Annotated in this window: 82 protein-coding genes and 1 tRNA gene (2 of these 83 cut by a window edge); 28 read left to right on the forward strand and 55 right to left on the reverse strand. The window is 40.5% G+C overall.

The genetic code is table 11. The features are described 5' to 3' along the window. From B2W36_RS04995 to alaS, 3 genes are all read right to left on the reverse strand, one after another. Positions 1 to 235, reverse strand: the start of a protein-coding gene (locus B2W36_RS04995; protein WP_209579101.1) for a response regulator transcription factor. Its footprint begins 461 nt before the window's first position; the window shows 235 of its 696 coding nt (coding positions 1-235); the start codon lies at positions 233 to 235; its stop codon lies beyond the left edge, outside the window. Between the two features lie 103 nt (positions 236 to 338). Next, positions 339 to 1,436, reverse strand: coding sequence for a TlpA family protein disulfide reductase (locus B2W36_RS05000; protein ID WP_293886609.1), 1,098 nt, complete (start codon positions 1,434 to 1,436; stop codon positions 339 to 341). 59 nt (positions 1,437 to 1,495) lie between these two features. Beyond that, positions 1,496 to 4,111, reverse strand: a complete 2,616-nt coding sequence (alaS, locus tag B2W36_RS05005; RefSeq protein WP_293886610.1) for an alanine--tRNA ligase — start codon at positions 4,109 to 4,111, stop codon at positions 1,496 to 1,498. Positions 4,112 to 4,532: 421 nt separating this feature from the next. Here alaS and B2W36_RS05010 point away from each other — a divergent pair, with 421 nt between their 5' ends. The 5 genes from B2W36_RS05010 to B2W36_RS05030 all read left to right on the forward strand — a co-directional run bounded on the left by B2W36_RS05010 (position 4,533) and on the right by B2W36_RS05030 (position 10,689). After that, on the forward strand, positions 4,533 to 5,381 hold the full coding sequence (locus B2W36_RS05010) for a universal stress protein (RefSeq protein WP_209579098.1): 849 nt from the start codon (positions 4,533 to 4,535) through the stop codon (positions 5,379 to 5,381). Positions 5,382 to 5,393: 12 nt separating this feature from the next. Further along, a complete protein-coding gene (locus B2W36_RS05015; protein ID WP_293886611.1) occupies positions 5,394 to 6,236 on the forward strand; it encodes a universal stress protein in 843 nt (280 codons plus the stop codon). A gap of 90 nt (positions 6,237 to 6,326) precedes the next feature. Then, positions 6,327 to 7,676 (forward strand): OmpA family protein, encoded by a 1,350-nt coding sequence (locus B2W36_RS05020; protein WP_293886612.1) that lies wholly within the window; start codon positions 6,327 to 6,329, stop codon positions 7,674 to 7,676. 147 nt (positions 7,677 to 7,823) lie between these two features. Beyond that, the gene (locus tag B2W36_RS05025) at positions 7,824 to 9,149 is read left to right on the forward strand and encodes an OmpA family protein (RefSeq protein ID WP_293886613.1); all 1,326 of its coding nucleotides are present in this window, start codon (positions 7,824 to 7,826) and stop codon (positions 9,147 to 9,149) included. Positions 9,150 to 9,330: 181 nt separating this feature from the next. Next, positions 9,331 to 10,689 (forward strand): S41 family peptidase, encoded by a 1,359-nt coding sequence (locus tag B2W36_RS05030; protein WP_293886614.1) that lies wholly within the window; start codon positions 9,331 to 9,333, stop codon positions 10,687 to 10,689. Between the two features lie 48 nt (positions 10,690 to 10,737). Here B2W36_RS05030 and B2W36_RS05035 read toward each other — a convergent pair whose 3' ends face one another. From B2W36_RS05035 to B2W36_RS05060, 6 genes are all read right to left on the reverse strand, one after another. After that, a complete protein-coding gene (locus tag B2W36_RS05035) occupies positions 10,738 to 10,917 on the reverse strand; it encodes a hypothetical protein (RefSeq protein WP_293886615.1) in 180 nt (59 codons plus the stop codon). Positions 10,918 to 10,985: 68 nt separating this feature from the next. Then, complete coding sequence (locus B2W36_RS05040; RefSeq protein WP_293886616.1) at positions 10,986 to 11,789, reverse strand: hypothetical protein; 804 nt, start codon at positions 11,787 to 11,789, stop codon at positions 10,986 to 10,988. A gap of 55 nt (positions 11,790 to 11,844) precedes the next feature. Next, positions 11,845 to 13,200 (reverse strand): hypothetical protein, encoded by a 1,356-nt coding sequence (locus B2W36_RS05045; protein ID WP_209579091.1) that lies wholly within the window; start codon positions 13,198 to 13,200, stop codon positions 11,845 to 11,847. Positions 13,201 to 13,415: 215 nt separating this feature from the next. Continuing rightward, positions 13,416 to 16,769, reverse strand: a complete 3,354-nt coding sequence (locus B2W36_RS05050; protein WP_293886617.1) for a TonB-dependent receptor — start codon at positions 16,767 to 16,769, stop codon at positions 13,416 to 13,418. Positions 16,770 to 16,931: 162 nt separating this feature from the next. Next, complete coding sequence (locus B2W36_RS05055; protein WP_293886618.1) at positions 16,932 to 17,894, reverse strand: FecR family protein; 963 nt, start codon at positions 17,892 to 17,894, stop codon at positions 16,932 to 16,934. Positions 17,895 to 18,022: 128 nt separating this feature from the next. Next, complete coding sequence (locus B2W36_RS05060) at positions 18,023 to 18,637, reverse strand: RNA polymerase sigma factor (protein ID WP_209579088.1); 615 nt, start codon at positions 18,635 to 18,637, stop codon at positions 18,023 to 18,025. A gap of 262 nt (positions 18,638 to 18,899) precedes the next feature. Here B2W36_RS05060 and B2W36_RS05065 point away from each other — a divergent pair, with 262 nt between their 5' ends. Both B2W36_RS05065 and B2W36_RS05070 read left to right on the forward strand, forming a co-directional pair. Beyond that, complete coding sequence (locus tag B2W36_RS05065) at positions 18,900 to 20,771, forward strand: DEAD/DEAH box helicase (protein WP_209579087.1); 1,872 nt, start codon at positions 18,900 to 18,902, stop codon at positions 20,769 to 20,771. A 180-nt stretch (positions 20,772 to 20,951) separates the two neighbouring features. Next, complete coding sequence (locus B2W36_RS05070) at positions 20,952 to 22,715, forward strand: AMP-dependent synthetase/ligase (RefSeq protein ID WP_293886619.1); 1,764 nt, start codon at positions 20,952 to 20,954, stop codon at positions 22,713 to 22,715. A gap of 60 nt (positions 22,716 to 22,775) precedes the next feature. On the opposite strand, the gene rlmB is transcribed toward B2W36_RS05070, so the two are convergent. Then, positions 22,776 to 23,564, reverse strand: a complete 789-nt coding sequence (gene rlmB, locus B2W36_RS05075) for a 23S rRNA (guanosine(2251)-2'-O)-methyltransferase RlmB (protein WP_293886620.1) — start codon at positions 23,562 to 23,564, stop codon at positions 22,776 to 22,778. 77 nt (positions 23,565 to 23,641) lie between these two features. After that, the gene (locus B2W36_RS05080) at positions 23,642 to 25,492 is read right to left on the reverse strand and encodes a DNA polymerase III subunit gamma/tau (protein WP_293882445.1); all 1,851 of its coding nucleotides are present in this window, start codon (positions 25,490 to 25,492) and stop codon (positions 23,642 to 23,644) included. Positions 25,493 to 25,593: 101 nt separating this feature from the next. Here B2W36_RS05080 and B2W36_RS05085 point away from each other — a divergent pair, with 101 nt between their 5' ends. After that, positions 25,594 to 26,289: a hypothetical protein gene (locus tag B2W36_RS05085; RefSeq protein WP_293886621.1), complete on the forward strand. Its 696-nt coding sequence runs from the start codon at positions 25,594 to 25,596 to the stop codon at positions 26,287 to 26,289. A 380-nt stretch (positions 26,290 to 26,669) separates the two neighbouring features. Continuing rightward, positions 26,670 to 27,869, forward strand: coding sequence for a hypothetical protein (locus B2W36_RS05090; RefSeq protein WP_293886622.1), 1,200 nt, complete (start codon positions 26,670 to 26,672; stop codon positions 27,867 to 27,869). 107 nt (positions 27,870 to 27,976) lie between these two features. On the opposite strand, the gene B2W36_RS05095 is transcribed toward B2W36_RS05090, so the two are convergent. From B2W36_RS05095 to B2W36_RS05105, 3 genes are all read right to left on the reverse strand, one after another. Then, positions 27,977 to 28,414, reverse strand: coding sequence for a hypothetical protein (locus B2W36_RS05095; protein ID WP_293886623.1), 438 nt, complete (start codon positions 28,412 to 28,414; stop codon positions 27,977 to 27,979). 115 nt (positions 28,415 to 28,529) lie between these two features. After that, positions 28,530 to 29,918, reverse strand: coding sequence for a hypothetical protein (locus tag B2W36_RS05100; protein WP_293886624.1), 1,389 nt, complete (start codon positions 29,916 to 29,918; stop codon positions 28,530 to 28,532). An 85-nt stretch (positions 29,919 to 30,003) separates the two neighbouring features. Then, positions 30,004 to 32,796 (reverse strand): TonB-dependent receptor, encoded by a 2,793-nt coding sequence (locus B2W36_RS05105; protein WP_293886625.1) that lies wholly within the window; start codon positions 32,794 to 32,796, stop codon positions 30,004 to 30,006. 438 nt (positions 32,797 to 33,234) lie between these two features. On the opposite strand from B2W36_RS05105, the gene B2W36_RS05110 reads away from it, so the two are divergent. From B2W36_RS05110 to B2W36_RS05120, 3 genes are all read left to right on the forward strand, one after another. Next, positions 33,235 to 33,876 carry an ABC transporter ATP-binding protein gene (locus B2W36_RS05110; RefSeq protein WP_293886626.1) on the forward strand — a complete coding sequence of 214 codons (642 nt, stop codon included), beginning with the start codon at positions 33,235 to 33,237 and terminating at the stop codon, positions 33,874 to 33,876. A 46-nt stretch (positions 33,877 to 33,922) separates the two neighbouring features. Further along, entirely contained in the window at positions 33,923 to 35,323 is a 1,401-nt protein-coding gene (locus B2W36_RS05115; RefSeq protein WP_293886627.1) for an ABC transporter permease, read from the forward strand. A gap of 176 nt (positions 35,324 to 35,499) precedes the next feature. Beyond that, the gene (locus tag B2W36_RS05120; protein ID WP_293882459.1) at positions 35,500 to 35,976 is read left to right on the forward strand and encodes a hypothetical protein; all 477 of its coding nucleotides are present in this window, start codon (positions 35,500 to 35,502) and stop codon (positions 35,974 to 35,976) included. Between the two features lie 85 nt (positions 35,977 to 36,061). Here B2W36_RS05120 and B2W36_RS05125 read toward each other — a convergent pair whose 3' ends face one another. The 9 genes from B2W36_RS05125 to B2W36_RS05165 all read right to left on the reverse strand — a co-directional run bounded on the left by B2W36_RS05125 (position 36,062) and on the right by B2W36_RS05165 (position 45,088). After that, complete coding sequence (locus tag B2W36_RS05125; protein ID WP_293886628.1) at positions 36,062 to 36,778, reverse strand: 16S rRNA (uracil(1498)-N(3))-methyltransferase; 717 nt, start codon at positions 36,776 to 36,778, stop codon at positions 36,062 to 36,064. A 17-nt stretch (positions 36,779 to 36,795) separates the two neighbouring features. Beyond that, positions 36,796 to 38,109: a hemolysin family protein gene (locus B2W36_RS05130; RefSeq protein ID WP_209579074.1), complete on the reverse strand. Its 1,314-nt coding sequence runs from the start codon at positions 38,107 to 38,109 to the stop codon at positions 36,796 to 36,798. Positions 38,110 to 38,117: 8 nt separating this feature from the next. Then, positions 38,118 to 38,660, reverse strand: a complete 543-nt coding sequence (locus tag B2W36_RS05135) for an inorganic diphosphatase (protein WP_209579073.1) — start codon at positions 38,658 to 38,660, stop codon at positions 38,118 to 38,120. Positions 38,661 to 38,667: 7 nt separating this feature from the next. After that, positions 38,668 to 39,318, reverse strand: coding sequence for a DedA family protein (locus B2W36_RS05140; protein ID WP_209579072.1), 651 nt, complete (start codon positions 39,316 to 39,318; stop codon positions 38,668 to 38,670). Positions 39,319 to 39,460: 142 nt separating this feature from the next. Then, positions 39,461 to 39,877, reverse strand: coding sequence for an HIT family protein (locus tag B2W36_RS05145; protein WP_209579071.1), 417 nt, complete (start codon positions 39,875 to 39,877; stop codon positions 39,461 to 39,463). Between the two features lie 240 nt (positions 39,878 to 40,117). Then, the gene (gene greA, locus B2W36_RS05150; RefSeq protein WP_209579070.1) at positions 40,118 to 40,591 is read right to left on the reverse strand and encodes a transcription elongation factor GreA; all 474 of its coding nucleotides are present in this window, start codon (positions 40,589 to 40,591) and stop codon (positions 40,118 to 40,120) included. Between the two features lie 143 nt (positions 40,592 to 40,734). Next, positions 40,735 to 41,433: a response regulator transcription factor gene (locus B2W36_RS05155; protein ID WP_293886629.1), complete on the reverse strand. Its 699-nt coding sequence runs from the start codon at positions 41,431 to 41,433 to the stop codon at positions 40,735 to 40,737. Positions 41,434 to 41,536: 103 nt separating this feature from the next. Further along, entirely contained in the window at positions 41,537 to 43,195 is a 1,659-nt protein-coding gene (locus B2W36_RS05160) for a sensor histidine kinase (RefSeq protein WP_293886630.1), read from the reverse strand. 12 nt (positions 43,196 to 43,207) lie between these two features. After that, entirely contained in the window at positions 43,208 to 45,088 is a 1,881-nt protein-coding gene (locus B2W36_RS05165) for an alpha/beta hydrolase family protein (protein WP_293886631.1), read from the reverse strand. A gap of 177 nt (positions 45,089 to 45,265) precedes the next feature. Here B2W36_RS05165 and B2W36_RS05170 point away from each other — a divergent pair, with 177 nt between their 5' ends. Beyond that, positions 45,266 to 45,556: a DUF4286 family protein gene (locus B2W36_RS05170; RefSeq protein WP_209579067.1), complete on the forward strand. Its 291-nt coding sequence runs from the start codon at positions 45,266 to 45,268 to the stop codon at positions 45,554 to 45,556. Between the two features lie 20 nt (positions 45,557 to 45,576). Here B2W36_RS05170 and B2W36_RS05175 read toward each other — a convergent pair whose 3' ends face one another. From B2W36_RS05175 to B2W36_RS05200, 6 genes are all read right to left on the reverse strand, one after another. Continuing rightward, a complete protein-coding gene (locus B2W36_RS05175; RefSeq protein ID WP_293882472.1) occupies positions 45,577 to 46,005 on the reverse strand; it encodes a DUF983 domain-containing protein in 429 nt (142 codons plus the stop codon). Positions 46,006 to 46,036: 31 nt separating this feature from the next. Then, positions 46,037 to 46,300, reverse strand: coding sequence for a hypothetical protein (locus B2W36_RS05180; protein ID WP_293882474.1), 264 nt, complete (start codon positions 46,298 to 46,300; stop codon positions 46,037 to 46,039). 27 nt (positions 46,301 to 46,327) lie between these two features. Next, a complete protein-coding gene (locus tag B2W36_RS05185; RefSeq protein ID WP_293886632.1) occupies positions 46,328 to 47,029 on the reverse strand; it encodes an RluA family pseudouridine synthase in 702 nt (233 codons plus the stop codon). 87 nt (positions 47,030 to 47,116) lie between these two features. Then, complete coding sequence (locus B2W36_RS05190) at positions 47,117 to 48,121, reverse strand: MlaD family protein (protein WP_209579064.1); 1,005 nt, start codon at positions 48,119 to 48,121, stop codon at positions 47,117 to 47,119. Between the two features lie 5 nt (positions 48,122 to 48,126). After that, positions 48,127 to 48,900, reverse strand: a complete 774-nt coding sequence (locus tag B2W36_RS05195; protein ID WP_293886633.1) for an ABC transporter ATP-binding protein — start codon at positions 48,898 to 48,900, stop codon at positions 48,127 to 48,129. Positions 48,901 to 48,906: 6 nt separating this feature from the next. Continuing rightward, the gene (locus B2W36_RS05200; RefSeq protein ID WP_209579062.1) at positions 48,907 to 49,665 is read right to left on the reverse strand and encodes an MlaE family ABC transporter permease; all 759 of its coding nucleotides are present in this window, start codon (positions 49,663 to 49,665) and stop codon (positions 48,907 to 48,909) included. A 254-nt stretch (positions 49,666 to 49,919) separates the two neighbouring features. Here B2W36_RS05200 and B2W36_RS05205 point away from each other — a divergent pair, with 254 nt between their 5' ends. The 3 genes from B2W36_RS05205 to B2W36_RS05215 all read left to right on the forward strand — a co-directional run bounded on the left by B2W36_RS05205 (position 49,920) and on the right by B2W36_RS05215 (position 53,431). After that, positions 49,920 to 51,395 (forward strand): DUF6600 domain-containing protein, encoded by a 1,476-nt coding sequence (locus B2W36_RS05205; protein WP_293886634.1) that lies wholly within the window; start codon positions 49,920 to 49,922, stop codon positions 51,393 to 51,395. Positions 51,396 to 51,555: 160 nt separating this feature from the next. Next, entirely contained in the window at positions 51,556 to 52,737 is a 1,182-nt protein-coding gene (gene pncB / locus B2W36_RS05210) for a nicotinate phosphoribosyltransferase (protein WP_209579060.1), read from the forward strand. Further along, positions 52,730 to 53,431 (forward strand): class I SAM-dependent methyltransferase, encoded by a 702-nt coding sequence (locus tag B2W36_RS05215; protein ID WP_293886635.1) that lies wholly within the window; start codon positions 52,730 to 52,732, stop codon positions 53,429 to 53,431. The genes pncB and B2W36_RS05215 overlap by 8 nt, the downstream gene beginning before the upstream one ends. Positions 53,432 to 53,458: 27 nt before the next feature. On the opposite strand, the gene B2W36_RS05220 is transcribed toward B2W36_RS05215, so the two are convergent. The 4 genes from B2W36_RS05220 to B2W36_RS05235 all read right to left on the reverse strand — a co-directional run bounded on the left by B2W36_RS05220 (position 53,459) and on the right by B2W36_RS05235 (position 56,564). Beyond that, positions 53,459 to 54,391 (reverse strand): DUF4097 family beta strand repeat-containing protein, encoded by a 933-nt coding sequence (locus tag B2W36_RS05220; RefSeq protein WP_293882487.1) that lies wholly within the window; start codon positions 54,389 to 54,391, stop codon positions 53,459 to 53,461. A 96-nt stretch (positions 54,392 to 54,487) separates the two neighbouring features. Next, the gene (locus B2W36_RS05225; protein ID WP_293882489.1) at positions 54,488 to 55,309 is read right to left on the reverse strand and encodes a hypothetical protein; all 822 of its coding nucleotides are present in this window, start codon (positions 55,307 to 55,309) and stop codon (positions 54,488 to 54,490) included. Next, positions 55,299 to 55,856, reverse strand: coding sequence for an RNA polymerase sigma factor (locus tag B2W36_RS05230; protein ID WP_293882491.1), 558 nt, complete (start codon positions 55,854 to 55,856; stop codon positions 55,299 to 55,301). Before B2W36_RS05230 ends, B2W36_RS05225 begins: the two co-directional genes overlap by 11 nt. Before the next feature lie 225 nt (positions 55,857 to 56,081). Next, positions 56,082 to 56,564 (reverse strand): hypothetical protein, encoded by a 483-nt coding sequence (locus B2W36_RS05235; protein WP_293886636.1) that lies wholly within the window; start codon positions 56,562 to 56,564, stop codon positions 56,082 to 56,084. A 520-nt stretch (positions 56,565 to 57,084) separates the two neighbouring features. Here B2W36_RS05235 and B2W36_RS05240 point away from each other — a divergent pair. From B2W36_RS05240 to B2W36_RS05255, 4 genes are all read left to right on the forward strand, one after another. After that, positions 57,085 to 57,609, forward strand: a complete 525-nt coding sequence (locus B2W36_RS05240) for an NADPH-dependent FMN reductase (RefSeq protein WP_293882495.1) — start codon at positions 57,085 to 57,087, stop codon at positions 57,607 to 57,609. Positions 57,610 to 57,645: 36 nt separating this feature from the next. Next, the gene (locus tag B2W36_RS05245) at positions 57,646 to 57,867 is read left to right on the forward strand and encodes a VF530 family DNA-binding protein (RefSeq protein ID WP_209579053.1); all 222 of its coding nucleotides are present in this window, start codon (positions 57,646 to 57,648) and stop codon (positions 57,865 to 57,867) included. Positions 57,868 to 57,922: 55 nt separating this feature from the next. After that, positions 57,923 to 58,372 (forward strand): KTSC domain-containing protein, encoded by a 450-nt coding sequence (locus tag B2W36_RS05250; protein WP_293882497.1) that lies wholly within the window; start codon positions 57,923 to 57,925, stop codon positions 58,370 to 58,372. 450 nt (positions 58,373 to 58,822) lie between these two features. After that, positions 58,823 to 58,896 (forward strand) — tRNA-Pro (locus B2W36_RS05255). A 197-nt stretch (positions 58,897 to 59,093) separates the two neighbouring features. Here B2W36_RS05255 and B2W36_RS05260 read toward each other — a convergent pair. Both B2W36_RS05260 and B2W36_RS05265 read right to left on the reverse strand, forming a co-directional pair. Continuing rightward, entirely contained in the window at positions 59,094 to 60,665 is a 1,572-nt protein-coding gene (locus tag B2W36_RS05260; RefSeq protein ID WP_293886638.1) for a RagB/SusD family nutrient uptake outer membrane protein, read from the reverse strand. 80 nt (positions 60,666 to 60,745) lie between these two features. Then, entirely contained in the window at positions 60,746 to 63,730 is a 2,985-nt protein-coding gene (locus B2W36_RS05265; protein ID WP_293886639.1) for a SusC/RagA family TonB-linked outer membrane protein, read from the reverse strand. A gap of 366 nt (positions 63,731 to 64,096) precedes the next feature. Here B2W36_RS05265 and B2W36_RS05270 point away from each other — a divergent pair, with 366 nt between their 5' ends. Next, positions 64,097 to 68,053: a hybrid sensor histidine kinase/response regulator transcription factor gene (locus B2W36_RS05270; RefSeq protein WP_293886640.1), complete on the forward strand. Its 3,957-nt coding sequence runs from the start codon at positions 64,097 to 64,099 to the stop codon at positions 68,051 to 68,053. Positions 68,054 to 68,190: 137 nt separating this feature from the next. On the opposite strand, the gene B2W36_RS05275 is transcribed toward B2W36_RS05270, so the two are convergent. The 19 genes from B2W36_RS05275 to B2W36_RS05365 form a co-directional block, all read right to left on the reverse strand. After that, positions 68,191 to 69,516 (reverse strand): MFS transporter, encoded by a 1,326-nt coding sequence (locus B2W36_RS05275; RefSeq protein ID WP_293886641.1) that lies wholly within the window; start codon positions 69,514 to 69,516, stop codon positions 68,191 to 68,193. Between the two features lie 99 nt (positions 69,517 to 69,615). Further along, entirely contained in the window at positions 69,616 to 71,925 is a 2,310-nt protein-coding gene (locus B2W36_RS05280; protein ID WP_293886642.1) for a family 65 glycosyl hydrolase domain-containing protein, read from the reverse strand. A 105-nt stretch (positions 71,926 to 72,030) separates the two neighbouring features. Further along, positions 72,031 to 72,678, reverse strand: a complete 648-nt coding sequence (gene pgmB, locus B2W36_RS05285; RefSeq protein ID WP_293886643.1) for a beta-phosphoglucomutase — start codon at positions 72,676 to 72,678, stop codon at positions 72,031 to 72,033. A gap of 32 nt (positions 72,679 to 72,710) precedes the next feature. Next, positions 72,711 to 74,576: a glycoside hydrolase family 13 protein gene (locus B2W36_RS05290; RefSeq protein WP_293886645.1), complete on the reverse strand. Its 1,866-nt coding sequence runs from the start codon at positions 74,574 to 74,576 to the stop codon at positions 72,711 to 72,713. Positions 74,577 to 74,582: 6 nt separating this feature from the next. Then, positions 74,583 to 75,602 carry a SusE domain-containing protein gene (locus tag B2W36_RS05295; RefSeq protein ID WP_293886647.1) on the reverse strand — a complete coding sequence of 340 codons (1,020 nt, stop codon included), beginning with the start codon at positions 75,600 to 75,602 and terminating at the stop codon, positions 74,583 to 74,585. A 120-nt stretch (positions 75,603 to 75,722) separates the two neighbouring features. After that, positions 75,723 to 77,318, reverse strand: a complete 1,596-nt coding sequence (locus tag B2W36_RS05300) for a RagB/SusD family nutrient uptake outer membrane protein (protein WP_293886649.1) — start codon at positions 77,316 to 77,318, stop codon at positions 75,723 to 75,725. Between the two features lie 11 nt (positions 77,319 to 77,329). Then, complete coding sequence (locus B2W36_RS05305) at positions 77,330 to 80,299, reverse strand: SusC/RagA family TonB-linked outer membrane protein (protein ID WP_293886650.1); 2,970 nt, start codon at positions 80,297 to 80,299, stop codon at positions 77,330 to 77,332. Between the two features lie 11 nt (positions 80,300 to 80,310). Continuing rightward, on the reverse strand, positions 80,311 to 82,896 hold the full coding sequence (locus B2W36_RS05310) for an alpha-amylase family glycosyl hydrolase (RefSeq protein ID WP_293886652.1): 2,586 nt from the start codon (positions 82,894 to 82,896) through the stop codon (positions 80,311 to 80,313). A 196-nt stretch (positions 82,897 to 83,092) separates the two neighbouring features. Further along, positions 83,093 to 84,103: a LacI family DNA-binding transcriptional regulator gene (locus B2W36_RS05315; RefSeq protein WP_293886654.1), complete on the reverse strand. Its 1,011-nt coding sequence runs from the start codon at positions 84,101 to 84,103 to the stop codon at positions 83,093 to 83,095. Positions 84,104 to 84,628: 525 nt separating this feature from the next. Continuing rightward, positions 84,629 to 85,912: a Gfo/Idh/MocA family protein gene (locus B2W36_RS05320; RefSeq protein WP_293886656.1), complete on the reverse strand. Its 1,284-nt coding sequence runs from the start codon at positions 85,910 to 85,912 to the stop codon at positions 84,629 to 84,631. Positions 85,913 to 86,020: 108 nt separating this feature from the next. Continuing rightward, positions 86,021 to 87,862 (reverse strand): alpha-L-fucosidase, encoded by a 1,842-nt coding sequence (locus B2W36_RS05325; RefSeq protein ID WP_293886658.1) that lies wholly within the window; start codon positions 87,860 to 87,862, stop codon positions 86,021 to 86,023. Between the two features lie 53 nt (positions 87,863 to 87,915). Continuing rightward, positions 87,916 to 88,881 (reverse strand): SGNH/GDSL hydrolase family protein, encoded by a 966-nt coding sequence (locus tag B2W36_RS05330; RefSeq protein ID WP_293886660.1) that lies wholly within the window; start codon positions 88,879 to 88,881, stop codon positions 87,916 to 87,918. 308 nt (positions 88,882 to 89,189) lie between these two features. After that, positions 89,190 to 90,698, reverse strand: a complete 1,509-nt coding sequence (locus tag B2W36_RS05335; RefSeq protein ID WP_293886661.1) for a glycoside hydrolase family 32 protein — start codon at positions 90,696 to 90,698, stop codon at positions 89,190 to 89,192. Between the two features lie 66 nt (positions 90,699 to 90,764). Then, the gene (locus B2W36_RS05340) at positions 90,765 to 92,369 is read right to left on the reverse strand and encodes a glycoside hydrolase family 32 protein (protein ID WP_293886663.1); all 1,605 of its coding nucleotides are present in this window, start codon (positions 92,367 to 92,369) and stop codon (positions 90,765 to 90,767) included. 75 nt (positions 92,370 to 92,444) lie between these two features. Further along, positions 92,445 to 93,557: a hypothetical protein gene (locus B2W36_RS05345; RefSeq protein ID WP_293886665.1), complete on the reverse strand. Its 1,113-nt coding sequence runs from the start codon at positions 93,555 to 93,557 to the stop codon at positions 92,445 to 92,447. A 43-nt stretch (positions 93,558 to 93,600) separates the two neighbouring features. Continuing rightward, positions 93,601 to 95,283: a RagB/SusD family nutrient uptake outer membrane protein gene (locus tag B2W36_RS05350; protein ID WP_293886667.1), complete on the reverse strand. Its 1,683-nt coding sequence runs from the start codon at positions 95,281 to 95,283 to the stop codon at positions 93,601 to 93,603. A gap of 44 nt (positions 95,284 to 95,327) precedes the next feature. Next, complete coding sequence (locus B2W36_RS05355; RefSeq protein ID WP_293886668.1) at positions 95,328 to 98,453, reverse strand: SusC/RagA family TonB-linked outer membrane protein; 3,126 nt, start codon at positions 98,451 to 98,453, stop codon at positions 95,328 to 95,330. A gap of 86 nt (positions 98,454 to 98,539) precedes the next feature. Next, the gene (locus B2W36_RS05360) at positions 98,540 to 99,490 is read right to left on the reverse strand and encodes a carbohydrate kinase family protein (protein WP_293886670.1); all 951 of its coding nucleotides are present in this window, start codon (positions 99,488 to 99,490) and stop codon (positions 98,540 to 98,542) included. A gap of 151 nt (positions 99,491 to 99,641) precedes the next feature. Continuing rightward, complete coding sequence (locus B2W36_RS05365; RefSeq protein WP_293886672.1) at positions 99,642 to 100,964, reverse strand: sugar porter family MFS transporter; 1,323 nt, start codon at positions 100,962 to 100,964, stop codon at positions 99,642 to 99,644. 292 nt (positions 100,965 to 101,256) lie between these two features. On the opposite strand from B2W36_RS05365, the gene B2W36_RS05370 reads away from it, so the two are divergent. Further along, a complete protein-coding gene (locus B2W36_RS05370) occupies positions 101,257 to 104,010 on the forward strand; it encodes a hybrid sensor histidine kinase/response regulator transcription factor (RefSeq protein WP_293886673.1) in 2,754 nt (917 codons plus the stop codon). 204 nt (positions 104,011 to 104,214) lie between these two features. Here B2W36_RS05370 and B2W36_RS05375 read toward each other — a convergent pair whose 3' ends face one another. Then, positions 104,215 to 106,476: a GH92 family glycosyl hydrolase gene (locus tag B2W36_RS05375; protein ID WP_293886674.1), complete on the reverse strand. Its 2,262-nt coding sequence runs from the start codon at positions 106,474 to 106,476 to the stop codon at positions 104,215 to 104,217. Positions 106,477 to 107,101: 625 nt separating this feature from the next. Between B2W36_RS05375 and B2W36_RS05380 the strand changes: the two genes are divergently transcribed. From B2W36_RS05380 to B2W36_RS05405, 6 genes are all read left to right on the forward strand, one after another. Beyond that, on the forward strand, positions 107,102 to 107,692 hold the full coding sequence (locus tag B2W36_RS05380) for an RNA polymerase sigma factor (protein ID WP_293886675.1): 591 nt from the start codon (positions 107,102 to 107,104) through the stop codon (positions 107,690 to 107,692). An 83-nt stretch (positions 107,693 to 107,775) separates the two neighbouring features. Further along, a complete protein-coding gene (locus B2W36_RS05385) occupies positions 107,776 to 108,792 on the forward strand; it encodes a FecR family protein (protein WP_293886676.1) in 1,017 nt (338 codons plus the stop codon). A 23-nt stretch (positions 108,793 to 108,815) separates the two neighbouring features. Further along, positions 108,816 to 112,166, forward strand: a complete 3,351-nt coding sequence (locus B2W36_RS05390; RefSeq protein ID WP_293886678.1) for a SusC/RagA family TonB-linked outer membrane protein — start codon at positions 108,816 to 108,818, stop codon at positions 112,164 to 112,166. 11 nt (positions 112,167 to 112,177) lie between these two features. Continuing rightward, positions 112,178 to 113,563 (forward strand): RagB/SusD family nutrient uptake outer membrane protein, encoded by a 1,386-nt coding sequence (locus B2W36_RS05395; RefSeq protein WP_293886679.1) that lies wholly within the window; start codon positions 112,178 to 112,180, stop codon positions 113,561 to 113,563. 23 nt (positions 113,564 to 113,586) lie between these two features. Next, entirely contained in the window at positions 113,587 to 115,059 is a 1,473-nt protein-coding gene (locus tag B2W36_RS05400; protein ID WP_293886680.1) for a redoxin domain-containing protein, read from the forward strand. A 155-nt stretch (positions 115,060 to 115,214) separates the two neighbouring features. Continuing rightward, on the forward strand, positions 115,215 to 115,343 hold the 5' end (the start) of the coding sequence (locus B2W36_RS05405) for an MBL fold metallo-hydrolase (protein ID WP_293886682.1). Its footprint extends 999 nt past the window's final position; only the first 129 of its 1,128 coding nucleotides appear in the window; its start codon is at positions 115,215 to 115,217; the stop codon falls past the right edge of the window.

Genomic DNA, 115,343 nt, shown 5'->3' on the forward strand with positions numbered 1-115,343 from the left:
TTTTAAATTCAGGCATTGCCCGCATAATGCGACAAGCTTCAATTCCATCCATCTTGGGCATCATCACATCCAAAATGATCAGGTCAGGATTTACCTGTTTGGCAACGTTGATCGCCTCTTCCCCATTTTGCGCTGTAGAGACCTGATAACCTTCACGATTTAAGTTGAATGCAATTAAATCCAAGATATCCTTTTCGTCATCAACAATTAAAATCTTTTGTTTCGAAGAACTCATTTGTCTTATTTTTTTTGCTAAATTATAAACAAAATGATAACAATCAGTTAACCCTATGTTACCAAATTATTAAGTAATATGCTATTTAACAATAACACAAGGATTACTTAATTGTTTTCTTCAAAAACGTCCCCAGCTCCTCTCCGCGTAGATTTTTCGCTATAATAAAACCGTTCGGATCTAAGATGTAGGAAGTAGGCAAGGCTTTAACCCGGTAATCGATAACAACAGGCGAGCTCCAAGCTTTCAAATCAGATACATGTGTCCAAGTCAACTTATCATCTTCGATAGCCCGCATCCATGAACCAGGATTGTCGTCAAATGAAACAGATAATATTTCAAATCCTTTACCATGAAAGGCATTATACAACCGAACAAGATTAGGGTTCTCTTGACGACAAGGCATACACCACGAAGCCCAAAAGTCGATCAATGTATATTTACCTTTAAAACTAGACAACTTCACTTCTTTATTGGATGGTGTAAAGGATATCAGTTCAGGAGCAGGCTGCCCAATCGCCATTTTTTTTAGCTTTTGGGTTTCCTCTTTAAATTGGGTCACGTACCTATTCTCCGTAAATTCATCCTTTATTTTATCGGCATAAGCAATAATTTCACTTTCCGCCACTTCGGGATCTAAGGTGGAGATGGCATAAAATCCAGCCAAATCATTGTGTTTATTCGAAAAATCGACCGCTTTCTTCGTATATGTACGTAGTACTTCTGCAAATTTGGCTTTATATTCTGCACGAATCTTTTCAATCTCGTCTGCTGTCGAGTTCGAAGTTAGCTTAGAAAATACCGTTTGCAAGGAATCCTGCACATAATCGCGATAGTTCCGTTCTTTGGCAAAGGGCTGTATCGTTTTTGACAATTCAGAACCTTCCACCTGGTAATCATTGACATCCTTATGAAGGTCTGTATTAAAAGTAATGGTCTCCCCAGGAGAGGCGATCAAATCATACCGATTTTTACCTACCCGCAAAGATAATAATCTGGATTGGCTAGCAGGCCTTACAAACTGAAATTTGTTATTGTCGCCAAAAAACATAGAATCGAGTTTTGTATCCCCTTCATATAACGAAATAACTTTGACATTGCCAGGATTTTCGACATTTCCTGCAATGGTAAACTGCTCCTTATTTTGGCAACTCATCATCAAACCAACAATTCCTACCGCAAAAAAAACTGCCTTTTTCATCCGTTTATTTTTAGTTGTTAATACCTATCCTTAATAGCCTTATTTAACTGCTCTTAAATTTATTTCAAGAAGTCTATTGCGCGCGCAATTGCGACCTTTAATCCCGCAGGATTTTTACCTCCAGCTGTCGCGAAGAAAGGCTGACCACCGCCCCCTCCTTGGATATCCTTAGCTAATTCTCGAACAATTGTACTTGCATTTAATCCTTTTTCTTTAGCCAGTTCGTCGGATAAAACAACAGTCAAGCTTGGCTTACCATCAAATTCAGCACCTATTACTAAAAACAAGTTAGTGACAGCACCTTTTAAAGCATACGCCAATGTTTTCACAGCTTCAGCATTTGGAAGATCAACAATGGTAGACAAGAAATTAATCGGTCCAACCTGTTGGATCTCTGCTTCTAAATCAGCCTTCAAGGCTAACGATTTTTCTGTGATACTTTTCTCGACTTCTTTCTTCAAGGCACCATTCTCATCGATGATTTTACCTAACGCAGACACAAAATCCTTTGGATTATTCATGAGCTCTTTCAGGTGATGAACCAATTCAAAATGTTCACGGATAACCGATGCTGAGCGCGTTCCCGTAATTGCTTCGATACGACGGACACCAGCTGCGACAGCAGATTCGGAAACAATTTTGAAAAACCCGATCTGACCCGTTGCTTTGACATGTGTACCCCCACAGAGTTCTTTGGAATATTGATCTTCAAAAGTAATCACACGCACAAAATCACCATATTTTTCCCCAAATAAGGCTGTAACACCCGAATTAAGGGCCTGTTGGTACGGAACATTCCGTTCTTCCTTCAAGGGTATATTTTCGCGAATCTTAGCATTGACAATATCCTCTACCTGCTTAATCTCCTCGTCGGTCATTTTCGCAAAATGAGAGATATCAAAACGTAAAGTATCGGCGTTAACCAATGATCCCTTTTGGTTCACGTGATTTCCCAATACCTGTTTCAAAGCTGCATGTAATAAATGGGTTGCCGAGTGATTGTTTTCGGTATCGGTTCTTTTGGTTTTATCAACCTGCGCTATAAATGTACCTTTCAATTCAAGCGGCAATTTGTTTGTAAAGTGAACAAATAGCCCATTTTCCTTTTTAGTATCTGTGATATAGATCTTCTCACCTGTTGATTCCGAAATCAATTCCCCAGAATCGCCCACTTGGCCCCCACCCTCAGCGTAAAAGGGGCTAACTGAAAGCACCAATTGGAATTGCTCTTTATTTTTTGCTACAACTTTACGGTATTTAACAACCTCAGTAACGGCAGTTAATGTATCATAGCCTACGAATTCAAACCCTTCATCTTCATTTACTTCAATCCAATCACCGGTGTCAATAGCTGTGGCAGCGCGAGAACGATCTTTCTGAATTTGAAGTGCTTGGCTGAAACCTTCCATATCGACAGTTAAGCCTTTTTCACGCGCTAACAATTCCGTTAAGTCGATCGGGAATCCGTAAGTATCATAGAGTTCGAAAGCAAAATCCCCCTTAATGACAACGTTATTCTCCACATAATTTTCAAATCGCTGTACACCGGTGGATAAGGTTCTAAGGAACGAAACCTCCTCTTCTAAGATCACTTTCTGTACAAAATCCTGTTGTTGAATCAATTCATCAAATACGCCTGCGAACTGAGACGCCAATACAGGTACAATTTCGTTAATAAAAGGGGTTTTAAAGCCTAAAAATGTATAAGCATAACGTACCGCGCGGCGTAAAATACGGCGAATCACGTAGCCTGCTTTATTGTTGGATGGCAGTTGGCCATCAGCAATTGCAAAACTTACTGCACGGATATGATCAGAAACTACGCGCATGGCGATGTCGGCCTTTTCATCTATCCCATATTTTATACCTGATTTTTCAGCGATAAAATCGATAGTAGGTGTAAATACGTCGGTATCATAATTGGAAGTCTTACCCTGTATGCATCGCACCAAACGCTCAAAGCCCATTCCAGTATCAACATGTTTAGCTGGTAGCGACTGAAGCGAGCCATCTTTCAATCGATTAAATTGCATGAATACGAGATTCCAGATCTCAATGACTTGAGGGTGGTCTGCATTCACCAAACTCTGTCCGGAAGTTTGTTCACGCTCTTCTGTGCTGCGCATATCAAAATGGATTTCGGAACAAGGCCCACAAGGTCCTGTCTCCCCCATTTCCCAAAAATTATCTTTCTTGTTTCCAAGGAGAATTCTATCTTCGCTAATCCATTCTTTCCAGAAATTGAAAGCTTCCATATCACGCTCCAAGCCTTCTTTGGCATCTCCTTCAAAAATAGTTACATACAGACGGTCTTTGTCTAACTTATATACAACTGTCAATAGTTCCCAAGCCCAAGCAATCGCTTCTTTCTTAAAGTAATCACCGAAACTCCAGTTTCCTAACATCTCGAACAACGTGTGGTGATAGGTGTCAATGCCGACTTCTTCCAAATCATTGTGCTTTCCAGAAACACGTAAACAGCGTTGAGTATCGGCAACGCGAGGAAATTTAATGGGTGCTTCACCCAGAAATAAATCTTTGAATTGATTCATTCCCGCATTGGTAAACATTAAAGTTGGGTCATTTTTTACAACTACTGGTGCTGATGGTACTATTTGATGCCCCTTACTTTTAAAAAAGTCCAAAAAGGCCTGACGAATTTCTCTACTTGTCATTTAATTATCTAAAAATATGTGCAAACTTACTCAAAATTGATAGGTTATGCAATGTGGAATTCCATATATTGACCTTGAAACGACCGTTTTCTCTAAACAACGAAAAGTGCGACTTTGACTTTTCAAACAAAAAATTCAGATGCTAACATTCAGCCAGTTAAGACATACCAATTTTATTGGTGACAGCAATCACAAATTGATATTAAATATAACATTCTAAAAGTGTTATTCGTTATTCATATTTGTGCAAAACTTCTCAGCTTTCACATGTAAAACGATAAAAACTATTTGACCTGAGGTCATCCACAATTACATTTGTTTTATTACATTTGATAGTAAAATAGGGAATTGGGTATGCTTTCCAGCACATTCCCTAGTGCAAAATAAATAAGATTAGATTTTGTAGATTAAATTCCTTCTAATGAAAAAAAACATTCTACTACCGGTAGATTTTTCGGCTCATGCTATCAATGCTGTTAATTATGCGGTGAACCTATCCCTGGAAAAGGGTTATGCGCTCCACCTTTATCACAATTACACCTCTGCTTCTGCGGTGTTCGAGGAAGAAAACAGCCCTAATGACGCAAACTCTCCAATTTTTAAAGCGGATATCCTTATCAAAGATCTAGCAGAATCAATAAAGCTACAACATCCTACACTTCAAATATCGACACAATGTGAGCGAGGTATGATTACAGAAACGCTACCTGAACTTGCTACTCCGGATCAGTTTGATTTTCTAGTTATGGGCACTAAGGGCATCACCAATGAGGACAGTAAGCTTATTGGCAGCACCACGTATGTCATTAGCAAAAAAGCCAAAATACCTGTATTAGCCATTCCAAACGAAGCATATTATACACCTATAGATACTGTCGGCTTACTGTCCAATTTTAAAGAAGAAGAGATCCATACAGTCAAAGACTTTGTCAATATTATCGGTAAAGATTTTGAGTTAAAACTTATGCATGTACACTACGATCACTCATCAGAAAATAGAATCGAGGATAAGCTTGAAGTATGGAAATATAAGATCAAAAAACATATCGGCGTAACCAATATTGCAATAGAAGTTGATTCGATCCAAGGTGATATTGAGGATCTAGATACAGTTCCAGAAGTCATTAACGAGATGATCCATAACGAAAAGATAAAAATTCTATTAGTGACAAGATCGAGAAAATCATTCTTTGAACGCGTCTTTTCGCGTTCGGTCGCAAAAGCATTATTTAGCCATCCGTTAATCCCGATATTTTTCACAAAAGCATAATACCTTATAGCCATGTCTAAACTATTAATACCTGTCGATTATTCCGAAAATGCACGAGTAGCCGCATTTTATGCAGCGCAAGTGGCTGCGATGTCAAATAATGAGATCACACTCTTTCATTCGTTCACATCCCACAGCAATAAATTTGCAAATGCGAAGCATTTAGTAGACCCTACGGAGGTGGAAGCTCATCAGAAAATGGAGAAGCTTGTAGCCGAACTTCTACAAGAATATCCTTCACTTAAAATTTCTACCTTATTTGACAACGGTATTTTGGCCGAAACACTGGAAAAACAAGAGATAAAAGAGACATACCAAACGATCATTATGGGTACAAAAGGAGTCACAGGACTCGAATCTGTTTTGATCGGAAGTAATACTTATGATGTTATTAAAGAGTCCAAAATACCTGTTTTAGCTGTTCCAAAAAATGCGATAAAGCTCAAAAAGGATACCATTGGTTTGTTAACAAATTTCAAACCTGGCGAACTTGAAGTGCTCAAACAAGCTATTCCGTTATATGGCAAAGACTTCCATCTTCAACTGATTCACATTAATAAAAATGAACTGGAAATCAAAGTATTAGGAAAAAAACTAGAAAACTGGATCGAAGAGATTATTAGTGAAACTGGCATTGAAGACATTTCATACATTGTCAAATCGCCTAGTTATTTTGCGGGTTCTCGAGAGAATGTGGCTAACGGTATTCATACCATTATCAGGGACGAAGACATTGATGTTATTTTGATTACAAAAAGCAGGAAAACTTTTTTTCAAAACATTTTTACTGAAAATATTGTTAAGCATCTGGCTTTTGAAATTGAAGTGCCAAACTTCTTTGGGCGTGTAGAGTAACCAAATAATTTTTGGCAAATTTATTGCAAGAGTGTTCAGTGAGTTAATTTAACAACAGTATTATAGTAGATAATTTTACAAACACGCATTATGAAAATTAGCCTTAAAAAATCAGGATTACTTGTTGCGGCAGGAATTTTATCCACCGCATCCTTTGCGCAAAGCACAAAAGACGCATCAATTGAAGGCACAACACCATTAGGCTCGGCAACACAATATAGAACGTGGTCGATCGGTGTGGGAGCAGGTGTAACGAGCTTGCAAAATATCGCCAAGTTTAACAACGGTGGTTACGATAAATTGGATTGGAATTTGGGTTATAGTGCTTACATCAAGAAGCAAATCTCCCCTTCCTTTGGATTGAAAGCTACTTATTTTGGTGGAAAAACATCAGGCTACGTTAATAGCGATAAACAGACAGGATTTGAAACTAAAACACCTTGGTCTGTAGCGTTGTCGGGCGAGTTTTTAGCAGCAAATACCAACTGGAGATTTTTCAACAGCTTCATTAAACCGTACGCATCCATTGGTGTTGGTGTAATGAACGCCGAGACCGCTGCAATCGCTAACGGGAACAGAGGAGAATATGGTGACTCGTATTCTAAGATTTATGTACCGGCAGATTTTGGTTTTAAATTCGCCGTAGCAAAAGGTATCAACTTTGAACTTGGTTACCAATTGAATTGGGCGAACCAACGTTTTGACAACAGAATGGGTACCGATAACCCAGTGGGTCAACAATACAAAAATGACTTATTCACTTATGCTCATGCAGGCCTAGAATTTGCATTGGGTAGTGGTAGCAAACCTGCTTTAAACAATTCTAACCCTGTCGCAACCCTTGTCAATGACTACACGGTCAAGTACGATGACTTAAAGGCTCAAAATGATGCATTGAATGCTAAAAATCAAGCGTTACAAGGACAGTTGGATGGTCTCAACAATGATCTAAAAGACGACGACGGCGATGGCGTTGCTAATAAATACGACAAATGTCCAGGCACACCTTCTGGTGTCCAAGTGGATGGATCGGGTTGTCCAATTGTTGTTAAAAACGAAACCAAGGTCGTAGAGAAAGTTGTGGTTACAGAAGCAGATAAGAAAGTTGTTGCTGATGCGATCAAAAACTTGGAGTTTGATTTAGGTAAAGCAACTATTCGCTCTAGCTCTTATGCGACATTGAATAGAGTTGCCGCTTTATTAATCGAAAAGAATTTCAGCTTAAAGCTTGCTGGTCACACAGATAATACAGGCTCACGCGAATTAAATATGCGTTTGTCTAAAGAACGTGCAGAAGCTGTAAAGGCGTATTTAGTATCGCAAGGGGCAAATGCTTCACGTATAGAGGCCACCGGATATGGTCCTGACCAACCAATTGCAACCAATAAAAATGCAGCTGGCCGTCAACAAAACCGCCGTGTTGAGTTCACACTTTATTAATAACTAATAAATCAGATAAATAAAAAGGTGTTTTTAAGTTAAAAGCACCTTTTTATTTATCTGATTGTCATATTTCAACTACAAACCTTTAGCAAATTTAATTTTCCAATTATTATTTTTGTAGCGGTTTATACAAACAGAGATTATATGAAACTAAAATTACAATTCGTACTCGCACTTGCATCTGCGGGCTTATTTGCGAATACTGCAAATGCTCAAAATGCAAAAGCATCATCCATTGAAGGAACAACACCATTTGGACCAGCTACACAATATAGAACATGGTCTATCGGTATTGGTGCCGGGGTGACAAATCAAACGAACATTGCTGGCTTTAACCGTGCAAATTATGAGGATTTAGCGTGGAATTTGGGCTATAGTGCCTACATTAAAAAGCAAATTTCTCCTTCTTTTGGCATCAAGGCGAGCTACTTTGGGGGTAAGACTGGTGGAGCGTTTAAAGATGGAACACAATCTTTTGAAGCTAAAACACCATGGTCTGCGGCCTTGTCGGGCGAATTCCAAGCGGCCAACACCAACTGGAGATTTTTCAACAGTTTCATCAAGCCTTATGCATCGATCGGTATGGGTGTGATGAATAGCAAAACTACCTTAACAACCGGATCAACTTCTCAGGAAGCGGATGGCATTTCTAAAATTTACGTACCATTGGATATGGGATTTAAATTTGCTGTCGCTAAAGGTATTAACTTCGAGCTAGGTTATCAATTAAACTGGGTTAACCAAAACTTTGATGGCATTCAAGCCGGTCAATATAAAAATGACTTGTTTACTTACATCCATGGTGGTTTAGAATTTGCATTGGGTAGTGGTAGCAAACCTGCTTTAAACAATTCAAATCCTGTCGCGACATTAGTCAACGATTACACCATGAAGTATGATGACCTTAAAGCACAAAATGATGCTTTAAATGCTAAGAACCAAGCGCTACAAAATCAATTAGATGGTTTGAACAGTGATTTGAAGGATGATGATGGTGACGGTGTTGCCAACAAATATGACAAATGCCCGGGTACTCCTTCAGGTGTACAAGTAGATGGTTCTGGATGTCCAATTGTGGTGAAAAACGAAACTAGAGTTGTAGAAAAGGTTGTTGTGACAGAAGCTGACCGAAAAGTAGTTGCTGATGCCATTAAGAACTTGGAATTCGATTTGGGAAAATCGACAATACGTCCTACTTCATACGCTACATTGAATAAAGTTGCAGAACTGTTGATCGAGAAAAACTTCAGTCTAAAACTAGCTGGACACACCGATAATACAGGTTCCCGTGAATTGAACATGCGTCTATCAAAAGAACGAGCTGAATCGGTGAAAGCATATCTTGTATCACAAGGCGCTAATGCATCTCGCATTGAAGCTACAGGCTACGGTCCTGACCAACCTATCGTATCCAATAAAACTGCTGATGGTCGTCAACAAAACCGCCGCGTAGAGTTTACACTTTATTAATCGGTATTCTTCGATATATAGCCCAAAGGCATCCCTCTCCAGGGATGCCTTTTTTTATGGCATTAACGGACTAAATCTGAAATCTCCGTCGTGTTCATAACAAATAAACATCTGAACAACAAAAAGATAACACCAACAATACATACATTATATGTATTTTTATGAAGCTAAGTCTTAAAAAATGCGTAAACCAACCGTTTTTGTTTTAACCCTTTTTTCACTACTTGTTTCCGCCTGTGAAAAGGATCCATCGCTGAACGATCCGGGGTCAAATGCAACGATCAATCAATGGACGTTAAAGCAGATGCAACAATACTATTATTGGAACGATAAAATCGGGAAAACAAATGATCATCAGCAAGCTCCCGATCTATTTTTTAAAAATCTCCTATTTCAAGAAGACCATTACTCCCGCATATTACAGACACTTAACAGCGACACCTATGGCAATACCTTGACAAACACCTTTGGATTCGATATGGTACAAGTCCGAACCACTGATCAAACCATCCAACTGGTTACTCAAGTTGTTCCGTTTAGCGAAGGATATTTAATGGGGCTCCAGCGAGGCGACAGGATAAGCCATATCAACAATGAGCGCATAAACCAAGGCAATATGCGATTACTGCTAGACAAATCCTTACCGTTACCAACGATGCAATTAAAGCGTAACGATGGTAAACTATTCAATCTGCCCTCTTCCTATATTTCGCAACCGGTCCTCTATGCAGCTAAACTTATCTCCACCTCCCCCACTGTAGGTTATATCTTTTTAAGCCAATTTGACTTTAGTGGCGCTTATTCACTATTGGAAGTTGTCCAACATTTCAAGTCACAACAGGTCCAGCAGCTGGTTGTCGATTTACGTTACAACCCAGGCGGACAAGTTGCTTTTGCTGCATTTTGTGCACTTTTATTAGCAGATATCAAAGAAAATGACATTTTTGCCAGATACCAAGGTAACAGAAACATCAAAAATAGAGAAGACAGCTTCGCAGCAGCACTGCAAGGTCAGCCTGATGGCTATTCATTTTCAGCGAAAGACATTTTAAAACAAGGTTTACATTTAAAAAGAATTTATATGCTTACAGGGCCAAACACGGCATCTGCGTCTGAAATGTTAATGAATGGATTAGCTCCGTATGTGGAGGTTGTTCAGGTTGGCAATAAAACCTATGGAAAAGATATGGCATCGACCACACTAACTACACCCCAGGAAATTCATGGCGCTGAACGTGCCTGGCATTTGATCCCAATGATTTATAAAATATATAATAAAGCAGGACAAGGAAATTACAGTAATGGAATTTCTCCGCAGAAAGTAACGGATGAGTTTGCCTTTTTACCTTTGGTGCCGATAGGTGATTCCAGAGATCCATTGATTCGGGAAGCACTACGAACAATCAGCAATAAGACTACAGGAGCCAAGGGTTTTGCCAATGCAACAGAAAAAATGAATATTTTAACTCCAAAATATATGGGCAGTAGTTATCAGACAATACCCATTGACGTGAGTGCACAGGACAAGACCGGACAATAGTTTTATCAGTGTGCGCAGGAATTCAATGAGGTAATGACCATACGTAGATCAGCTCCAGTCTGCCCATTTTTGGCTAACTTGCGAAAAGGACGAGAGTTCATTAAGATTGGTAAATTCCCGACGCAATTTGTAAAGGACTTCCGAATCTACAACCTGCTTCAGATCTCCCTGGATTTCCAAGGAGATCGCCAATAGTTTTCGATGTTTTAAATCGCTGATGCCTCTCATGATGAATTTATGCTAATTGATTTACCTATAACCTCATTATTGACGTCGCTGTATTTTCTTCAAATCTCCTATTTTCTTAACCAGATATTCTCCAAGCTATAGCCTATACCGCCAATTTCAGAAACTGCATCAACATCTAAGTAAGCATCGGATTCTTTTTGAGGAAGATATACAATACCTACATCTACCGAAAAATTAAAGAACAAATAGACATTTTGCCCATCCACAAGGATTGGCTTTAAATCGCTATCCAAAACCTGGGCCTTTGCTACAAAAAGGGGATCAATTGGTATCTTGATAAATTCTTCGGTGATTTTATCCGATATCAACCCAGTAGTCAGGATCGGAGTTTCGTCATATTTGACCAAATCCATTCCCCAACTTTCATCATAAACAGGTTTACCTTGATAAACCGCCAATCGAATCGGCTCGCCTTTTGGTGAAATCGTCCTGTTATAATTCAATATCTTTACCTGTATCACACCCGGAATCGGCTTTACATCATCACCTAAAGGGTTCGGTCCAACAACCAAGGAAGGATCAATGGGACTCTTGCTATGAACACCAAAGGTATTTAATCCTGATTTGAGGGGCAGCCGTTGCTCTAGGACCACCTGATCCTTGTTATTAAATGCAACGACCAATGAAGAATCGGCATCTTTATTTCGTATAAAAATAAAATTAGCATCGCTTGGATTAGCAACTTTTCCATCTACCGTTACTCTTTTTACATCCACAGACGCAGAGCTATAGGATCTAAAAGCAATGCGTGCGATTTCATCCTGCATTTGAACCACCTCGCCTTTTTGACAGGAGGATAACATACACCCGATCCAAAGGGCGCCAAAATATAGAAATATATTTTTTATCATATAGAAGCAACTTAAAAAAGTGAGCCATAAAAATGGCTCACTCAACAAATAAATATTAATAATTTTTTGGATTAAATTGAGTCCAAGTAGCTGTCCAAGGAGCAGTTGTCGGATGGAAAGCACCTTTATAAGTCGTCGTGCCGTCACCATATGCTGGCGAAGTCGACAGCGGCCTTAAGGAAGCCGGGTTAAATAAAGTTGTTGTAGGATAAAAGATATTTCCAGCGCCCGCCAGTTTCAAATACGTTGTTGCATCGGTTGAAACATTTGTTTGGTTTCCTGTAGGAGTACCGCCACTAAAAGCTGCAGTATAAGCGTGTACAACGTTACCCGTAAACGTACCTGTTGCACCACCCTCGAATGCAGCACCTGTTGAATAACCGGCGATAATTGAGTTTTGGATATCGTATTCTGACGCTCTTCTCCAACGGTTACCAAATTTCAGTTTTGTATTCGCCACAGTCGCATCCTTTATACCTAAGAAAGTAAAGTTTTTCAATACTGGGCGAGTTTTAGGAGTAGCAGAATATGGTGCTGTTCCCTCGTTATCAGACTCCAGACCATTTGAATCCGAGCTACCACTAGAGGTGCTATTCGTCGAATTAGGATCTTTTAATGACAACGCATATTGAATTGTTCCTGTGTAGCCATGATCAAAATCAAAATCGTCATCGTCATTTGATAATGCAACTAAGTATTTCGCATTAACAGTACCCCCAAAAAACTCGAACGCATCATCTTTACCCCAAGACACCTGAATATTTTCCAAGGTAGTCCCAGTACCGACACCGCCCAATGTTAGTCCGTTAATCTCGTTATCAGCAGTTAAGTTATAACCAGCAAATTCAATGCGTACATATTTCAATGAGCCTGAATTATCTGCAGCATTGGTACCACCATAAGTAACGTCTACCCCCACAGGTTGAGGAATCCCTTCGATTCTCCTAGTGGCGGCTTGATTGGTCGTTGCGCTACCCAACAATACGACCCCTCCGAAATCACCAGGGTTACGAGATCCTGCCGCATTTGGAGAAGTAAATACGATTGGTGCGGAAGCAGTACCGTTAGCGATTAATTTCGCTGTTTTAGGCACAACCAAAACACCTTTGATATTTTGTGTTATTCCGGTGATTTGGTCATCGTAAGCTTTAGTTAAACCAGAAGTAATGTAAGTCCCCGCTTGAATCGTCAATGTCGCACCCGGTCTTACGAAAGCAACTCCATCAATTTTCCATACGGTATCCGCAGATAGCGTAGTCTTCGTAATAATACCGGCAGCATCTGTTGGGATTGTTGCCTGAGGTTTGTTTGGCAAACCAGCATTCAAATCTGAATTAGGTCCTACATTGTCTTTGTTACAAGAAGCCAATGCGATTGCGCATACGCTTGCTACTGTTAAGATTTTTTTCATTTTGTGTTAAATAATCACTAGTTTTGCCATCACAAGATCATTTTTTAGACTATGCTTCCCTATGGGATAGCATTTCATAAGGTTGCATAGTTGTTTTCAATCACCCGTTTTCTGTATTTTTCTGTCTTATTTCCCTGTTGTGCGGCGTGGACAAACGCGGAACTTATGTACATTATTGAAGAGTGATATGAAACTGCCTCGCGCAGGTATTTTATTTAAAAATTATAAGTAACTGAAAGATTAAATCTTCTTCCATCCTTTTTACGGTAGGTTATTATATCCCCATCCGCTTTATTATATTTATTATCTCCCTTTACTTTTGTGGTGACATAGTCACCTGTCTGAGGATCATTGGCAGTCGTAAACCCTTCAGTGTTTTCATAATAGCGTGTCCAATCATCAAGCAGATTAGCCAAATTAAGTTTGACTTCCATTTTTTTATTTAAAAAACGTGCATAAAATTGTGCATCCAACTGCTTTGGAGCCAATTCATATTCAACTGCTGAGAGGTTAAAATTTCCGATATTTGTCCGATACCCCCTATGGTTATAACTTGTCGTAATTCCGAAATAATCGCCCCAATAACCAAACCCGAGATTTAACAGCCATGGCGATTGTCCCATCAAAGGTCTATCTTGCCCCGGATAACGCGACTGGCGACGTTTAGGTCCATCGGGGGTGGCGCCATCAATAGTTTCCCAATGGGATAACACATTGACTTTTGATTTCAGAAGCGTGCCATTAGCTGATATAAATAGATCTTTTAGCCATTCTTTATCGCCTATAAAGGCAAAGTTTTTTCGAATTTCTAATTCTATTCCTAAATTCCTTGCAGATTCCATATTTGCAAAAGTATAATTCCGCTTATCGTCTCCTCGATGTACTAGCTCTATCGGTTTGTCTAAATACTTATAATAGCCCGTGAGGGATATTATTTCACCGGAAGACGGATACCATTCAAAACGCATATCCAGATTATCAATCACAGTACTCTGCACTTGTTCTCCCGACACATAACCATCTAATTCAAAATCATACATCGCAAACATACCTACCTCTCTAAAATCCGGACGAATTACCGTACGCGCATAACTTCCTCGAATATTGAATGTATTGGTTAAACTGAATGTGGCATTAATAGATGGTAAAAACCGCCAGTTATTTTCTTTTACACCAAGTTCATAGGCTTCAGCACCATTTGTATCTCCCTTTTGATACTTTCTTTTATATAGTTCCTCCTGTCTACTATTAAGATCAAAATATTCAGCCCTTACGCCATACACCAACCGCAATTTTTGCCATAGCCTTTGATCAGCCATTAAAAAAAGTGCATGGGAACTCATTTCTCCATTATAATATCTTCCGCCAAGACCTTCGGCATAATAATATGCCTGTCCATCTCCATTTCCGATATTTTCATTTGAAAATAATCTATCATAACTCGACTCAATTGGAGGGGCAGGTATGCTAACCTTGCCAACCAAGGTCGATCGTGTCATAGGTAAAAATTTAAACAAATCCAACGCTCTTTTTTTGGTCCAAGCCTGGTAACCTAATTTTACAAGAGTTGATACTCCTGCGCCCCGTTGAAATTTCCGAGAAAATGCAGCGCTCCAATTATAATCGGTTTCATCTATACTAGTCCACATTCGCCAATCAGTTACCGCCCCTTTATTAGAAAATCCAGCAGTTGTCAATAAATTAGGTGTTTGAAAATAAGGTTGATCGTCTATCGTGGTGGTTATCCTATAGGAGAGCTTTCGTTCATCTAATATTTGCTGTTTAATCTTATTGATGGTAAACATTCCCTCCGCTTTTACATGCCAGGGCAGCTGATATTCTCCGATCAACTGATGCTGCTGCAACGACATCGCCTCAGGTAATTGATACGTCAGCCTATTTGCTTTTGGATCAGGGTCAGTGTATACTTTTCGAATACTTTCATTGTAATTATTGGCGTATGTACGTGCATATATATTTCGTAAAGAAACTTTAAATCCATCCGCTTGATACCCCATATTTGCAACCAATCCAGCGTTACTGTTAAAGCGATAAGAGGTGCTGGCACCATTGTCTCCGATACCAGTACTATCTATATAGTGCACTCCAATTAATGCAGACCCCCTCGTATTATTGAAAGCAACAATATTCTGCTCGTTTCTAAAGTTTACCGAAGCTGCAAAGCCGAATCGATTTCCGTTATTTAACTGATACAAGCGACCAAGCGACAAACGCATATTCTGATTAGGGTAAGCTTTATATTTATATTGCTTCATGGCATCACTGTTAAAGCGTTTGGACTGTGCGATAGCGTCCAAATCGTTGTACTTCACAGCATCGCCAAATTCAGTTGGATTTAAAGGGGTATTATTTAATTCCTCGTCTGTCAAAATATAACCTGGGGGCGCATCTAATAGTAAAGACCTACTATTCCATTGCCAGGTTCTTATTCCATCGGGCATTTTTGAAGATTTGTCAAAGAAACCGAAATATTCACTTGTATGTCGCTCTCCAAGTCGGTAAAAATCTTTCCCCAAAGTTTGACTATTACTTCCTGATCCAATTTGTATTGTTGTAAAATTCTCTTCAGGAATATCAATCGTATTCACCGAAACCTGTCCGCCGGAAAATTCAGCGGATACATCCGGGGTTGCCGTTTTATTGACCACCACCGAGCTCACCATCTCTGTCGGTATAATATCAAAAGAAAAATCACGTCTATTCTGCGAAGTACTCGGAATCACCACACCGTCCAACATGGCCTGATTGTAGCGATCGGACATCCCCCGCACAATGACGTTCCGGTTATTGACGGTGGTCAATCCGGTAACACGTTTTAAAACCTGCCCCATATCATTGTCCGGTGTTCGGGCAATCTGTTCGGCGGATATTCCGTCCGTCACCGACACTGCATTTTTTTGCGCCGCGTACAATCCGGCTACGGAAGCTTTTTTAAACGAGACACTGACAATAGCCGTTTCTAGCGCATTTACCTGCGTCTTCATGGCAATGTTTAACCCCGTCCGTTGTCCGCCCTGTATTTTAACCCCCTCAACACGTTGAGTCTGGTAAGACAGGTAGCTGACTTCCAACATGTAGGTTCCTGGTGCAGCATTTAAAAGATAGCTCCCATCGATCCCGCTCTGGGTTGATTTATTGGCCCCGATCAGTTTGATGCTGGCATTGGCCAAAGGCTGACCGCGATCATCAATAACTTTACCTGAAATATACCCATTCTGCTGTACTGGTTTTTCGATCAATGTAATATAGACACCGTTGTCATGAGCCATCAGGTCAGTCTCCCTGAGCAGATAACGCATGACATCGCGGACACTATTACTTTTAAAGATTTTGGCATTTACCTTTTTCTTTGCCAGATTGTATTTCGCTGCATCGAAAGCGATATGTATATTTTGGGATTCCAAACGTTCGAAAGCCGCCGGAATATTGGATTCACTAAAAGAAACTGTAATCTTTTTATTGAGTAACTGGCCGTATGCACCCGAAGCTAAAAGCATTTCGGCAGACACGATCGAAAGAAGTAAACCTACCAACGATGTCCTTATCATAAACTTAATATCGTTTTGCGTAACGTATTGCTTAAATTTCATAATTTTGTATGCGTATATAATATCTCTATAAGTTGTTGTATATGTTATTTATACCATCGCTAAATGGTGTATCATGTAGAGTTGACGATGGCCGTCGTCAGCTCTTTTTTTATCCCCAAACTAGTAAATATGCACTATCCTGCCCTCCTTCCTGGATTTGTTGTGATGAATTGCTTTGATACTTTCTAGGGTTGCCGTCCAGGACAGCTGCTTTGATATCGGCATGCTATACCGTTGTTGGGCAATGCGCTGGTCGTAGGTTTTAATATCCACATCATAGATATTTTTGACCGCCAGTGCCAATTCTGCAAAACTGCTTTGCTTAAGATAAACTCTCCCCTCCATCCAGCTATTACGTGTCGTCAGATCAAAAGTCTCCTGATTACTATTGTGGTTATTTTTGGTATAACGGATCTGTTCGCCACGGGTCAGCACACCCAGCGGATTATTATTGGCAATTACCTGCACTTTACCTGTAAATACAGACACCGATATATCATCCAGTTCCGCATAGTTTTTCACGGTAAAAGAGGTCCCCAGCACCTTGGTCTGTATTTGTCGGGCATTCACAATAAAAGCTTTTGTGGAATCTTTCTTGACCTCAAAATAAGCCTCTCCAGCTAGAAGTTCGACAACGCGATCCTTCCTGTCGTAGGAGACCGTATCCAATTTAATTTTGGAATACGCATTCATCACAACAATAGATCCATCAACTAAAAGCACCCGTTTACGCTGTGACGCACCGGTTTCAAAAATTCTGTACCCCGGCTTTAAACTCAATTCGTTTTGGGAGAAATTCAGATCTTGCTGCTTTTTCCAAAATAAAACACCAAAACACAATAGCAGGCTAGCGGCAACTGCTCCGCTCCAATAGCTTAGCTTCCGAATGACTGATTTCTTAGGCTTAGTCTGTATAATACATTGCTCTATTCGATTCCACAACCGAACCTCATCAACCTCTCCTTCAGGGATTTCCTGTCGATCGAGCGTATCATACCAGTGATCAATCAAGGACCTTTCGGCCTTGTCGGCTTTATTCTGCTGGTATTTATAGATTAAGGATTCAAAAATTCTTCTTTTCACTTTTTTTACTTGCTGTTTATATACAAGTCTTCAAAAATGTCAGAACGTACTTCAATAAATGGTTAATGTTTTATAAAAGAATTGTTAAGTCGATTTTTAGTCCACAATCACTTACAAACAACTGCTATTTACCTGGAAATTTCGTCCAAAACAAAAATTAGCAAGAGAGTAAAACTACCATTTTGAACGTTTTGATAATCAACTATCGCTTTTCTAAGTCTTTTGGATGCTTCGGTAAGGTTATTTTTCACAGTTTGCTCCGAAAGTCCCACGCGTAAAGCGATCTCACGAATTGATAGATGCTCCCACTTTAGCAAAAGTACCTGCCGCATATTATGCGGCATAATTTCCAATTCATCTTCCAGCATCTTTTCTAGTAGGAGGTAAGTTTCAAGTTCTTCGGGATGATGCTGTACATAATCAAAAATATGTTTGCTCCAATGATCCAGTAGGCTATCTTTTGCTTTATTGGAATTGAAAAAATCTATAATTTTATATTTGAGCATTCCCTTGAGATAAGCAGGAAGATTCATCTGGATATCGATCGTATGACGCTTTTCCCAAAATTGAACAAAAAGTTCTTGAAGAATATCTTCCACATCCTGGGAATCGCGAATACGCCGGGCAGCGTGCTGGTAAAGATCTTTCCAACAATATTGATATAACGCAGCGTACGCAGTAGTATCATCCCGTTCTTTAATAGCCCTTAGCCACTGCTGATATATAATTGGTATTTGATCCATACTAACATCAAAAATAAGGTTGGGATATTAAGTTTTTATTAATAAATGAATAAAGAACGCACAAAAAAAAGCAAAATAGTTTACCATGAAAACAATACTTTTCAACCCTTAATTATCTCTATCCCGTTGGTCAAATTTTACACTTTGATTTGAGATTTTTCAATCTCATTAAAAATCAATTATTTAAATTATTTGTTTATTCCGATTTTATTCTTATCTTTGCAACGCCTTAGGCAATAGTGCCTATTGTATATAATATTTCATGAACCCATTTTTAGAACTGGGAATCCGTGAGGAAGTTGTTAATGCCATCTCAGAATTAGGTTTCGAAAAACCTTCTGAAATTCAGGAAAAAGCCATTCCTGTTTTATTGACTGGTAACGACGATTTTGTCGGATTAGCCCAAACTGGCACAGGAAAGACCGCGGCATTTGGTCTTCCATTATTAGAGCAATTAGACTTTTCTCAAAAACACCCACAGGCATTAATCCTTTGCCCTACTCGGGAATTATGTTTACAAATCTCAAAAGATTTAGAAAAATTTGCTAAATACGTTAACAACGTACATGTTGTTGCTGTATATGGAGGTGCAAATATCTCAGACCAGCTACGTCAAATTAGACGTGGAGTGCAAATTGTAGTAGCGACCCCAGGTCGTATGTTGGATATCATTGGCAGAAATGCGATTGATTTCTCAAATGTAAAGTATGTTGTATTAGATGAAGCGGACGAGATGCTCAATATGGGCTTCAAAGAAGACATCAACAACATTTTGTCAGAAACCCCTGACGAGAAAAAAACTTGGTTATTTTCGGCAACGATGCCTTCTGAAGTGCGTCGTATTGCAAAGAATTATATGACCGATCCTGTTGAGCTTACTGTAGGTACAAAAAATACGGGTAATGCCAACATTGAACACCATTACTATTTGATCAAAGCAAAAGATAAATATGCGGCGTTCAAACGTATTGTAGATTCAAATCCTGATATCTTTGGTATCGTATTTTGTCGTACAAAAATCGAGACGCAAGACATTGCTGAAGCGTTGATTAAAGATGGTTACAATGCAGACTCGCTGCATGGTGACTTATCTCAACAACAACGTGACAAGGTAATGAAACGTTACCGTGACCGTAGCTTACAACTCTTGATTGCAACAGATGTAGCTGCCCGTGGTATTGATGTTAGTGACGTAACGCACGTAATCAACTTCTCGTTACCGGATGAAACAGAAAACTACACACACCGCTCTGGCCGTACCGCCCGTGCAGGTAAAACTGGTATTTCTCTTTCGTTAGTTAATGTGAAAGAATTGAGTAAAATCCGTCATCTTGAAAAGATCATTGGTAAGCCTTTTGAGAAAAAGCAAGTCCCTCAAGGTGCTGAAGTTTGCGAAAAACAATTATTTTCGATCGTTAAAAAGATTGAAAATGTTGAAGTGAACGATGAACAAATTAGCCCATTCTTGCCAGCAATTATGGAAAATTTGGAATCTCTTTCCAAAGAAGATATCATCAAAAGATTTGCTTCTCTTGAGTTCAACCGTTTCTTGGATTATTACAAAAACGCACCAGATTTAAATATCGAAGCGCGTGACGGTTCTCGTGAAGACCGCGGTGATAGACGTGATGGTCGTTCTCGTGAAGGTTCAAAAGGTTACACGCGTTTATTTATGAACTTAGGCTCAGTAGATGAATTCTCTCGTGGAGACATGTTGGGCTTTATCTGTAACAATGCGAACATTTCAGGAAAATCTATTGGTAAAATTGATTTAAAGGGTGTATTTACATTCTTTGAAGTTCAAGATGCTGAAGTTGAGAAAGTATTCCAAGGATTCCAGAACGTAGATTACAACGGTCGTCAAGTACGTATCGAAGTATCTGGTGAAGGAAAAAGTGAAGGCCGTAGCGACCGTGGCGGAAGAAGCCGTGGTGGTGAACGTGGCGGAAGACGTGAAGGTGGATATCGTGGCGGTGATCGCGGTGGAAGACGTGAAGGTGGATATGGTGGCGGCGAGCGCAGCGGAAGACGTGAAGGCGGATTCAGCGGCGAGAGACGTGAGCGTAGCAGTAACAATGGCGGTGGCTTCCGTGATTTCTCTGGAAAACGTAAAGAATCAAAAAGTAAATACTAAGTAAACAGTATTTAAAATAGAGTTTAAAGACTCTGGTATAAAAGCACATAGCTTGATATACCAGAGTCTTTTTCTGTATACCACCATCTCCTCTTACATACGCATTAATCCATGAATTGAATACGGCGGTCTCTATAAAAAAACGTAAATTAGCTGTATTATAAGAACTGGATTTTCACTATGCCAACAGCAACGAGATTATTTGATTTAGCATATCTTCAATATGATATTGCACCAGACTTTCCTATGTTTTCATTTAAAAAAGATAACAAATGGGTAAAACTGAGCAATACTGAATTTATTGAGCAAGTTAACCAGACATCGAAAGGTCTGATCGCACTAGGGGTGCAACCTGGAGAAAAGGTGGCCTTGATTAGTGAAAACCGTGTCGAATGGAATATACTTGACTTTGCTATCCAACAAATTGGCGCTGTTGTTGTCGCGATTTACCCCAATATTTCGACGTTGGATTATACCTATATTTTCAATCATGCCGAAATTAAAACCTGCATTGTCAGTTCAAAAGAACTCTATACAAAGATATTAACGATAAAAGATGATTGTCCTCAATTAAATGCGATCTACAGCTTCGAAAAAGAAGATGATCTCAACCATTGGAAGGATTTCGTTGCAAGTGGGGAGATTATTACAGATGAAACGCTAAACCAGCTACGTGATCATATAAAACCCGATGCTTTGGCGTCCATCATTTATACCTCTGGAACAACAGGAAACCCAAAAGGCGTTATGTTGTCTCATAAAAATTTATTGGCAGATACTTATAGTAGCGAATATTCCTTTCCTGTTCAACGTGGCGACCGGGCACTCTCCTTTCTTCCCGTTTGCCATGCCTATGAGCGCGTGTTCCAATATGTGTATATGTACAAAGGCTTGACAATCTTCTTTGCTCAATCCATGGATACAATAGGTGAAGACTTTAAATCTGTAAAGCCACATATTTTCTCTGCTGTTCCTCGGGTTTTGGAGAAAGTTTATGAAAAGATTATGGCAACGGGAGAACAGCTAACCGGGATTAAGCGGAAACTATTCTTCTGGTCTATAAACCTCGGCGAAAAATACAAACTCGAGGGACGCTCATGGTGGTATGATCTTCAGTTGAAAATTGCCCGTAAATTAGTTTTTTCAAAATGGCGCAAGGCCTTCGGTGATGATATCAAGGGAATTGCTTCTGGAAGCGCTGCACTACAGCAAAGGTTAATCCGTCTATACATGGCTGCGGGAATTCCGATCTATGAAGGCTATGGTCTTACTGAAGCCGGACCATGTATCGCCGTAAACTGTTATAGAAGAGGTATGAAAATTGGAACAGTTGGCTTGCCATTAATTCATATCGAAATTAAGCTTGCGCCCGATGGTGAAATATTGACGAAAGGAGAAAATAATATGATCGGTTATTATAAAAATCCGGAGGCTACAGCAGAAGCAATTAAAGATGGTTGGTTGTACACAGGAGACATTGGCGAATGGGTAGATGGCAAATTCCTTAAAATTATCGATCGAAAGAAAGAGATGTTCAAGACCTCTGGAGGAAAATATATTGTTCCTCAGCAGATTGAATCGAAGCTGGTAGAATCTCCATTTATCGAACAGGCCATGGTACTTGGAGAAGGGCGTAAGTTTCCTGCAGCTTTGATTTTTTCCAACTATACAAATCTCTTAGAATGGTCGAAAACAGCATTTCCCTCCCTGGCAGATCTTTCTAGACGAGATTTTCTAAACAGCCCTGAACTGAAGCAGAAAATCGAGTCGGAACTAAACCGTATCAATAAAAATTTTGGAAACTGGGAACAAATCAAAAAATTTGCCATCATCCCTAATGAAATGACGATTGAGACCGGTGAATTGACCCCTACTTTAAAGATGAAAAGAAAAGTTATCCTACAAAAATACGAACGAGAGATCGAGCAAATTTATCAAATCTAGCTTACAAAAAAATCCTTTGTTAAAATACAAAGGATTTTTTATTATCAATAAAGTATGGTGTTACTTTTTAGCAATCCGTTGGCGAATTGCTTCGTAGATCACAACTGCCGCAGAAACTGATACATTTAATGAACTGATTTCACCATACATTGGAATCTTTGCAAGGTTGTCCGCAATACGGATTAGGTCATTGGATACACCGATATCCTCCGCCCCCATAATCACACAGGTTGGCGACGTATAATCGACATCGTATATACTCGTCGTCGTTTTCTCTGTACTAGCGACTAACTGTACACCAGAATCAATCAAAAATTTACCTACTTTTGAAAGGCTATCGTGGCGGCAAACAGGGATTTTATAAAGTGCTCCCGCAGATGTTTTTATCGCGTCAGGATTAACTTCAGCAGAGCCTTTTTTGGGAACAATGATCGCATGAACACCCGAACATTCAGCTGTCCGCGCGATAGCGCCTAAATTACGCACGTCTGTTACTCCATCCAACATCAAAAGTAAAGGTGTTTCACCCTTTTCATAAATCTGTGGTAGAAGATCTTCAATATCGTAATAGGTGATTGGCGAAATGACAGCGATTACACCTTGATGGTTTTTGCGTGTTATCCGGTTTAACTTCTCGATCGGCACCTGTTGAAAAGCGATATTATGCTCTTTTAGCAAGGCTTTCAATTCTAGAATCAAACTACCACTCAAACCACGCTGTATAAACAATGACTCGATCTCTTTACCGCTATCGATTGCTTCCATAACAGCACGAATACCAAATACCATCTGATTCACCTCACGTCTTTCGCCGTGGTCGCGATCACGTCTCTGAAAATTTCCTTGCATAATAAAAACTAAATATTCTGCTCTTCATAGAAGAGATTGCAAATGTACAAAAATAAACAACAATTAAAGTCTCCGAATTAGCTTAGCCCCAAGTTGAACTCCTTCCGCAACGTATCCAATAGTGGGTTTTTATTGACCATGGCTTGATACTTCTCCTGTGAGGTATAGGGTTTGCGCGAAATAGTGTGCTCCATCATCACCCCCTTTAGATCCAACGAAAAATTCTGGAGCTTCACACGCAGATAATTCAGTACATCGACCTTTGCACTTTGCAATACATCCATCTGAACTCCATTTTCAACATCAATTTCAATCAATACACCATTTAATCGGGGCTGCATGGCCGTCATCATGGTGTATAGGTTAATCTTGTTTTCTGCTTTAAGCTGTTCAGCATAACTGTTCCAAACCGCAATAAATTGACCGAATGAAACCTCACGTTGTTCGCTTCCACGTATCAATTCTGGTTCGTCCCCTTCTTTGGCAACCGCATTGTTATCGTATATGGTATTCAAGTCGGGCAAAGAAGGAATAATTGCCGAAGCGGAAGCCCCCCACCCACCTTTTTTCACTTTTGGAGGAACATTCGAAACAGGATCCTTTTTCGGTTCGGCCTTTGCGTCCGAAGCCTGATAATTTACAGGGGTAGCTTGTGGAGGTGGCGGCGCAACCTGTTTTTCAATAACAGGAACATTGCTTGATGAAATTATCGGAGGTGTAACGACAGCCGAAGCCCCTTGTTTTGGCTGTGCTGCTATTGGCTCAGGAAGTTTTTTTTTTACTTCCTCGCTGGCCGAAGACATCTGGACGGATCCAAGCTGGCTCAATTTGATCGCATGTGCTATATGGCAGGTCTTGAGAAGTGAAAGTTCGACCTGCAAACGTTGATTTTTACTCGTCTTATAGTTAATTTCACATTGATTGGAAATATTCAATGCTGATAACAAAAATCCCGGAGAAGCCTTTTGAGCTTGCTGCAGATATTTTTGACGAATACTATCACTAACTTCTAGCAATTTTAAAGTTGACGGTTCTTTGGCAACGAGCAAGTTTCTGAAATGCGATGACAGACCTGCAACGAAATGACTGCCATCAAATCCGTGGTTCAAAATTTCATTGAAAAGCAGTAAGGATTGTGCTGCGTCTTCAGTTAAAATAGCATCTGTTAACTTGAAATAATAGTCGTAATCTAAAATATTTAGATTATCAATGACAGCTTGGTAGGTGACATTTTTATTGGAGAAGCTGACGATCTGATCAAACATCGACAGCGCATCTCGAAGCCCACCGTCTGCCTTTTGTGCAATGATATGCAATCCATCCTGATCATAAGCGATACTTTCCCGATCTGCGATACTAGCCAAATGGTTAGCCATATCTTCCACTTTGATGCGGTTAAAATCGAAAATCTGACAACGCGAAAGTATCGTCGGTAAAATCTTATGTTTCTCTGTCGTTGCCAGAATAAAGATTGCATAAGAAGGCGGTTCCTCGAGGGTCTTCAAAAATGCATTGAAAGCCGCCTGAGACAACATATGGACCTCGTCTATGATATAGATTTTATATTTTCCTGCCTGTGGAGGTATCCGTACTTGCTCAATAAGATTACGGATATCATCGACCGAGTTATTCGATGCTGCATCCAGTTCATGAATACTAAATGAATTACCGTTTTGGAAAGATTTACAGCTGTCGCATTCGCCACATGGCTCAGTACCCTCTAAGATATTTTCACAATTTATTGTTTTAGCTAAAATGCGTGCACAGGTAGTTTTACCCACACCACGAGGACCACAAAACAAAAATGCCTGCGCCAACTGGTTGTTGTGTATCGCATTCTTTAAGGTACCCGTAATGTGTTGCTGACCTACAACCGAATCAAAGGTAATCGGGCGGTATTTACGTGCAGAAACAATAAAATTATCCATTGCACGAAGATACGAATTTTAATACTATTTTTCCACGTCACATTGATTTGCAACTGTAGCGGATAGCTGAAAGCTTTCGTTAAGCTTAAAAAAACCAATTTATGAAGCACTTGAAACACCTATTCTACGCTTTTTTATGTAGTACACTTCTCTTTGTAGGCTGTAAAAAAGAAGACAGCTACGACGAACTCACAAGTCTGGCAGCAGCTAAAATCCAACAAGCGGTTAAGCTAACCGAAAATATTTCCTGCAGTGATTTAAAGGAATGCCGAGTTGACACGCTTTATTACACCTATGTACCCGTACACCCGAGCTTTGAACAAGCCTATAATACATTAATTACCGAAGCTGCAGCACTCAAAGAAAGGGCACAGAAAGTATATAAAGGACCTATTGTTTACGACACCAGTGTTTCGCCCAACTATCTTCCTCCTCATTTTGGAATACGTTGCATCGCCGGCAAACTGAAAGTCGCCTCAGCTAGAGATTTGGAACTATCAGAGATCAACCAACGACTGGCAGATCTGCTCCCCAAGCTACAGACCTTTTTTGATGACATTCCCTGCAACGACCCCAGTAAATGGCACATTGCCCCCTTTCGTAAAGACTGCGAGTTTATTTCCATATTGTATACAGACAAAGAGAACTTTGCTGAGTTTGGGAATATGGCAGAACAATATAACCATTTGGACAATGCCAAAAGAACGCTGGATAAAAGCTTAAATTGCAGTACGACAAATGACAAACCAGCTAAGGGTGTAATTTGTGAAAATAATAAACCTAAAGTCACCTACTAATCGCGTAATTTATCGAAAAGCTGAGTCTTTAAACTATAGCTTCTTCGCAATTCCTTCGCCCTTTGTTCGCCCTTTGTTCGCCGTGCGTCCACTCTCGCTCCACTGATCCCCCACTCTTTCCCCACTGTTTATGTGGGCCCGAGGTGGAGAATCAGTGGGCAGGCAGTGGGGGAACTCCGAAGATGGTACGAATCAGTCCCGAAAAGCTAGCGAACAAAGTCTCCCTAACATGCACTGGCAAACGATTATGTCTTACACTGGAATAAGTTTACATATACTATCAATTTGCGGTAGGCTAAAAATATTTTCTACAATTTTTTCGAAAAGCAATTACAATTTGTTAAATTTATATTACACTAATGTTATCAAATTGTTAAGAATTGAGATCAAGAAAAATATATCTGGTGTTATTCACCATCATCGTATGGTTGACCTGCGCTTCAGAACAGCTGTGGGCGCAACATCATGATTTCGATTTTTATGACGGAAAGGTATCCATTGATGTTCCGACTTCCTTTAACATTCCATTCAAAGACAGCTTGACGATAGCGCATGTACAAAAATTCTATCAAACAGCGGATCAGACAGATTATATACAACTTATAAATAGTTTGCTTGAATACAAAGATGAACATCATTTGAATGATTGGGTGTATTATCAGTTGATTCGCCGTACCGCACAACAGATTGCTCCGAAAGCTGAAAATTATACACGCTACACGTTGTACAAATGGTTTTTAATGTGTAAATCTGGTTATGACGCCCGCTTGGCTGTTGGTAATAATCAAATCATATTTTTCATTCAGAACAAAGAAGATATTTCTGATATTCCATTTTTTGAAATTGACGGCAAGAAATATACCTGTTTAAATTTCCATGACTACGGAAAATTGTTTCAACGAGCTGACACCTACATTCCAGTCAACATAAAGATTCCGGAAGCTATCGAAGATTTCAGTTATAAAATCACAAAATTGCCTGATTTTGTACCTGCAAACTATAAGGAAAAGCAGATCGCGTTCAATTATGGCCATAAAGCCTACCATTTTAACATCAAGTTGAATGACGATATCAGTGACCTTTTTAAAAACTATCCTGGTGTGGATTTTGAAACTTATTTCAATATTCCGCTAAGCAAAGAAACCTATCAATCGCTTATTCCGGCGCTTAAGGACAATTTAAGTGGAAAGAGCCAACAGGAAGGAGTGGATTATTTAATGCGGTTTACCCGGTATGCCTTTTTGTATGAAAATGATGAAGAGAATTTTGGAGCTGAAAAACGTCTTTCGGCTGAACAAACCCTATTAAATAAATACAGTGACTGTGATGATCGGGTAGCCCTATTTTTTTATCTGGTAAAGGAAATTTACAATCTACCCATGATTACCCTGTTATATCCCACACATGTGACGATGGCCGTTCAATTTGAACATCCTATTGGTGACGCTATTTTGTACAATGGAAAATATTATTCGGTCTGTGAGCCTACACCACAAGCGCAAACACTAGATATAGGTCAACTATCTGAGGAGCTTAAAAATCAGTCTTATCAGATTGTCTATCATTATGAGCCCAGATAATATTACTTTTTAAATCGCAGTTCGATATTGGCTTTATAGTATATGATTTAGCTAAAATCAATATTTTGCTGAACAATAAATGATTCTCGACAGCGCTTTTGCGCTTTCTAAAGCTTACTTATAAAATCAAGCACATCAGCATATTTACCATCCGTACGGTTTACGGCTATTGTTACGGTGTTTTCCACGCTTCCAGATCTTACTGTGATTACATAATCCATCCCGTCTACACAACGTGCACACTCTTGGATTTTAGCATCCAATAAGTTGTAAGTTTCGACATATGACGACAGCTTTCTAAAAGTTTCTTCACTGGTTCTATAGCTTTTATCTCTTGCCGTTTGAGGACTTCCATTAGTCTCTGCAGGATACTTTACCGCTGTATTAATTTGATCTACACTGATATTTACAAACTCACCCCAGCCAGAAATTCCTTTTATTTCGACTTTCAGCCCTGTCGTTTCTGAATCAGTTGTATTATCAGATTTCTTACAGCCCAAAAGGAGTAAAATACCCATTAAAACCAAGTAGATCGCATTTTTCATATTTTAAGATTTATTTTATTTCTCTTTACAACGAATTATCTCATACATATGCTACAAAAAAATCCTGCTCAAGGCAGGATTTTTCTATCTATTTCACTATACAATAACTTTTTTTTTAGAAAGAAGCTCCAGTAGCAGCTACTGATGCTGATTTCAGGATGAAGTTTGGCGCTGTTAAACTATATGGGTTAACCAAAAGATTTTTAGCAGCCGCATCATCCAAGAATGTATTGTTATTTGTTGTCAAATACGTTTTTAATAAATCAACGGTAGCAAATGAAGGTATTGAACCATCGGCTATCATAGCCCTTTCTGCCGTAAATGATTGGTAGATATTATTTTTGATCAAAGATGTTTTATCTGTCAATGCGTCACCAGTTTCTTTATCACGTATATCAATTCCATAACGCATGTTGATAAAGATTGAGTTAGCAAGGATCATCTTACTTCCTCTTCTCCACAAATTCGCGTACTCATGCTTTGCATCAACCTCTGTATTTCCTGGACCTATCAAAGTCATATTTGAGATTACGGGACGCGTTCTTGGAGAAGAATCAAAAACTTTCTCTGAATTATCGGATTCAATTCCATTTGATTGCCCCGCTTGATCCGCTAATTTCGGATCTCTAAGACCTACTAAGAATTGAAGTTTTCCTGAGTAACCATTATCGAAATCAAAGATATCATCGATATTTGCTGTAGAAACAAGGTGCTTAGCATTTACTGTACCGCCAAACCACTCAAAAGAATCATCACCAGAATAGGCCACTTGAACATATTCAACGGTTGTCTTAGAACCAACTGAACCAAACGTAACTCCGTTAATTTCATTATTGGTCGTATAAGCGATACCAGGAAATTCTACACGTACATATTTAAGAACACCTGAGTTATCGTCCGCAGCAGTCCCACCGTGGTTTCCGTATGGAGCTGTCAAGCCACCTTCGATCAGCCCCGTGCCGCCAGGGATATTGTTAGGAGCTTTACCTAAGATAATTATCCCACCCCAATCGCCGGGAGCTCTAGTACCAGCCGGTTGATTTGAAGTAAATACAATTGGCTTTGCTGCAGTTCCTTCAGCATTTATTTTACCACCCATAGTGACAACCAGCGTTGCTTTGGTATTTTTATCGCCTCTAATAACTGTTCCTGCAGGAATTGTTAATGTAACACCACTTTTAATATATACAAAACCTTTCAACAAATATGTTTTTGAAGCGTCTAAAGTTCTGTCCGTAGCTATTTCACCTGAAAGCTCTTCTGTAGCAGTAGAATATGCCGTTTTGTTTGGCTCATAATTAACCCATCCAGATGTCCAGTCAGTAGTACCGAACGCTCCTTTGTAGGCTACCTTCTCAAAGAATGAATCTGCAAGTGATTCATTTGAATCACCAGGTTTAACAGGAGGATCTATTACTGCAGGATCACTCTTGCTACAGCTTGCAAATGCAGTCAATCCTGCTGCTAAAACAGCTAAAAGATTTAAGTTTAAATTCGTTTTCATTTTCATGTTTTATTTATACAAAAAGAATAATTTAATTTAACGATACAATTAATACTATGTTAAGGATTTATGAATTAACAATATACTACCAAAATTTATAAGAAAGAGTAAGAGAAACAGTTGATCCATATTGCTCCGCTCTATTGATATTATCTGTGTTTTTATTGAATGCTGCGTTCGGATCTGATCCTTTTGGCTTTTGATAGAAATAGGCTTTATTGTTTAAAATATCACTGTAGTTTAATTTTACTTCGGCCCTAGAGTTCGCAAATTTTTGCGCCAGCTGCAAATCAAGAATATTCCTAGAATATTCGTAAATATCTGGATCTTCCGCATTACCAATTGCCCATATTCTTGGTCCTACTCTATTATATAATAGTGTAATCGCTGTAGTATTTGGATTTTTGGTCGTATATGACAGTCCAGCATTGATTAAATAGGGCGATTGTCCTTGTAATTTTCGTTTACCGGTCGAGTTTACAGTAGTTGGAACGATAACTTTCGAATATATATATGACCCGTTAGCGTTGATAACAAAATTATCCAATCGCTCATCAATAAATTTCAGATTCTTACGTATCTCAGCTTCCACACCAAATACATCTGCAGATTTTGAATTGGTATAATTGAATGAACGGCCCGAATTACCTAACTGTAATGCTTGCTCGATCGGGTTTTCAAAATACTTATAAAATGCCCCTATCGATAGTACTTCTCCAGCAGTCGGATAATATGCATACCCCAAATCAAAATTTGACGTCTTCGATTGTTTCAGATTAGGATTTCCTCTAACATTCATATTCTTATTAAAGTCATAAAATGGAAAGGGAGCCATCTCTCTAAACTCTTGTCTACCTACTGTCTGTGACGCCGCAAAACGAAAACTCTGTTTGCTATCCAAATTATAGATCAAATTCAGTGATGGTAATAAAGAGATTGTCGTTGTATCAACACCTACTGGATTACCATTGTCTTCACTATTCAACTTTAGATTGTATGATTCAAGACGAGCGCCTGCTATTACCCTTAATTTCTCCATTACAATTCCATCATACATCAAATAACCAGCATTCAAAAATGCTTTCGCATCATAATGATCACCGCCATTAGTTATTTCATTCAGTATAAATCCATTTGGACGAATATTAGCTTGATCAAAAATTTTATCTTGTGGAAGTTTTAGTAAGCTCGCGTCGAAGTTTCCATTTCGAATAAATCCAATCACCCTGGCATTAAAATTTCTGTCACGTAACTGGTTGAAATAGCCTGCTTTCAATTTGTCATTTTCCGAGAACAAACGTATTGGCAAGGTCAAATTTAAAGCTCCTCCGTAAGAATTCTCAGTCATTGTAGAGTTGAAATTACCAGCCCTGTCCGCTGTGGAGGAACTTGTAGCTGAAATCGATGCAATACCATCTTTAGAATATTCCATACGCTTGTAACCAGGTTCATCTCTATCTGTACGTCCGTAATTCAATGACCAATCTAATTTCAATTTACTCTTCTCTAAAAGAACATGCTCACCAGACAACTGATTGGTTAAAATAGAACGTTGCAACAAATAATCCCCTGTACGATAAAATTCACTACCAGAATCATCTTTCCCTTCTCGGAATGTAAATTGATTCTCTAAGATCCTGTTGTATAAATTTTTAAATGAAATCTTATTTGATTTCCAAGAATATGAGAAATTTGCAAGAGCACCTAAATTTGTATTGTAACTATATTGATCATCATGGAATACTTCCGGCAATGATTGCCCAACATACGCTTTTTGATCGGCTTCTCTTTTTCGTTGGTCATAGCGATAAGTCAAGGAAAGAATAGTTCCGAATTTAGAATCATCTTTGAAATTTTTAGTAGAACCGTAGTTTAACTGAAAATTCGGAGTGAGTGTTGATTTCTTCGTATCATATCCCCAATTGTTTTTAAATAATTTAGAATACTCAAAAATTTCATTTGAATTATTTTGTAAAGCTTGAAAATCTTTTGTTGAAGGGAAACTCTTAGGAATTTCACGATCACTGCTCGCAAAACCAAAAACTTCGCCTCCAGCTCTTTTTGCTGAAGTGAAATTTTTAAATGTAGATTGCGTATTATAAGATGTTCCAATTGATGCATCAAGGAAATTTTTCTCCGGAAAATCTTTCGTATTCACCTGAACCACCCCCCCAGAGAAATCAGCAGGAATATCTGGTGTTGCAGTTTTGTTGATAATGATCGATTCAATTAAATTCGAAGGAATAATATCAAATGAAAATGCACGTTTATCTACTTCGGTATTAGGTAAAATCGCATTGTTCAACATAGCTGAATTATAACGATCGCTCAACCCTCTTACAATAACATATTTATTATCTTGAATACTAGCACCACTTACGCGCTTAATCGCTTCAGAAGTATTTCTATCTGGGCTTCTCTTAATTTGTTCAGTCGAAATACCACTGGAAATTCTAGCACTATTCTTTTGTTGGGAGTACAAAGCATTGATCGACTCTCTTTTAAAAGTTCCTGTTACGACAACCTGATCCAATACTGTTCCCCCAGTATTATCAAGTACTACATCTAGTGTCGTAACATCTTTATCTTTTATATCTACATCTGTAATTTGCTTAGTAGCAAATCCTACATAGCTAAATTCTAATGTATACTTACCCGCAGGTACTGCGGGAATATTATAATTACCAGTCACATCCGAACTTCCCACTCTCGCCGTCCCGAGCACCTTAACTGTCACCCCTGTAATTGTTTCACCTGTTTTGACATTTGTTACTTTACCCGCCACCTTTCCACTGCCCTGTGCATAAACTGTTGTTGACGCAGCTACTGCTAGCGTTACGACAGCAGCGATTCTTTTAAGTTGTAATTGTGGTTCCAATTTATTTGTTTTTTGTTTCTGCAAATCTATTAGCAGAATATTAGGTTAACATTAACAACAAATTACCATTACATCAATCCGCTGTTAATTTAATGTTACCTATCGTTGTTATTTTTCGATTTTCAGTAAAAAAGAGCTTTTATAGCGAATTAGCGTCATATTTGAGCCTGTTATATGGAAATGATATTAATGAAGTGTAAGTAAATTATTAAGCACTACATTTATTAACACAATTGGTTCTTTTTATCCTTGACATCGTTGTACAGCCCCTAGCGAGTTCACCTAAAGATCGATGATACAATAGGATAACCAATAGATCAGTAGCCTTTCCATCGAAAATACTAAGCCCGCTAATACGAATTGCTTTTTATATGCAATATNNATTGCATATAAAAAGCAATTTATCTAAGTTTGAATATATTTCAATATCTGATTCCCATGAACACTCCAATCGTATCGACTACACAGTTATCATTCCAGTATCCAAATTCAGCACCAATTGAATTTCCAGATATTTACATCGAAAAAGGTCAACATACACTATTGTTAGGCGATTCAGGTTCTGGAAAAACAACACTATTAAATATATTAGGTGGTTTGTCACGACCAGAAACAGGTCAGGTCAACATATATAGTCAAAATTTATCGTTGTTATCCAACAGCAAACTGGATCAGTTCAGGTCTCAATATATTGGTTTCATATTTCAAGAGGCCCACCTCCTAAAAAATTTAACGTTAGTTGAAAATATCAAATTGGCGCAGTCTTTAGCCGGAAAAAAAGTGGATATAAGCGCTATTGAACTCATCCTAAAACAGCTGCAATTAGATCAAAAAAGTAATGCCTACCCAAACGAATTGAGTCGTGGACAGCTGCAACGTGCCGCTATAGCGCGGAGCATTATCAATAAGCCAGCCCTATTGATTGCGGATGAACCGACAGCTGCATTGGATGACAACAATACCCATAGGGTATTAGAACTCCTATTATCGATAGCTGAAACTGCTGGATCGACCCTACTGATAACTACGCACGACAAGAGAATAAAAGATCAATTCTCCAAAATGTACCTTTTAAAATAATTTTTTACTTTATTTACGCGTCACCCTTTAGATATTAAAATTTGCTATGAACACGATACAATTGGTTTGGAAAAATTTAAGTAGACAGTTTGGCTCGGTCTTTCTAAGCATCTTGCTAACGGCATTTGGAATTTCAATCCTTGCCGTGCTTTCAATTACTGGAGAATCTTTTGAAAAGCAGCTTGACAATAACAGCAAAAATATTGATTTAGTCGTTGGCGCTAAAGGAAGTCCGCTGCAATTGATCTTATCGAGTGTTTATCACATCGACAATCCAACAGGTAACATTCCATTGGACGAACTGGACCCATTACGCCAAAATCCGCTTGTGCAGCTAGCAGTTCCCTTATCGCTAGGTGATAACTTCAAAGGGCATCGCATCGTTGGAACCGATTCCTCTTTCCTGTCCATCTATGAGACTTCTATTCGTGAAGGCCGCATTTGGCAAAATAATTTTGAAGTAGTCATTGGTGACCAGGTTGCAAAAAAACAGCAACTGAAAATCGGTGATCAAATACATAGTTCACACGGCTTGAGCAAAGATGGCCATCATCATGATGAACATCCTTTTACTATTGTCGGCATTTTAAAGCACAATAACAATGTTACTGATAACCTGATATTAACCAACTTAGAAAGTGTCTGGGATGTCCATGGAATCGCACACGCACATGATCACGAAGAAACTGCACTACAAAAAGAACTCCGTGAACGCGAAGAAGACAGGGAGGAAACCGTCAAAGCCCATCTCCACCATCATGGTGAAGATTTAGAAGAAAACTCTAACGCAGCTTTAGGAACCAGCGGAAAAGATCATCACGACCACGATCACGATGAGCAAGACCAACACGAAGAGGAAGGTATATTTGTAAAATCTATTGGCGCGGATATGGTGAAGCAAAATGGACTGGAAATAACTGCTATTTTGATTAAATATCAATCTCCCGCAGCTATCGGTATATTACCTAAAATGATCGACCAACAAACGGATATGCAAGCTGCTTCTCCAGCGATGGAAAGTACTCGCTTGTTTTCACTGTTAGGAGTAGGAATGGATTCTCTAGCTATCCTAGCGTATGTGATCATGCTCATTGCGGGCCTGAGTGTATTTATTAATCTCTACAATGCGTTGAAACAACGTAAATATGATCTAGCCATTATGCGTACACTCGGAGCCTCTAAAGGAAAGTTATTCAACATTGTTTTATTAGAAGGCCTGACAATAACAATCATTGGTGGATTGGTGGGACTTTTATTGGCACATTTGGCCTTATACTATATCAGCAACCAAACGAGCCAGAGTGCCGACTTTATCGAAGCTTTTAGGCTACATCCAAAAGAATTGGTATTTTTGTCTGTCGCTTGTCTAATTGGTGTGCTCGCAGCATTAATTCCTGCTGTGAAAGCGTATCGGACAAGTATAGCCGGTACTTTGTCAAACAAATAGAATAATGGCAATTGAACTAAAATGAAAAATAGGGGTACAGAGCTGGTAACTCCTGGAATTGCAATAAAAAAATAGCAATACGATATATGTAATATTAACCGCGATGAAGCTATCAGATGTATTCATCAAACAGCACAAATCGGATAGCTTCATCCCAACAAGAAAAAATTAAACAGATGAAAAAACTTATCACTGCATTCTTCTTCATATTCTTCGGCATCATACAGTTACAGGCACAGATTGGCAGCAATCCGGATATTCCCGACCATACGCCCATGATGAACAAAACGTGGGAAGCGATTGATAAAATGGCCTACAAAGTCACGTACAACGGTGCAAAGAAAGTGTATACTCCTTTCTATCCGAAGGAACTTAAAGCACTTGAAAATAAAATAGTAGAACTGCCCGGTTACATGGTTCCGCTTCATAGTGGCCGTAATCATAAAAACTTTATGATGTCGGTATTGCCAGTTATGCAATGTCAATTCTGTGGCTCTAATGGTATCCCTCCTATGGTCGAAGTAACCCTAAAGGGTAGTGCAATTAAGTTCTCAGAAGATCCGATTAAATTAAAAGGAAAGATGATCTTTACCAAGGATCCGCTGAAAGGAAATGCTGAAATTCAGATTGTAGATGCTGAACCGATAAAGTAAACTAACGCTTACTACTACACAATTAAAAAATGGACTTTACAAAGCTATCAAAGTCCATTTAATGGATCAGGATCCCCTATTATTTTTACTGTCTATTCAGTAAGGAAACTTCCATACAGGCCGCTAAAGCAGCGGTTTCGGTCCTCAAACGCGACTCTCCTAGCGAGATTGGATGAAAACCCATCTGTATCGCCAGCTTTATTTCCTCGTCCGAAAAATCACCTTCTGGACCGATAAGGATAATATAATGTTTGGCTGGCTCAAAAATTTGGTTTAAATACTTCTTTTCCGCATCCACACAATGTGCAATTGCTTTTTGTACGCCTTCAGTTGGAATATTTTTCAAAAACTGTTTAAACGAAACAGCAGCATTAAGTTTGGGTAGATAAGCTTTCAACGATTGTTTCATCGCTGCAACAACCAACTTGTTTAAGCGATCTAATTTAACCTCTTTTCGCTCAGAATGCTCGCAAATAAGGGGCGTGATTTCCTGAATCCCTACCTCCGTTGCCTTCTCTAAAAACCATTCGATACGATCGATATTCTTTGTTGGCCCCACCGCAATATGTAAATGGTAGCGAGGATGTTGAAAGTCCTCCTCCACATTTAAAATAGCAAGAACTGTGCGTTTAGGATGTGGGTCAATAATTTGAGCTTCGTACAAACCTCCGCGACCATCTATAAGATGTAAACGATCTCCGGAATCCATACGAAGCACACGAATAGCGTGCTTACTTTCTTCCTCACTAAGGATAAAATTTTCTGATGAAGGATTTAAATCCGGTGTAAAAAATAACTGCATGTGCTACTCGCTACTATTTATTCTTCGGTATCATCTTCAGCAGACTCGACCAATTCCAATTTGACAAATTCGATATTCTGCTGCGCTTTTCGAATGATGGTGAATATGTAACCATACTCTTCTTTCCGCTCGCCGACTTCCGGTATCTTATCGAAGATTTCACTCACAAGACCAGACATCGTATCGTAATCCTGACTCTCAGGTAACTCTATTGGAAGAAACTCATTCACATCATGAATACTGGCTCCAGCATCCACCATATACTCTGTTTCGGAAATACGCTCCACAACCGGAGTTTCTTCATCGTATTCATCCTGGATTTCACCCACCAACTCCTCTACGATATCTTCCAATGTAACCATACCTGCCGTTCCACCAAATTCATCCAATACGATCGCCAACTGAATCCGCTTCAGCTGAAATTCAGCCATCAAATCATTGATCTTCTTCGTTTCAGGAATAAAATAGGGTTTGCGCATAATATTTTTCATGACAACCTCTTTTCCTTTCGCTAAAAGCGGTAGAATATCTTTTGTATGAACAATACCCACGATTTGGTCAATATTATCATCATAGATTGGAAGACGGGAGTACCCTTCTTCCGTCATCGTTTCAATCAATTCAGAAGCATCAGCGGTCACTTCCACCGCCACAATTCTAGTACGCGGTACCATAATATTCTTAACGATACGTTCGTTAAAATCGAATACGTTTTTAATCAATTCGTGCTCGGAAATATCCAAAGCACCCGATTCTTTACCTTTATCTAAAAGATACTGTAATTCTTCCGACGAGTGGGCAGATTCTCCTTTGGTAACTTCAAATCCCAAAATCTTTAACAGGAAATTAGCAAAACCGTTTAAAACCCAAATAATTGGTCGAAAGATAAAGTAGAAAAATTGCAGCGGAACCGCAATTTTCATCGTTGTTGCAACAGGTTTTTGAATCGCTATCGATTTAGGAGCAAGCTCTCCAAATACAATGTGTAACACAGTAATAATCGAAAAAGCCAACACATGTCCTGCATTGGTAGCAATCGACCCAGTCAATTCAACACCGAAAAAACCCAGTGCACCCTGCACAATTTGGGTCATTACAGCCTCGCCAACCCAGCCTAAAGCTAATGACGAGAGTGTAATACCCAATTGTGTAGCAGCCAAATAACCATCCAAATGTTCCGTTATACTCTTGGCTATGGTAGCAACTTTGCTACCTGTTTTTGCCTGAACTTCAATTTGGGAGACTCGGACCTTGACAATAGCAAACTCTGCGGCGACAAAAAAGCCGTTTGCAAGTACTAAAAACAATGTCCAAAATAAATCGAGCGCCATGCTGGGGGTTATTTGTTAACAAATTCTGTTTTGTACAATTCGATAGCCTCAATCAAGATTCTTTGCGCTTCATCACGTCCCTTCACACCCTCAACAACGACATGCTTCTTTTCAAGCGCTTTATAACTCTCAAAGAATTGTACAATTTCTTTCATTGTATGCGGAGGCAACTGATCAATATCTTTAATGTAATTAAAAATAGGATCATTTTTAGCTACCGCAATAATTTTATCATCTTGCTCTCCACCATCTACCATATTCATTACGCCAATAACCTGTGCCTCAACTAATGTCAATGGTAAAATATCCACTGAACAAATGACCAAAATATCCAGCGGATCTTTGTCATCGCAATAAGTTTGTGGGATAAAACCATAATTGGCAGGATAAACGACAGAAGAACTCATCACTCTGTCCAAAAGCAACAAACCAGTTTCTTTGTCTAATTCATACTTTCCTTTGGATCCGTTTGTAATCTCAATGATAGCATTTACGGCATTTGGCACATTCTCACCTGGAGAAACCATGTGCCAAGGATTTTGTTTACTCATTTTTTATTTACTGTATATTTTGTTTGTTTCTTTTATCCTTAATACGTTTTTTCAATAACGTTATGGCAATTGGCAAAAATGCAATGACAATCATACCAACTATCACATATTCTACATAATGAATAATACCAGGGAATTCGATACCTAGGAAATAACCTGAAAGCGTCAAAACTACCACCCAGATGGCAGCCCCTGAAACATTATATAGCACAAATTTTTTAAAATCTAATTTTACGACACCGGCAAAGATAGGCGCAAAAGTACGAACTATTGGAACAAATCTTCCTATAATTAAAGCGGTTCCGCCATATTTGTGGTAAAATTCTTCAGCCATGACCACATATTTGCGCTTAAAGATGAAGCTATCTTTTCGCTTAAATAACATCGGTCCCGCTCGATAGCCAAACCAATATCCTGTAAAATTACCTAATACCCCAGCAGTAAACAAGCCCAAACAAAGCGTGAATATATTCACGTCAATTTTATTCAGCGCGCAGAATAATCCAGCAAGAAATAATAAATAATCACCAGGTAGAAAAAATCCAAAAAATAGACCAGTCTCAGCAAATACAATGAGGATAACTAAATAAAACCCTCCTGAACTCAATAGTTCCTCTGGGTTCAATAATTGTTGAAATGACAACAAAAGTTCATGCATAACCTTTAGTAAAAATCAATGTTGCGTTCATTATTTAGAACAAATCCCACGCTTATTTCTGCACAATTTTGAAACAACAAAGTACAAATATAGCATTCTTCTAAAAAACCAACGTAAATCAAGTGTAATATAATCTTTCTAATTATTGATTTTGAGCAGTTATACTCACGATAGACTCGCGGATAGTGGTCGCAATCTGATGGAGTTCGTCCTCAGTTAAGCTCAATTTAGGTCCAGCAAAGTTTAAATCACTAATTTTATTAATAGGGACCAAATGTATGTGTGCATGAGCTACCTCTAAACCCACGACAGCTACACCAACTTTTACACATGGAATTACTTTTTTAATACCTTGAGCAACAATCTTAGCAAAGACCCAAAGCGCCATGTATTCGTCATCTTCGATATCAAAAATGTAATCTGTCTCTTTCTTAGGTATCACTAATACATGCCCTTTAGCTAATGGGCTGATATCCAAAAAAGCTAGAAAATCATTACTCTCAGCAACTTTGTAAGCTGGGATCTCTCCGGAAACGATTTTTGAAAAAATTGTCGACATATTATTCTAATCTTGGAATAAATCTTTTTAAAAAATAATCAGCAAACAACAGACTTAATCTACTAAGCCCTTGGTATGTCGGCGATTAAAGAAATCTAACTACCGCTTTTTCACACCCTGTAATTCCACTGTTCAACAAATATAAACAAAAAAGGTCGCGATTACTACATCACGACCTTCTTAATATAAAGTTAATTTGTAGATGTGCGGTTATGGCATACCGCACATAACCGACATATATTACCTTGAAATATCTACGATTTCGAATTCAATTTTACCCGCTGGTACTTCTATAACAGCTGTATCACCTTTAGATTTACCCAACAAACCTTGGGCAATAGGAGATTTAACAGAAATCTTACCTGACTTCAGATCTGCCTCTGACTCTGCGACCAGTTGATAAGTCATTTCAGCACCATTCTTTTTGTTCTTTATCTTAACAATCGATAAGGCTAAAACTTTAGATGTATCCAATTTGGACTCATCAATTAAACGTGCCGTAGCCAATGTGTTCTCCAAATTGGCAATTTTAGCCTCATGAAGCCCCTGAGCTTCTTTAGCCGCATCATACTCTGCATTTTCAGACAAATCCCCCTTGTCTCTTGCCTCTGCAATAGCATTGGCAATTTTTGATCTTCCTTCCGTCTTCAGATAAGCCAATTCCTCTTTAAGCTTACGCAATCCTTCTTCCGTAAAATAAGTTACTTCTGCCATAATTTTATTTTTTTTCTTATTTTATACTTTTTAAAAAAGAAACAAGACCATATTTCCCTCTTCGGGAAACATGGTCTTGTTTCGAATCTATACGAAGATAATAATTGTTTTTAACAAAACAAACTCTTACCCGCTAATTATAATCAAATCTCCTCCTCGTCAACAAATTTATAGCCGAGTCCACGCACAGTCTGTAAATAATGTGGCTTGTCCGGATTTGTCTCGATCTTTTTCCGTAAACGAACCACATGCATATCTAAAGTACGCGTGTTGACATTTGAGCTATACCCCCACACAACTTCCATTAATTCTTCACGTGTAATCTCCCGCCCTAAATTCTGCAGGAAATGAAGTAAGATGCGGTTTTCCAAAATGGTCAACTCAATTTTCCTTCCGTCACGTATCAAGGAATGAATATTCGGATGATGTTCCGTCTGACCAAACTTGTACACTTCGGGACTGTTTTTCGGTAAGAAAAATTTCACCTTGTTATCGATCATCGCAATAAGCACATCCATATTGAAAGGCTTACTAATGTAATCAGTCACGCCAAAACTGTAAGCTTCAATTTTGTCCACATCTTGAGATTTAGCTGTCATCATGATGATAATATTCTCAAACCCCGCTTTGCGCACATCTTCACAGATCTCGTTGCCTTCTTTCCCTGGAAGCATCCAGTCCAGCAAAACAACATCGGGCCTTTTTTCCAAAATCAAACTTTCAGCTTCATTCCCATTTCCGCTTTGAATGACCTGATAGCCTTCGGATTCCAATCGATGTTTTACCAAGAACCGTAAGTTCTCATCATCTTCAATAACAGCAACAGTGATGTCTTTATTCATAAGTAAATAATTTGTCTTTTAAATGTCTTATGGAATATCCAGTTTATAACGATAAGTTTTCAATGCTTTCTAAACATGGATATTTCATATTTAAATTTATTTTTTAAACCGGAAATACCAAGGTAAAGGTGGTTCCCTGTCCCAATTGGCTTTTTACTGTAATATCACCGCCTATAAATTCAGTAATCTCTTTACAGAAAGCCAATCCCAAACCAATACTTCCTTGCTGATTATATTGACTTTTTATTCTATAAAACTTTTTGAAGATGTTGTTAAACTCCGCCTTCTCTATTCCTATTCCTTCATCCTTAAAAGTGATAACAAAATTCTTCTTATTTTGTTGTATCGCAATATCCAATATTTTATGCCCCGCTTTCGAATATTTATAGGCATTATCAATCATATTTTGAAACACACTACTTAATAACACCGGATCAGCAAGCATTGATGTCCTTACATCAATTTTTGTGCTAATCTTGAAATCTGGATATTTTATTCTTGACGAAGCTACTAGATTTTCCGTAAACATCTTCAAGTCAACCTCTTCTTTATTTAATTTTATCGTTTTATTTTCGATCTGGCTAAAAGATAATAGCTTATTCATCAAGTTATTTAAACGATCTGCCTCCTGATCCAGTATATTTCCATACATTTTACGTTCTTCATCAGAGAGCACCTGCGCACTCTTAATGTTATTTCCAGCAATCTTAATCACACTCACTGGTGTCTTAAACTCGTGGGTAAGATTATTGATGAAATCGTACTGCAATTTAAAAAGTCTTCCGTTAATTTCTAAATTTCTATAAATTAAATATAGTATAGCAATTAAAATGATGTAAATCAACGATATGCCACCCAAAACAGGCCAAAAACTACGATTTATTTCTTTGGAAAGAAAGTTCTTGCTCGATCTAAAAAGGAGCTTATAGTCGGCCAGTGCTCCAGGTAAAGGCATCTCTGTTGAAATCTCGTCATTTTCAGGTGTGATAGGTGCACCTACCAAAGGAACAATCTCCACTTTCTCATAAAGATTAGAATAGCTATTTTTCACCTCCAGGAACATTGGATCGATCTGAAAATTAAACATATCCTGTTCGTAGCCAACGGTATGATCCAAATTACCTTCCATAATTGACTTATAGACAATTAAATCGTTGACCCTCGGAATATTGAGATAGGTAATCTGACCAGGTCTTATGGTATAAAAAACCTTTAAGATATCTTTATCAGAAAGTTTGGCATTCGGTTGCAATTTATCAATATACGTTGCCAACTTTACGCCGATATTATTGATCTCTTCAGAATGTAACCCCATTTGACCGCGATCTCGTATGGTATTTTTATGCAGCCCAGATCTGGAAACAGTAAAAAAAGTAATCGTTTTCGGTTGAATTCTGAGGTTATTAACGATAAAGCCATAATTTAAATTATGATCATTATTGAATTGTAAATCAAAAAAACCAATCTCTCTGACAAACGGATAAGAACTTAATATGCTGTAAGCATATTTACCCGCCTGAACAGAGTCCAAAAAACCTTGATAAAAAGAAACTTCAGGAATTCTATTTTGAAAAAAATCATTGAAAGGAACCAAAGTCTGATCAAATATCTCCGATTTTCTATTCGTAAATTCATTTTTGATATGCGATTCTGTATAGCTACGGGAAAGAAATAAGGCAAATATATACAAGCCACTGATTACGATGAAAAACATCAACAGTAATCCGTAATTCTTTCGATAGCTATATTTCTCTGCTTTCATAATCGCCAGCCTTTAGTCCACAAGATATTTCGCCAAAAATCGCTCCAACTCATTATAATAACCAAAGACATTCTCATCGCGCTTAAAAGTTCTATCTTCATCCTCTTTCAGGATGTATTGCACTGGAATGTTATTATTCTTTAATTTCTGTACAAATTGATTTGCATCTGTCACCGAACTAAACCTGTCCTTTCCTCCTTGTACCAATAGTACCGGTATCTTTACTTTGTCTGAATGAAAGACGGGTGATATATTTTTGAATAATTCACCCTCCCGGATAGGATTTCCAACGATTTGATACATTTTCTGTACATAAGATTTAAAATAGGGCGGTATATCTCTGAAGTACGTAAATAGATTGGTATAACCCGAATAAGACACGGCGCATTTATATAAATCAGAATTAAAGCAAGCGGCATGCAACGCCGAATAACCTCCAAAACCTTTCCCTACGATAGCAACACGTTCGCGATCAGCAATACCCTCCTTAATTAACCATTTCACCCCATCGGTAATATCATCCTGAATCTTTCCCCCCCATTCTTTAAATCCAGCAGTCCAAAACTTCTTACCGAAACCTGTGGATCCCCTATAGTTCATTTGAAAAACCAAATAGCCTCTATTCGCTAAAAACTGTGCCTCATTATCGAAGCCCCAGACTTCACGTCCGTTAGGCCCATCATGAGGAAGGACAACCATAGGCAGGTTTTTGCGATTGGAATGTATAGGATAAGTTAAATAACCCGAAATCTGAATACCGTCCCTCGCAGTATAAGTGATATATTCATTTGGAGAGAGCTCCTTATCTTTTAAATCAGAATTATTATCCGCTAACTTTGTCAACTTTTGTGTCGAAAAATCATAAAAGTAAATCCCTCCAGGGTTGACATCGGTGTAGGTTTTAATGATAATCTTATTGCCTGAACTGTCAGTACTCAATACCTGATATTCAAAGCCATCAATCTGCTTCGCTAATTGATCGTACTTTTGTTTGGTAGTCTCATCGAAGAAATGTCTGTGCTGTCTCGAAGTGGTATAATTTACAAACAACAGCTTATTCTGTTCAGTAAAATATCCCCCAGAGCTCACGTCAACATCCTTGTGGCTAAAAAGTTCACCTAATTCTTTGTGATTTGCCAAATCATAGCTTATCAAAGCCAGTTTATCGCGGTCGACATTCGATAACGCATAGATGATAGCATTCGAATTATCCTTATAACCCAATGGTGTAAAACTACTTTCAACATCACAGCGTATAATCTCCTTAAATGGTTCGTTATCGGAGCTTCGGTACAGTAGCGACTGTTGAACAGAATCGTTGGCTACAGCCATTCGTACCTGACCATCATTAGATACCACCCAAGAACTCATATTTCCTGGATTTTGCAAAATCAACTCCCGGGGTCTTCCGTCTAAATAAATCCGATAAAGATCAAAAAATGAAGAATCTCGATCATTCATCGCCCCTATAAAACTATTGCCCCCGGTAGTCATGGCATGAATCCATCGAAACCGACCACGAATCGGCTTGATCAATGGCCAAATCTTCTCTGTATTGATATCGACCGCATATAAACGTAAACTATCCTGTGCGGATTGCTCTGTCAAAAACGAAATTTTAGAGTTATCGTTCCATGCAAAAGATTTTACATTAATATCATTTTGATAAGTAAGCTGCTTAGAGCTATCCTGATGAATCAAATCTATCAAGTAAATATTTTTGCAATGATTGTCGAGACCGATATAGGCTATAAAGCGACCATTTGGAGAAATCTTAAAGTTTGATTTTTCAGGCTTAGAAAAAAATTGATTTATTGGAATAGGCTCAACATTATGGTGTTGACACCCCAACATGATCATGGTAGAAAAAAGTAAACCTATCCAAAATTTCATCCTCATAATCCCAAATGCATCCTTATCATATATTCCAAATATTGCAATTAAATACGAATTTTCATTCAATGCAACCTTATTTTTACAAGATATACCAATTAAATGTAATTTTCAAACTTCTCGCGCTTCCTGCTCTAAGAATCTTTTTTATCGTAGAAAAATAGCGTATTTTTGTCTATGTTTTTATACAATGTCTCTGTTATAGCAGAAGAAACAATCCATCAGGAGGTTGTTTCATGGATTCAGGATAATATCGTGCAATCCCAAAAATTTGAAGTGCATTTTCTGGAAATGCTTCAGTCTCCACACGAAGGTATGACCTACTGTATACAGGTTGTACTCCCAACAGAAGAACACATAGTAAACTTCCAGCAAGTGCATCTCATCCCATTGCAACACCTTATTTCGGAAGTATATAAAGACAAGGTTTTCCTTTTCGATAGTACGATGAAATACCTAAAAAAATAAAAGAGCTCTTGCGAGCTCTTTTATTTTTTTTCTTCGTTAACACCATGACCACCTTCACCGAGGTTCGCTTCATTCCTTTCACGTATCTCCAACTCCAATTCATATCTCGGGTCATAACTAATTTTTGGCGTTAAAAAATGAAGCAAAATTAAGCGCGCATACCTAAAATTAAAAGGTGCAAAGATCAAAATGGTTACCGCAAGGCCAATCAGATAAAACCAGGGAGATTCGCTTCCTGTCAGAATTGCAATAGCAACCGATACAGTAACAATCTCAGCGACTGACAAAGCATAGCTCACATACATTGCAGCATAAAAATAACCAGGCTCGACCTCGTATTTAACACCACAATAGGGGCATATATCATTCATGTGCTGCTTGCGCAAGCTGTATACCTTTCCTACAAATACATCACCAATATGACACTTAGGACATTTGGAATGTATCATTGCATGGAATTTAGATGTAGGCATTAAAAATCTATTTTATTTCGTTTAAAAACTTTTTTGTTACAGGATTCTTCTTGCGGTATTTTTTATACCATAAATAGCCAAGTCCTGCAGCTGCCAGATAAGGTATGACCAGCAGAAACAAAATACCATCATTCAGCCCCTTTCCTTGCATATTTCCTTCCTTCGTTCCATTCTCAGCGTTCAACGTACACATGGCACATTGTCCATAAGAAACAGATGTAGCTGAGCAGCTTAAGGTAAATATCAGGAGTAAATATTTAAACCATTTCATAGTACAAAGATACTGAAATTTTAACCACTACCCCGCCAAAGATTCAAATTTATCCCAAAAGCCATCTTTAGGCAATGAAGCAACCAATTCCATCTTATCTTTCTTGATTGGATGCGTAAACGCTAATGAACGAGAATGTAAGCAAATACTCCCCAAAGAACTGCCTCTTGGATATCCATACTTATTATCGCCAACAATAGGACAGCCCATAGCAGCGAGTTGGGCACGAATCTGATGGGTACGACCGGTCAGCGGCTCTACGCGCAATAAATAAAAACCATTTAATTCACCTACCAACGTATAATCTAACTCCGCATAACTTCCTCCCTTCACCTCGCGTGGAAACGCCTTGGTTACCCGTGTTTGTCTATTTCTGATCAGCCAATTAATAAGTTTCCCTTCGGTTTTTCGTGGTCGCTGTCTGACTATTGCCAAATAAGTTTTTTTCACGTCTCTATCCTGAAAAAACTTGTTCATCCGCTCAAGAGCCTTGCTCGTTTTGGCGAAAAGTATCATACCGCTTACCGGTCTATCTAAACGATGAATAACACCGACAAAAGCTTCATTTGGTTTATCATATTTCTTCTTTAAATACGCTTTCACCATATCTTCCATCGATATATCTCCCGTTTCATCAATTTGCACAATATCCCCCGCCTTCTTATTTATCGCTATGAGGTGATTGTCTTCGTAAATAACGTCCTTCTCTGCAATTTCAGTGTGATTCATATTTTCAATTCTAAACGGGCTCCCCCAATATGATTAAAAAAAGGCTCTACGCAAGCGTAAAGCCTTTTCATAGTTCTATCATTCAACTTACTTTGCTGTATCTGATTTAAGCAGTTCAGCCTTTTTCGCATCTTCTTTCATTTTCTTTTTGAAGAAACCGCGCAGTAGGAAATTATGCTGCAGCGCTTCCATATTTTCATCCAGCTTTGATGTACTCGAATTCAAGTTATTAATTGCTGATTTAATTTGATTTGCCGATTCAGGATCATTCAACAAAACGCCCACTGCATTATCTTTATCATTTAATCGGCCCGAAGCGTTGTTCAAATTATTTATCAATGCATTTGCTGTCTGAGAGACCCCTTGTAATTGTGCAGCAGATTGACGTAAACTAGAGAAAATAGCGGTATCAGTCGTCAAATCATGAATCAGTCCCTTATTACTATTTAAAGAATTTGTCAGGGTAACTAGATTTGCAGAAGCCTTATTTGCATTATTCATAGCAGCACTGATGGACAATAGTGTAGCACGTAAAGTATTCACCATGGAGGTATCCGTCAACATGGCACCAACCATTCCTTTGCCATCGGCCAATCCTCGTGATATCTCCACGAAGTCAGTGGTAATCTTAGCCAGGTTTTCATTGTTAACCTGCAATGTTTCCATCATTGCTTCCATATCTGCGGTTTTTGCTGAACGCAAAAAATCACCTGTTTCAACAGTAGGGGCATTCTGCGACCCTCCAGAGATAACAACAATCTTATTGCCGATCAATCCATCCGAGCCTAACTTTGTCACAGCGTCTTTCCGAATATACTCAGCAGATTTTTCCTCAATCGTTAATACCACCTCAACATCCTGCACGCTCTTAAAGTGGATATTCTTAATAATACCTACTTTGACTCCAGAAAACCATACATTACTTCCTACTTTCAACCCAGCGACGTCAGGAAACGAAGTCGTAATCTCGATATTTTTAGTAAATTTCTTTTGTTGGCTACCCAAAATGAAAATACCCGCCAATAAAATCAATACGCCTAAAAAAACAAAAACACCAACAATGATTGCTCTTTTATTTTCTGCCTTACTCATGTATATTATAGAATAAAATTATAATTATAAAACGCTCTTACGCGAGCGTCCTCTGTATCAAAAATCTCTTCAAAAGACCCCTGTCTCTCAAACTTACCGTCTAACAACATCACGATACGGTCTCCCACCTCTTTTGCACAAGCCAAATCGTGCGTGATAATAATTGATGCTGTTTTATATCTTTCCTGAACTTCGTTGATCAATCCGTTAATGTCCAGACAAGTAATCGGATCTAATCCTGCCGTTGGCTCATCATACATCATGATTTCTGGCCTCAGAATCAACGTGCGCGCAATACCAATTCGCTTACGTTGTCCACCAGAAAGTTCCGATGGCATCTGATTGATGGCCTGAGAAAGTCCAACGCCATCTAACACCTCCTCTACTGCATGATCGATTTCAGATCGCGTCAAATTACGCTTATTACGAACCAACGGAAACTCTAGATTTTCACGTACGGTCATACTATCATAAAGCGCACTATTCTGAAAAGAAAACCCTATTTTTAGCCGTAATTCACGCAGTTCACGATCATTTAATTCTGTCACAGAATCTCCGAGTACATTAATCGTACCTTCATCCGGCCTCAATAATCCTGCGATTAATTTGATTAACACAGATTTACCTGTACCCGAACGTCCTAATACAACAAGGTTCTCTTCTTTATATAAATCCAAATTAACGCCCCGAAGCACATGGTTATCACCAAAAGACTTGCTAACATTCCTTATTTCAATGACCGGCTTCGAATGGTCAATGTTTGATTGAATCTTTTCCATAGCTCACTATCCAAAGAACGATAAAATCTGAACAATAATTATTTCCTCAATAAAAACAAGGAACATTGACGCCACAACGGCCGCATTGGCAGCTTTACCAACACCCTCTGTCCCCTTGGAAGAAAAATAACCACAATAACAACTTACAGCGCCTATCGTAAAACCAAATATAACAGCACGCAACACCATAGCTCCTAAATCTTTAAATGCTATCGTTTCAAAAACCTGTGTAAAAAAACTCAAAAAGCTCAAGTCATCTTTACTCATCATACTGAGATAGCCACCTAAAAGACCGATGCCGGCAACATAAAAACAGAGCACAGGAATTCCGATCGTTGTAGCCAATATTCTACTTACAATAAGATATTTATAAGGATTGGTTCCAGAAACTTCCATGGCATCTATTTGCTCTGTAACATTCATCGAACTTAATTCCGCACCAATTTGAGACCCCACTTTGCCCGAAGCTATTAAAGCCGTAACTAATGGTGCCAATGCACGAACAATAGCGATCGAAATTAACGAAGGCAACATCGAAGTTGCCCCAAATTCCTCCAAAGAAGGACGTGATTGTTTTGTAAAAACAAAGCCCACGATAAATCCCGTTAAACTGATCAAAGGCAAAGATTTGTAGCCTATTTCATAGCACTGGCGGACAATTTCTTTGAATTCATATGGTGGAGTTACCAATTCGCGCCAAAACCGTAGCAAAAAACGGTGAATATTTGCGAATTCTAGAAAAAAAGTCTGAAGTTTTTTAGCCATTTAAATGATGTCTATTTCAAATTAATGTGTCTTAAAACACGTCTTATGCTGAACAAACACGTAGCAATTCGAGCGGTAAAGGTAAATAAAAATATGTATCTAAATTGTCGTTTATGTAAAAAGATCATCAATTTGACTTTCACGTAAAAATAATCAGATTTCCAATGTACCGATTAAACCATTTTATTCGTTATGCTGTCATAATAACAAAGACTACGGCATAGAGTTTTGTCACACTTTAAAATATTACAGAAATGAAAAATTTAGGCAACATAAAATATTGGGTACTGGGGTTTATTGGTATCGCTTCTTTCTCAAGCTGTGCCACATCGATGGCCCAACGCGGTGGATATAACAATTATGACCATTATAACAACGCTGGCGTCTCATTCCAGCTGTTTTATGATCAACTATCGCCTTATGGACAATGGGTTAATGACCCGAATTATGGTTACGTTTGGATTCCGGACGTTGGCCCTAACTTTCAACCCTATGCTACAAATGGTTATTGGACGATGACTGACTATGGAAATACCTGGGTATCCAACTATGACTGGGGCTGGGCACCATTTCACTACGGTCGCTGGAATTACAATGATCGCTATGGATGGGGCTGGGTTCCTGACTATGAATGGGGACCGGCATGGGTAAATTGGCGTCAAAGTAGCGACTATTACGGCTGGGCCCCCATGGGACCAGGTATGAATATCAATGTATCCGTCAATATTCCAATGAACTTCTGGACATTTGTGGGAGTCAATCATTTCATGAGCAGGGATATGGATCGTTATTATGTGAATCGTAGAAATTACAATAACATTTATAACAGAACCACAGTTATCAACAATACAACGATCATTAACAACAACTATTATGTTGGCGGCCCGCGAAGAGCAGACATCGAGCGCTCAACAGGAAGAAACATCACAGTAAATAGGATAGCAAATGCGGATAGACCTGGATCGGTTCGTAGTAGCAGCAATCGCAGCAATGAAATCAGTATGTACCGTCCGGCTGTAGATCGTAATACGCGGTCGTCTGCACGTCCAACGAAGGTAGTGGATGCCTCTACCCGAACACGGAATAACAATAGCGAGATATCAGATCGTACCAATCGCGTTATCAGCAACCGCGATAACATCGATTCAAGATCAGGAAGTCGTGAGTTATATATTGACAACAGTGGAAATGCTTCTGTAAGGTCCCGTAATGATGCCAACAGTACAGGCTCGAGCCGCAGTTCAATCAATAACACTAGAAGCGGAGACAACGGGGCGACAAATAGAAATACGAATGGTACACAACCTAATTCGAGTAACTATGATTTTAGGACGCGATCAGGTCGGCAATCGGATGCTCCAAACAACAATAACCCTACATCTACCAGTAGAGGGAGGCAGAACGGTTCCGATCAGACTGTACCGCCACGCGTAGTTCAACCTACAACAGCACCGCAACGGAACGGAAATTATGATGGTAGCAGCACACGTTCGACACAGCCCATGTCTCAGCCGGTACAAAGTCGAAATTCCGATAGCCGGACGCGTTCGAACCAACCGGTGTCTCAACCAGTGGCCCAACCGTCTCAAAATCGGAGTTATGAAAACACCAGAAGCAGATCCAATACAGATAATTCATCGTCTGTATCGCGATCAAGAAATTCTGGAAGCTCAGCTGAGCGTAGCTCCGGACGTTCTTCACAGGGTTCTGAAAGATCTAGAACAAGATAAGGATGACCGAATAACATGATAATTCATAAAAGGCGGATGAAATAAAAAATTTCACCCGCCTTTTACATATGTGTCTTTTGATATTTATCATGAACAATCCACACAATTTCACGTTAATTAGTAAATTTACCGCTTCAAACAAAAAAACAAATCGATAAGGATGGCTTCATTTACCTCTATATTAGATAATGATTTCTATAAATTCACGATGCAGCATGCTGTAGTCAAGTTGTTTCCAAAGGCCAAGGCTCGTTATCATTTTATCAATCGGGGACACCACAAGTTTCCTGAGGGTTTTGATGTCCTCTTGAAGCAGGCTGTTAACGAAATGGCTAATTTGAAACTAACAAAAGCCGAAAAGACTTTTTTTGCCAGAACTTGTCCCTATATCGACCCAACCTATTTTGACTTTCTCCAAGGTTACCGATATGATCCTGAAGAAGTCAAAATATTTCAGGATGGCCCCGATCTAGAAGTCGTTATCGAAGGGTACTGGTATCGCACTATCCTCTGGGAAGTTCCGTTGATGTCTCTTATCTGTGAACTTTTTTATGAATCCCAGGGCTTACAACGTTCCTCCGATGCGGACGTAATCGCCACAGCGAAAGATAAAATCGAGAAATATAAAAAACTCAATATTACTATTGCTGATTTTGGCACCCGAAGACGCCATTCTCATGAAGTGCATGATTTGGTCGTTCGTACTCTCAAGCAATATGGCGAAAAAACATTTATTGGCACCAGCAATGTCTATTTAGCAATGAAATATGAAACGAAGCCCATCGGCACCCATGCCCATGAATGGTTTATGTTTCACGCCGCTAAATATGGCTACAAAATGGCCAACCTCCTGGGACTGGAACATTGGTCTGATGTGTATCGGGGCGACCTCGGAATAGCACTATCGGACACCTATACAACAGAAGTCTTCTTTCAGCAATTCGATAAAAAGTTAACCAAATTATTTGATGGAGTCCGACATGATAGTGGAGATCCTCTTGAATTTACAGATAAAGTTATTGCACACTATAACAAAAATGGAATCAATCCGCTTTCAAAGACCATTATATTTTCTGATGGCCTAGACTATGAAAAAGTCGAAAGAATTGCGGGCTACTGTGAGGGTAAAATCTTACATTCCTTTGGCGTTGGCACCAATTTTACGAATGATGTAGGTCTTAAACCAATGAATATTGTCATCAAGATGACAGATGCTTTGCCAGAAGATGATCAATGGAGTCCCGTCATCAAATTATCTGACGAACCGATGAAACATACAGGAGATGAAGACTCCATTTATATTGCAAAGAAAGTATTAATGATTGATGATGACCATGCATAGAGACGTATACGGTGAAGCCCTTGATGATTACTTTGTACATCAAGAAGAAAAATTCCCCCTCATACTCCATACCAGCTATGGCGATAAAGACGAAATGCCGGTAGAGATTTTCTTTCGGGAACCTGATGATTTCCCTGAGCTAGAATTTATTGGTCTATCGCTATGCGATGGACGTGTATTGGATGTGGGCGCTGGAGTAGGCAGCCATAGTCTATATTTACAAGAAAAAGGCTTTGAAGTGGATGCATTGGAAGAATCCCAAACCGCTTGCCATATCATGCAGCAACGCGGGGTACAACATATTATCTGCGAAGACTTTTATAAATTTAAAGGGCAGCGATACGATACGCTTTTGCTGCTGATGAACGGGATTGGTATTGCTGGAGATGTGGAGGGCTTTCGAAAACTACTAGCGCATAGTAAAGAACTATTGACGGAAAATGGGCAGCTGATTTTTGATTCGTCCGATATCAGTTATTTGTATAAAGATTACAACGTCAAGAAGCCGGCCCACTATTTCGGGGAAATCCAATATCAGTATGAATACAAAGGCTCCCGAGGCGATCTCTTCAAATGGCTGTATTTAGATCAGGATTTATTGATTAAAATTTCGCACGAAATGGGTTGGGTAGTCCAAATTTTATATGAAGATGAGAATGATCAGTACCTCGTACGTATGGAACTAAAAAAGTAGCCTGTTATCGATAACAGGCTACTTTTACTATTTCTGCGTCCTGATATAGATATCTCCCAGGGATGTTTTCAAAATCACGTCCTGTCCACCGCCGTTCATTTTGCCCTTCACTGCATTACCCATAGGGATTGACTGGGGCTCCTCAGCGCTTTTTTCAAATTGGAATTCATCTGCGGCATAGATATTTCCCATTGCTGATTTCACATCCACATTTGCCCCAAAATTCTTGGGAAAAGCAACATCTACAGCGCCCATTGCAGCGACAAGAGAAATAGGTCCTTTGACCGGTTGAACAAACTTGGCTGTTACATCTCCCTGTGCAACCTTCACATTGATTGGTCCCGTTACGTTCAACAAATTCACATTTCCCATCGTATTGGAAACTTCCACCTCAGCGCGCATATCTTTCAATTCGATCACTCCAGCATTGAACATCGCACCACGCCCCCCTTTTATCGTCAATGGTAGATCCATAGGTATCTTGATTCGGATAGAATCCTCTAGGGGCATCCCGACCATGCTTATTTCGGTCACTCCACCTTCTGTTTTGATATTCATTCCGAGTCCCGAATTATCCGATAATCCAGAACCATTAACGACACGTAGGCCTTTTGCACGATCATTTCCCTCATTATCCTCAACCTTAGCGGTAATCAGCACATCCTTCCCCTTATACCCTTCGATATAAACATTATCCAACTTTAACAGGAGTTTACTTCCTAAATTAGGCACTTTAATTTCCTTCCAGCTTTTGGGTCCATTAGAACCGCCGAATCCTGAAGAATTGAATGTAAAATTAGTACTATTACTTACGGCAACGCCTGAAACCGCTCTAGCCTTTTTAGGAGGATTAGGAGGCTTTGGCGCAGCAACTCCTTCCACACTTTCATTTACCTGGGCCTGTAATGCACTTGCAAAAATAAGTGCTATCCCAATCATCATTATCCTTAACTTTTTCATCTCAATTTATTTTTTCTTCCTTATTATTAACCAAGCCATCTGCTCTACCTTCTCGTAAGCGAGCCTACACAAGTGGACGTTCTTGAATCTATTCATCTATTGATTTAATAATACCGCATACGCCTGTTCTTTCACAAATTTCAAGGTGAAGGGATCCTCCACAATTTCAGTTAACTTTTCTTTTGTTGTCGCTTTCATCTTTGGATCATCTTGCTGAACCATCATTTGCATAAGCTCCATTTGCAACGTGGGATCATTTTGCACCACAAAGAAGTCCTGAACTTTCTGCTGACGTTCTTCTTGGCTCAGTCCACTTAATATCGTTTCGATTGCAGCTATACGCACATTACTATTTTGATCCGATACAGCAGTCCTTTCCAATGCTCCTCTACTATTCCGATCTAACCTACCTTCATCTTTCAACGCTAAGACAGCACTTAGACGTGCGCTTGCGGAACTCGAATCCTGAAGCATCTCAACGTAATCAATTTTCTCTTGCATTTTACCTAAACCAGAGGTCGTTATGTTTGCTGTTGCCAACTGCTTTCTTTTGGTTTGCCTACCCGCTATTGCCATAGACGAAGTCAATTTAGTTGAATTATCGTTATCAGCGCGTCCTACTGTTTCGTTAACGGCTTTTTTATCGCCTTCATTTTCACGAACAACATGAGGACGTACAGCAGCCACAGGTTTTTCAGTCATTAAGTCGCCCGGTCTGTTAAAAGCGATAAATGCTGCTGTTCCTACCAACAAGACCGCTGCAGCAATACTAGCCCACTTCCAAAGAGGCTTAATCTTTCTTTGCTGAACAGGTGGAACTACTTGCGGTCTTATTTTATTCCATAAGTCAGCCGAAGGTTCTCTCTGATCAAATGATTCCCGATTAGCGTTCACAAAATCTTTTAAATTATCCCGCATAATTATACCTTTCCTTCAATTGTTCGTAAATTTTCTTTTTTGCGCGATGGTATTGGCTACGGACGGCAACTGCTGTCATTCCCAATGCTTCCGCGACTTCGTCATGGCTCATATTTTCAAACAGATAAAGGTTAATGACCATCTTGGGCACCCCCGTCAGCTGGTCGATCGCCTGCTCCAAATCCGTTAAACGACATTCACGCCATTCCTTTTCCAGTAATTCATCTTCGCCATCATCCTGAATTTCCAAATCGTCCACCGACGTAAAATACTGCTTATTTTTCCTCAACAGTGAAATGGCCTTATTCACGCCCATCCTTCTCAACCAAGCTTCCACACTGAGAACCAAATGCCACTTTTCCGATCTTGAAAAAAAGTCAACAAAAGTCTCCTGCAAAATATCTTCACTCTCTTCCTGATTGGCCAAAATCCGATAAATAGAATTAAAGATCTTTTTTGCATAGCGATGATAAAGCTGCGCATACCCAGACTCATTACCCGTTTGGCACATCGCTAATAAATCTTTATCGCTAAGCTGATTTTGCACGTTGTAAAATTAATTCTGTTAATTCTTATGTTTCTACTATGTAGTCGACACCCTCCCGAAAATGTTGCAATATAATTTCACTTTTTTTACAAATAATTTTAAAAGTACCTAAAATGCCGTTTAGACGATCCTGTACTGCAAAAAAAAACAGAACAATGATCTTAAGTATCTGCATGATTAAAATAGCTTGATACCGATGCTATAACTCCTTTATACCAATATTGACTATCTGACTTTAAGATAGGTTTCTACAATAGTATGGTGAACTCCTAATTCTGGCAGATTTTCCACGCCTGTTTGAATCAATGTATCCCCCTTTATCTTGAGTTGAAAATCAAATGTATTCCTTTCCCAATCACGTATGGAACAATATTGCAAACTTTCTTGATATTTAACACCATCAAAGGAATAGGTCCCGCCGCCCGCTACAAACAAAGGTTCTTTCCCTTTGCCTTTTTCCTTATCATGATTAAAAAAAGAAAAGTGGTCATCATTAAACATTTTAAACATCTCTGTTTTGCTGCTGTCTGTAAAAGCTGTCACAGTATCCTTTCCTTTAATTGTCTTGCTGTCAATTAACTTATACGTACCGGCCAAAGATTTTGATTTTAACGCATGCATTTCTTTCTTGTCCCCGTTTCCTTTACATGAAAAAAACAAACAGGAAGTCGATACCACAAATAGCAAATGATTTTTTAGGTTCATCATATTTATAAAAGGTTTATAGCAGCCAAACTACAAAAGTTCAGGCTCAATCAAAAACAAACTACGCTAATTATTTAGCTGACCAAACTAAACACACCACCAATAGTCAAGCTTCAGTTTAGTTCCATCTGGATACTCCATCAACAAGGCATGCTATATCCATTCCCCCATTTGCAATAAGCAATTTTTAATCCTATTTTAGCGATGGTTAAAATTAATATAAAGCAATGCATAACGCATGTTGATGCTTTTAATTAATCATTTTTTCAATGAAGGATGGTGTTGGTCCACCATCCTTTTTTTATTTTCTGATCCAATCACCGTCTTCCATAATTTCAACTGAAATCCGCTATCCTTACTGAGGAAAGTTGGATCAAAAACAAACCAATCTAAAAATTACAGCGAATCGGAGAATAAAGTAAATCGTTTGAATCGAATATTGTAATTTAGTTTCTTCATTCAGCATATAAGAAAAATACAAACACAGCGGATATAGACAACCGTTGATTAGATTTAGACTCACATGAAAACTATTTTTGCAATTGTAGGTAGCGCCAGTACCCATTCATCCAATCATCATATTATAAAGCACCTACAAAAAGAGATTAATGGCGATATCCATTTCACGCTATTTGATCGTCTGAAAGAACTGCCGCATTTTGATCCAGATGAGAGCCAGTCCCATCCACCTATTGAAATTATTGCATTACGCCAAATTATTCAAGAAGCAGACATTGTTTTGATCAGCAGTCCCGAATATATTTTCAGTGTGCCCAGTGGATTAAAAAATCTACTTGAGTGGTGCGCAGCAACCACAGTTTTCAACGATAAGCCCATAGGTATCATCACCGCCGCTGCACAAGGTGAACATGCACACGTCGAACTGCAACACATCATGCGCGGATTAGGAGCCCAAATTGATGAAAAAAGAAACCTACTCATCGAAGGAGTAAGGGGCAAACTGGACAGTGCGGGAGAAATCTGGGATGAACAACTCCGTACAGCGTTAAAGGAACTGGCTGCACAACTAATTGATAGTAAAAATTAGCACGATCCATCAATTGAAGATTATTATCTTTACGACATGCAAGAACAAATTAATAATCCACTACACGGTAAAAGACTTGACACCATTATAGAATATTTAGTAGAGTACTATGGTTGGGAAGAATTAGGTCAACGCATAGCTATCAGATGTTTCAATGAGAATCCAAGTGTCAAATCTTCGTTAACTTTCTTAAGAAAAACACCTTGGGCTAGAGAGAAGGTCGAGCAGCTCTACGTAAAAACGTTATTGAAAAAATAAGTTTTTTTCCTATTTTATAGCGAATAATCTGATTATTAAGCATAACTTTGCCGCCATGAAAAAAATTGCCGACTACCGGAAGTTACTTAACGTAGATAAATCTGTGGATCTCAAAACCCTGAAATCTACTTACCGGACGATCATGAAAGAATGTCATCCAGATAAATTTGTCAATGATGAAGAAGGTCGTTTGGCTGCAGAGGAAAAAAGTGTTGCGATGATCGAAGCATACCACTTTCTGGTAAGCATCTGTTCTGAAACATTAGAGCAACAATTGCCCATCTACACAGAAACAATTACCAATTCAGGTATTCAAGATATTGACTGGAAAGGACAAATATTGACTGTCACTTTTCAAGACGGCAGCCAATATGAGTATTTCGGTGTTCAGCGAAACGATTATATTAAATTTGTCAATGCAGATTCTTTAGGTCGATTTGCCCGTAGACACATCTTCCATTCTTACCCTTACCGTAATGTATTAAAGACTGCAACAGTATCTTAGAAACTGTTTTCATCCAGCTATACAAAGATAAACGCCCGCTATCCGATGGATATTGGGCGTTTATATAAAATGTTAAATGTTTAAAAGCTATCTATAGAACAACACTGTTAACAAATAGTTTTATCATTTTAATATAAAGTCCGCAGACGCTCTACCGTAAAATGTATTAGGCATTTACGCTCACTTGCAGCTTTCCATACTCTCCTATTTCCCAAAAGGACCTATTAAATCTTACAGCAAAGATAAAGCTCTTACAGCAAAGATAAAGCCTGCATTTAGACTTTGAGTCAATACCTCGATCTCAAAAAAGATTACAAATAGTGCTCTTGCAAGTTCAATGGCTTTTTTTCTTCTTTTAGATTTTATTTTTGTTCGATAATTATTACTTTAGCGCTACCAAAATTATTCTAGCCAACGGCCCTGAAAAAAGGCCTTCCACTTGGATTAATTCGGGATGTAGCGTAGCCCGGTATCGCGCCAGCATGGGGTGCTGGAGGTCGTCGGTTCAAATCCGGCCATCCCGACTTTTTATCCTTTACTTTTTAACTGACATCGCGTTTGCGCTCTAACGGAATATCGCTTTGAAAATTGAATAGCAGAGATACCTTTCAATCATAAAAAAGGTATTTAGCCGATTGGAGTTTTCCGCACCAGCTAAATACCTTCTTCTATTAAACAATTAGGATGAAGCCACCTTGTTTGTTACGAACAGTCCTTCAGCTTAATAGCCTGGATTCTGCTTCAAGTTTGGATTCACCGCAAGCTGCTGACTTGGAATCGGATAAACCAAAGTTTTCGGATCAGCATCTGCAGCCTTTTCCTGCCAGGCCAGTAAGAACTTACCGAAACGAATCAAATCTTGTCTTCTCCACCCTTCCCAATATAACTCGCGAGCACGTTCGTCCAACAAATTGTCAAGCGTCATGGCTGTAAGATTATCTACACCACGATTGAGTCGAATTCCATTAACCAGCGCAAGAGCTTCGGCAGCAGTCCCTGTCCCTCCTCGGAGTATTGCCTCTGCTTGCATTAACAAGACATCAGCATAACGAAATACCACCCAATCGTTATTTCGTTGCCCAGTAACACCATAGTCAAAAGCATACTTCATTGGACGAATACCGGCTGTCTCCAACGTTGCACCTGAGGTACGGATTGTTACTTCGCGTGTAAAAACTAAAGGTGCGTTCGCTGGATTTCTAGCCATCAATGGCTTGTTTGTACTCCAATTATATTGTTGCCCAGCAAAAAAACCAACATTTTGACGTTTAAATTCCTTCTTTTTATTGGACGTCGTATCCGCTGCATATTCATAATAAATTCCCCTTCGTTCATCCGATGCAGAAAATTTATCGTAATAGTCTGATAAGGTACACCAACCGTTCCATCCCCCCGGATTCATATTATAATGCGCAATTGTATTCCATGTACGGTCCACATTTCCACCCCGATCTCCATTTTTATTGTACAAAGTAAAAATATTCTCTGTGGACTTTTCGTCGTTGTCAGGTGCAAAATTGTCAAAATATTTGCCTTTTGGTGAAATTGAATAAGCACCCGTAGCGACAATTTCCTTAGCAAGCGATACTACTTTATTCATATCCTCCGCCGCAAAAGCTGGCGATTGTCTATTTAAAAACGTCCCTTTGTTAAGATAAATTTTCATCAACAAGGCTTTTGCAGCATTTTTGTTTGCTACATAAGCCGCTTTCGGCCCGTTTGCAGGCAAACTCGCTATAATTTCGTTGAGATCCTTAACCATATAGTCAATAGCCGCCTGTGGCTGTAACACCTCTGGTGCGATTCTAAAATCTTCAAAAGAGGCTCCTTCCCGGATGGGCACTACGCCATAGAGATCCAACATATCAAACATGACCAACGCACGAATAAACTTCGCTTCTGCCCCTTGCTGCGCACTCGGATTATACCGCAACACATTGCCCGCATTATAGATGGCTGTCCCTAAACTGACGAAAGTGTTGTTCATATAACCATTGTCTGCATTCCAGGTATGTAAATGGATCGCACGATGCATACCATTATCATCCCAGTCACCACCACGCGTTGGAGCCATGGCGGCATCTGATGAGATTTCCTGCATCACCCAGCGCTGTTCCTGCTGATAAGGTGTATTCAATGAATTATAAGCAGTGATCAATAAGCTTCCAGGATCCACATTGGATGTTCCCTCTTCTAATTCTCCTTTAAATTCCTCCTTTAATTTAGTACAAGAAAATGTACTTGTTACAATGGAGCCAATTATTCCGATATATAATAAAGTTCTTAATTTCATCTTTTTTATCCGTCTAAATTTATTATCTGTTCATCCATTTCGATTTTAAGACATTCATACAAATGACCTACAGTATATGCTTAAAGCGAAAAATTAACCCCCAATAGAACATTTCTTGCCGGTGGATACGGCAAATATTCAATACCTAACGATGGGATACCATTTGTTGCACCATCGGTATTCACTTCTGGATCAAATCCAGTATACTTTGTGATTATAAAAAGATTCTGTCCAGTTAGGGATACATTTAAGTTCTTAAGCGTTCTGCCTACATTACCAACACGGTAACTTAAAGTTAGATTAGCCATTTTTAAGTAATCTCCTTTTTCAAGAAATCGCGTAGAAGGTGCTGCAGAATTGGATGTAGATTCTTTAACTCCAGTGTTAAAAAATGCGGATCCAATATTACGTGATGACAAATTACTCAGTCCCAAGGTTGTTGCCGCTGTGTTGTTAAATAGATAATGTCCAAAAGCACCGTTCATATTGGCCGCCAAAGAAAACTGTTTGTAATTTACATTTGTTGATAGTCCCAGTAAAGTGGTAGGATTTGGACTATGCATATAAAATTTATTAATAGCAGGATCGTTGGCAGTACTGATACTTCCATCCTGTCCGCGATACATACTCATACCGGTTTGTGGGTCTATCCCTTGATAATCCGCCAAGTACCAAACATTAAGAGGCTGTCCATTCACCATACGTTGCCCCAATACACCTGAGAACCCTTGCCCCCGTAGCGCTCCTGTTTCGTAATATCCCACCAACCCACTCACACTATTTTTAAGAAAAGTAGCATTTCCAGTCAAATCCCAAGTCCAATTGTCGTTTTTGATAATAGTACCTGTCAATGCTACTTCCACTCCTTTATTGACAATTTCGCCGTCCAAATTCACCCATATACGTCCTGCTGGAGCCGGTTGTGCGAGTGTTTGCTCAAATAGCGCATCTGTAGTTTTTTTATTAAAATAGTCGATTGATCCGTAGAGACGATTGCCCAAAATTCCAAAGTCGATACCTGCATTTAGCGTTGTGGAAGTTTCCCATTTCAAGTCAGCGTTTCCATAATTAGCCTGGCTTACACTTTGGTTCCCGAATACCAATCTATTTAACGAGGCACCCGAAGGGAATTCTTGATTACCTGTTCTTCCCCATCCTAAACGGACTTTCAATTGGTTAAATAAACCGGAAGACTTTAAAAACTCCTCCTCATTAATGTTCCAAGCTACCGCCAGGGAAGGAAACATAGCATACTTGTTGTTTGATCCGAATTTAGTAGAACCATCTCTACGCACCGTTGCTGTCAATAAATAGCGATCCAAGTAATTGAATCCCCCTCTTAAGAACATCGACTGCAATTGGTTGGTCGGACTTCTGTACGACGATATTTCACGTGTGGAAACAGGTGTATATTGTAGGTAGTCAAAATAATCTAATCCCATATAACGAAAACCGCCGCCAAAGGATATGTTATTATTATAGTTATAATCCAAATACTCATAACCTGCTACCGCATTGACACTCCAATCTGAATTGATTTGTTTATTGTAGGAGAGCATATGCGTCATTTGTAAGTTGGTTTCTCCATTATTTGAAATAAAGGCCTGCTCATTGTTTACAGCTGAAGGATCAATAAGTCCTGCGCGGTACATCCCTTGGCGATTTCCAGTTTGTCGCATCGCACTATAAATAAAGCGATATTCCAAATCGTCTGTAATTTTATAGTATGGCGCCAAGTTGATCACCATGGTATTCGTTGTCGCCAAATCTTTAAAGGCTTCAATACTCGTTAAGGGGTTTCGTGTTGTTGAACTAACAAATGTTAAATTGCCTTGATCGTCTCTTAAGGGACGTGTTGGATTCCACTGTAAGGCCTGAGAGATCACATTTCCTTCCGAACCCACCATCGCATTGATCGGCGAATACCGATTGTCCATCTGCGTCAAAAAGACTGCAAAATCCAATCCCAATCGTTTGTTTTCCAGAAAACGGAAATTACCGTTAAAGTTAGCTGTATATTTCTTCAGTTGTGATCCACGAATAATACCGTTTTGATTTAAATATCCACCCGAAAGACGATATTTTCCATATTCGGTTCCACCTGCTACATCAGCATAGTAATTTTGCGTGATCGCTTTTCGTGTGATCGCCTTAAAGGCATCCTCATTGCCACCAAAATCAGCATTTGCAACTTCAGATGGCGTATAATAATTTAGCGCTTCTCTAAATCGACCAGCATCCAATACGTCGGGATATTCCCGCATAGTTGAAACACCTGCAGACGCTCCTACAGAAACCTCAGGTTGCCCTACTTTCCCCCTTTTCGTTGAAATAATGACAACCCCGTTTGCACCCCGAGAACCGTAGATGGCGGTCGCCGAAGCATCTTTAAGAATATCCATGCTCGCGATATCACCTGGATTCAAATAGGTCAACGGATTTCCCCTATCGGAAGAAAAACCTCCTCTCCCCTCGGGCAGCGGCGAATTGCCGGACATAGGTACACCGTCCAGTACAAACAACGGATTGTTACTTGCCCGGATCGATGAGTTCCCACGGATACGTACTGTCGTTGACCCGCCAGGTTGCCCCGTATTATTAATTACCATCACACCGGGCGTCTTTCCTTGTATCAGTTGATCAGGACTTGTCATGATTCCTTTATTAAAATTTTTAGCGCCAATAGTGACCATAGATCCCGTTAGATCCTTTTTCCTCGCGGTACCATAACCGATCACCACAACTTCTTCTAGGCCCTGACCAGCACTAGGTTCCAAAGCTACAGTAACTTCATTTCCTACAATAGGCACTTCTTTTAAACTATATCCGATAAAAGAGACTTCCAGTGATTTAGCATCTTCGGGAACAGTCAATGTAAAGACACCTTCTGTGTCTGTTGTTGTAGCGGCAGTCCCTCCTTTTACCTTGATTGTAGCTCCTGCCAATGGACCCTGTGTTTCATCCACAACCTTCCCCTTTAAGACTTTCGTCTGGGCAAATGCAATAAAAGATACAAGCAGAAATGTAAGTGTCATTGCGCATTGTGCAAGTAGTTTATTTTTCATACGCTTTTTGATTAGTGGTTTAATTGATTTATGTCGTGCATGTATGATGCACAGCTCATATTAAGTGATTTAATGCTATTGATAGATGTTAAAACTCATCCAAAATGAACGTTTACTTGGCCAACTGTTGCATCAACGAGTCTGTGAGGCAAAATCATAGAAATATTGGTTCGCATAGGGGCACAGGCTCTACCTGTCATAATTCTTGGGCACAACATACGTTTATATTTGGTTATTATCTTGATATAAAAATGCACAAATCTCAGTAGCTCGTCCAATCACAGCGTCTCAATTTTATATCAAAGCGTATCAGTAAAATGCTTTTTTATCTTTTAATTGACTATTTTTAGTTGAACGTAATCAATTTTGAAAAGAATAACCACCATATTAATTTTATATACCTTCCTAGCGTGTATCCACGGGCGGGCACAATCCATCTATTTTAAAAATTATCAAACAAACGATGGACTCTCGAATAGTTCCGTCAAGTGTATTACACAGGATAGTCAGGGCTTTCTATGGCTCGGTACAAGAAATGGCCTCAATCGTTTCGATGGCAATCAATTTAAGATATTTAGACACAATGCTTCAGATTCGACAAGCATCGGAAGCTCTTCTATCTTAAGTATGCTCACCGACAGCAAAGGCGTCCTGTGGGTGGGAACGACTCGCGGTACTTACTGTTACGATCCCGCAAAAGAAAATTTCAAACCATTCAAGGGTATACCAATCGGTGAAGTAAATGCCCTACACGAATATGCAGGATTTATCTGGTTGCTTTCCAATGGCAAACTTTACCGTTATAGTTCCGCAACAAAAGAAATTACGACATGTGATCATAACAAAACTGCGCTGGTAGCTATCACCAGCAGTAAGAAAGGGGGGCTGTGGATCGCAGACAACAACAGTACAATACAACGATATCAGGTTAGCACCCATAAATTTGTCAATGTCGATCTCAAAAAGATCGATCGACGAGCGCTAGCAAATACCAAAACCGTCTATGCAATCAACGATTCGCTACTGATGATTGGGACGATCAATTCGGCCTATCTCTTTGACTTCAAAAATGGAACATTAAAAAATTTATTTTCAAACCATTACCCTAACAAAGTTATCCAGGCAAACTGCATTATTCAACAGACAGCATCAGTATATTGGATCGGAACAGAAACTGGAATATATACATTTGACATCCACACAGGACAGATCCAACACATTAAAAAAGATCTGCTCAACCCATTTGCCATATCGGACAATGCGATCTTAAATTTCTATCGCGATCGGGAAGGCAATATTTGGTTTGGAACATATTTTGGTGGTTTTAACCAATACAGCAACCAATTTGATAATTTCAAAAAGTATTTATCCGGATTTGGAAAATCTGCCCTGTCAGGCAATATCGTGCACGATATCACCAAAGATCACGATGGAAATTTCTGGATAGGAACAGAAGATGGCGGTCTAAATAAGATAGATGCGCAAACAAACCAGATTCAGCACTTTGTTGCGAATGGCACACAGGGAAGTATTGCGCATAATAACGTTCACGGTTTGGCAACTGTCGGCAACGACCTTTGGGTAGGTTCCACAACTCATGGTATTGACATTCTGGACGTAAGAACAGGAAAATTAAAAAAGCATTATGACCGCATTGGTGATGGACCATTACAAAGCAGCTTTGCCGTTTGCCTCTATAAATCCAGAGACAATCACCTATTTGTAGGAACCGATCGCGCCTTATATGTCTACAATAAAACTCGTGACCGTTTTGACCTCCTCCCTATTACTGCATGGATACAAGGTATTTATGAAGACGAAGAGGGTATATTCTGGATCAATACGTATGGAAGCGGCGTCTACAGCTATAACCACAGTTCGGGAAAAATTCAGCAGTTACTGTCTGAACAAGGCAACAAAAATTCACTCGTCAATAATTATGTCAATGGCCTATTTGAAGACAGCAAAAAAAACTTATGGTTTTGTACAGAAAGCGGCCTTTCAAAATACCGCCGGGATGGTCGATTTACCAATTATCTGACCGAATCGGGATTACCTTCCAATCAAGTATTTAAGGTGCTGGAAGATGACAACAAAAGCATTTGGATATCTACCGGCGGTGGTCTAGTCAGATTAGATGAAGGAGTGCCTCGTAGGATCATTTACACATCCAGAGATGGACTTCCCGCCGATCAATTTAATTATAATTCAGCTTTCAAGGATAATGACGGGACTTTATATTTCGGAACTATAAAAGGAATGGTAAGTTTCAACCCTACAAAATCCATTAAGAACAACTTTGTCCCCCCAATATTTATTAGTGGCATTCAAATCAACAATGCAAACATAGCTGTTCGTGAAAATGGGATACTAAAAGAATCCATCACCATAGCAAAAGAAATCCAACTGACCTACGACAGATCCAATATTAGCTTTAATATTACAGCGTTAAGTTTTGCTTCACCAAAAAGCAACGCCTATCGGTATATCATGGAAGGTTACGACAAAGAGTGGACCGATATTACAGGGAATCAAAAAATCTATTACAATAAACTTCCGCCAGGGACGTATATCTTTAAGTTCAGAGGTGCAAACAATAATAGGGTTTGGAATCCCGCCGAAAAAAAACTGCGCATCATTGTTTCGCCCCCCTGGTGGCTGTCTCGCTGGGCATACGTGCTCTATTTTCTGACATTCGGTACAATTACACTGCTGGTATTACGCTATTACCTACTGCTTTTAAAGGCCAATAATGCGCAAAAGATGGATAGCTTCGAACGGAAAAAAGAGCAGGAAATATACACACTCAAGCTAGAGTTTTTTACGAACCTCGCTCATGAGATTCGTACCCCGCTCACCTTAATCAAAATGCCCCTGGAGAAAATAATAAATAATCAAAAATTCACCGATCAGGAGACGGCTCAAGACCTTGCCCTGATCGAAAAAAATACAACGCGATTAATTCGCCTCACCAACCAGTTACTGGATTTTAGAAAAGCAGAAACCAACAATATGAGCCTTATCTTTACAAAAACCGACATCAATACCCTTCTAGCCGAGGTATTTCACGATTTCAATTACCTAGCCAAAGACAAACATTTACGCTATGATCTCAGCCTTCCACGTATCAGTCTCACAGCCTATGTAGATGAAGAGGCCCTTCGAAAAGTCTTTACAAACCTCATCCACAATGCAATAAAATACGCGGAGCAAGAAGTCTATGTCAAACTGCTTCCATTCAATAGCGATGACATTATGTTCAATATTGAATTTAAAAATGATGGTCTCCTTATACCCTTTGAGAAAAAAGAAAAAATTTTTGAACCCTTTTATCGACTAAACGAATCCGACAAAGATACCGGAACAGGAATTGGCCTGCCCCTTTCCCGTTCTTTGGTCGAACTGCATCAAGGAACATTATCTCTTGTTCATATGGAAGAAAACCGCAATATATTTTTGCTCTCCGTCCCTATCTTTCAGGAACAATCCCTGGATATCCAATCATTTCAGGAAGATTTTGACGAGCATGTATTCATTGGTAAAGCAGATGAGCAACAAGAGGAAAAACCGGTAATCCTGCTCGTTGAAGATAATAAAGAAATAATGGCTTACCTCAATAAGGAATTAAAATCAAGTTACACAATTTTACGAGCTGGTAATGGAGCTGAAGCGCTCGAAATTTTAGACAAAGAGAATGTGCAACTCGTACTGACTGATATTATGATGCCGATCATGGATGGACTTGCACTATGCAAACGCATTAAAACAGACATCCTCTACAGCCACATTCCCGTGATTTTTCTGACTGCAAAAAATGCGCTCGATTCAAAGATTCAAGGGTTAAAAAATGGTGCTGATGCTTACATCGAAAAACCCTTCTCGCTCGAATTCCTCATGGTACAAATACGTAATATCCTCAAGAACCGCAAAATTATCCAGAATTATATGACCAATTCTTCTGGATCCAACTTAATGGATATCAATGTATCGGCACCCGACAAAGACTTTATCAGCCAGCTCAATACTGTAATTTATGAAAATATTTCAGTGATAGATCTCAATGTGGATGGACTTGCCAAACTGATGCATATGAGCCGCCCAACCCTTTACCGTAAAATTAAAGGGCTATCCGATCTCACCCCCAATGAATTGATCAATATTTCTCGATTGAAAAAGGCCGCAGAACTGCTTACCCAGAAAGAGTACAACATTAGCCAAATAGCAATTATGGTAGGTTATACCGTACAATCCAATTTCTCAAGAGACTTCAATAAGCATTATGGCATGTCGCCGAGCAGTTATATTGTTGAAAACGCTAAGTAATGAACGTCCTTTTAGTACCACCATCACGATTTACCGATGGAGTAAAAACTGCCATCCGTAACAATTTGAATGGAAAGGCTCGAAGGAAGGACAAAAAATCGTAGACGCAAAAAGCCCTATACGTCTACGATAACACCTTACTGTTTACTCTTAGGAACAAAGAATGCTGCCAGCAACATAAATACTCCGGCTAACAACAGGCCATAGATGGATTGGCTATGAAATAAATATTTGATGATCATTCCACCAAAAAAACCACACACAATCTGAGGCAGCGTAATGAAGAAATTGAACAGTCCCATATAAACTCCCATTTTACCAGCGGGCAAATGATCGCTTAAAATGGCATAGGGCATTGCTAAAATACTACCCCAAGCTATACCAATGCCGATCATCGGAACAATCAATAAATTAGCATCTCTGATCAGGAATAACGAAATGAGCGAAAGTCCGCCAACGGAAAGGCCCAGGGCGTGGGTTTTACTACGACCTAAACGTTTAGCGATCCGCGGAATAAACAAGGCATAAAGGGCCGACACGCCATTGTAAATACCGAAGAGTACCCCCACCCAATTGGCGGCCTCCATATAAAGATCCTGCCGACTTCCTTCTCGAAGATAAAAGACCGAATCTGCAATCGCTGGAGTTGTATATACCCACATCATAAAAAGTGCAAACCAGGAGAAAAACTGCACCCAGCCCAACTTGCGCATAATCAGGGGCATTTTGCCGATATCACTCGCAATAGATCGCAAACCAAATTTAGGCGCAGATGCCTGGTCTATTGAAATAGCATCTGAAAAAGACTGAAGTTCTGTTGGCGAATACTCTTTAGTTTTGAATACAGACCATAATACTGACAAAAGCAGTACAAAGCCACCTAAATAAAATGAGTAGATAACATTGCTTGGTACCTGCCCCACTTCCGAAGTTCCTGCCACATCAAAATACTTCGTCAATATAAACGGAAGCAACGATCCTAAAACAGCTCCGACACCGATTAAAAAAGTCTGTACCGAAAATCCTACACTCCGTTGACTACTTGGTAAATTATCGCCGATCAGGGCCCTAAATGGCTCCATCGTGACGTTAATAGAAGCATCCATAAACATCAATAACCCCGCTCCTATCCAAAGTGGTGCCAGCATCGTGGTAAATAATGCCGCATTAGGCATTAAAAATAACGTCAGGGTAGTTAACAGGGCACCCACCAAAATATACGGGCGACGACGTCCCAACCTATTCCAGGTTCGATCGCTATAATGGCCAACGATGGGCTGAACAATCATACCCGTTATTGGCGCCGCGAGCCAGAATAAAGACAAGTGCTCCACATCGGCACCAAAGGTTTGAAGAATACGCGAAGCATTGCCGTTCTGAAGCGCAAACCCCATTTGTATCCCCAAAAATCCAAAACTCATATTGATGACCTGGCTTATGTTTAATTCAGGTTTTTTTCCCATAATAGGCTATCAAAATTTAACACAAAATACAATTTAATTATCATTTAATCGCGATTCAGCAGCATAAGAATCCTTTTCTAAGCTGCTGAAAATATTGATTTACCGATCGTTCGACACCCGAATGCTACATTTTCCAGCTAACACGAAAGCCCCAGTTACGGTCTGGATATGCGCTGCAGTATCACTGATATTATCGATCGAATAACCAACCCGATCTACAGCAATCAACAATGTCGCGCCGCGAAACAATATCCGGAATTTATAGCCTTCCCATTCGTTGGGCAACATTGGGTTCAGATACAATTTTCCGTCCTTGATTCGCATACCCGCAAAACCTTCCACAATCGTCATCCAAGTACCGGCCATCGAGGTAATGTGCAGACCATCTTCGGTATCGTTGTTGTAATCATCCAGGTCCAGACGTGAAGTCCGTAGGTAAAACTCATATGCTTTTTCCGCTTTATTGAGTTTAGCCGCCAATATCGCATGTACACAGGGAGAAAGTGAGCTCTCATGCACGGTCAATGGCTCATAAAATTCAAAATGCCGACCGATAGTGTCCACATCGAATTGATCTTCAAGAAAATACAAACCCTGCAATACATCGGCCTGTTTGATATAACAGGAACGTAGAATCCTATCCCAGCTCCAGTGCTGGTTGATCGGACGTTGCAACGGATCAAGTTGTACCACAGGAATCAGCTCTTTGTCCAGAAAGCCATCTTGCTGCAAATACACGTTTCGTTTCGCATCAAAAGGGTAGTACATCTTGGCAATAATATGCCGCCATTTTTGCTGCTCTTCCAGTCTAATTTCCAACTTCGCTTCCATTGCGCTCACCACGTCGGATTGCTGCTGGGCCAATTTTTCTAAACATTCTAGTGTATATTCCAGACACCAAGTAGCCATACGATTGGTATACCAGTTGTTATTTACATTATTCTCGTACTCATTTGGTCCAGTCACCCCCAACATCACATATTGCTCACGTTCAGCACTCCAATTGATGCGCTGTGCCCAAAATCGGCTAATTGCAACCAAAACCTCCAGTCCGTGCGACCAAATATATGCCTCATCACCCGTATAACGCACATAATTGTAGATTGCAAACGCAATGGCTGCATTGCGGTGGATTTCTTCAAAGGTGATCTCCCATTCGTTATGACACTCCTCCCCATTGATCGTAACCATGGGGTAGAGGGCTGCCCCATGCCCAAAGCCCAGTTTTGCGGCATTTTCAATAGCCTTATCCAATTGCTGATGACGATAAATCAACAAATTACGTGCGATCGTTGGCGATTGCGTCGCAAGGTAAAATGGGATGCAGTATGCTTCGGTATCCCAATAAGTAACACCGCCATACTTCTCTCCCGTAAATCCTTTTGGCCCAATATTAAGTCGCTCGTCTGCACCCGTATAAGTTTGATTCAACTGGAAAATATTATACCTTATGGCTTGCTGTGCAGCAACATCACCACTGATTTCAATATCACTTTCTGACCATATCACGTGCCATGCGGCCGCTTGCTTTTCCTTCAACTCATCAAAATCAAATTGTTTTAGTGTCTGCAAATGATCCTGAACAACTTCCTGCAATTGAGCAACCGAATGATTTTGTGAAGTAACAATGGCGACACGCTTCTCTATCCTACAAATGTGTGATTTGGGGAGATTAAGAGTGTAGACTTCTGCCATACAGCCTGGGCGCGTTACCGTTTCGTCTGCTGATCGTACCACTGACCCGGTGCTTACAGTGGTCTCGAGCATCGCATAAACTTCAAAACCAGTTTTCTTGGTTCGGGCAGCTACAAAAACACCAAGCCCAGACTTTCCCTGGTCAATGCTTTCCCAGAATTTTTCATCGTAGTTGCTATCCCGGTTAATCACCTGTGCATTTAAACGCGACACAACCTCGAGCGTAACATCGCCCGAAAGTGCCGCTATGCTGTATTGCAAAGATGCCGTTTCAGAAGCAAACAAGTGATACATCCGGCTTGACTGGATTTTAATCTGAGCACCATCTGCCATTTCAACAACAAAGCTACGGTATAGAACACCCTGCTGCATATCGAGGCGGCGTTCAAAAGATTTGACATTTACTTTGGCTAAATCAAGCACTTGTCCGTTAATTCGGATATCCAGGCCAATCCAGTCCACAGAATTAATGACCTTGGCGAAGTATTCTGGATACCCATTTTTCCACCAGCCCACACGCGTTTTGTCGGGATAATAAATTCCCGCCAAATAAGATCCCTGTAATGATTTTCCACTGAATTCTTCTTCAAAATTAGCCCTTTGCCCCATCCGACCGTTGCCAATAGCAAAGATACTTTCCGAAAATTCATTATGCTCCGGATGAAACGTATCCTCAATAATCTGCCAAGGGTTATGTTTGATATATGTCTTCATTGATTTCTTGTTTTCAACACCTCCTGAACTCCAGTGTAAAAAATCCTTGCATTATTTTTAACGCGATTCATTTACCGTTGTCAAAAGGTAATTTGCTGGTTTAATCTAAAATTTCTCTACTAATCTCCCTAAGTCAGCTACGACCAAATCTGCTCCTTTGAGGTTATCGGCTTCTCCGATACCGATAACCTGCATGCCAGCTGCCCTAGCGGCATCGATCCCAGCCTGGGCGTCTTCCAACACCAAACATGCTGATGCCGCTATCCCCAATGCGTCGGCGCCTTTTAAAAAAACTTCGGGATTAGGTTTGGAAAGCTGAACAGCATTCCCATCAATCAAGGCATCGAAATAACCGACAATTCCGGTTTTTTCAAGAATGCCCAACGCATTTTTACTTGCCGAACCAAGAGCAATTTTAATTCCTCTTTCCCGCAGTTTTTGCAATAGTTCCAAACTTCCCGAAAGTAAATGTACTGGACTAAGCTGATCGATCAATTCCAGATACCAATCATTTTTCTGCTGCAGCAATGCTTCTTTTTCGCTTTTAGACTTCTCCAGTCCAGCCCATTTCAAAATCAGCTCCAGAGATTCAACGCGACTCACACCTTTCAGCTGTTCGTTGTCAACCGTGCTGAACGAATAGCCCAAGCCTTCCGCTAATCGATGCCACGCTTCAAAATGGTAGACTGCTGTATCCACCAACACACCGTCCAAATCGAATATTACGGCCTTTACATTATTATAATTAATCATTGAAAAATGAATTCTATAGAATTTTATTTATGTTAAAACTTAAGCTCAAAAACCCTAGTCTCATAAGCTCCCAATTGTAGGATATTGCCTACCGGAATGGTTTCTTCTTTTCGGATAATGTCCAAATACGACTTTACGTTATTGTTTCTCTCCCTAAAGCGGTCCAATTTGAGTGTCTTGGTGGTATCATTGCAATTCATGACTACCATAACCGTCTGTTGTTCGTTGTAGCGGAAATACACATACACGCCATCTTCGGGCACATACTGCATCGTTTTACCAGTCTGTAATACAGTATGCTTTTTACGATAATTGGCTAGCGTTTGAACAAAAGTCCACATATCCTGCTCTGCCTTAGTCCGGCCTTCGGGGCTAAACTTATTCCTTTTGTCGCCCACAAAACCACCTTGAAAGTCTTCCCTTAGCAAACCATCGGGATTGGAGAAATTTTTCATCAGAATCTCCGCTCCATAGTATAACTGTGGAATACCTCTAGTCGTCATCAGCCAGGCCAGTGCCGATTTGTACTTCTGCACATTTTCCCCAACGACGGAGAAAAAGCGATCTTTATCGTGATTGTCCAGGAAAAGTACATTACGCTCAGGTTGCGGATACTGATAGTCGGAAGCCAAAGTTGCATACAATTTATTCACACCTGTAGTCCATTCGGTCTTTTGGTTAAGGGCCTCCCCTATAGCATAGTTAAGTTGAAAATCTGTTACTCCCATCAACTTGGAATCCACATCTTGGCCAACCCGCTTCCCGCCTAGGAAATAAGCTTGATTAGCAACACCATGGACCCACGTTTCACCAAAAAAGGTGAATTTTGGATACTCCTGCAGGATGCGGTCTGTCCATTGACTCATAAAATCAAGATCATTATACGGATAGGTGTCGATGCGGAATCCATCTATTGCCGCGGTCTCTATCCACCAGATATGACTTTGCGTCAAATAATTTTGAACATAAGGATTCTGCTCATTCATATCGGGCATTGTGGGAACAAACCATCCTTTGACCATTTTCTTTTTGTCGTCTGCAGATGCATAGGGATCAAAAACAGTTTGGTCTTTGTAGGAAGTCTGCGTGTAGGTCGGCCATTCATTGAGCCAGTCAGCCATCGGTTTATCCTTCACTGTCCAATGATAACTCCCTATATGATTAGGTACCACATCAAAGATCAATTTCATCTGACGTTTATGCAGTTCGTCGGCCAATTGTACATAAGTATCGTTGCTACCAAAACGCGGATCGATATGATAGGTTTCGGTATTGGCATACCCATGATAAGAAGCCTGTGGCATATCATTGGTCAACACGGGTGTCAACCACAACGATGTCACGCCAAGATCGTGTAGGTAATCCAGTTTACCGATAATACCTTCGAGATCACCACCATGACGCAGATACATCGAATCGCGGTTTAAGCTCATATCCAACATGCCCTTCACCTGATCATTTGCTCTATTTCCATTGGCAAAACGATCGGGCATGATCAGGTAGATCAAATCGGAACTGTTCACGCCTTGCGCTTTTACTTTTTGATCTCTTTGCTTCAACTCATAACGATGGGTCAGTTTCTTCTTTCCTTGACGAAAGGTAAACGTTGACCATCCTGGTTTGGCCGAGGCAGCTACCTTGACATCCAAAAACAGGTAGTTGGGATTTTCTACACGATTGACCTTAACAAGCTCTATACCTTTATCCTCTACCTCTACCTCTACCTCGCTTTTACCTATTTGGGGCCCATAGACAACGAGCTGCAAGTTTGGATTTTCCATGCCTACCCACCAGTTTAAGGGTTCTACGCGTTGTATGGACTGCCCCATTAGAGGGATACATCCTACAAGTGTTAGCGCCAAGAATACTAGGGCAATCTTTCTCTTTACTTTTAACATGAGCTACTATTTTTTTGTCAACGTATAGGTATTTGCATTTAAATTCAACACAATATCGTAGGTACCCGCGCTGGCAACAGCGATATTTGCGCCACCAGCGGCTAGTGTTCCATTTGCACCACCAAAATTGGTTCCCCAGTCGTGGTTTTTACGAAATTTAATCTCGCCTGCAGTCAAGCTTACTGTGAGTTTCCAAACCTGATTGGCGTTATCGTATTTCATATCCGTATCGGCATCCCATCCCTTCGGTGAGGCACTACCAATAATACCCCAGCTATGGTCTTTGTAAGAAATGGTGTTGGCTGTTGTATTTACTTCCAATTCAAGATTACCGGCACGTGGAGCTTTTAAATTACCTCCACCATTAAAAGCGAGCTTACCATCTGCAGTCTGTCCATAGGAATTCGCCCAGTTACGTTCAGTCGTGATCTTAAATTCTGAATTTTCTTCCGGAAAACTAATTATTCCAGTATAAATCCCATTACTTGTCGGTGATACAATTGATTCAGCAGTGGTCGGATCCCATCCCTGATAAGATCCCGGAACATACAAATAGCTAGTCGAAGCAAAAGGGATCGCCTTCAAGCCAGCTAAAGCCGAATACACTACTGTAATTTTCGAATTAATACTCGACTTGAGACGTACATCAAATTCCGATACTGTTCCTGTTGGAACGCCAAGAGCGAGTAAATAGCTATTCAGTTCATAACCTGTAAAACCTAGCGCGGTACGACCACTAGGAATGACCACTTCCTTCACAGTTTTAAAATTGTCCCCTTTAAGTCCAAACTGAAGTACATTCGTTACCGCTGCCTGAAATCCAAAATCAGCGGGCACTACTGCAAGGTGCAGCACCGTATCGCCTGCATTATCTTTTGATAAGGCGATGTCATTTTTATCGAGGCTTAAACTGGCTGGCTGTATGCCCTCACCGCTCGCCAATATGGCGCGGGTCTCGTCTTTTTTACAACTCTGGAATGCCACCATAAGTAGCAGCAGAATTCCAATATAGTGTCTAATTTTCATCTGTTTGATTTATATTTTCAATAGCTGATGAAAGCAAGGTTCAATCGTCAGCCGCTTATGCGCAGACCAATCTGTATTGCCCAGTTTCATCAGTCAACAATTGTCTATTACAGGAATTGATTAATTATATCCTGGGTTTTGTACCAGGTTCGCGTTCGCAATAATATCCGAAGCGGGAAGTGGGAACAGTGTTCTATACCCAGCAACTGCCTGGCCTGCGAGCACACCACCCTTAAAAGGCCAGAGATAATTATCACCTGTAAATTTGCCATAACGGATCAAATCCGAACGTCTAAATCCTTCCCAGTATAATTCTTTCACACGTTCATTTAAAATACCATCTAACGAAAGGTTAGCCAAGTTGCCACTGTTGTTGTCATAGGCACGCACACGCAATTTGTTTACATAGTCGAGTGCTTTCGCCACAGTACCACCAGCACCGCCCCGTAAAGTTGCCTCTGCATAGATCAGGTTCATTTCTCCCAAACGGATCAACGGAAAGTCAACAGATGCCACGAAACCTTCGGCCGCTGGAGGAGCAGTTTTACCATCCTTGTTCACATTACGGAATTTGGTAACTGCCAATCCCTGTTTATAAACAGCGATATCTTCAATTTTAACACTTGTATTTAAATGAAACATGGCACGTTTATCTGTTTCGCCAGAATAATCACCAAAAATAGTCGCAATATTATCACGAGTGCGATTTCCGGCCCAACCTCCACCCGGTACACCGAAAGATGTCGGATTCATTGTCGCATCTATCGCCGCATTGATTAGATATGTTGTCCCGCCTTTGCTCTGCGTCTTGGTCCCATCGTAAGGCAGGTAAAAAATAAATTCCGGATTGTTCACGTCATTGTCTGCATAAAACAGCTCCCGGTAATTGCTGCCCAAACTATAGTTCGAATTCAAAACTTTTTCCGAATACGTAATCGCTTCAGTATATTTCTTATTACCTGCTCCCAAATACACTTCAGCATTGAGGTATAAGCGAGCCAACAATCCCCAGGCTGCCGCCTGATCCACACGACCATAGACATTCTGTTTCGGAGCTTTTAGCTGACCTGCTACTTCCAATAGCTCTTTCTCCACATACGCAAAAAGCTCAGGCCTTTTAATCTGCGGTGGAGAAACTTTACCAACAGGGGTTTCCTCGGTTACAAATGGGGGATTGCCAAATAAATCAAGGAGTACCCAATAGTTATAAGCCCGCAAAAATCTCGCTTCAGCGCGATAATAAGCAATCTCCTCTTTATCAGTGTCCGAGATACCTCTTTCAGCCAATTTAGCATCTGTACTCTCTCTTAAGAATTCGTTAACGAGTGTGGCACTATAAACACAACGCGTATAAAGGCCCCGCAGCATAGGATTGCTGTCATCAAAATTCAGATAATCTAACCCACTGATGCCTGGGTCATTCAGCCATGCACAAGCAGCCTCATCCGTTGTCAGTTCTTGTGCATTCCAAAAAAGACGCAAAAAATCAGACGTGCCGGCATCCAATCCACCCAGATCGGAGTTATTAGGTCCCGAAGTACTGGTGAGGGTCAATGATCCATATAATCTTGCAAAAGAGGAAGTGTACCCCTGAAAATCCTTATAAGCAACATCTGCGGTAACATCGTTGGTCGGTTTTAAGTCCAAATCCTTGTGGCAGCTGCTCAATGCGACAGCAAGCAAGCAAACGCCTATATATTTATTTAATTTTTTCATTGTCATATTGTTTAAAAACTTACATTAACACCCACCACGTACGTTCTTGGTCTGGGATAGAAACGGTCATCTATACCATTGGATATTTCCGGATCAACCCCTTTATACTTGGTGATCGTAAATACATTCTGTACCGTTGCAGAAATAGACATCGAAGCATTACTATTTCGGATAAATTTTCCAAGATTGTAACTCAGATTGACGTTATCCATTTTCAAAAACGAAGCATTCTTGATATAGTAATCACTTTGCAGCTGTTTAAGCAAGAAATTGGTGTTCAAAAAGTCCACCGGTGCATTGTTGATAACCAATACTGCCTGATCACTGACGTTCGCACCACTACCTAGGTTGGATGAAACATTATCGTACACATAGTTATCTAGGTTAGCACGCAAAACGGTTGTTGCAGACCATTTTTTGTAACTATATGCTGCAGTAAAACCTAAAAGATATTTTGGTAAAGGTGATTTATACAGATAACGATCGTTATCGCTGATCACCCCGTCCCCATTACGGTCAACATAGACGCCTTCAACAGGATGCCCTTGTTCATCATATACTTGCTGGAACACATTAAAACTATTTGGCATGAAGTTCACTTTATGTGCCTGAATATTGCCACCTGTCCCCCCACGGATACCACCAGTCTCGACGATAAAATTCGGATCATCGCTCTGTGTCAGGTTTGTCACCTTGCTTCTGTTGTAAGTCAAATTGAAACCAAGATCCAACGATGAACTTTCAGTTTTCACGGGGACATAATGCAAGTTAAACTCCAAACCCTGATTTTCCATATTGCCAACGTTGGTCAACAGGAAATTGCTAAAGTTTGATCCTACAGGAACTGGAATGGTACTGAGCAGGTCTTTGGTCTTCTTGGAGTAATAGTCTATGCTACCATAGAATAAATTGTTGGCAAAACCAAAATCGACTCCGGCATTATAGGTCGTTGTACTTTCCCAACGGATATCTTGATCATAGGCAACAGGAGAATTCAAATAAAAATATTCATCACCAAAGCGATACATCGATTCATTGCCACTAATGGTATAATTAGGTAGATAAGAATAATTGGCGATACCATCTTGCTGTCCCGTTTTTCCATAACTTAAACGAATTTTCAATTCTGAAACTGAAGCGACTTCTTTCAAAAATCCTTCGTTCTTTGCCCGCCAGGTAAATCCAACAGATGGGAAATAACCCCAACGGTTGTCAGGACTAAAACGTGATGAACCATCGGTGCGCAATGTTCCGGACACAACATAGCGATTGTCGTAAGTATAGATCAAACGACCATAATACGAGATCAACAGATTTTCAGGTCTATCAAACGGCCGTGTTGGCTCATTTAGGATCTTATCACCTTCTGCATTTGTACGGTTAAAATTATAAACCTTACTGCTATTTTTATAGTAGCCATACCCCAATGTTGCGTCAATATTGCTTCTTATTGCCGGCAGTTCTTTGTCGTATTTGAGGTAAAACTCAAGGGTTTTATTGTTGATATCGGTTTTATATTGGGTTCGCTCACCACCCTCGTTAAAATTACGTGCAGCGATCGCTGGCGTGAATGTGTTGCCTTTTGAACGTGCCAGATCGTATCCGACGTTTAAGTTGGCATGCAGCTCTGGCAGGAAGTGAAAACTATAATCCACTTTCGCATTTCCAATACTTCTAAACACATCACCATTATCTTTGCGTAGGTCCAATAAGGCCAAAGGATTTCGCGGTGCATTGGGATTAGGTTTTCCACCCTGAATCCACTCGTAGTACCCTCCAAAACTATTTTTATCATCTACATAGACCGGCTGTGTAGGATCAAACTGAATGGCTGTACCGATTGCATCCTGAGTCGCGAATTTAGATTTTGACCACGTACCACGTACATTCACATCCAATGAAAGATGATTGTCCAGAAATTTTGGTGTTAAGGCCAATGCAGCAGTAGTTCGCTTCAAGTTATCATTTTTTAGTACCCCATCCTGATTCATATATCCCGCAGAAATACGGTAGGGCATATTTCCTGCCTTCGAAGCAATGTTAACGTTATTGTCTGTGGTAAATGCATTGCCATAGATCACATCCTGCCAATCGGTATTGGCTGTTCCTAACAGTTTTTTCATGGCATCACTGCCATTTGTATTGACATAGTCACGGATTTGATCAGCGTTGAGTAGCTTTACTTTATTGGCTACGGTAGCCAGTGAATTCTGTGTCGAGAAGTTGATCTGCGTGCCCGAGCGACTGCCCTTTTTTGTTGTAATCAAAATAACACCATTCGACGCTCGCGAGCCATAGATGGCTGTGGCATTGGCATCTTTCAATATTGTAAAAGTCTCAATATCATTTGGATTAATCAAACTTAACGGGTTTGCTACCCCAGAGACCGAACCACCAGCCAATGGAATTCCATCAACAACAATAAGTGGATCGTTGCTGGCATTCAACGAAGCCCCTGTACGAATACGGATTGTGCTTCCTGCACCCGGTTGCCCACCACTGGTGGTGATCTGAACCCCCGGCACTTTACCCATAATCAGTTGCTCGGGCGAAGTGATTTGTCCCTTTTGAAAATCCTTGGCACTTACTGTACTGATGGATCCCGTCAGTTCGCTCTTCTTTTGTGTACCATAACCAATCACAACAACTTCCTCCAAAGCACTTGTATTGGACTTCAGGTATAAGCTTAAAGGATTTCGTCCCTCCTTTACCTGAATCAACGTATCCAAAGTCGCATAGCCGACCATACTCACCTTGAGACGCAATTTCCCCGTTTGAAGTCTATCCAAGCTAAAATCCCCATTCGCTGTGGTAGACAGCGATCTTTGAATATCTTCGAAGCGCACTGTGGCACCAACCAAGGCACTCCCTTTTTGGTCCATTATTCGCCCTTGAAGCGTAGCCTGTTGGGCTATTGCCGAAGCACTTACCCCAAGAAGCAGGTTCAAGGTCCAAAATGGACGTAATAGCTGTTTGTTCATAAAATAACTGTTTATTTATTTAGTTTTGTTTTGCTTATCAATTGGTATTGGCCTGGCAAGAGTGTCCATGTTGACTGACCGGACCAGTCGAATTCTTTTCCCGTAAAATTATCGACCCAATGCTTTTGTAGTGCCTGTGGCAATGCAAATGCAGTACTTTCTACCCCAAAATTGCCTAGTACGCCTACTTGTTGTCCTTCCTTTTCCAGTACAAAATATTTAACCGCATCCTTCATCGCCGATGTGACGACTGTCCCGTTTTGGAAAATGCTGTTTTTGGTTTTGAAACGAGTGAGTTGCGCATAGGTCTCAAAGAGCTTTTTGCGATCGTCTTGTTGGAGATAGCTCCACAACAAAGGCTTTTCACCTGTGCGACCATTTTCATCGATAGAAACATCATAACCGTATTCACCAAACTGCCAGATCATCTTAGGTCCTGGTGAAGCCAATAGAAACACAGCTGCCTGTTCCATACGTTTTAGTGCAGTACCTAGATTCTTGATGTTATAGCTGCCCGATGAGTTTCCATAATTTAAGCACTTAAACAGGAGTCTCTGCTCGTCGTGACTTTCCATATAAGACACAAAAGAAGGCTGTGCCATGCCGTGACCGGAAGCAAATAATCTTCCGAGATCAGAACCATTGTTGGCGGTCCATCCCATCGCCGCTTCGTTAAAGGCATGATTCATATTATTCCACAGCAACATGCCCGATTGCGCCAGTTCCATTTCTTCCTGATCGCCACCGAGATGTTCCAGAATAATATAACACGACGGATCAATGTTGCGAATATGCTGCTGGTATTGCTTCAAAATGGCTACACGCGATGCATCATACGCATTCCAGGCAGCTAAATCACTTTCTGACGTACCCGAATTTTTCTGCGTAAAACCTTTGGATAAGTCGAATCGGAAACCATCGATTTTATATTCCTGCATCCAATAAGTCAACACATCCTTCACAAAATTCTGTGTATAAACACTTTCGTGGTTAAAGTCGAAGCCTACATTAAACGGATGCTTAGCAACCGTATTGAACCATGGGCTGCTTCCAGCTACATTACCCTGCTCAAAATAAAGCTGTACAAGTGGCGACTGACCAAAAGCATGATTAAAAACAACGTCTAAAATAACGGCAATACCGCTTTCGTGACAAGCGTCGACATAGGCCTTGAAGTTATTTTTCAAGCCATAATATTTATCCAACGCACGATGAAAAGAAGGATTATAGCCCCAGGTGGAATTTCCTTCCGATTCTTGAACAGGCATCAATTCAACAGCATTCACCCCTAAGCGCTTTAAATAAGACAAGGAATCCTTGAGTGTGGTATACTGATGCTGTTTGACAAAATCGCGGACTAACAATTCATAAATGACCAAGTCACCTTCGACAGGCTTCTTAAATGCTGCTGTATTCCACGAATACGACTTGGCCGGAAGATCCAATACCCCCACAATTCCTTGTGCACCTACAGGATAAGCAGGTACAGCACCCGCCATCAATCCAAGTGACGCATCGTTTTGTGGGTCAAGGATCAATTCGGCATAGGGGTCGGCAATATAAAGTTGACCATCCACCAAGAATTGATACGTCAGTTGTTTGGAGAAATCGACATTTGATACCGTGGTCCACCAGGTTTTACCATCCGGTGTCTGACTCATCGCATACGCGGGCAAAGCTTTATAACCGTTAAAATCGCCCAATACATAGACACTTCTTTTAGAAGGGGCTGTCAATGCAAAACTAACTTGTCCTTTTTGCTTACTGATCGTCGTTCCGTTAGGACTAACTCCTGCTGGAAGTACTGCAATAGCTGGCTTAGCCTCTACAAATAATGCAATTTTGGTCATCGTCACCTGACCATCAGTTTCAAGGCGTGCTTCAAGTTGGTGCAATCCATCGCTTTCTAAGCGGAGGGATCTTTCCAGCGACTGAACGGCATCTGCCGCGGCGATTTGCACGCCATTGTCCCAGATACTAATTTTTCCCGATTGCGTTGCTTGAACTTTCAGCTTCACGCTTTCACCAGCGGTATATAATTGATCCGTTGCAATGGGATCTGTGGGTTGCAATGCGGGCGACACAAAACGAATAGCCTCTGCATTGGTCGCCACAAGAGGCAGAAATAAATCCGAATTATTTTTGTTTCTTTGGACCACCGATCCATCACCATTGCGGACTAAAATTGCTATCTGACCAAATTCTCCTCCATTATTCAGGTGAAAGAATTTAGCGGGTGTAAATGTGAAGGTATATAAACCAGCAGCAACAAATTTAAGTTTATAGGTGTTTTCATTGTTCGACCAGTCTGTTGCCACATGTTGCCAGCCGCCCCCATTGACAGAAATCAATCCAGCGTGTAAGTAGAGATCGGCTGTGCTACCTTTTAGCGCAGCATTTCCTTTCGAAAGATCAAATTGCAACGTGATTTCCTGATCCCAAAAGATAAATGGGGCGGAAAGATGTACCAAACCAGATTCCTGCTGTTCAATAACAGGCGGTTGCTCGACATCCACGATATCTTTTTTATTTGCACATGATGATAAGAGGATAATCAGCCAGAAATATCCTATTAAACGAGAGATATGCTTCCCCATCGATAATTAGCTTTACTTGGAATCTGATACTGGGAACGTTCCCGATATCAAGGCAAAAAGAAATCGCTTGTTGCGATTTACTGGATTTCCCTATCCAATAGTTATATACAAATTGATTATTTAAATACTTCCGGGAATGTTCCCGAAAGTATTCAAAGCTAAATAATGGGATAACAAAAAACAAATATTTCTTTTCTTATTTCAGACTAGATTTTTGAAAAATAAGCTGGGAATCAAGATAAACCGAATTAGCAAACTTATTATTTTCGGGATTATCCATCTTTTCCAATAGGTATTTTGTTACTAATTCGCCCATTTCATAGGCTGGCTGCTTCACTACGCTCAGTGCAGGATCAATCAGGTCGGCTATATCCAGACAAGAAAAACAAATGATTTTGAGATCTTCAGGAATACGGATTCCGCGCTGCTTGGCGACGCGTATACTCGAAATGGCAAGGCGCTCTACAGCGGCAAAGATGGCATCGGGTTTTTCCTGTCTGATCAACCTGGCAATAGCTTTCATATTTTGATCGGCATCGTTAACCGTATCCAGAATAAGTTCCGTTCTAATCGGAATTCCAGCTTCCTGTAACGCTTTTTCGTAGCCATCTTTACGCACCTTACCTATGGAGACATTCGGATTGATCGCGAGATAAGCAATCCTTTTACAATCGTTATCGATCAAGTGTTTAGTTGCCAAGTAAGCAGAATCAAGGTCATTACCTGTGATGTATCCGCCCTTCCAGTCGTCATATGCACGGTCAAAAAACATAACCGGTATTCCCCTTTCAGCCAAAAGCTGCAAATGCGAATGATCTTTACCTTCACCTGAAGCTGAAATAATAACACCATCCACACGTCCATTGGCCAATGAGCGGACAATTGAGGCCTCGTTTTGGACCTGATGATCCGTGACGTAAATTAACGTATGATAACCCTTAGAGCGTGCCACAGCCTCGATTCCTTTGATTGCCTGCGAGAAAAATTTATTACCAAATTCGGGAATAATAATTGCGATGGTCAGACTTTTATTTGCTTTCAGACTGCTTGCATAGACATTGGGCGAAAAACCAATTTCTTCGGCCATGGCCAATATCCGGGCTTTGGTCGCCGGATTAATATCCACATTGTCCCGAAATGCGCGGGAAACGGTCGATTTTGACAAGCCGAGTTTTTTGGCAAGATCTACTATTGTTAATTGCGACATATCAAGATTCCCTTTGCTGTTCGAATGTAATAATTGTTGGGTACAAATAAAGCAATTATCTCTCCAGAATAGCAAATTTTCTTTTTGTCCTCTTTGTTTTAAATCAGCGGGCCATGTTTTTTTATCTCCCGATAAGAAAAGCGATCTAGTGATCAAATCGTGTGAATAATCTCTTCAATATACTCGCTTTCGACAGTTAACCGTCAGCAGAACAACTTGTTTTGCATGGCCTTTTTTTGCCTATATCCCTAATGCTGTTTTCGGGTCGTCTTCGTATTGTTCGTATCACCTTCGGATGTGGACAATCTTGCTACGGTTATTGATCGAAAGTTGACCAGATAATTCCTGGTCAGAGTCTGGTCAATAGCTAGTCAATAGCTGTGCCATATCTGTATTGCATCCGAATAAGGTACGAAGCAGGTACGAATCTTTCCCCACTATTTGATCAAAAAATTGTGAGCGGATGCTTAACAGGCTTAGCGTATTTTGCTAAGCCTGTTTACAAACAATCGCCTATTTTCTTTACTAAAACTTTTTAAAATCCCATTCTCCTCTGTAAGGTCGGCTACGCAGGAGATTGGCATATTCGTTATCAAATTGTTCTTTTTGCGGGTTCCATTTTAAATCCTTTTGCAGTTCATATGCAATATTGATGGCATTGCACACTGAGCTCGTCCGGTGACCTATTTCAACATCACAGATAGGCTTACTTCTTTTTTTAATCGCATCAACCCAGTCCTGATAGTGATTATCACTATAATACAAACGACGATCAGAAGAAGTCAGTTTAAGATTTGCTAAATTATCCGGGTTCGAGCGTATAAACTCCCGGCTTACCTCAATCTTCCCTTTTTCACCGATAAACTGGATCGCATTATGTACCCCCCATTGTTTATGATTTACGATAACACCATTTGCATAGCTAAAAGAGAGCCCACTGTTACTATTCGGTGTTTTAGGAGGATTGAACGCCACGGGTCCAGAATCATCCATGCCCAATGCCCATTGGACAATATCAAACATATGTGCTCCCCAATCGGTGATATAGCCGCCGCCAAAATCGCGGTAACCACGCCACCAAGCCCATTTATCGTCCTCTAAAGGTGGACTTAATATCGGATTATAGCCGCGATAAGGTGAAGGTCCTACCCACATATCCCAATCGAGATAATCGGGGGCTGGCATGGAGGGAAGGTCACATTGTTTGACCGGTTCGCCCACAGAAACATTGATTTCCTTGATTTTGCCGATATAGCCATTGAGAACCAGTTCTGCTGCCTGTCTAAAATTATAGGAAGAACGCTGCATGCTGCCCGTCTGAAATACACGTTTATATTTTCGGGTTGCATCGACCATGGCACGGCCTTCGGCAATGGTCAATGCAAGGGGTTTCTCACAATAAATATCTTTGCCAGCTTTAGCCGCATCAACTGCAATCTGCGCATGCCAATGATCGGGCGTTGCAATGACAACAGCATCAATATCTTTCCGATCCAATAGTTCCCGATAATGATGATAGGCCTTGATCTCGGTCTGTGCTTTTGACAATTCCGTCTGTTTTTTCGTTGTCGCTGCAATAAATGCAGCTAATTTTTTTCGGTCTACATCGCAGGCAGCCAGACTTGCGATTTCCTTGCAGCGATTGAGGCCATTCATCAAGGTATAGGATTGTTTTCCGACACCAATAAACCCAAGATTGATACGATCACTTGGCGCAAGAAATCCATTGCCTCCCAACACAACGCGCGGGACAATTGTAAAAGCCAAAGAGGATACAATTCCCTTGGCTATAAATTCTCTTCTTTTCATTCTTTATGGATAGTTTATTCTTCTGCACGTCCCTATAGTACTTCTTCAGTCCTTGACGGCAAAATGGTTTATGTATGGATGATTTGTTCAGGTTTTCTTAAAGATAGTTTATTCTTGTATAGGAACCAAAGTAATCGAAGCAATCTCTGGCAAAGTATCGCCTTCGATGGCTGTAGCCTGCAAAATCACCTTCGTACTGGGCTCACCAATTACTTGCTGGGATACCTCAATGGTTCCCATGGCCACTTCCTTAAATTTAGCTTCTTTTTCAGTGACAAACGTCCATGGGAGCTGCTGTCCGAGCATCGAAAGCACAATTTTACCGTGCTGCTTGCTATTCGCCAGATAATTGACGAGCACACGATACTTCCCTGGTTTTTGAATTTTGATATCCCAAAATACTTTATCCGCAAGGTCTTTCCATTGACCAATGGCGTTCGGGCGGTTTGGATCATGGGTATGTGCACCAATAATTTTTAATCCCTTTCCTTCCTGTAATTTTGCATTATTTGCGTTCATCACGATACGTCCATCTGCCTGTGTCTGGGTCAGGCTTTCCTCAACAATTGGTTTTCCCTGGATTTCGACAACAATAACCTTCGGTCCTTTCTTACTATCGAAGATATCGACAGGAATTGCTGGTTTTCCGTTTTCTAAAGTAGATTTTAACTTCATGTTAGGTGAAGCTAGGGCGTAGACAGCCGTCACTTTATTTTTGATGGGCAGATTTATTTTTCCATCGGCCGGGCGATCAAAAACATGCAGATACAGCTTCCCATTTTTTTGGGTACAATACCCCCAATCCAAGGCTTGGAAAGGGCTCGCGGTGGTCCCGTAAATAGCTTCGCTATTGATCTTCATCCACTCCCCGATTTGCTCCATAATTTGCACTGCAGGTTGAGGAAGGGCTCCGTCACCATCGGGTCCGACATTTAACAAAAAATTCCCTCCTTTACTCACCGTTTCCACAAATAATTGCATGATCTTGGGAAAGCTTTTCCAATTTTTATCGTGCGCACTGTAACCATAACTTTCATTCATGGTATGGCTTACCTCCCAGTACATGCCGGGCAAGCCGGTTGGCGGTATATATTTCTCTGGAGTACCAATATCGCCATTCCTATTTTCAAGTCCATTCCAGAATCGGTTATTGATAATAATATTGGGCTGCCATTTGATCAGATCTGTCAAAATATGTTTCGTCCCCCAGGCTTCGCCCTCGTGCTCTTTATTACTAAAGTCGGGCCACAGCATATCTAAGCGTCCGTACTGCTGAGCAAGCTCTTTAATCTGGCCATAGAGATAGGCTTTATAGCGTTCATGATCTGGCTGATGCTTATCCACATTCGGGTTCAGCTGAAAGGCCTCATAAGAATCGGGATGTTGCCAATCCAGGAGCGAATAATAAGCTCCTACTTTCATCCCTTCCTGACGGAAAGCATCCATAATTTCGCGGTAAAGATCTCTTCCTTTCGGCGATAAATTTGCCGTACCCGTAACATCATTTTTCAAGGCATAAGGTTGTTGGCTATTGAACAGGCTAAAGCCTTCGTGATGTCGCGAGGTCAGCACCATATACTTCATACCCGTTTTTTTTGCAAGGCGTGCCCAGGATTTTGGGTCAAAGGAACCTAAAGTAAATTTTGGTTTCAGTACTTCGGCATACTGCTTACTGGGAATTTTCCCCCAGGTTTGTATCCATTCGGCATAATGTTGTGGATATTGTTTCCCTTCAAAAGAACCACCTGCTACACTGTACAATCCCCAATGGATAAACAGTCCAAAACGGGCCTCTTTAAACCATTCCATACGTTTATCTTGCGTCTCCTGCCAACCGGCAACACCTTCATAAGGTGCCGATTTGGTCTGTGAAATAGCAACATCGGTCATGCACAGCAACATTCCCACTGTTGCTGCACACTTCCACTTAAAAAAATTGATTTTCATCATGATATAGATTTATACATAAAAGTTCATTTATTCGGATTACAAGCTATCGTCGATCAGAAACCCAACGCTTGAATTTCATCTTGAATAGCATCATATGCTTTGCTTGCATCTTCTATTGGAATTCCCTTGGATAGTCCAGGTCGTTTATGACCTGTATAGGTTAGCCATGCGTCTTTCATCATCGTCTGCCTTTTCAAAACAAGCGTATATAACTGGCGAAGTTTTGGTTGATTGTGCAAATTGTCATCCCATGTGCTTTCAATCGGGAAATCAGGCATCAGGTGCTGTACTATTTCCTTAGCCATTAGCCAATGCCCCAGCTCTCCGGGGTGCACCCCATCTGCGGCCAGTTTAAACTGAGCGTCTTTCTCGATCCCAGCTTCCAAGTAGCGACGCATGGGAAAATGCAGGTCGATGATTTCCCAGGAATGCATTTTGGCATAGCCGATAAGCCATTCGGCATAACGATCCAATACTTTATTGTAGCCATTGAGCCGAAGCTGCGGATCATCATGCACCGGTGGAGTCATCCATATAATACGTTTGACGCCCTCTTCAACCAAGCGTTTATGCAAACGGATAATTCCATTTTTGTAGGCTTCAAAACGAGCAGAATCAAACGGAAGGTAAATACCGTCATTCATGCCATAACAGACGAGGACAACCTCGGGTTTGATTTTATCGAGTACATTGTCCAAACGATCAAATAGACAAGGCCGCGGAAACTTTCCTTCGGCATGATTCGGCTCACTAAGCCCAGATACGGTCTCACTTGGTAGCCCCGAATTAATAAATTGGGGTTTCTTTTTCGGGTGACTGCTCAGGAATAGACTTTCTATCATAGCGACATATTGCCCCGCGTAAGTAATACTATTGCCTAAAAAAAGTACTTTCTGTCCATCACTCAAACTAAAGTCCTTAACATGACTTTGCCCCTTTACTTGCCTAGACAAAAGGCCTAAGCACAATAGCAATACAAAAAAACGAAGTTCGTTTCTACGAAATGATAAATTTAACATTGTGTAATATTGGATCAGTTGGACAAGTACCAAACCTTACATATCTCATTGGTTTAGGTTGATACCAATATGCGCAAAAGACTTATTAGATAACTATTGAGCGCTGTCCACAATTGATTATTTGGTCATTAAATTAATCAATAAGCACATGAATTCAAATTAAATTACTGAAAGACAGAAGATTGTTACATTTACATCTTCTATTAGTTAGTTAAGAACTCTTGTTGATAACAAAAGGGCTGTCCAAAGGGCAAAAAAAAGCCTGTCCAACCAAGTCGGACAGGCTTATATTCTTAAGCAATTAAGTCTTATTGCATATTGAATTTGGAGATACTCAGTTCTTTAAACTCCAGCTTTTTATCTCCCAGGACACGCAGCTTGGTTATTGGCCTGTTCGGAAAAAATAAACTGGTCATTACCGTTAGCCCCTCGTCTGCAAAAAGCTCCACAGAGCTCACATCAACATACAAGCTGAAAGAGAGCGTTCCGTTGTTCAGCAGGCGTTGTGCTGAAGCTATCTTTGGGAATTCCTCATTAAACGACACTTCACCGGACTTAGAGCGATCGATGTAATATGCATTTTGGTCTTCACGATAACCAATAAACAATTCGTCACCAGATTCATTTGACAGGATCACTTTAAAAGACTGCTGCTTCAAATCTTTGAGGTCCAAACGGTACGCTTGTGGGAGATGTTGCCCGAACGAAACTTCCTTCGTTCCGCCGCCATGGTATTTTTTAAGCAGTCGGAATGCAGTTTCAATTTCTTTGGGCGCCGTACTTGCAACATAGAACGACTGTCCAATTTTATCCAACGATAAAACACGGGGTATGGTTGAGGAAGAACGCCATTTTGTAGTGGGTACCAAATTGGCATATTGCCAGTTGCTCATCCAGCCAATCATCAGGTGCCTATCCCCTAGATTACTCCAAGTTACGCCGGCATAATTATCGGGTCCCCAATCCAACCACTTTATTTTAGTATCCGCTGTTCGGAACTGATGCCCATCGAAGTCACCCACAAAATATTGTGTTACAGAACCACCGTTGGGTCCACCTGGATTGATGCTGACCAACAAAACCCATTTTATAGTTCCTTTATAGTCCATGGGGATAAGATCAGGGCATTCCCAGACACCGCCATGAGCCCCCAACTCTTTGCCAAACTCACTTTCTTTCTGCCATGTTTTCAAATCTTTGGAAGAATAGAAAGTAATACAATCTTTTGTAGCTAAGGTCATAATCCAACGTTGGCTATGCGCATGCCACATCACCTTTGGATCTCTAAAATCCCATATACCAGGATTCGGCAAAACTGGATTTCCTTTATACTTTGTCCAAGTAAGGCCCTGGTCCAAACTATAAGCCAAACTTTGATTTTGATGCAATCCTGTTTTTCGATCCTCTTCCTGATGATTGTGATGGGTAAAAATGGCAACCATAGCACCTTTTCCAAAACCTGCCGTGTTGTCTTTATCGATCACTGCGCTACCAGAGAAAATAGTTCCTAAACTGTCGGGGTACAATGCGATCTTCTGCTCGTCCCAATGGATTAAATCTTTACTGATCGCATGGCCCCAATGCATAGGCCCCCAAACGGGCTTTTCGGGATTATGCTGAAAAAAAAGATGATAATTACCGTTCAAATAGACCAGTCCATTGGGATCGTTCATCCAGCCCTGCTGTGGGGTAAAATGGTAAAGTGGGCGATACTTCTCTTCGGGATCCCCTTGTTTATGCTGTCCCGTCTGTGCCAGACTTGTACCAAAAACACCTAGCAGGAGCATTAAAACACTGTATTTCTTTAATCTCATCATTGTTCTTTTGTTTAGATTTCTAATTAGGTTATTGTTTGCTCCACTAAGCAAATATCCTATAAATTGTCAGGAAGATTTTTCGATTTTCAACTCATTCACTTTTACTGTTCCTTGATCCGCGAAAATAGTCCAAGGGTTTTGATCCATTTTATAGATCCGGTTGGTAAAAGCAACACGATCATTCACATATACGATACCAATCGATTTTTCAATAATAATTTTCACGTTAAAAATCCGGTTGGTCGGTACTGTAAGTGGCGTAAAATTGAGCTCTGTTTTACTTCCTCCGCCATCGCGTGCCTCCTTGTTCATAAACAGTGCGGGCATATTCCAACGATTGGATGAAGTCAGATCAAAAGCAATGCTATACACTTCGGTCGGATCATCACATGCGCCAAATGAAAAACCAAATTGACTGGATTGGGAAGCATCAATGGTCATTGTCATTTTAACGGATGAAGTGTTCCGGTTAAATTGTGCATAACTTCTTCCGCCCGATTGCGCTGTCAAACTATAGGTTTTATTCGATTCGGAAACTTGACCAACATTGCTCAGTTTTTCAAAGGCAACTTCCTTATTGAATTTACTGTTTAGGGCTTCCGGAATTTTAGGATATAAACGTCCTGAAGCTCCCTGAACCAACTGGTGTGAAATTAAATTTCCAGCCCAGGGCAGTTCGTTGTTATTATTTACTGTTTGCCCGGTCGAACACCAGCCGGAAAGATAACGTGTCGTACCGTCGCTAGCCGTCTTGCCCGAATAGAGATAAAGTCCATCAAAGGTTTCATGATGACCTTCGGCATCCCGACAGATCGTCCAGGGGCCATCCGGAGAATCCGCAACACGATAAAATGTCTTGCGGTGTTCATCCCGGTTGATCCGCGAAAACAAGAGATACCATTTATTGCCCATTTTAAATAAATCCGGGCATTCCAATAGTTCTGCATCTGTTTCGATTCCATATTTCTCTACTGTCCCTGTGGTCGCAACGAGCGGTTCAATCATAGACCAACTGCTTAAATCGGTTGACTGATAACGTGCAAGGATTCCTTTTCCATCTTTTCGCGTCGTGACTAGCATCACGTAGGCATTTCGGCCTTCATCCCAATAAACCTGTGGATCCCGAAAATTATTTCGATCATAGCCCGCCGCAGCCTGCAGTGCCATAGCTGGTTGCTTAGTCCAATTCATTAAATCAGTGGACGTGGCCAACATGATCTTTTCTGCTGGAGTAAAAACACTGTTATGCCCCGTATAGAAACAGTAATACACTGTTCCTTTTTTGATAAAACTTCCTGTTCCGATCCATTCATCCTGACTCCCCACAGCGCCCGACGACAATACTTCGGTATAGCCCTCAAATGTTCCAAAGTCACTTGTTCGCGTGCTATAAATCGGGTGTCTGTTGGCATTCTCATAGAGATAAAACAAGTAGAACTTTTTATCGCTGGCATTGTAATAAGGCATGGGATCGCCCACAAACCCCTGCTGAGGCCTATAGAATCGTTGATATGGGCCAGCCTCCTGCCCCGAAATACAAGCCGTAGAACTGTCCACAGGTTGTATTGTTATGGGCTTATCTACCACTGTCGAACGCTCGTCGCTATTCTTGCAGCTTGTTAACAAGCTGAGCAAGAATACTGTCGGAAGCAAATACATTTTTGGTCTCATGATTTAAATCTTTCTATTAATCCCTGATTAGCTATCATTTTTGTTTTTATAATAACTTGTTTTGTTTGTACTCGATTACTCTTTGGGTAATGCCTTCAATTCGTCCCAATACATCCGTTGGGTAGGAAATGCCACGGGCTGCCCATTAGGATGCTCATGTGGCATTACCAGTATATTGTTAATAATAGCCTTTCTTCCAGCAGGAATCTGAAAAACCAATTCTTGCCACTCACCGACATGATCTTTCGAATAATTGGCACGCAACCAATCTTTATTCTGTTCGCCATCCGATTGAATTTCCAATTGCACATCACCAGCAACATCTTTCAATACCATCATCGAGAAACGCCCGTATTCCGCCGGATTGATCGTCACTTTATTTGCATTCCAGAGTGCTCCACCGTGCCAGCCTTCACCAGTTTTATTGTCCCGCACAAAAGACGCACAGAAAGGTGTTGCATTAATTCCAGTGGTTTTCGGATTGGGATAAGGTGAATCCACCGTACTCACCCCTAACCCGTCGAAATGAGGAACGCTGGTTTCGCCATTATAAATCATAAGGATTTGTTTGGGTTCTGTACCCAATAGGGCAGTTACCGTGTATTGGAAAGTCTGCCCCATATACGCAAGGCTGTATTTTATGGGGGAACTTAAATCTACGGGCCCACTCTGATTGGGCGTTATGCTTGCTCCGGCTGTAAATTCTATCGCAGGTGATAGATTCTTTAGGTCTGTCCCCAGGGGTAGGTAAATTTTAATACTTTTATTTTTCTGATCAATGATCCCTGCTTTTTCTCCGATGCGGAATGCCGTTATTTCTGCTTTGATTTCTTTGACGGTTACCTGGTAGCTATTGAAAAGATTACCATTAAACACGCGGTAAGTAATCGGTGTTGTGCCAGAAAATGAAAAATTTTGGGCGATGCCTGAAGCTGGAGAAACCTTTGCATTGCTGGGCAATTCAATTGTCGGAGCTACCGCAGAAAGATCTGTACCTTCAGGAACCATAACAAGAATGGTACCTTTTGCCTGATCTACTTTCCCAATGGTATTGCCGACCTTGAAAGAAAGTACATCTACATCTGCACTCAAATTGAGTGTGCTATCGGCATCACGCTTGCAGGCAGCGAGAAGCCCGATAAACAGGATGGTAATCCCTACTTTTATATAATTGTTTAATGTGTTCATTGGAATAATTGGTTATGCTAATCGTTCAACAATAAATGCCTATTTAATAGCCTGGATTTTGTTTATACAGATACTTACTTAATCTGATCTGTGCTTCGGGAATCGGCAGATATTCATTCCTATCTGCTGTAAAATGTGCCGAGGAATAATAAGATCGACGTGACTTTTCTACATCATAATAAGCATTCATGGCCTGGTCTGCAATTCCCCAACGTACCAGATCAAAGAACCTTCCATTTTCCATTGCAAGCTCCAAACGTCTTTCCCAACGTAACGCCTTCCGGGCATTATCTTCGGTCCACACAATATTATCACCATTTTTGTAGGTTTCGATCAGCGTTTTATCATTTGCATAGCCCGTAAGTGAGGTGCTATTTTTTGCCCTCGTACGCACTTGATTGATCAATGGCAGTGCTTCAGCCGATCGATGCAGCTCGATAAGCGCCTCTGCCCGCATTAACAGCACATCGGCAAAGCGCAATACAATTCGATTCTTTGTATTCGCATAGAAGGGTACCATCGGAACGAAACAATCACAGTCGGGATCAACATTTTCTTTTAACGAGGCATAAACAGCATACTCCGCCGGATTACGATTCCAGCTTTCTTCGTATGTTCTTTTGCTACTATACTTGTACGGTAAGCCCGGGATTGCAACTGTATGGAATAACCTCGGGTCATACTTCTCGGAGGTATTAAAGCTATTCAACGCATTATAATTATCCAGTGGTAGACCTTTACCCGTTGTGCGAAACGCATTGACAAGGCTTTGACTCGGTTTATTGAAATCACAACAGCCCACCCCCATAGGAACAGAGAGCACATCAGAAAAGTTAACACGCCCAAATTTTGTCCCGTCATCTTTTGAAAACTGAACTGAAAACAGGGCTTCCGTCCCATTTTCATATTTGCCCGGCAAGAAGTTAAAAGCAAAGTCGGTTTCCAGCGTATGGTTCGATGAAAGCACAATATCGGTATTTTGTATAACCTTTTTCAAATCTCCCGCATCGATACCTGTCACCAAATTACGTTCGGCATTGTCCTGACGGTATCCCTTATACAGATAAGCTTTAGCGAGATAAGCCGCAGCGGCGATACGATTGGCCCGACCGACCTCCGTTTGCACAGGAGGAAGATGATCTACCGCATACTGAAAATCCTCCACAATCTTTTGCCATAGCGCATCGTTAGTCAAGGCCCTATTCGATACGGTTTCATAGCTGTCTACTGGTACATTTTCATCGATATAAGGCACATATTTGAAAAGGATCTTGAGCATAAAGTAAAAATGCCCCCGCAGAAAACGTGCTTCACCCAGTTTTTCTTCCTTCCCGTCGAAATTGTCCATTTCCTGTATGGTCTTGATTGTTGTATTGGCACGCGAAATCGCAACGTACAATTGAAACCATAACTTATCCAACTCCGCGAAATTGGTTGTAATGTTATTGGAGACCTCAAGAAAATGAAAGGTCTGGATATCCTGTGGTCCCGATCCACCTTTATAAGCATCGTCCGACCGAACCGTACCATAGGGCCATAAGCTAAAAGGGACATCATAATGATCATTGCCCAAAGCGGCATAAGTCGCTGTCAATAATCGTTCTGGCTCCTTAACCTGATCGGAGCTCAGCACACCATTGGGTGTTTGATCCAAAAATTTGGTACATCCTGGAAGTAGTCCAGCAAGAACCATAAGTATCGCTATTTTAGTGGTTATTTTTTTCATCCGTATAAATTATTTATAAGTGTATAGCCTTATTTTTCCCCTTTTTAAAATCCAATATTTACCCCGGCTGTCCAGGTCGTTGGAATTGGATACCCCCAACCTACATTTTCAGGATCTACACCTGTAAAATTCTTTGACTTAACGGTAAATAGGTTCTGACCGGTCACATAGATCCTTAGCCGGCTCATACGCAGGCGAGAGGCTGTTGCTGTTGGCAAGGTATAGCCCAGAGATAGATTCCGGAGTTTCATATAAGATCCATTCTCGATAAAGTAATTTGACAGGCGGCCCTCGTCATTGTTGTTTGTCGTCTGTAAGGCGGGAATCGTTGATGTTGGATTTTGTGGTGTCCAAGCATTGAGCAGACGTACGCCTTTATTGGAATTGACGTCGTCCACACTCCAGAAGTCCGTTTGTTTTTTCAGCCAGTTTTCGACATCTATCCCCTGTACCCCCTGAAAGTACGCCGATAGGTCAAAACCTTTATATTTTAGCACAATGTTCAAACTATAGGAAAAATCAGGATGAGGACTACCGATCCAAGTACGGTCCATGTCCGTAATCTGATTGTCCGCATCATATACATTCACATAACGTAAGCGTCCAATCCCCTTACCGGTCTGATTGACGTGCGCATCCACCTCGTCCTGATTCTGAAAAATACCGTCGGTGACATAGCCATAAAACGATCCCAGCGGACGGCCGATAATATTATCCCCCTGACGACCGCCATAGGAGTTTTCTACTGCTTCGGGCAAATGTGTCACCTTATTTTTATACGTCGAGAAGACAGCCATCACATCATAATCCAGTCCAAAGGCTGTTTTATTACGATATCCGGCCGATACGTCCAAACCTTTATTTTCCATGGATGCACCATTTGCCCAGCGGTAACCGCCCTCTCCGACCACACCGATGTAGGCTGGATTGATCAACATATCTTTTGTTGCTTTGACATACCAGTCAATCGAACCATAGAGACTTTGTTTAAACAGTGAAAAGTCCAAGCCAATATTCGTCTGCGTTGTGGTTTCCCATTTTAGATCATTATTTTCCGTTTGGATTTTGCGGTATCCCGATGGTAATTTTCCAGTTCCTGTACCCGAGAGATCGTATGCTGTACCATCCACGATGTTCCATGTGGGATCAGCAACACCATATTCGGGGACGAAAAGGGCATAGGTAGCCAGATTACCTATCCCTTGGTTACCTGTCTGCCCCCATCCAACCCGTAGCTTGAGGTCAGAAATATAATTTTTTGTACTTGCCATAAAGCGTTCAGAAGATATTCGCCAGCCTGCCGTTACCGCTGGGAAAGTGGCAAAACGGTTATTTTTACCGAAGCGGGAAGAGCCATCGTGCCGTACGGTGAAAGAAGCCAGATAACGCTCGTCATAGGAATAATTGGCTTTTCCAAAATAGGAGAGCAACGAGAAGCCTGTAGAGCCACCTCCTACTGCTGCTGTACCGGTACTCACACCTGGCCACATGTACTCTGGTGTCTCTATGGCAAATGCACCATCACCAGCAGTATACGCGTTAAAATTAATATCGTTCTGACGGTTCATTTCGATACCAGCTAGCACATCTAGAGTATGTTTGTCGATCGTCTTCCGATAAGTCGCTGTATTGGACCAAGTCCACTTCATCCCATGAGACTGCTCCATATTAACGCCACTTCGGCTGCTGTTCATAAATCCCGAGCGATAAGATACTTCCAAGTTACGTTTGTAAAAATTACTGTAATCCAGGCCATAACTGGTTCGAACATGCAGATCTTTTATTAGCTGTAAATCGGCATAGGCATTTCCAAACAAGCGCCAATAATTGTATTTATTATTTCGATTGTCGTAAAGTACACGCATTGGATTATGGCGGTCGTTCATTCCTAGTGCTGGTCCCCCCCAACCTATTCCATCTACTGTATGGACAGGAATAATGGGTAATGCTTTCAACGAAAGGTCAAGCACATCGCCAGGTACCTGCACTTCACCTGTATTGTTTACCGTAAAATTCTCACCAACAACCAGTTTTCCATCAAACAATTTGTAGTCAGCATTCATCCGGGCGGATATTCTCTGGAAATCAGTGTAACGGAGTGTCCCGCTGTTCTGCAAATAACCTAAAGAGAAAAAGGAGCTGGATTTTTCTGTTCCGGAGCTCAATGTCGCATTGTATGACTGTTGCAGTCCTGGTTTCGAAACTTCCTTAAACCAATCGGTATCGGAAGCATACATCGTATGTTCACGATCAATATACTTGGAAACAAAAACAGTAGTGAGCTGCGGCACGCCATTGGCGTCGTTATTCCATTCAAACTGATAACCAATATTATTTCCATTGGGGTTTCCACCGTTATTGATGGTTGCCTGCCATAGTGCACGACCATATTGTTGTGCGTCCAGCACTTTCATCCGGTTATTGAAATGTGTACTTGTGGCAAAGGCATCCACCGTAAGTTTTGGTGCACCTAGCTTTCCTTTTTTGGTGGTGATAACAATAACCCCATTCGCTGCGCGTGAGCCATAGATACTCGCCGAAGAAGCGTCCTTTAAAACCTGAATACTTTCGATATCATTCGCATTAAGTTCATGCATTCCTCCCTGTGTGGGGGTTCCATCAATGACATACAAGGGATCTTGACTACTGTTGATGGAACTGATTCCGCGCATACGCACTGTTGCCGCTCCACTTGGACTACCATCCGAAGTTACTGTCATACCAGCTACCCTTCCTTGCAGCGCTTTCATCGGGTTATTTTCCGGAGCCTTCATCATCTCAGCAACATTAACAACGCTCACTGCACCCGTCAAATCCTTCTTCCGTTCCGTTTGATATCCCGTAACAACTACTTCATCGAGTCCTTTTTCGGTGCTCGCAAGCTGAATATCGAGGAACTTTCTTCCGGCTACAGAAATTGTCTGAGTAGCATAGCCGACATAACTTATTTCCAATGTGCCCTGATTGCCCGAAGTCTGGAGGACGAATTCTCCCTTTTCATTTGTCTTGGTGGCTATTGTGGTTCCCTTCACCACTAAAGATGCCCCCACTATAGGTGCTGCTGTCCCACTATCCGTAATCCTTCCCCGGATTTCAGTCTGCTGCGCAAATGCGACAACAGAAAAAAGTGCCAAAGACGGGAGCAGCATCGCTTTCTGTCTTGTAAACATAATTGGTTATGAGTAAATGGTTAATTATTTAGATTGATTATTTTACTATGATAGCGTGTATACTGCTTCTTAAAGAAGCAGTATACTTACTGTTGCTTCTGACATCCATTGAAGATCGGATGCAACCATTGAAATCGATTGATGACCTCATCGTTATATTCAGGACAAGCCCCCCGGCTCTGTGTCACAAACCCACTCAGGGTCGCTGCAAATTCCAATACTTCCTCCAGCTGGACACCTTCCTGCATCTGAAACCTCTTTGTTAAGAAAGCTGCCAAAAACGAATCACCACTTCCGATGGTATCTTCTACCTGAACTTTCAAGGCTGGAAAATGATAACTGATATTATCTTTTTTATAATGATACACCGCTCCATCTGCACCATAGGTTACAATTGCCTCCTGAATTGCAAAACGCGCCATGATCAAGTCTACACGCTGTTGATCGGTATAGGCTTCCGTAGCGCCATTCCATTCGGAAATAATATGCAGCTCCTCGGCATTCATTTTCACAAAATCAGCATATGCCAACAGTGTATGTATTTTTTCCGGACCAAAATAAGGTGTACGCAGGTTGACATCCATCACCCGAAAGCGGGCCTTTTCAAGCAATAACAGTAAGCTTTGAAAGCTTACTTCATCCCGACAGGCCAGACTGCCATATACCAAAAAGTCCACCGTGGCAACAGCATCCAGAACAACATTGTCCACCGCTATTCTATCCCAAGCAACCGGATAAACGATATCGTAATGCACGTCACGTTTGGCATCGATCGAAACCTCTACGGTTGAGGTCGGCAACAACTCATCGTACTGGAAGAAATCGGTCGGGATACCCAGATCCTCACATACCTTCCGTAGTTCATAACCATTTTCATCACGCCCTATACGTGTTAGCATACGCGTAGTAACACCCAGTTTATTGAGGTGATAAGCCACATTCAAAGGTGCACCGCCTAATTTTTTACCTGTAGGAAGATTATCCCAAAGAACCTCGCCAAAACAAATCCCCTGTATTGATTTATCTCCATTTTTCATATTTTCTCCTTTCTATACAAAGCTTTGGCTGAGTGCCAAAACCACGTAACAAATTGATTATTTTAGTTCCCTTTACGTTCAATGTTGACAATAGACACACACGACTCGTTATCACATTGTCACTCGCCCATCAGCCTAATCCAGCTAAAGACTAATGTAGATTGATGGTATGTCCGAGATCTTCCAATGATTTCCCTTTTGTCTCCGGCATAAACTTGAGCACATAAACAAGTTGCAGCACCATAAATAGGGCGAAGATCAAGAAGGTACCGCCGCCGCCGAGCATTTCTGTCAAGGCAGGAAAACAAAACGTGATAATTGCCGCCATGACCCAATGGGTCAGGCTGCCAAATGTCTGTCCTTTGGCACGTACATCGTTCGGAAAAATTTCCGAAATAAACACCCAGATCACCGCACCTTGCGAGAATGCGAAAAAGGCAATAAAACTCATCAGATAGATGGTGATCGCAAACCCCGTGGTCTGGTTGGTATAAAAAGCATGGGAAACAAGTGCCAATGAAATAATCAGGCCGATCGAGCCTACCAACATTAACTTTCTTCTGCCAACCTTATCGATAAAATTAATCGCCAGCAACGTAAAAATAAAATTGACAACCCCTATACCCACTGTCGAAAGCAATGAACTTTGTGATCCCAAGCCTGCCATTTCAAATACACGGGGCGCATAATATATAATGGCGTTGATACCTGAAACTTGATTGAACAGCGCAAAACAAAAAGCCAATAAAATAGGTTTGGCATTTTCGCGAACGAAGAGCTTGCCTTCTCCTCTGGAATTGTTTTTAGACTCCTGAATTTTTGAAATCTCAAGCTCGTAACCATCCGAATTAATTTTTTTCATAATCCGTGTTGCTTCAGCTAAATTCCCCCGGTGGAGGAGCAACCATCTTGGACTTTCCGGGACGAGGAAAATCAGACAGAAAAATAACAACGACGGAAAACACTGCACCCCCAGCATCCAGCGCCAGGATTCTTCGCCAACCTGACCAATAAAATAGTTGGACAGATAGGCAATCAAAATGCCCAATACAACATTAAACTGAAAAAGCCCAACCAACTTACCCCGGGATGCTGCCGGGGAGATTTCCGATATATAAATGGGTGCAGTTACTGAAGAAACACCAACACCTATACCGCCCAGAAAACGGAATAGAATAAATATTGTCCAGTCATTTGCCAGCGCGCTGCCAATCGCTGAAATAAAGTAAAGAGCAGCAACAGCAAATAGGGTGTTTTTGCGGCCCAATTTATCAGAAGGCAATGCACCTAATGCTGCGCCGACAACCGTTCCGATCAATGCAATGGCCATGGTCAATCCATGCTGAAACTCACTTAAATGCCAGTGTTCCTGCACGGCCTTTTCTGCTCCTGAAATAACCGCCGTATCAAATCCAAATAAAAATCCGCCTAAAGCCACTACAAAGGACCAAGCTAGTACCGTGTTTTTGTTCATGTGATGATCTATAATTGATTAATCCAAATTTAACCCTGGTTTCATCTTAACTTAAATTTGAGCCTCGCAAAAACATTTATTTATGTAACATTTTTTAAAAAACGTTAAAACACTGAAAACCTGAACCTTACCCTATCGTTACTTTTTAAAACTTTCACTTTTTAAACAGAAAATTTAGAAAATGATACATTTTTGAAAGTTTCCATATCAGTGTAAAGAATACACTAACAAAGACGGGGTTAGCCTAAAAAAACTAAATAATGTATATTCGGATATTGAAGGGAAAAAAATCATGGGAAAATATTTCATTTATGGTGGCATATTGATCCTGCTTCTTTTTTGTGGATGTCAACCAATGATCCAGAAGAAAAAGCGGATTATTGCTTTTTCACAGTGTATCGGAAATGATGCCTGGCGACAAACCATGCTCGAAGAAATGAAAAGGGAACTTTCCTTCAATCCTGATATTGACTTTCTTTATCGAGATGCCCATGGCGACAATAATGTCCAGATTAATCAAATTCGGGAATTAGTCAAACAGGATATCGATCTTCTGATTGTATCGCCAAATGAGGCCGAGCCCCTTACCCCTATAGTAGATTCGGTATTTCAACGCAATATACCCGTCATCGTAACTGACCGTAAGACATCCTCAGGCCAATATAATGCCTATGTGGGGGCAGACAATCTTGCCATAGGAAAACTGGCGGGCCAGTATAGCCGCACCATTTTACAAAACAATGGTTCGATCGGCCTGGTTACTGGATTATCGGGTACATCCGCCTCCATAGAACGTGAAAAAGGCTTTATGCAGCAAATTGGAGATGCTAAAGGGATTCGAACGAGCGGAATCATTCACGGCGGATGGGAAAAAAACAAAGCTTATTTGGAAACGCGTAAGCATATAGACCAAATGATCCAGAGTGATATCATCTTCACCTTCAATGATCAGATGGCCATGGGGGTAAAAAAAGCATTGGACGAAGCCCAGATCAAAAAGGACATTAAGATAATCGGTGTTGATGCCCTTCCTGGTCCCGGAAATGGCCTTGAACAGATCATACAGGGCAAAATGTTCGCTTCTATACTCTACCCCACTGGCGGAGCCGAAGCCATTCGAACGGCCTTGGCTATCATCAACCACCAAAACTACCGACGCGAGAATATACTCGCAACCTCTGTCATCGATAAAACCAACGCGGAGTTGCTTGCCCTGCAGTCGGATAAAATAAAACAACAGCAGCTCGATATTGACAAAAGACAGGAGTTCATTACGGAACAGAATAAAATTTACCAAAGCCAAAAGTCCGTTCTTAATGTATTGGTCGTTAGCTTGGTGCTAGCTGTTGTCTTTGGGGGAATTTCTATTATCGTGATCAGAAGCAACTGGGAAAAGAACAAACATCTGGAAATCCAGAATAGCGAGATTCTTGCGCAACAAAAACAGATCGTCGAAATGAACAGTCAAATTCAGCAAGCGGCAGAAATCAAAAATAATTTCTTCACCAATATCTCGCATGAATTCAAAACTCCACTGACGCTAATCATTGCACCTATCGAAGACCTTCAACTACGGACAGATCTGACCGAAGGGGTAAAAGAACAATTGTCACGCATTAGGCGAAATGCAAAAAAACTACAACGTTTGGTCAGCGACCTCATTGATATCCACCGTATCAGTAAATCGAAGATTAAACTGCATGCTGGCCTTGTTCAGATTGACACTTTTATTCAACAGATAATAGCTAGTTTCAGACCGCTATTTAAGAAAAATAGGATCTCGATCAGTTATGTCAATAAAACGCGCTTGAAAGAAGTCTGGATGGACGAATACCTGATGGAACAAGTCTTATCCAATCTATTATCCAACGCGATAAAACACACGGCGGCGAGCGGCCGAATCGAAATTATATTGGAGGAAAACAATTTTAAGGACTATTTCTATCTACGCGTGATGGATAATGGGTTGGGGATTGCCCCTAGCGATATTGAGCATATTTTTGATCCTTTTTATCAGGGCGCAAGTAGTCGTGATGGTTCCGGAATCGGCCTGGCCTACAGCAAACAGATTGTCGAACTGCATCATGGCCAAATCACGGTTAGCAGCAAAACTGGTCACGGCTCAATCTTTACCCTTCGCTTGCCCATTGGAAATAATCATTATGAACCTGCCGAACTCGTTAAATTCGATAACGCAGAAAAGTCACCGATGCAGCAACAGGATATACTGGACACTACACGAACGGTGAAAGACAACAATCTTTCTTTTCGGTCCAACACGTCAAAAAGCATTATGGTGGTCGAAGACGATGATGAAATCAGAGATTATCTTCGTTCGCTATTGGAGGGGGAATACAATCTGTTTCTAGCAAAAGATGTCCAACAAGCCAATAACATGATGAAGACTCATTTTCCAGATTTAGTCATTACGGATATCATGCTTCCTGATGGTAGCGGTATGGATATTCTAAAAGATATCAAAGCATTTTATCAGACCGCACATATTCCCGTTATTTTACTGAGTGCACTTGCCAATGAGGAAACTATGATGGAGGGAAATAAATTGATGGCCGATGACTATATTACTAAACCATTCCATGCTGAATTACTTCGGATACGCATTTCAAACATCCTCCAGTCACGTCATCAGCTTAAAGAAAAATACAGCAGCAATGTGGAACAGTTTGATAACGCACAAGCTGAGCAAGTCAATGATAACGACAAACGCTTTCTGAATAACTTAGCTGCGATTGTCGAATCCAAGCTATCAGACCAGCGACTGAGTGTCGACGGTATTGCCGGCGACCTCCATCTATCCCGCGTGCAGCTCTACCGCAAAGTCAAACATTTACTCGACTGCAGTGTCAATGAATATATTATTGAGCGAAGATTGAAGAAAGCGAAGAGCCTAATCGCTGAGGGGCTAACCATAAACGAAATATTTAGCAGTGTCGGCTTTTCCTCGGCATCTTATTTCGCTTCGGCCTTTAAAAGGAAATATGGTCAATCCCCAAGCGCTTTCAAAAAAGAACTCGACAAAAAATAGCAAATCATTGCGTAGAAACGTACAACAACGATCCAGTTGCTTTTCATATAATAAACGCGTTTGACTTTCAGTCTAAAAGTTTCGTATCATTGTTTAACATATTGCCTACTTGTTTGCTTGCTTGCTTGCTTGTTTGCTTGCTTGCTTGCTTGCTTGCTTGCTTGCTTGCTTATTTCTAAAATATAGATTTAGAAAAAAACAGTGTTACTCTGCTATTCCCCAATTTCGATTTGCTTTATCTCCCATCACTATCTCCAATGAGCCTCCTTTCAATAGGTCCGAATGGCTCAACTTCGCAACATTCAGCTCTTTTCCATTCAATTTGGCCGACTGAATGTATTTGTTTCTTGCTGATGCATTTTTGCCGATAATAACAAAAGACTTACCATTTGGAAGCTGTATGCTGACCTTCTGGAAAAATGGAGATCCAATGCTGTAGGACGTCAAACCTGGCGTAACCGGATAGAAGCCCATTTGCGAAAAGACGACAAAAGCTGACATTCCACCACCGTCTTCATCTCCCGGTACCCCCATTAAATCGTTTCTAAACCATTCACCGATAAGCTTGCGGATCCTTTTCTGTGTCATCCAAGGTTGTCCGGCATAATTATAGAGATAAGGAATATGCAAAGCCGGCTCGTTTGCCATGGAAAATTGTCCGACATTTCCCGTGTGATCTGGAAGCTGTGCATAAAAGTCAAACTTTGAACGCCCCAAAGGCTGCTGGAACATCTCATCAAGGTACTTGACAAAAGATTCGTTCCCACCCATCAGTTTGATCAGATCTGGAATATTATGCTGCACATCCCAGCGGTAGATCCAGGCATTGTTTTCACCGTAATATTCCCGTGCTCCCTGTCCGCCAGAAAATACATAGTCAAAAGGCATGATAAAATTTCCCTTGTCATCTTTAGGATGAAAAAACTTGGTCTGCTCATTGAAAAGATTTCTATAGTTGAAAGACTGTTTCATAAAAAGCTCATAGTCATCCTGTATACCCAATTCTTGAGCAAGCTGTGCCAAACACCATAAGTCGTAAGAGGTTCCCAAGGTGACAGCGACAGGCTGTCTCCGTTCAAAACCGTTTACTTCTGGTATGGTCTCTTTTTCACCCGGGTACAACGCCGGGATATATCCTTTCTCTTTAAAAAAATGGTCTAATTTACCTGCGGGCTTACCCGACCAGGGGGCCAATGTTTTTTCGGTAATCGCACCTTTAGCAGCCAGATAAGCTTTCTTAATATCAAAATTACGCACTCCTTTGCGGTAAGCGTCCAACAAAGTGGCTACGCCATGATTGGAATTCATCCGCCTACTATCGCCCGTAATCTCAGGAAAAGTGGGCAACCAAGGCTGTTCCATTTGCTCCGACATTCGGACAAAAGAATGCAGGATCATGGATTCTGTGCCCGGATCCAATAATACTCGCAAAGGATGATGTGCCCGATACGAGTCCCAAATCCAGTCATCGGTAAAAAAAGGTTTGCCCTCATCCTGATGTACCTTCCCGTCAAACGCACTGTAATAACGACCATCTTCAGAAATATTGACAGGGCGTTCGTAGCTGCGGTATAAAGACGTATAAAACACATGCTTATTGGATTCATTGCCGTCTTCCACAGCAATTTTACCTAAGGCATCGTTCCATATTTTACGCCCTTTATCAGCAAGCTTCTGCTGATCAAAATCGCTGATTTCACGCTTTAGATTGGCTTTTGCTTGTGCGACATCAATAAATGAAACACCATATTTCATGCGCAAGCTAGTGCCGGCCTGACTAAATTCCAATATCACACACGAATTCTTACCGGCAGCTTCTGTTGCATTTTCAAGTTGTTGGCCCTGCAGTCGCTTCACCGCAACAGGATTGGACTCGGGAATAGCATAAATATACACACGGGTACCATTTCCAATATCCTGTGTACCCGAAAGTCCCTCGCCATCCCATTGAAGTTTTCCCTGCTGCGAGTTGAACTGAAGGTATTTTGTCGAGGTGTAGGGAAAAGTAAAGGTATAAAGTCCAGACTGGTGCGACAGCGCATAGTCTACCTGAATTTGCTCTTGATCCAAGAACACGGAATAGGCATACGGATGGATTTCCTCTTGATCGTAACTGTACAATTGTACCGGTTTCAAACTATCCGGCAATTTAACCATTGCACTGAGGTTGAAAGCCGATTTACCACGATGGCTGGTGACGATCAGCGGCAAACCATATAGGCGGTCTGACGTATAGTCTCCTCGCTCGGGATAAATACGCAGCAGGCTGTTAGGCAGATGAATGGTCGGATAGGTCGGCACCAATAAATGGCTGATATTTCCCATGTATGGATTGACATAGTCCACATAGTCTTTCGTCATTTTACCTTGAGAAAAACCTTTTAGCATACTGAACGAAAGAAAAGAACAGCAACATATTGTACGTAACAAGGTATTGGTTTTACGTTTTATATTTTTCGTTAACATTTTAAACAATTGAATATTTGATGGTTTAAGAGCAAAACAGTGTTCCGCCCATAAAGTTAATTGTTTTTTGCTAACATAGCATCTCCGCTTCAGCGATTATTTAAGACCTAATAACAAGCGCGTATCTTGACCTTTGAAATTTTGTAAGATTTTAAATCTGAAAGGTGGGTATCAAAACAGAATTTTTATTGTAATCTATTGAATAAACTATGTAAAATTCAGCCAACCGATACAAATAAATGCTTATTTAATAATTTATTCGAAAAATTGAAAGTGAATTTTATTTTAGTTTTATTCAACCTAATTTTGATATCAATACAAACTAAAGACCAATTTGTTATGAATATAAACCCTCCTAAACATGTCAGTTGTTTTAACCGTCATTGTTGATGTCACGGATAAAAACTTAAAAAGGCGGCTTTTTTGTGCTAATCAAAAAAATATGATCGCTAAGGTGTATTAAAGGCGTCAAATCACTCCAAACTAATGGTCACTACATTGATTATAACTAAGTAAAAAATACCGATACAGCTTGTCCTTATATAATTAAATCAGTATAATTGAAAAAAGTAAGTTCCTTTAAAAGCTGTGGCTTGGAGGAACTCAGCTTCACACTTCAAATGTCATGAAAAACGATAAATATGCATCTCACAATGACGAAAGCCTATTGATTGGGCTGAGAGAAGGCGATTTAGCGGCTTTCAACATTTTATATCATAAGTATTGGTCAGTACTGTTAGATGAATCGTATAAAAGGCTTGAAGACCTAGCTTCCTGTGAGGAAATTGTACAAGACATATTTATCGACCTTTGGAAACACTGCTCTAATAGAGAAATCCACAATGTGGAAGCCTACCTTTTCACCTGCATGAAATACAAAGTCTTCGAAACATATAAAAAAAATAGACGAAGAACAGTACTTATTGAAGAAAATCCCTCATACTACCAAAGACAAGATGGTACCGAGGGAGACCTGTACGACGAAAAGGATCTAAAATCTTTGATTGAACAATGGGTAGCCAATCTTCCGCAAAAAAGAAAAGAAATCTTTAAAATGCGGTATCTCGACGGACTCACCACAAAAGAAATCAGCGATCTAACGGAAACCTCCCAAAATACAGTCCAAAATCATCTCGGTGTGTCAATACACAAACTAAAGAAACTTGTTATGCAGCATTTTCTGACACTTCTTTTAATTTTATTCAACTGTAAATAAGCAATTTACAAACAAACCAAGATTTGCACTAGTACATATTACCCCCTCAGGGACACTATTGTAGTGAACATTGTACTCATCTTATGCAATATCCTAACCAAGAGCTTGAAAAGCTCATTGACAAATACTTAAAGGGCGAAGCCAATTCGCAAGAGATCGACACCGTAGAGCGCTTTTTCGATTCATTCTCATCACGGCCGAGTCTTCTCAAAACACTTCCTGAAGAAGTGCAGCACGCCTTAAAAAATCGTATTCATAGCGGTATCATGGCTAGATTACCGGTTAGAAAGAAACGCTCTTTCAGTTTATCTCAAATTGCCGCCGCCGCTGCCGTCTTGTGTATTGCATTTGCTGGTGTATATTTATACAAAACAAAAACGCCCAACAATCAAGAGGTCACCCTATCGAATGGACAACAGCGTCAAATTGTATTACAAGATGGAACAAAAGTTACACTCAATGCTTCAAGCAAAATAATATATCCTACTTCATTCAAAGACTCAAGCACACGCGAAGTGACTTTAATCGGGGAAGCATTTTTCGATGTCACAAAAGATCCTGCTAAACCTTTCCTTATTCATACACCGAGAATGGAAATCAGTGTCTTGGGGACTGCCTTCAATGTACGTGATTATGCGGAAGAAAATGATGCCGAAACAGCTTTAGTGCGTGGTAAGGTATCGATTTGGAAAACAGGAGCCAACGCCCGGAAATTCATTTTAAAACCTAAACAAAAATTTGTTATCACAAAAACAGCTGAATCCAGAGAGGCATCTTCCTCCAGCGTCCATAAATCTGTAGCGACTCCTATCTCCATAGCTATCCAGCCATTCGCTATTGCTGAAAATGATGGGTCTGCTCTAGAAACTGAATGGTTATTAAACCGTATGACAATCCAAGATGAAAGATTACTTGATATCGCATTGAAACTAGAACGCATGTACGGGGTGGAGATTAAAATTACAAATCAAGCAATTGCCAGCAAACGCTACTCAGCGACATTCGAAAACGAACAACTCGAAAATATTCTTAAAGCATTACAAACTGTCAACTACTTTCAAATTAAGAAAACGGGGAAAAATCAATTAGAACTATTTTAAAAATATCAACCTATATAACTCACATGATCAAAACAAAACCCAAATTTAGAAAAGAGTCGCGATTAGCGCTACTGCTTGTTTGCCTAAGCACCCTGCATGTACAAAGCTTTGCCTATTCTCAAACTGAAAAAATCGATGTTTCCATCCAGGGCGGAAAGCTTGAAGATGTTTTTCAAACCATCAACGCGAAGAGCAAATACAAAATGTTCTTTAGCAAATCGATCTTACCTGACGCCAAGGTCAATATTGTTGGAAAGAAAATCAGTGTGAAAGATATTCTTTCCCAATCGCTTGCCGGAAGCAACTTAACATGGGAACTATTGGACAACAATATTATCGCTGTAAAAGAAAAACAACAAAATCAACGACAAATAGCAGGACAGGTAGTCAACGAAAATGGAACGCCATTAGCAGGTGTCTCTGTGATCATTAAAGACTGGCAAAAAGCAGAATACCGCACCATCCAAACGAGTACAGCGACCGATGTTAATGGACAATGGGGACTGCGTATTCCGAATGACGACGTTATTATTACTTTTTCTTTTATAGGGTATCAAAAGGTCGAAATTCCAGCAAAACAGCTTATTGCGAGTCCTACACCCATCAAACTTAAGCCTGAAGAAGGTAGTTTGGAAGAAGTCGTTGTAATTGGCTATGGCACAACAACACGCCGACTGAATACCGGCTCGGTCGCCTCAATCACAGCGAAAGATATTACTTCGCAACCGGTAAGTAATCCACTGGCTGCCCTATCCGGAAGATTGTCCGGGGTATTAATCGCTCAAAACAACGGTATACCCGGAAGTGCCGTTCAGATTCAAATCAGAAATCAGGCTTCATTAAACGGTACGACCTCTGGATCCATTCCGCTGTACGTTATTGACGGGGTTCCATTTACCAACTTTAACGGCGGACAACCTGCTACGGATAACCTCAATTCCTTTGGGATATCAGCTTCTTCGGGGGGATTAAGTCCGTTCAGTATGATTAACCCGGCGGATATCGAGCGAATCGATGTGCTGAAAGATGCAGATGCCACCGCGATCTACGGTAGTCGGGGCGCCAATGGTGTGGTCTTGATTACGACAAAAAAGGGTTCTGCAGGCCGCACCCGTATTGGTGTCAACTTCAATACTGGATTTACTGAGGTCAACCGCTTTATCCCCATGTTAAACTTAGAACAATATCTGACCTTAAGAAAAGAGGCTTTCGCCAATGCTGGCGTGACACCTACTGCCGACAATGCGCCAGATCTTATGTTATGGGATCAAAACAAATCGACGGATTGGCAGAAAATGCTGATTGGAAATAAAGGCCATATCACCGACGTTCAAGCGAATATGTCTGGCGGAAACGAGTCCACACGGTTTTTCTTCAACTCGGGATATAGACGCGAAAGTACCGTATTTTATGGAGACAGTAAAAATAGCCGCTTTTCCTCCCGCCTAAATTTGGATCACACCTCTTCCGATAAAAAGTTTAATGCCGCTTTATCGGTTAGCTATGCCAATGATAATTCGGATATGCCTTCGTCGGATGTGACATCACTCTACAATCTGGCACCGAATTACCCCATTTATGGCGACAATGGAAAATACTACTGGTTACCATCAACGACATTTATTGATAATCCGATCGCCTTGCTCGAACGGAAATACTTTGGCAATACCAATAACCTGATCTCCAATGCCAACTTGAGTTATAAAATCATACCAGGGTTAACGGCAAAAGCAAATTTTGGTTACACCATCACCCAATTGAACCAAAATAATCAACGCCCAATCACGTCCTTAAATAATACCGTCACTAACCCGCTTGGTGCTTCCAGCTTTTCCAATACAAAGGCCGAAAATTGGATTATTGAGCCGACACTGGATTATGTGAAAAATGTGGGTGAAGGTAGATTGACGGCATTGATCGGAACAAGCTTTCAACAGAACTCATCACGCTCACAGACCACCAATGGTTCCAATTATTCAAACGATGCTCTTTTAGGTTCGCTTGGAGCCGCAGGACAATTTACAGCAAGTAACAACCTTGTTTATTATAAGTACAATGCAGTATTCGGAAAAGTAAATTACGACTGGAAAGAGAAATATTTGTTTAATGGAACTTTCAGAAGGGACGGTTCATCTCGCTTCGGCCCTAAAAATAGATTCGGAAATTTCGGCGCAATTGGATTAGGTTGGGTTTTTGGAAAAGAGGACTTTGTACAGGATAACCTGCCATTTTTAAGCTTTGGTAAGTTGAGGGCAAGTTATGGAACAACTGGTAACGACCAGATTTCAAATTACCTGTACCTCCCGCTATACTCATCAGTAACGCCCTACCTTAACAATCCTTCCATGAACGTGGGATCGCTTCCGAATGAATACATTAAATGGGAAACGACCAAAAAACTGGAATTTGCAATCGATCTGGGCTTCTTAAAAGATCGAATTTTGTTTACAGGAAACTTTTTCAGGAATCGCTCTTCCGACCAAATCACCGATTTAGTTTTGAGCACCCAAACAGGTTACAATAGTTACAAAGAAAACTTACCCGCTTTGATCCAAAATACAGGTTTGGAATTGGAACTAAATACCACCAATGTAACCAATGAAAATTTTACATGGAAAACATCGGCAAACTTCACATTTTATAAAAACAAACTTGTCGAATTTCCTGGAATTGAAAACACCTTCTACGCAAGTAGTTTCTTGGTGGGTGAGCCCCTCAATATGATCCGTTTGTACCACTATCAAGGTGTCGACCCGGCAACAGGAAGAGCAATCTTTGAGGATCGTGACGGCGATGGAGCTATGACTGCTAATGACCTATATGTTGCTGACTTAGGTACGCCATTCTATGGTGGATTTAACAATACCTTTTCTTACAAAGGCTTTGAACTTGGCGTATTCTTTCAATTTAATCACCGGTTTGGCTTAACCAAAATCCTCAATTCAAGACCTGGGGCTTTGGTCAATCAAAACGATTACTGGCTGGACCGATGGACACCAACGAACACCAACGCAAACATCCCAGGTGCCATTATTCCAACAATACCTGGCGTATCGAATGATGGGGCTGAATTAAGCAAATCTTACAACCAGTATACCAGTTCTGATGCTGTATATGGGGATGCTTCCTATCTAAAATTAAGGTCGGTCAATTTATCGTACAACTTACCGAAAAGCTGGACTTCCAAACTAAAAATGTCCAATTGCAATGTCTTTATGCAAGGTCAAAACCTCTTTACCTGGGCCAAAAACAAATATGTTTTGGATACCGAAACAACCGTTCAAGGTGGGCCTCCGGGTTTAGGAACTGGAACGATTGCTCAAGTACTGCCACCATTGCGTACGATTGTATTTGGATTTAACTGTCAATTTTAAAACTAGAAACCATGAAATTAAACATCAATAACAATATATTTTTATCCGCCATCACCAGTGCAACGCTGCTTGTCAGCTCCTGTTCAAAATTCGTGGAGTTGGGTGCTCCTCCAAATCAAGTGCTAGCGGGTGAAGCGTTCGCTACGGATGCTTCTGCAAATAGCGTGATCAGGGGGTTGTATACCACAACATTAAGCATTAATCTTCCCGGTACCTCAACTTTCTATACCGGGTTGGCAGCCGACGATCTTCAGTACAATTCGGCCGACCCCAATACTTCCGAATTCGCGAGTAATAATCTGCTGAATACAAATGGTCATGTTGCCAACTTTTGGTACAATACCTATCAGCTTATCAAAAATGCGAATAACGCGATATCCGGTCTCGAAGCATCCACTTCCCTTGCCCCAAGTGTAAAGGATCAACTCTTGGGAGAAGCAAAATTTTTTAGAGCTTATGCCTATTTCTATCTCGTCAATCTGTATGGTGATGTGCCGTTACAGTTGCGCGATGACCTGCATGCATTTGAAGACGCCGCACTTCCACGGACGCCCGCACAGCAAGTTTATGATCAGATTATTGCAGATCTTAAAGATGCGGAGAGCAAAATGGCTCCAACCTATGATGCTACTGCCAGTCCACGAGGACGCGCCAATAAGGCTGCCGCCAGCGCTTTACTGGCCAGAGTATACCTTTACCAAAAAGATTATCAAAATGCGGAATCTTATGCAACTAAAGTTTTGCAGTCAACTGACTACGGTATGCCTACACCTGATAAAAACTTTGTAAACTCGAGCAATGAGGTTATTCTCCAACTTGGAAATCAGACTGGAGTGACCACATTCGGTGCCAATTATATAACGACAGCTACAGTGACACCGGGATACACACTGCCAGATGCTGTATACAACAGTTTTGAGACCTTGCCTACACCTGATTTAAGAAAGACCAATTGGACAAGTTCAAAGACGGTATCCAATAAAACCTATTATGCCATAACCAAATATAAAGCGTCCTCAGGCGCAGGATCCGAATATCACATTATGCTACGTTTAGCTGAACAATATCTTATCCGTGCGGAAGCGAGGGCCAAGCTCGGAAAATTAACAGAGGCAAGAACGGATGTAGATGCCGTACGCAGTCGTGCGGGACTTGCGGGACTTAACACAAGCTTAAACCAAACCCAATTATTGTCTGCTATAGAGACCGAACGCCTCCATGAATTTTTTGGTGAGTTTGGCCATCGTTGGCTTGATCTCAAACGCACCGATCGCGCTAACGCTGTACTGGCTCCAATCAAATCAAACTGGCAAGCGACGGATGTCTTATTTCCAATCCCACAAGCTCAGATTTTAATCAATAGAAGCTTGACACAAAATCCAGGATACGAAAATTAAGGAACTTAAAAATCATATATATAATGAAAAGAAAAATCTTGACGGCTGCTTTCGCGCTTGCGCTAACAGCAGCATTTGCACAACAACCCGCAAAAAACAAATACCAACACTATCTGCCTATTATAGAAAAAGGGACAATAGAGCAAAAGGATTCGCTCGCAAATGTATTAATGAGCGAGCTAAAGACTTATAAGTCTGAAGAAGACTACCGCACGACGATCAATATTCTGCGCTCTTTAGGCAAAGAAGATCTTCAAACATCGGTCGAGGAATTGGCAAAGAAAAAATACCCAAAAGGATCACTAACCCGCGATGCCTTTATAACCAATGTTTTTTACACTGCCAGTACGCCATTGGCAAAAGAGAAAGCGTATAATGAACTTATAAAAAAGTGGCCAGTTAAGAACTTCAGCGAAGAGCCCCTCACCTATGATTATGTAGTGGCTACTTTGGCACAGAGCTTTGCCAACGACGGAAATGCACAAAAAGCTGTACATTATTTGGGCGAGCTCAAAGAACGATTCTGGCGCGGAAACGGCTATATCCCTGTGGGACAAATTTTGTTGAGTGCGGGCGACACGGCAACTGCGGCACCGCTCTTAAAAACTGCCATGGACGATAGCTATTATTATTTAACGCTTCCAGAGAATGAAAAAGATAATAAAGCCCGTTTTGCAGGTATGGGCTATGCGAGCTCCATGTCCGCTTATGTCAATATCCTCGTTGCACAGAAAAAATATGCCGAAGCACTCAATTATATAGAGAATGCTTTAAAAGTCGCTCCAGAACAAGCGGATGGTCTTGCAATGGTCTATTACAAATCACTAATGGGTACTGGAAGAAAGCTAGAGGCCTATAATATTCTGACCAAATTATATGCTAAAGGGCAGTTTGCTGTCGAAAATGATCTTAAGAAATTGTATACCGAATTGAACGGTTCTGATCAAGGCTACGAACGTTTTAACGCTTCCCTGCAAACGGAATTAACGCAGAACATTCGTAACCATATCAAAGAAATGGCAGTTTTTAAGCCCGCACCTGATTTTGAGCTGCTCAATATGAAAGGTGAGAAAGTCTCGTTGAGCAGTTTAAAAGGGAAAGTGGTGGTATTAGATTTTTGGGCAACCTGGTGTCAACCCTGTGTCCGCTCATTTCCGGGAATGAAAGCTGCACAAGAATCGTATGCAAATGATAAAGATGTTCAATTTTTGTTCATGAATACCTGGGAACGCGATAAAAATTACAAAGAAAATGTGGTCTCCTTTATCACTAAAAATAATTATCCGTTTGAAGTGCTTTACGATGATCAAAAAGATCCGCAAACTGGAGAGGTAATGGCGGCGAAATTTGGTGTTAAAGGTATTCCGGCAAAATTTATCATCGACAAAGAAGGCAATATTCGTTACTTTTTAACAGGATCTACACCAAACGTGGACTATATCAAATTAGAAATGAAAGAACTTATTGAGGCGGCTAAGAAACCTTATAAGGGCTGAAAAGACGTCTGCCTCCACTGCGGGGGCAGACATCTTTACAATCAACATTGTGGTGCTATCCCCGGTATGTGAGCCGTACAGCACATAAAATTGAGCTATCGGCAAAAAAACAGCCTTCTTTTGAGTCCTATCTTTGTTGCCATACAAACATGTAGATGACAACAAGAAACAACAGCAATAAGTGGCTTCGATTTTTGAAAAGAATAATCCTAGGACTGGCCGTTTTCATTGCTTTCATCGGACTATACATTATGATGCATCCACAATTTGGCAAAAGGCCTTCG

It is taken from the genome of Sphingobacterium sp. UBA3549, assembly GCF_002376635.1.
Lineage (GTDB): Bacteria > Bacteroidota > Bacteroidia > Sphingobacteriales > Sphingobacteriaceae > Sphingobacterium.

Bases quoted from the DNA above. Each gene is read 5' to 3' on its own strand.
- B2W36_RS05000 (WP_293886609.1), bottom strand. From the start codon at position 1,436: ATGAAAAAGGCAGTTTTTTTTGCGGTAGGAATTGTTGGTTTGATGATG.
- B2W36_RS05315 (WP_293886654.1), bottom strand. From the start codon at position 84,103: ATGTCGCAATTAACAATAGTAGATCTTGCCAAAAAACTCGGCTTGTCA.
- B2W36_RS05235 (WP_293886636.1), bottom strand. From the start codon at position 56,564: ATGATGAACCTAAAAAATCATTTGCTATTTGTGGTATCGACTTCCTGT.
- B2W36_RS05240 (WP_293882495.1), top strand. From the start codon at position 57,085: ATGAAAACTATTTTTGCAATTGTAGGTAGCGCCAGTACCCATTCATCC.
- B2W36_RS05205 (WP_293886634.1), top strand. From the start codon at position 49,920: ATGAAAAATTTAGGCAACATAAAATATTGGGTACTGGGGTTTATTGGT.
- B2W36_RS05385 (WP_293886676.1), top strand. From the start codon at position 107,776: ATGCAATATCCTAACCAAGAGCTTGAAAAGCTCATTGACAAATACTTA.
- B2W36_RS05020 (WP_293886612.1), top strand. From the start codon at position 6,327: ATGAAAATTAGCCTTAAAAAATCAGGATTACTTGTTGCGGCAGGAATT.
- B2W36_RS05355 (WP_293886668.1), bottom strand. From the start codon at position 98,453: ATGTTTACAAGACAGAAAGCGATGCTGCTCCCGTCTTTGGCACTTTTT.
- B2W36_RS05035 (WP_293886615.1), bottom strand. From the start codon at position 10,917: ATGAGAGGCATCAGCGATTTAAAACATCGAAAACTATTGGCGATCTCC.
- B2W36_RS05195 (WP_293886633.1), bottom strand. From the start codon at position 48,900: ATGGAAAAGATTCAATCAAACATTGACCATTCGAAGCCGGTCATTGAA.
- B2W36_RS05125 (WP_293886628.1), bottom strand. From the start codon at position 36,778: ATGCAGTTATTTTTTACACCGGATTTAAATCCTTCATCAGAAAATTTT.
- B2W36_RS05155 (WP_293886629.1), bottom strand. From the start codon at position 41,433: ATGAATAAAGACATCACTGTTGCTGTTATTGAAGATGATGAGAACTTA.
- B2W36_RS05300 (WP_293886649.1), bottom strand. From the start codon at position 77,318: ATGAAAAAATTAAATAAATATATAGGCGTTTGCTTGCTTGCTGTCGCA.
- B2W36_RS05200 (WP_209579062.1), bottom strand. From the start codon at position 49,665: ATGGCTAAAAAACTTCAGACTTTTTTTCTAGAATTCGCAAATATTCAC.
- B2W36_RS05330 (WP_293886660.1), bottom strand. From the start codon at position 88,881: ATGTTAAATTTATCATTTCGTAGAAACGAACTTCGTTTTTTTGTATTG.
- greA (WP_209579070.1), bottom strand. From the start codon at position 40,591: ATGGCAGAAGTAACTTATTTTACGGAAGAAGGATTGCGTAAGCTTAAA.
- B2W36_RS05305 (WP_293886650.1), bottom strand. From the start codon at position 80,299: ATGAACAAACAGCTATTACGTCCATTTTGGACCTTGAACCTGCTTCTT.
- B2W36_RS05390 (WP_293886678.1), top strand. From the start codon at position 108,816: ATGATCAAAACAAAACCCAAATTTAGAAAAGAGTCGCGATTAGCGCTA.
- B2W36_RS05190 (WP_209579064.1), bottom strand. From the start codon at position 48,121: ATGAGTAAGGCAGAAAATAAAAGAGCAATCATTGTTGGTGTTTTTGTT.
- B2W36_RS05320 (WP_293886656.1), bottom strand. From the start codon at position 85,912: ATGAAAAGAAGAGAATTTATAGCCAAGGGAATTGTATCCTCTTTGGCT.
- B2W36_RS05030 (WP_293886614.1), top strand. From the start codon at position 9,331: ATGCGTAAACCAACCGTTTTTGTTTTAACCCTTTTTTCACTACTTGTT.
- B2W36_RS05165 (WP_293886631.1), bottom strand. From the start codon at position 45,088: ATGAAATTTTGGATAGGTTTACTTTTTTCTACCATGATCATGTTGGGG.
- B2W36_RS05160 (WP_293886630.1), bottom strand. From the start codon at position 43,195: ATGAAAGCAGAGAAATATAGCTATCGAAAGAATTACGGATTACTGTTG.
- B2W36_RS05335 (WP_293886661.1), bottom strand. From the start codon at position 90,698: ATGATGAGATTAAAGAAATACAGTGTTTTAATGCTCCTGCTAGGTGTT.
- B2W36_RS05070 (WP_293886619.1), top strand. From the start codon at position 20,952: ATGCCAACAGCAACGAGATTATTTGATTTAGCATATCTTCAATATGAT.
- B2W36_RS05040 (WP_293886616.1), bottom strand. From the start codon at position 11,789: ATGATAAAAAATATATTTCTATATTTTGGCGCCCTTTGGATCGGGTGT.
- B2W36_RS05180 (WP_293882474.1), bottom strand. From the start codon at position 46,300: ATGAAATGGTTTAAATATTTACTCCTGATATTTACCTTAAGCTGCTCA.
- B2W36_RS05280 (WP_293886642.1), bottom strand. From the start codon at position 71,925: ATGAAGACATATATCAAACATAACCCTTGGCAGATTATTGAGGATACG.
- B2W36_RS05185 (WP_293886632.1), bottom strand. From the start codon at position 47,029: ATGAATCACACTGAAATTGCAGAGAAGGACGTTATTTACGAAGACAAT.
- B2W36_RS05100 (WP_293886624.1), bottom strand. From the start codon at position 29,918: ATGAAAACGAATTTAAACTTAAATCTTTTAGCTGTTTTAGCAGCAGGA.
- B2W36_RS05145 (WP_209579071.1), bottom strand. From the start codon at position 39,877: ATGTCGACAATTTTTTCAAAAATCGTTTCCGGAGAGATCCCAGCTTAC.
- B2W36_RS05225 (WP_293882489.1), bottom strand. From the start codon at position 55,309: ATGCGGGATAATTTAAAAGATTTTGTGAACGCTAATCGGGAATCATTT.
- B2W36_RS05095 (WP_293886623.1), bottom strand. From the start codon at position 28,414: ATGAAAAATGCGATCTACTTGGTTTTAATGGGTATTTTACTCCTTTTG.
- B2W36_RS05130 (WP_209579074.1), bottom strand. From the start codon at position 38,109: ATGGCGCTCGATTTATTTTGGACATTGTTTTTAGTACTTGCAAACGGC.
- B2W36_RS05380 (WP_293886675.1), top strand. From the start codon at position 107,102: ATGAAAAACGATAAATATGCATCTCACAATGACGAAAGCCTATTGATT.
- B2W36_RS05365 (WP_293886672.1), bottom strand. From the start codon at position 100,964: ATGAACAAAAACACGGTACTAGCTTGGTCCTTTGTAGTGGCTTTAGGC.
- B2W36_RS05370 (WP_293886673.1), top strand. From the start codon at position 101,257: ATGGGAAAATATTTCATTTATGGTGGCATATTGATCCTGCTTCTTTTT.
- B2W36_RS05350 (WP_293886667.1), bottom strand. From the start codon at position 95,283: ATGAAAAAAATAACCACTAAAATAGCGATACTTATGGTTCTTGCTGGA.
- B2W36_RS05295 (WP_293886647.1), bottom strand. From the start codon at position 75,602: ATGAAAATTAGACACTATATTGGAATTCTGCTGCTACTTATGGTGGCA.
- B2W36_RS05265 (WP_293886639.1), bottom strand. From the start codon at position 63,730: ATGAAAAATAAACTACTTGCACAATGCGCAATGACACTTACATTTCTG.
- B2W36_RS05310 (WP_293886652.1), bottom strand. From the start codon at position 82,896: ATGGGGAAGCATATCTCTCGTTTAATAGGATATTTCTGGCTGATTATC.
- B2W36_RS05080 (WP_293882445.1), bottom strand. From the start codon at position 25,492: ATGGATAATTTTATTGTTTCTGCACGTAAATACCGCCCGATTACCTTT.
- B2W36_RS05345 (WP_293886665.1), bottom strand. From the start codon at position 93,557: ATGAACACATTAAACAATTATATAAAAGTAGGGATTACCATCCTGTTT.
- B2W36_RS05245 (WP_209579053.1), top strand. From the start codon at position 57,646: ATGCAAGAACAAATTAATAATCCACTACACGGTAAAAGACTTGACACC.
- B2W36_RS05140 (WP_209579072.1), bottom strand. From the start codon at position 39,318: ATGCATGAACTTTTGTTGTCATTTCAACAATTATTGAACCCAGAGGAA.
- B2W36_RS05175 (WP_293882472.1), bottom strand. From the start codon at position 46,005: ATGATACATTCCAAATGTCCTAAGTGTCATATTGGTGATGTATTTGTA.
- B2W36_RS05395 (WP_293886679.1), top strand. From the start codon at position 112,178: ATGAAATTAAACATCAATAACAATATATTTTTATCCGCCATCACCAGT.
- B2W36_RS05050 (WP_293886617.1), bottom strand. From the start codon at position 16,769: ATGATAAGGACATCGTTGGTAGGTTTACTTCTTTCGATCGTGTCTGCC.
- B2W36_RS05115 (WP_293886627.1), top strand. From the start codon at position 33,923: ATGAACACGATACAATTGGTTTGGAAAAATTTAAGTAGACAGTTTGGC.
- rlmB (WP_293886620.1), bottom strand. From the start codon at position 23,564: ATGCAAGGAAATTTTCAGAGACGTGATCGCGACCACGGCGAAAGACGT.
- B2W36_RS05325 (WP_293886658.1), bottom strand. From the start codon at position 87,862: ATGATGAAAATCAATTTTTTTAAGTGGAAGTGTGCAGCAACAGTGGGA.
- B2W36_RS05275 (WP_293886641.1), bottom strand. From the start codon at position 69,516: ATGGGAAAAAAACCTGAATTAAACATAAGCCAGGTCATCAATATGAGT.
- B2W36_RS05025 (WP_293886613.1), top strand. From the start codon at position 7,824: ATGAAACTAAAATTACAATTCGTACTCGCACTTGCATCTGCGGGCTTA.
- alaS (WP_293886610.1), bottom strand. From the start codon at position 4,111: ATGACAAGTAGAGAAATTCGTCAGGCCTTTTTGGACTTTTTTAAAAGT.
- B2W36_RS05215 (WP_293886635.1), top strand. From the start codon at position 52,730: ATGCATAGAGACGTATACGGTGAAGCCCTTGATGATTACTTTGTACAT.
- B2W36_RS05360 (WP_293886670.1), bottom strand. From the start codon at position 99,490: ATGAAAAATGGAGATAAATCAATACAGGGGATTTGTTTTGGCGAGGTT.
- B2W36_RS05010 (WP_209579098.1), top strand. From the start codon at position 4,533: ATGAAAAAAAACATTCTACTACCGGTAGATTTTTCGGCTCATGCTATC.
- pgmB (WP_293886643.1), bottom strand. From the start codon at position 72,678: ATGATTAATTATAATAATGTAAAGGCCGTAATATTCGATTTGGACGGT.
- B2W36_RS05085 (WP_293886621.1), top strand. From the start codon at position 25,594: ATGAAGCACTTGAAACACCTATTCTACGCTTTTTTATGTAGTACACTT.
- B2W36_RS05220 (WP_293882487.1), bottom strand. From the start codon at position 54,391: ATGAAAAAGTTAAGGATAATGATGATTGGGATAGCACTTATTTTTGCA.
- B2W36_RS05065 (WP_209579087.1), top strand. From the start codon at position 18,900: ATGAACCCATTTTTAGAACTGGGAATCCGTGAGGAAGTTGTTAATGCC.
- B2W36_RS05250 (WP_293882497.1), top strand. From the start codon at position 57,923: ATGAAAAAAATTGCCGACTACCGGAAGTTACTTAACGTAGATAAATCT.
- B2W36_RS05060 (WP_209579088.1), bottom strand. From the start codon at position 18,637: ATGGATCAAATACCAATTATATATCAGCAGTGGCTAAGGGCTATTAAA.
- B2W36_RS05045 (WP_209579091.1), bottom strand. From the start codon at position 13,200: ATGAAAAAAATCTTAACAGTAGCAAGCGTATGCGCAATCGCATTGGCT.
- B2W36_RS05400 (WP_293886680.1), top strand. From the start codon at position 113,587: ATGAAAAGAAAAATCTTGACGGCTGCTTTCGCGCTTGCGCTAACAGCA.
- pncB (WP_209579060.1), top strand. From the start codon at position 51,556: ATGGCTTCATTTACCTCTATATTAGATAATGATTTCTATAAATTCACG.
- B2W36_RS05120 (WP_293882459.1), top strand. From the start codon at position 35,500: ATGAAAAAACTTATCACTGCATTCTTCTTCATATTCTTCGGCATCATA.
- B2W36_RS05015 (WP_293886611.1), top strand. From the start codon at position 5,394: ATGTCTAAACTATTAATACCTGTCGATTATTCCGAAAATGCACGAGTA.
- B2W36_RS05260 (WP_293886638.1), bottom strand. From the start codon at position 60,665: ATGAAATTAAGAACTTTATTATATATCGGAATAATTGGCTCCATTGTA.
- B2W36_RS05110 (WP_293886626.1), top strand. From the start codon at position 33,235: ATGAACACTCCAATCGTATCGACTACACAGTTATCATTCCAGTATCCA.
- B2W36_RS05135 (WP_209579073.1), bottom strand. From the start codon at position 38,660: ATGAGTAAACAAAATCCTTGGCACATGGTTTCTCCAGGTGAGAATGTG.
- B2W36_RS05170 (WP_209579067.1), top strand. From the start codon at position 45,266: ATGTTTTTATACAATGTCTCTGTTATAGCAGAAGAAACAATCCATCAG.
- B2W36_RS05375 (WP_293886674.1), bottom strand. From the start codon at position 106,476: ATGTTAACGAAAAATATAAAACGTAAAACCAATACCTTGTTACGTACA.
- B2W36_RS05340 (WP_293886663.1), bottom strand. From the start codon at position 92,369: ATGAGACCAAAAATGTATTTGCTTCCGACAGTATTCTTGCTCAGCTTG.
- B2W36_RS05290 (WP_293886645.1), bottom strand. From the start codon at position 74,576: ATGTTAAAAGTAAAGAGAAAGATTGCCCTAGTATTCTTGGCGCTAACA.